We start from the raw sequence: 112723 nt of genomic DNA on the forward strand, positions 1-112723 counted from the left end.
TTCATCGCACCCCTTCGCCCCGGCGGGCTGGCCCGCCGGGGCGAAGGGGTGCGATGTCGCGTGTGCACTCACCGGCAGTCGTCCCGCCTCACCCGTCTGCCGTTTCAACGTGCCGTCACGCGAAAGATCCGCCAGCCTGGGATCCAGCACTGGACAGGGACGTGTCCCTTCTCCCCGTACGGCGTAGGCCGCGCCGCTCCACGGCCCGAGGAGGCGCCATGTCGCACGGTTTCGGCAGGACCCGTTGGAAGCGCTTCGCCTTGGTGCTCGTCACCTCGGTGGCCGCAGCCGGGGCCGTGGGCGTGGGAATGGCCCAGGGGGCACTGGCTGCCTCCTTCCTGATCTCCGGCCGGACGTTCCAGGTCAGCGCGGACACGCTGGACGTCCGGGGCCTGAGCATCTACGGCATGGTCGACGTGACCCGGGAGGGCACCGCCGTACCGGTGACGGTCACCGGATTCCGGCATGCCGAGATCAGCGGCCTGTGCCAGTCGGTGGTGGTGCCCATCCCCGTACTGGGCCCGTACACCCTGAGGCTGACCGGTGGCGGCGGCGAGCAACGGGCCGAAGCACGGAACATGTTCATCGACGCGCAGGAGCTGGACGTCGGCCAGGCGAATTTCAAGGCCATCGACATGGGTGTGGCCGCGGGCGCCGTCACCAAGGGGCCGATCAATCCGGGCGACAAGCAGTCACGGTACTTCGATCCGGACGGCGTGGCCCAACAGGCCGATGCGGCGCGACTGACGGACGTGGAGGTGACCGCGGTCGCCGTGAGCGCGGCCACGCTGAACGTCCCCGATCTGAGCATGCGGCTCAGGCAAGGAAGTCACGAGTGTTTCTGAACCCCGGACCCACAGAGGCCGCGCCCCGACTCTCCCGCTTCCCGGTTGCGGGCCGGGAGCACGTGCGCACCGCACGGCACCGCTTCCGGGCGTGGCGCGGCAGCCGACCCTTCTGGGCGGGCCTGTTCACCCTGACGGCGGGTGTGCCCATCCTGTACTTCCCGTATGTGCGGCTGAGCCTTTCGGGTATCCCGCTGGCCCTGTCCACGACGGCAGGCGCCGGCGCCCTGATCACGGGCGTCCTCCTCATCGCCCTGGGCGTCAGCCTCTGGGTGCGACCGCAGACCCGGGTGTTCGCCGGAATCGCCGGCCTGCTTCTGTCGCTGGTGTCCTTCCCCCTCGCCAACTTCGGCGGACTCTTCCTGGGCCTGCTCGCGGGCCTGATCGGCGGCTCGCTCGCCTGCGCCTGGGCTGAGCCGGCGCAGGCCGGCGCCCCGGATACCGACGTCTGAAGCCTCCGCGAGACGTGAGCGGTGGGGCCAGGGGTTCAGCCCCGCGTGCGCCGCCGGTGACTGGCGTCGCACCACGGATAGCTGCGACTTCTGTGGCACATGCACAGGGCGACGCAGAAACGGTCCGAGGAGACCGTGCTGCCGTCCTGAAGGACGACCTCGATCGGGCCCTCGATGAGCAGGGGGCCGTCCACCGGGAGGATGACACGGCACCGCGGCCGGGTGCGGCCGGGCCCCTCAGCAGGTTCGTTCGGCACGGATCACCACCAACTCCTCCGCTTGGCTGCCGGGACCGAGGAGTCCGCGACTGCACAGCCAGGAACGCCGCGCGCGCAGCACGGGCCCGAAAGCCACCAGGTGACGCTCGGTGACGTCTGCGGTCAGCCCGGCTGCCCGCAAGCGCCCCAGGGTGAGCTCCACGCCGCTCAGGGCGGAGTGGACCACGAGCAGTACGCCGCCGGGCCCGAGAAGCGCGGGCACTTCGCGGCAGATGCGATCGATGACGGCCCGGCCGTCCCGACCGGCATCCCACGCTCGCGCGCGACCGTGTCGCGGTGGCGTGGGAGCGGGACTGGGTACGTAAGGCGGGTTCACGACGACAAGATCGAAACGGCGCCCCGCGACCGGGGTGGCCAGATCGCCGCGGAGCACCCGCACCCGCGTCCGGGACAGCAGTGCGTTGAGACGAGCACTCCAGACGGCGGGGCGGCAGACGTCCACCGCTGTGACCCGGGCTCCCCGCATCGCCGCCGCCAGCGCGAGTGCCCCGGTCCCCGTCCCGATGTCCAGGACCTGTGCTTCCGCCGGAAGCGCCTCGCGGCGCAGAGCCCGGGCCAGGATGGCCGTGTCGTCTTGCGGGGCGTACACACCCGGCAGAGCGATGAGCGTCAAACCGGCCTCGCTTCCAGGGCGAGCGACGATCTTCCGCCGCGCCATGCGTCCAGGACACGCGCCGCAAGCCGCTCCTCCAGATACACGGTGGCATCGATGCCGAAGACCACGTCGGCCTCAAGGCAAGGCTCATCCTCCAGAAGACCCCCGATCACCTCGCGTCGGACGACCTGCTCATGGACGGCGTCGGCCTCGACATGCTCGCCGTAGAAGAACTCGGCGGCCGGTCCGGCCCCCGTGCGCCTCATGGCATCCACCATGCGGCGGGATCCGGGCGACGAGGTGATCTCCAGCGTGGCGAAATGGCCGACCAGGCAGCCGCGCAGGGCGCGGTGCAGCCCGAACAGCGACATCAGATTGACGGTGGCCAGGACCTGGGCGGGGACGGCGTCGACATAGCGGCCGTAGGAAGTGTCGAGGCCCAGATCCGTCATGAGGTTCGCGAACAGCTGTGCGTGGACGCGCTCGGCTCGTCCCCCGCCGTATTCGTCGAACTCCACGGCTGCCATCCCCGCCTTGGCTCGGCCGCGGAGCCGCGGCAGCACCCAGGCGTGAGGATCTGCCTCCTTCAGGTGGTAGAGCGACCGCTGTGCCGCGTACTCCCTGAGCTGCCACAGCTCTCCCTCGTCCCTGAGGAAGTGGGACACGCCGTTGCCGTCCGTCGGCTCCGCCAGCAGTGTGTCGAGGGCCTCCTTCACCGTCGTGTGACGTGAAGCGTCCCGGCGCAGCGCGGTGAGGAATCGTTCCTCCAGCGGGCGGCGCAGGCGGATCAGCTCCGGATCCCATTCCAGGGCGGCGTCCACCCCGGCGAATCCCCGGTAGTGCAGCTCGTAGCACGTGTAGAGGGCAAGCTGGAGGTCGTGGCCGTACGGCTCCGCCTCCGACACCCGAAGGCCGGCGGGAATGGGTTGCGCCAAGGCGAGATACGCGGTGACTGCCGCCGAGAGCGGTCCGCGTGCCCGTGGGAGGTGCGGTCCGTCCCCCGAGGTCGCTGTTTCGGTCATGTCTTGCGTGTACCCCGGTGCCCCGGAAGCACCGTCGCCGGCGGCAGACTCCTCCGCGTACCTGTCGGCTCGACGCACCGTGACCACGACGCGGCCGACCGGATCCGGCCGGACCGGAAGACGTATGGTCCGGTTATGGGTGATATGTGGAAGGGGTGCCGCGATGTGCCGCTGCCCGTGCCGCTGAGCACCGCCCGCGAGGGCGGCCGGCCGGTGCACAGACGGAAGACCAGGTGACCTTATGCCCTCCGCCTCCGCCTCCGCCTCCTCGGCGACCGGCTCCGGCCCCGGTCCTGAGGCGCTCGACGCCGTCTTCGCCGAGGCCGTACGCGGCAGCAACGCCTCGGTCGGGCTCGTGTACGTGCTGGCGCCGGGGGAGCGGGTGCTGCGACTCGCGGTCGTGTCGGGCGTCGTGCCCCGGATTGCCGCTCCCTGGACCCGCGTCCCCGTGGACGCCCCCGTCCCCGTCTCGGACGCGATCCGGGAGCGCCGAGCGGTCTGGCTGGCAAGCCAGGAAGAGGTGGCCCGCCGCTACCCGCGGCTCGGAATCGTCCTGCCTTACGACTTCATGTTGGCCGCCGCCCCCTTCGAAGGCGAGAGCGACGCGGTGTGGGGCGGCTTGGTGCTGCTGTGGCCCACCTGGCACCCGCCCACTCTCAGTGCGCAGGAGCGTGAGGCGATCACCGCAGTCTGCCATCGCGCCGGGGTGCTCCTGGAGCAGGCCGTCGACCGCGGCGAGCCGCTGGACATCGGGGACGAGCCACGTGCGCTGCCCCCGCCGCGAGCGCATGAACCCGACCCCGACGAGGCAAGGGCCGCGCTCGATTTCGCCGAGCGCATCCCCGTCGGATGCTGCGCCCTGGACATGGACGGACGGATCACCTTCATCAACACCGCGGCGACCGAACTGGTCGGTGCGGGAGCGGCAGCACTGCGCGGTGCCCGGCCCTGGGAGGCGCTGCTGTGGATGAACGATCCCCTCTTCGAAGATCATTACCGGGCGGCCGTGGTCAGCCGACGGCCCACGTCCTTCACCGCCCTGCGCCCGCCGGACCGCTGGCTGGCCTTCCACCTGTATCCCGACGACCGCGGCATCAGCGTCCAGATCACCCCGCTCACCGGTGAATCCTCCCCGTCGACGCCCCCACGAACTGCGCAGCCCTCAGCGGAGCCAGGTGGGGCGAGCGCGTTGTACCACCTGATGCACCTGGCGGCTGCTCTCACGGAAACCGCGGGCGTCAACGACCTCGTCGAGACCGTCGCCGACCAGCTGGTGCCGGCCTTCGGGCCACGTGGCCTGGCGTTGATGGCGGTGGAGGACGGCCGACTGCGGATCGTCGGGTACCGCGGCTACAGCAGCCCGTTCATCTCCCGTTACGACGGAATGCCCCTGACCGCCGACACCCCGAACGTGCACACCCTGACCACCGGCGTCGCGCACTTCTTCTGTTCGTACGACGAGCTCAAACGCGCCTATCCCGGTGCCGATCGCTACGAGGACCGGGATGCCTGGGCCTTCCTGCCACTGATCGCCTCCGGCCGCCCCGTGGGCTCACTGGTCCTGTCGTACGACCAGCGCCGTCCCTTCCCTCCCGCGGAACGGGCCGTGCTGACCTCTCTGGCCGGACTGATCGCCCAAGCCCTCGACCGGGCCCGTCTCTACGACACCACACACCAGCTCGCCCGCACCCTCCAGACCGGACTCCTCCCGCACACTCTTCCCGACATCCCGGGACTGGACGTCGCCGCTCGCTATCTGCCCGCCGGTCACGGCGTGGAGGTCGGCGGCGACTTCTACGACCTCATCCGCAGCGACCCCGGTGACGCCGTCGCCGCGATCGGGGATGTCCAGGGCCACAACATCCAGGCTGCCGCGCTCATGGGGCAGGTCCGCACCGCCGTGCACACCCATGCCACTGCGGGAACGCCCCCCGCTCACGTACTCGCCCGCACCAACCGCCTGCTCATCGACCTCGAGCCGGGACTTTTCACCAGTTGCCTGATCGCCCGCCTCGATCTCTCCCGCCACCGTGCCCGGATCGCCACCGCAGGTCACCCCCCGCCGCTGCTCCTGCACCCCGACGGCCAGGTGGAGGTCGTCGCACTGTCCCCGGGTCTGTTGCTCGGTATCGACCCGGAGGCGCACTACGCCACCACGGAGATCCCCCTGCCCTCTGGCGCAGTGCTCGTCCTCTACACCGACGGGCTCGTCGAGGCTCCCGGCATCGACATCGACGCCGCTGTCGCGTCCCTGGTCGCCGGCCTCACCGGGCATCGGCACCGAACCACCGACGAACTCGCCGACCTGTTCATCGCCCACGCCACCGCCCACACCCCACGCACGGACGACATCGCCCTGCTCGTCATCCGCCGCACGCCGGAGCACCCCTGACGAACCGTTCCGGTCAGGCCGGATGCCCCGGTGGGAGGCCTTGGACATCACTGAAGGAGAGCAGCGGAGAAGGTGCGGGCACGGGATCCGACACGCCCACGGGTGACAGTACGAACCCTGTGTGGTCACCGCCGTCGAAGCGGCTCACGATCCGGCCGACGAACCAGGTGCGGACATCGGCGACGACCGGGACGCCGGTTCCGTCACGGTGCCACGCCACACGCTCGAACTTGTCGACGTCGTCGCCCGTGAGCGACCCGAACAGCGCGGCCAGATCCAGGTTGTGCCGATCCAGCACGTGTACGCCCAGGTGGGAAGCGTCGCTCGCGACGCCGTGGGTGTGGTTCGCCTTCGACAGCCATACGGCGAACTGCGGTGGGTCGATCGAGCACTGGGAGGCGAACCCCACGAGGCATCCGGAATACCTGTCCCCGGCTGCGGCCGTCACCACGTACAGCGGATAGTCCAGGACATCGGTGAACGCATCGAACTCCACCCCCACAACGTACCGAGTGGCGGGACGGTCTTTCTCAGCGACTTGCTGTGACGCCGGAATCACCCTACGCCGACGGGGTACACGAGGCGCATGACGTCTCCACTCGGACACCCCGCCCTGGCCGCTGACGCCGCTGCCGCCCCAGGGTGGCTGCATGTGGCGGTGATGGTCCTGGCCGTCCTCGTCCTCCTCTACAACTTGTCACGGCACAGCAGCTGAGCTCCTCAGCCACCCTCGTCGTCGCGCTGCGTCAGAGGGTGCACAGCAGGGCCTTGCAGGACGTCTCCGTCCACAGCGAAGCGGGAGCCATGGCACGGGCACTCCCACGCGCATTCCGCCTCGTTGAAGTGCACGATGCACCCCATGTGCGTGCAGCGGGCGGACACGGTGTGAAGGGTTCCGGCGGCGTCCCTGTGTACCGCCGACGGTCCGCCGCCCCGGCCACCAAGTACCGCGCCCTGGCCAGGACCGATGTCGTCCGCGAGCGGGGCCCTCCGCCAGGCAGTCGGCCGGCGATCAGATGCCGTGTCGTCTTCGCGCCGAGCCGAAGCACGGCCGGGCCCTCGGTCCGCGGGTGGGAGCGGACGGGGTCGTACAGGTCGGCCCAGGGGGAGCCGGTGTCGGTCAGCAGGCGGCTGAGCAGCCGCGCCGCCATCATGCCTCCGCTCAGCCCCCAGCCGCCGAAGCCCGTTGCCACATAGGCATGACGTGCCCAGGGATGGAGCCGACCTGCATGCGGCACATGGTCGGTCGAGAACGCGTCCTGGGCGGCCCAACGCCGGATCGGGGAGAAGCCTGAGAAACAACGCATCGCCCAGTCCGTCAAGGTCTGGACGTGCCAGGCCGCACCCGGGTCCCTCGGGTCTCCGGGGGTGAACTTGTCGCCGGTGACGATCAGCATGCGACTGCGGTGACCGGCCTGTGGGGCGGCAGGATGAGGCCCCTGGACTCATCATGTGAGTCCAGGGGCCTCATCCTGCCCGCCCGAATCCGCTACCTACATGTTCTTGCGGGCCTTGCCCTTCATCTCTTCGGCCGTGCCGCGCACGGTCTGTTCCGTTTCGGCAGCGGCCTGCTTCGTCTTGCCCGCCACACGGTCGGCGGTGCCTTTCGTGCGCAGCTCTTCGTTTCCGACCGCCTCGCCGGCCTTCTGCTTGGCCTTGCCGACGGTCTCCTGAGCCTTGCCGCGGATCTTCTTGCCCTGCGCAGCCACGTGAATCAGCTCCCTGCCGGGTTGACGATGCTTACGGCTACGTAATGCGGCTACCTCGGACGGTCCCCGCCAAACCTCGCCTTTCCCGGATATCGGGTCAGTTGCTTGCGGCAGGGCCCCGACCAGGTCGCCAGCCTTCGGATCAGGCCCTGGTCGTCATCTGCCGGCCCGGCTTGCAACTGAGTGCAGAATGCTGGCTGGGGTATATGTGTGTTATGGCCCTGTTGCAGCGGCTGGGAGAGAGCTCGTGGGGAGGGGCGGACCCGCGCGCAATGGACCAGATGGTGCGCACGGTCGGCGTCGAGGAGGAGTTCCTGCTCGTCGACCGGCACACCAGGCAGCCGGTGCCCAGAGCCCTGGAAGTGCTCGCCCGGGCTCGGCCCCTGCTCGGCGATCTGGTCCAGAGCGAGTTCTACAGCTGCGTCGTGGAGACGTGTACCCGCCCGACACCTTCCCTCGCGGATCTCCGCGAGCAGCTATTTCTTCTGCGGTCGCACATGGCGTCAGCGGCACGGGAGGCGGGCTGCCTGTTGCTGGCATCGGGAACGCCCATCATTCCTCCCACCAGTCCCATACCGGTCACCGACAAGCTTCGTTACCTGCGTATGCAAGCGCACTGCCGAGGCGTAGTGGACGGGGTGGAAGGCATCGCCTGTGGCTGCCACGTGCATGTCGGCACGCACGACAAGTCCGAAGCGGTGGCACTGTCCGGGCATGTCCGCCCTTGGCTGCCCACGCTCCAGGCCCTCGCTGCGAACTCTCCGTTCGGCGGCGCACGGGACAGTGGCTTTGCGAGCCGACGCTCGGTGGAGTTCGAGCGCTGGCCTTCCGTAGGGCCTTCCCCCCTGCTCGACCGCACCGGGTACGAGGCGACCCTGGACGCCCTGATCGACTCGGGGGTTGTCCTCGACCGGCGCTCGCTCTACTGGTATTCCAGGCCGTCGGAGCACGTACCCACCCTGGAAATACGGGTCGCGGACGTCAACGCCGACCTGCACAGCACCGTCCTGCTTGCCGCGATCGTCCGTGGACTGTGCGCCGCGCTGCTGGCCGATGTACGCGACGAACGCCCGCCGCCCCCGGTGGCGGACTCCCAACTGCGCACTGCTCACCGGTGCGCTGCCCGTGCCGGTGTGACCGGATTCCTGCCCGACCCCCTGACCGACCGGCTGGTGCCCGCCAGGTGGCTCGTCGGGAAGCTCCTCGTCCGCGCGGCGCCGGGTCTCGCAGCGGCCGGTGATCTCCCGACGGTGCTCAGCCTCCTCGCTCGCCACCTCAGTCTCGGCACCGGAGCGGACCGCCAGCGCGCCTGGTACCGCCACGCGGGGCAACTCCGGGATGTCGTCGACGCGACAGCTCGCTTGACCGTCTCCCGGACAGGGGTGTGATCTGTCGGCGCGCCTCGCGGTACCCGTCGAGCGCAAGCAGTGGGCCTCAGGGGCTGGCGACCGACGGCTCACCAGCTGCCTTCACCTCGATCGCCTCATCGTGGTGATGGGTGGTGTCAGGGTGGGGTGTCCTGGAGGGTGATGCGGGCGGCGACGCGTTTGCCTACGGCCTGCCGCTGGATCTCGAGAGTGTGGGTGATGGCTTTGACGATCTCCAGGCCGTGCTGGCCGATTCGGTCCGGGTCGAAGGTTCGGGCTGCTGGGACGTTCGGGTCGCTGTCCCAGACGACGACTTCGATCTCGGTCGTGGTGATTTCCAGCTCCATCAGCACTGGGCCGGGGGCGTATTTGCAGGCGTTGGTGACGAGCTCGCTTACGACGAGCTGGGCCAGTTCCGTGGTGCGAGGGGGTACGTTCAGGCCTTGCTCGGCCCGTGCCCGAGTGAGGAAATCGCCCACGTGGTCGCGGGCCTCGGCGATGCATCCGTTGCCCCCGCCGAAGGCGTAGCCGGCCCGTCGGAGCGTGGGACAGCCCTCGCCGTCAGCCTGCGGCTCCATCAGCATCCCGGGTCCCGACTTTCGCGGTCTTGTGTGAACCCCCACGTTTTCATACACGTCATGGACGTGCAGTGGGGGACCGTCCACATGTCCGGGACAGGCGGCGCGGATGCCTTCGGTCGAGCGTCGAAAGCAGGCTTGCCGGGCAGGGCGCAGCTCCGGAGTGGTCAGTCCGCCGCGCCGAAGGCGTCGGCGCGTATGTGGGGCATGGGGCTGCCTGCCACTCGGTATGGTTCGTCCGGGGGACGCACGGTCGAGGTGACCCGCACGGTCAGCGGTCCTGCCCACTCATACCCGTTTCGTTCGCCGTGGCGATTCAGATCCTCGGCGAGCGCCTGTCCCAGCGTGCCGCCGCAGTTGCGCATCAACTCCTCGTAGACCGGCTCGTCGAGCTCCACCTCGTAGGCATTGGGCACGATGACCCTGCTCTCGCTGCACACCACAGCGTGCTCATCGCACGTACGACGCAACGCATCGAGTAGTTCGACGGGCTCATGGCGAAGGGCCTTGGAGACCAGCGCGTTCTGCCAGCGCTCCAAGGCGCGCTCCCACCGCGTCAGTGCTTCCCCGCTCATACGCCGGCACTCGCCTTCGTCGTCAGCGTCGTCAGCGTCGTCCGCGCAGTCGGCTGAGCAGGCTGCGGGCCTGGGCACGCCTGCGCGGGTCGGAAGCGGCACGCCTGGCCGATGCGATGGTGCGACGGCCCTGCGGGCTCCGAGTGAACTGCTTGAGGCGAGTCATCAACCCGGACATTGGCCCTCCTTCGGTTTGTGTCCCCTCCGCTTACCCGGTGCCGCTCGAACGATGTCCGCACAACGCCATCAGGTGCTGCATGGTTTCGGCGGCACGTACGGCGGCGACGCCACAACAGGTGTTGAACAGCACGTCGGCCCCGAACTTCGACGGGGGTGTCTGTGTGGGGGCGACGGGTACACGATCCGAGGGTCGGCCTCCCCGTCTGGTCCCCGACCTCTCTATCAGGGCGGTGCGTCGCTGGTGGTGCCTGTCAGTGGGGGACAGGCACCACCAGCGGCACGGGGCGAGCAGCAGGATCGGCACCTGATCGGAGGCAGGTCGCGGACGGTCCCCCTTACCTATGCACGTCCCCTAACCGGACAGAGCGTGTTCGGGGCAGTGGTGCGTACGGGGTCGGTTGTCAGGACCATGTCGCGCCATGCGGAGCGGCTGTGCCTTCGCTCGTGGTCCAGCGGATGGCCGACGGTCCAGTCAGGGGCGGCCGGCCAGGAAGTGGGCGATGGCGGTGAACTTATTGAAGTCGCCGGTGGCGGTAAGCGCGTGCAACCGATCGATGAGGGCGGCCAGGTTTTGGCTGTCGTCGGGGACCGAGTAATGCAGGGGGTAATGGAAGGCGCAGGCGAGCTCCACGAAGTGGTGGAGGAAGGCAGCCCTCATAGGCCAGGCCGCCAGGGCCGCAGCAGCGGTTTTCAGGGACTGGACGAGGACGTACCTCTCGTCTTGCTCCCGTACGCTGCGTAGCCTGGAGAGCCCGACCGCCGCCTCGCAGTACGACCGGCGGTCACCACACCATCGTGCTTCTGTCGTCCTGTATGTATGGTCGTGACCTCGTGAGAACCGTCGCCCGGGTCTCTCGGCGACACCAGCACGCGGGCGGACGGAATCAGGTATCCGGGCCATTCGCCGAACCGCCGCGCAGCCGTTCCCCGGAACCCGCGCCCCAAACCTCGCGCCGCGCAGAATGCGGGACATGCTTGTATTACTGCGGCGGTGGTAGACCAGAGAGAAGAAGCCGGAACGAGGAGGGGAAGTGGCCATCGCCGCACCGGGTGGGGAAGACCCGCTTGAGGAGTTTCGGCGCAGCCTGCCGGCCGAGATATTCGAAGAAGTCACGGCGGCGGCCTTCGCTGTGGACGACAAGGGAGTCATCGTCGCGGTCAACGGGCGATCCGAGAAGTTGTTCCAGATGACGGCGAACGAGCTCGTCGGCCATGACGCGCACGACCTGCTACACCGTGACAGTCACGGACATCCGTTGCCTCGCAGCCGCTGCGGACTGAGGATGGCTCTCCTCACGAACAGCACCAGGCACTGCGAGCTGGACTGGTTCACCCGCGGTGACGATACGGTGATTGGCTTGTCCTGGGTCATCACTCCCTGCGAACTCGGCGCCGGAGCTCTCGGCGCCTTGGTCCTGCTCTACAAGCCGGAGGACCCGGCAGACGCCCACCAGGACGACGCCGAGGTCTCCACGAGGCTGACGGAACTGGACCGACTCGCACTCCTCGCGGAGACCACCACCCAGCTCACCTCCACACTGGACGTGGACGCAGCGCTGCGCCGCCTGGCAGCACTGACGGTGCCCCGGCTCGCGGACTGGGCGGTCTTCGACCTGATCACCGAGGTCGACGAGGTCAGGCGCGCACTGGTCGTACAGCATGAGGAAGGCGTGCTGATCGAGCGCCCGGACCTGCAGGGCCCCATGCCTCCAGTGCCGCAGGAATCGCCGATGCCCCTGTCGCGGGCCCTGCGCGGTGCCGCCTCGACGCTTGCCAGCCCGGCCATGTACCACGGGCCACCGGACTCCGGTATCGCCGTCGAGCAGCAACGGCTCTTCAGCGAGACGGGCATGCACTCGGCCGCCATCGCCCCGATCCGTGGACTGCGCGAGGTGCTGGGTGCACTTACCCTCGGCCGCTCGCGCCGGGCCGAGCCCTTCACCGCCTCCGATCTGCCGCTGCTGGAGGACCTCACCCGGCGGGCGGGCCTGGCTCTGGACAACGCACGCCTCTACGAGCGGCAGCGCAAGGTCGCCGAGACGATGCAGCGGCATCTGCTGCCACAGATGCCCACGGTGCCGGGGCTGGAGATGACGGCCCGGTATGTGCCCGCTCCGCATGCGTCTCAGGTCGGCGGTGACTGGTACGACGCCTTCTCGCTCTCCGACGGTGCGACCGCCCTGGCGATCGGCGACGTCGTGGGCCACGACCTCGACGCCGCCGGCGGTATGGCACAGATCCGCAACATGCTGCGAGCCTTCGTCTGGATGCATCCCGAGTCGCCATCCGTCGCGGTCACACATCTCGACCAAGCGGTCATGCATATCGCTCAGGAACCGATGGCCACCATGGTGGTGGCCCGGATCGCCAGGGGTGACGACGGATGCTGGACGCTGCACTGGACCAACGCAGGTCATCCGCCCCCGCTCCTGGTTTCCGAAGACGGCAGGACACGCTTCCTGAAGGGCGGGCACGGCATGCTGCTCGGCACCGGTGGCCAGGGTTCCCGGACGGATGCCGTACTCACTCTGCCGCCGAGGTCCACCCTCGTCCTCTACACCGACGGACTGATCGAGTCCCGCCGCCACACCCTCGACGACGGAATGGACAGGCTCCGAAGACACGCCGCGTCCCTGGCCCGCCGCCCGCTGGACTCCTTCAGCGACTCCTTGCTCAGTCAAGCGCGCCCGGAGGACAACGACGACGACGTCGCATTCCTGGCCCTTCGCACCCCTGATCAAAGCCATGCAGGCTGACCGCCGCCTCAGTTGAGTGCGGCTTGGAGAGCCTCAGTCAAATGGGCCGTCGGAGCAGAGGCGGTGTCGTGCGCGGTCTTCGCCCACCGCACCGCCGCGCTGCGTCACTCTGCGAAGTGGGTGAGAGGGCGAGCGACCTATGCCCGGGAGCAGCTACTCGGAGAGCCCTTGAGGGAAGGCCGGGTGTGAACCGATGCGCCGGTGCAGCCCGTGGGGCCACCGTTGTGAGGGCTCGGTGACTCCAAGGGAGCGAGAACTCCAGCGCCCCCCTCAGGTGGCATAAACGGTTTGCGGCGGCGCGGCGAGGCCACCGAGAGTGGTCTGATGCATGACAGACCCCTCATGAGCGTGCGCGCCGCCACACTGGACGACGCGCCGTTGATCTGCGACCTCCTCAACGCCATCGACACCATCGAGATCGGCCGCCCGGACACCGACCTGCACACCGTCGAAGCCGACCTCGGCCATGCCGAGGTGGACATCGAGCAGGACACCTGGCTGGCCTTCGAGGGTGACCGGCTGGTCGCGTACGCGCTGGTGTGGGACGACTCGGGCGCTGACCGCATCGACGCCGACCACTACGTGCTGCCCGAACACCAAGCCGCGGGGGAGCGGCTCCTGGAACTGGCAGAGGAACGGGCGCTGGCGCGCGCACGCGCCAACGGAGCCACGCAGGCAGTCGTGCACCTGCACCTCAACCAGCAGCCGACGACGGACACCGAGCGGCTCGAAGCCCGCGGCTGGCAGCGAGTACGGCGCTACCACGTGATGCAGCGCCCCCTGTCCGTCCAGTCCGACCTCGTTCCGCAGCCGCCCCCGGGTACGACCCTGCGGGACTGCACCGCCGAAGCCGACCGCCTGCGCGCCCACGCACTGGTCGAGGAAACCTTCGCAGCGCACTTCGACCACCAGAGCCGCAGTTATGAGCAGTGGTTCGAGGACATCGACGGCTCCCGTCAGGACTGGTCCCTGGTGTGGATCGCCTCGACCGAGGACCTCGGCGACACCGCGGTGCTCCTGTCGCGCAACGACCGCGCCAGCATGGGCTGGGTCCGCAACCTCGGAGTCCGCGAGGAAGCACGCGGCAGAGGCCTCGGCGGCTATCTGCTGCGGCACGCCTTCGGCGTGTACGCGCGACTCGGCCGGGAGACCATCGGCCTCGGGGTGGACACCCTCGACAAGAGCGGGGCGCTGCGCATCTACGAGGCGCACGGCATGCGCAGGCACTACGCCGTCGATACATGGGAAGTGACCCTCCCGGTGAAGAACGGCTGACCCCCTTTCAGACCCCCTTGCTGACGTGGTGTTTTAGAGTGGAGGCCGCCCAGTTCTGACCATAGGACCTGTGAGGGATAAGCGAATATGCCGACGGAAACGTTTGAGTTTCAGGTGGAGGCCCGTCAGCTGCTCCAGCTGATGATCCACTCGGTCTACTCGAACAAGGACGTCTTTCTGCGGGAGCTGGTCTCCAACGCCTCCGACGCGCTGGACAAGCTGCGCCTCGAGAAGTTGTGGGACGACACGCTCGACGCCGATGTGTCCGACCTGCACATCGACATCGACACCGACAAGGACGCCCGCAGCCTCACCGTGCGGGACAACGGCGTCGGCATGTCGTACGACGAGGTCGGGCGGCTCATCGGCACGATCGCCAACTCGGGCACCGCGAAGTTCCTCCAGGAGCTCAAGGAAGCCAAGGACGCGGCCGGACAGGAAGGGCTCATCGGCCAGTTCGGCGTCGGCTTCTACGCGGGCTTCATGGTGGCGGACGAGGTCACCCTGGTCACCCGGCGCGCCGGTGAGAGCCAGGGGACCCGCTGGACCTCGCGCGGCGAGGGCACGTACACACTGGAGACGGTCGACGATGCCCCGCAGGGCACGTCGGTCACCCTCCACCTCAAGCCCGCCGACCCGGAGAACCAGCTCCACGACTACTGCTCTCCGTGGAAGATCCGGGAGATCATCAAGCGGTACTCGGACTTCATCACCTGGCCGATCCGGATGGTGCCCGAAAGCGGCACCGCCGAGGCCGGCACCGGCGACGACGCCCCCGAGGCCGAGACGCTCAACTCCATGAAGGCACTGTGGGCGCGGTCGCGCGACGAGGTCTCCGACGACGAGTACCACGAGCTCTACAAGCATATCGGCCACGACTGGCGGGATCCGCTGGAGACGATCCGCCTCCAGGCAGAGGGCACCTTCGAGTACCAGGCCCTGCTGTTCCTCCCCGCGCACGCCCCGCACGACCTGTTCACCCGGGACTTCAAGCGCGGTGTGCAGCTCTACGTCAAGCGCGTGTTCATCATGGACGACTGCGAGGCGCTGCTGCCGCCGTACCTCCGCTTCGTCAAGGGCGTCGTCGACGCGGCGGACCTCTCCCTCAACGTCTCCCGCGAGATCCTCCAGCAGGACCGCCACATCGAGATGATGCGGCGACGGCTGACGAAGAAGGTCCTGTCCACGGTCAAGGAGATGATGACCAGGGACGAGGACCGCTACGCCACGTTCTGGCGGGAGTTCGGCACCGTGCTGAAGGAGGGTCTCGTCACCGACCCGGAGAACCGCGAGGCCATCCTCGCCTTCGCGTCGTTCTCCGGTACACACCACGCCACCGAGCCGACCACGCTCAAGCAGTACGTGGAGCGGATGAAGGACGGCCAGGAGGACATCTACTACCTGACCGGCGAGTCCCGCCAGAGCATCGAGAATTCCCCGCACATGGAGGCGTTCCGGGACCGGGGCATCGAGGTGCTGCTGCTCACCGACCCCGTCGACGAGGTCTGGGCCGACGCCGTCGGCGAGTTCCAGGGCAAGAAGCTCCGCTCTGTCGCCAAGGGCCAGATCGACCTCGACACCAAGGACGACGACACCCCCGACGCGGAGCGGGAGAAGCAGACCGAGGAGTACGCCGGGCTGCTCGCCTGGATGACGGAGAAGCTGGACGAGGACATCAAGGAAGTGCGCCTGTCCTCCCGTCTCACCGTCTCTGCGGCCTGCATCGTCTCCGACGCGCATGACCTGACCCCGGCCCTGGAGAACATGTACCGCGCGATGGGCCAGGAGGTCCCCCGCGCCAAACGGATCCTGGAGCTCAACCCGGACCACCAGCTCGTGAAGGGCCTCAACCAGGCCCACAAGGACCGTGAGGACCACACCGGACTCGCCGAGACCGCCGAACTCCTCCTCGGTCTGGCCACCCTCGCCGAGGGCGGCCAGCCCAAGGAACCGGCCCGGTTCGTCAAGCTGATGGCGGACCGCCTGGAGCGCGCGCTGTAGGCGTCTGGCAAGCCGTCGGCGGTCTGCCTCAGCAGACCGGCAGGCCGCCGATGCGGGGCGAACGGAGTGGCGGCGGGGCGCCTTCCGCCGTCGCCTGTGTCCCGGGAGTATCCTCGCGCCCAACGACTGCCCTGGCGACGCGCGAGGAATGGTGTCCATGCGGGAGATGAGCGGGCGCGAGTGGCGTTCCTTCGTCCTGGAAGGCACGAGGACCGGCAAGCTGGCGACGAACCGAGCTGACGGCAGACCGCATGTGACCCCGGTCTGGTTCCTCATCGACGACTCGGAGACCGACGGTGGGGGGACACCTCAGCTCCTCTTCACGACATGGCACGAATCCCTCAAGTGCAAGTCCCTGCGCCGTGATCCCCGCTTCTCGCTCTGTGTCGACGACCAGCAACCACCGTTCGCGTACGTCATGTTCGAATGCACGGCACGACTCACCGACGAGCCGGGCGAACTGGCTCGGTGGGCGGCGCGGATCGGCGCGCGCTACATGGGCGAGGCACGCGGGCGTGAGTACGGCGAGCGCAACGCGGTTCCCGGCGAGTACCTGGTGCGCGCACGGGTGGACCGGGTGATCGCCCGCCACGGAATCGCCGAGTAACACCGCATTGACCGGCGAGGTGGACGGCAACGAGGACGTGTCGAGCGCGGGCTCGCCGAAGCACCTGTGCGCTGCCCGGGCATCTGAGTAGCCGTACTCAGGCTCCCGCGGACCCCGGCCGCCATGATGAAGCGGCCGAGGAGAAGGAGCGCCGCCATGTCCCTGATCGAGACCACCCCTCACCCCACCGCCGATACGCCCGCACCCCACGCGGTTCTCCCCCGTGTCTGCGTCCTCGTCGTGGTCACCGGACTCGCAGTCTCCGCCTGGGCGCCGTACGACCGCGTGACCTGGCTGCTGGAAGTGGTGTGGGTGCTGATCGGGCTGCCCCTGGTCGTGCTGGCGTGGCGGCGCTTTCCGCTGACGGGCCTGCTGTGCTGCCTGCTCACGGCGCACGCCCTCGTGCTGGCGCTCGGCGGGCACTACACCTACGCCAGGGTGCCACTCGGTGAATGGGTGCAGAGCGGCCTCGGGCTGGCCCGGAACCCGTACGACCGGTTCGGACACCTGATGCAGGGCTTCGTCCCCGCCATCCTGGTGCGGGAGTTGCTGGCACGCACCTCACCACTGCGCGGCAGCCGCTGGCTCGCGCCACTCACGGTCTGCGCATGCCTGGCCTTCAGTGCGGTGTTCGAGATGTTCGAGTGGGCGGCTGCCGTGATCGGCGGGCACGCAGCGGACGACTTCCTGGCCACACAGGGCGATGTGTGGGACACCCAGTGGGACATGTTCTGCGCGCTGGCCGGGGCCACACTCGCGCTGCTCGTGCTCAGCAGGTGGCATGACCGGCAGCTGACACGACGGTTCGCGTAACCGGGGGATGGAAGGCTCCTGGCTATGACCGTGCTCCGTGGTGCCTCCGTCGTGCTCCGTCCCGCCGTCGGCGAGGACATCCCCGCTCTGGCGGCCATCCGGGCCACGCCCGAAGTGCGGGCGCGGTGGAGCGGCGGGGATGCCCCGCCGGATCTGGAAGCCGACATCGCGGAAGACCTCGAGGATCCGGCCACCCGGTGCCTGACCATCGAGCACCGGCAGCGGATCATCGGCATGATCCAGTGGTACGCCGAGGAGGAACCCGACTACCGGCACGCCGGTATCGACCTCTACCTCGATCCCGCGGTGCACGGAAAGGGCCTGGGCACGGATGCCGTGCGGACACTGGCCCGGCATCTCATCGACGTCCACGACCACCACCGTCTGGTCATCGACCCGGCCGCCGACAACGCCGCCGCGATTCGCTGCTACAGCAAGGCCGGATTCCGGCCGGTCGGGATCATGCGTCAGTACGAGCGAGGCGCCGACGGCACCTGGCACGACGGGCTCCTGATGGACCTTCTGGCCACCGACCTGGTGCGCTGAGCCCTCGCCGCCTGCCGCGCCCGATCAGTTGGGTCCCGACCAGTAGGAGTCGTCCCACAGCTTCGCGTCAGGGGTGAACTCGACCTCGACCCTGTCGGCCGCGTCCGGCGGAAGCGAGAACGCGTACTTGCCGACGGCCTGCCTGCCGGGCAGGACGTACCCGGTGATCACCTTCTGACGCCCGCTTCCGTCGATCACCAGCTCCGCGGACGCACCGTCGGCGTCGTTGACGCTCGGCAGACCCGTCTCGACCGGGAGGCGCTTCTTGCTCGTGTTGACGACGGTCACCGTCACCTGAACGGCCTTGTTCCCCTTCGCGTGGCCGAGCACGAACTCGTCCGGGACGAACGGCTCCGGCTTGGCCACCGTGACCTTCAGCCCGTTCTCGAACATGTACGACTCACCGAACGCGAGGTGCCGGGCCTTCTCCTTCGCTTCCGCCGCCTTCTCAGCGGCGGCCTCCGAGGCCTCGGAGGCGCGGGCCTCATCGGCGGCATCCTTCACCATCACCACGGCGAACACTCCGCCGCCGACCGAGAACAGCAGACCGACCGCACCCAGGACCACTCCCGTGAGCGCCATCGCCTTGTTGGTCGCGAGCCCCTTACGCGCATGGCTGAGCCCGACGAAGCCGAAGACCACGGCCAGCAGGGCGGGCAGCCAGGACATCCAGAACAGGATGACGACCAGGCCGAGGACCACGCCGACTATGCCGAGCACCAGGGCTGTGACACCCATCGCGTTGCGGGGCTGCGGCACCGGTGCCGAGTACGACGACCACTGCGCGGGGGCCGGGTACTGCGTGGCGGCCGGTGCCGTCGGCCGCGGCTCCCATGGATCACGACCGGCGGACTTCCGGCCCTCGGGGTTCTGGTCGCCGGGCGGAGGGGGAGTGGTCACACGCGGTCCTTCGGACAGTCGGATCGATTTTGACGAGTGAATGACATTACCAGTCGGTTTTTATGGTTTCTCACTCTTCATGGCGGAGTGCAGAGGGGCAGGGGCGATCACCCGCTTGACCGGATGGGCGTGCACGGCGTGCGTGCCTCCGGTGACAGTGAGGGGGTTGGCAGCGTGGCCGGTGGCGGCGCCCCGGCCCCACAGCGGAGGAGTGCATGTGGTGAACCGCCGAGTCCCGAGGCGCCTCGCCGCCGCTGCCCTGTGCGTGCTCGTCCTGTCCGGCACCGGATGCGCCGCGACGCAGCGGGCCGGTGGCGGCCCCCCGGCCGTCCCGAGCCCCGCAGCGGGCGGCGGTGAGCTGATCATCGACTTCCTCGACACGCCCGGGCTGCCCCGTCACTTCCGCACCGCCATGAGCTCGCTGTCACGCGAACCGGGCCCCCGGCCCAGTCTTATCGGCCTCAGAGAACTGCGCGTGTCCGGCAGTGCTTCCCCCTCGCAGGACGGCTGGCAGGCGGTGCGGCGGACCCTCCCTGCCGTATCCGATGGACGTCTGTTCGATGTGGATCTGCGCCAGGAGACCCATCTCTATGTCGACGGTGCGGTGGTCAGCTGGTACGGAAAGGACGACGACGCCAACATCGGGATGTCACCCGAGCAGCTGCTCCGGTTGCAGACCACCCGCCTCGAGGAGCTGCGGGACTGGCCCGTCATCCCCTTCGCCTACCTGCCGAAGAAGTCGGCCGCCGCCGCACTGCCCCCGAGCGAGGGACCCCGCACGGTCAGGACCGAGCAGGAGACCGTCACCCCGTACGGATTCGCCTACCGCTACCTGCCTGTGCCCGACCGTCATATGCCCACGCCGCAGTCCGCGGACGGCTTCGTCACACTCGCCCGTACCCTGCCCGCGGACGGCTGGCTGCACCTCCACTGCCGGGAGGGCCACGGCCGCACCACCACCTTCATGGCGATGTACGACATGATCAAGAACGCCCGGCGGGTTCCGCTCGCCGACATCCTGCGGCGTCAGTACCTCCTCGGAGGCGCCGGGACGGACCTTGCGGCCGATGCCTCGCGCGCTGCGTTCCTCCGGTCCTTCTACGACTACGCACGCCACAATGACGACGGCTTCCGCAGCTCGTTCACCGACTGGCTGGCGGCCCACCCGCACCCGACCCAGAACTACCCGCTCGTGATGCTTCCGCCCTGGCGGCCGGGGTCCAAGTAGACCGCGCGCCGCTCCCCGCTGACTGCTTGCGAGTGAACGACGGCACTTCGCCCTCGCGTCGGCTCTCCCTGGGCAGTCAGGACGGTTAACGTACTTCTGTGCCGCTGAGCTGTGCATTTGTGAACCTCAAACCCGGAGTCGGCAAGACGACCAGTGCCGTATGGCTGGCACACGCCCTTCACGAGTCGGGCTGCTCGCCGCTCCTGGTCGACAGCGACCCGGCCTCCTCCGCGCTGCGCTGGAGCGAACTGGCGGACGGCTTCCCGTTTCCCGTCATCGCCCTCCCGGTCGGAGACGTCCACCGCCGGGTGAACGACTTCCTGGGCAACAGACGGGCCGTGGTGCTCGATGCGCCGCAGATGGAGGACCATGCCCGCATCACCCGCAGCGTGATGAGGTACGCGAGCGAGTGGATCATCCCTGTGACGCCGGCTCCCATCGAACTGGACCGGATGGCACCCATCCGCGCCGAGATGGACGAGGTGCAGTCCCTGCGCCCCGAACCGGCCAGGGCCGTGGTGCTGCTGAACCGCACCAATCGCCCCGATGCCACGCGCACCGGCCCCGACGCGGATGCCCGAGACGCACTCACCGAGTGGGGCTTCACGGTGTTCGACACCCAGATCGCACGGCTCGACCTGTACTCCCAGTCCTTCGGCAGTCCCGTCCGGGCAAAGGGCTCGGCCTACATGGACCTCGCGGAGGAACTGATCCAACGTCAGGAAGCGGCATGACGGAGCGCAAGGACAGATACCGCGCGGCACTCGAGCGCGCCGGGGACAGCACTGCCCGATCGTCGAAAGTCACCACACTGCACAGCAAATACGTCAGCGTGACGATCGAAGTGGACCCAGACCTGCGAGAAGGCCTGATGCGCTGGGCCGGTCCACCGCTGTCCCTACTGGTACTCGCCGGCACCACCGTCTTCCGTGCGGTCTCGGACGCCGCCGCCAGGCTGCCCCTGGTTCCCGAGGGTGCCCGTCGTACCTGACGACCACGGGGAAGCGTGCCCAAAGAGAAACAACGCAAGGTGCCCGCGGACAGCCCGGCATGGGCGATGGTATCCCCATGGCAGACCATGACCTGAACGGCTTCGCCCTCTCCACGTTCACCCAAGAGGGCGTCACCCGCCAGATCCTGCGGCGCGGCACCGGACCCGCCGTGATCGTGCTGGCGGAGGTACCCGGGATCACACCCAAAGTCGTGGAGTTCGCCGAACGGGTGGCCGCACTCGGCTGCACCGCCGTGCTCCCCGTGCTGTTCGGACACCCCGGACGCGACCCCCACCCCAGCGCTCACGGGTGGCTCAAGTCCGGGCTCTACACCGCCGCGACGCTTTGGAAGGTGTGCGTGAGCCGTGAGTTCACCCTGCTGGCCACCGGCAGGAGCTCACGCGTGGTGGACTGGCTGCGTGCACTGGCGGCACACGAACACGAGCGCTGCGGCGGGCCCGGAGTCGGTGCCGTCGGCATGTGTCTCACCGGCGGCTTCGCCCTGGCCATGGCGGTGGACGACCGCCTGCTCGCCCCGGTCCTGTCCCAGCCCTCCCTGCCGGTCGCCGTCACACGCAACAGAGCTGCCGGCATCGACATCTCCGCCGCGGACCTCGCCACCGTCCGCGGACGTTGCGAGCGTGAGGGGCTTCAGGTGCTGGGGCTGCGGTTCCGCGGGGACCGCCTCGTGCCGGGCGACCGGTTCGCATTCCTGCGCCGGGAACTCGGCGACGCCTTCACCGCGGTCGAACTCGACGACATGTCGGCGAACCCCGAAGCCGTCATGCCCCCGCACTCCGTCCTGACCGAGCACCTCGTCGACGAAGCGGGCCAGCCGACCCGCACGGCACTTGACCAGGTGCTCGACCTGCTGCGTACCCGACTGCTCCAGCAGGACAACGAGCCCACCGCGAGCGCGTGAACCGCGATAGCGGTCAGACCCTGCGCCACCGGGCCATGCAGAACGAGAACACACCGAAGAGCGCAAGGCCCGCGGCCGTGGCGGCCATCAGCCACGGACCGGCGGCCGTGGTCGCGAACGCACGCAGTGTGTCGTCGAGCCCCTTGGCCTCACTCGGGTCGTACATGACCGCGGCCCGCACCGCGAAGCCGCCTGCCACCATGAACACCAGCCCACGGGCGACGCCTCCCACGACACCGCAGAAGTCGACGGCCTGCCGCGTCCGGCGGCCCATCTCGCCTGTCTTCAGGTGCTTGTGGTACTTGCGCAAGGCCGCGCGCACCCCGATCCAGATCCCGGCGCACGCGATGCACGCCCCTCCGAGTCCCACTATCCACTGCCCACCCGGCAGCTCCAGCGCGCGAGCTGTGAGGTCCCGCGACTGACGGTCGCCGGAGCCGGCACCCTTCTCGCCCACGGTGAAGGCGAGCACCGAATACGCGACGCTCGCGTAGAAGACGCAACGCACCGCGGACAAGGCCCGCTTACGCGCCTTTCGTCCATCCGGACCGGCGGCGCCGAACAACGCCTCGGACAACCGCCAGAGCACCATGCCGACGAGCCCGATACCGAGCGCCCACAGCACGGCGGCGCCGAACGGCTTGTCCGACAGTGCTTCCAGCGCACCGGAGCGGTCGGCCTCCTCGCTGGAGCCCGAGCCGACGGCCACCTGGAGCGCGAGAACACCGATGAGAAGGTAGATGACACCGCGTGCAGCCAGGCCCCAGCGGGCCCCGGTCTCCACTACCGAACTACGAGCCGCCTGATGGGCCATGGACCGGCCCCGATGAGTCAATGCGCGTGCATTCATGCATCCCGGTTGCCCCCGAAACGCGCCGGCGAACGTGGTCGGCCGGTGACCCCCGACGGGGGCCTTTCGGTCACGATGCGGTGCGTCCGATAACCGACTACTGCCGCATATGCAGGAACCGTGAGGATTGTGGAGTTCGCGTGTGCTCGTCGATGAACCAGGAGGAACCACTGTGATCCGTCTCCGCACGGCGTCATTGGCCATGATGACCGCAGCCGCATGTGTTGCGCTCACCGCACCACCGGCCGCCGCCGCCCCGGGCGACACCACGACCATGTGCGGGAGCTCGCTGACACCGGCCGGCTGGGTCGATGTGCAGTGGTGGAACAGCTGGTCCTGCGGCACCACGTTCAACCCCAACATCAAGAAGATCCAGGATGTCTCCGGCATGCCCGTGGGTTCCACCGTGAACGCCTGCGCGTCGACATGGCCCCCGGCGGGATGGGTGCCGATGAGGAGCTACTACAGCGGCGCCTGCCAGTACGCCGCCGTGCCCAGCAATGAGCCGAACACCTGGACGGTCAAACGCGTCTCCTGAGAGATGCCAGAATCGCCGTTTGGCTGAGCACGGCACGGAACACGGCTACCTGCTGGGCAACCGGCAGTCCGAGGCCCGTATCCGGTTCGGTGCGCTCAGCGAACTGTTCGATCCGATGACCTTCCGGCACGTCGACCGATTGGGCATCACAGCCGGCACGCGGTGCTGGGAAGTCGGTGCCGGCGGCCCCTCCGTACCCCTCGGGCTTGCCGAACGAGTCGGCCCGAGGGGAAGGTGATCGCCACCGACAGCGACGTCTCCTGGATCCAGGACATCACCGGTGACGTGATCGATGTGCTGCGCCCCGGCGCTCGAAACCGGGCTGCGGACCGGTCCGGAACCTGGGCAGGATGGGCCGATGAACCAGGCCCTGGACGTACCCGTACTCGCCGCTGGTGAGGGATTCATGCTTCGGCCGTGGCGCCTCTCGGACCTGCAACTGGTCCGTGAGGCATCGGACGACGCGTACATCCCGCTGATCACTACAGTGCCATCGCCCTATTCCGAACAGGCAGGCGTCGCCTTCATCGAACGGCAGTGGGCCCGGGCGACCACGAGGGCGGGGTACACGTTCGTCATCGCGGCCTCCGACGACCGGCCGGTCGGCCAGGTGGGGCTGTGGCTGAACGACCTGGCACAGGGCCGCGCGTCGCTGGGCTACTGGGTCGTCAAGTCGGCGCGCGGTCGAGGCGCCGCCGTGGCCGCCGTCGCCGCAGTGGTCGGCTGGGCCTCGCGCGATCTGCGGATTCCCCGGCTCGAACTGTGCGTGGAGCCGTGGAACACAGCCTCCGTACGCACTGCCGAGCGCGTGGGATTCCATCGGGAAGGGCTGCTGCGGGGATGGCAGCAGGTGGGGGACGAACGCAGGGACATGCTCATGTACGGGCTGTTGAACGAAGAGCGGTGAGCCGGCCGCGGGCCCGCCCGCCCTTCACGCCGCCTGCTTCACATGGCGCACACGCCGTTACGGCATGCGGCGGCTCGGTACGGCGAACCAGGTCGGACGGGCCGTTCGCGGAGTTCCGCTGCCGGGTGGCTACGGGAAGGGCCTCAGCCTGCCACGCAGAACTCGTTTCCCTCAGGGTCCTGGAGGACGGTCCAGGCCAGGGGGCCGATCGATTGCTCGTCGACGGCGGAGGCTCCCAGCGCCACCAGCCGGTCCACCTCGGCGTGCCGGTCCTGCGTGTGGAAGTCGACGTGGACTCGGTTCTTCGCTCCCCGGGGTTCGGTGACCCGCTGGAAACCGAGCGCCAGGGGTGTCGCCGCGACGATGACGAATTCGCCGCCGAAGTCCTGGGCGATCTCCGTGTCCAGGACCTTGGCCCACCATGCGGCCAGGGTGCGGGGTTCGGCGCAGTCGATGGTGATCATCTTCGGATCAAGAGTCATGTGGTACACACTAAAACGCGTTGGACAACGCTGGGATCTCGCCCGGCAGGACCTGGTTCCGGAGTTCCGGTCAACCGACGAGGACGGTGTCCCGGGAACCTGCGGGGCGCCAGACCCGTGTGTGAGTGTGAGAAGAGGATCAAGCGGTGCGCGTCACGGTTGCGGACCGTCGATGCGGGCCGGCTGACCGGCAGGCCGGATGATCAGGAGTACGACGTGCCACGCTACGAGGACGCATACCGCGGCAGTCTCGGTGACCCAGAGAAGTTCTGGCTCCAGGCCGCGGGGGCGATCGACTGGGAGCGGCGGCCCACACGGGCCCTGGACGACTCACAGCCGCCCTTCTACCGCTGGTTCGCCGACGGAAGCCTCAACACCTGCCACAACGCACTCGATCGGCATATCGCCGCGGGCCACGGTGACCGTACCGCCCTGATCTACGACTCGGCCTACAGCGGAGAGCGGTCCTCGTTCACATACGCCGAACTCCGGGACGAGGTGGCCCGGTTCGCCGGAGTGCTGCGCGGCCTGGGAGTCGGTGCCGGCGACCGCGTCGTGGTCTACCTCCCGATGGTGCCCCAGGCCGTCATCGCGATGCTCGCGTGCGCCCGCCTCGGCGCCGTCCACTCCGTCGTCTTCGGGGGATTCGCCCCCAGGGAACTGGCTGCCCGTATCGACGACGCCCGCCCCAAGGTGCTCCTCTCGGCGTCCTGCGGGATCGAGCCCGGCCGCATCGTGGAGTACAAGCCGATCGTCGACGAGGCGCTCCGGCTCTCCACCCACCGGCCCGAGTCCGTCGTGATCCTCCAGCGCGAACAGGCACGCGCCAACCTCGGCGAGGGCGACCTGGACTGGGACGCGCTGGTCGCCGACGCCCAACCGGCCGACTGCGTACCGGTCGCCGCCAGCGATCCTCTCTACATCCTCTACACCTCGGGAACGACCGGCCGGCCCAAGGGAGTCGTACGTGACAACGGAGGCCACGCGGTCTCCCTGGCCTGGTCGATGTCCGCGATCTACGACATCGGCCCCGGCGACGTGTGGTGGACGGCATCGGACGTCGGATGGGTCGTCGGCCACTCCTACATCGTCTACGCACCCCTGCTGGTCGGCGCCACCACGGTGCTGTACGAGGGCAAGCCCGTGGGCACACCGGACGCCGCGGCGTTCTGGCGGGTCATCGCCGAGCACGGGGTGAAGGCCCTGTTCACCGCCCCCACCGCACTGCGCGCGGTGAAGAAGGTGGATCCCCGGGCGGAGCTCCTCGCCGGCCACGACCTGAGCGGCTTCCGTACGCTCTTCCTCGCGGGCGAGCGCCTTGACCCCGAGACGTACCAGTGGGCCACCGACACACTCGGCGTCCCGGTCGTCGACCACTGGTGGCAGACCGAGACCGGGTGGCCGGTGGCCGCCAACCTCCGCGGTCTGGACCCGATGCCGATCAAGCCGGGCTCCCCGACGGTTCCGGTTCCCGGCTATGACATCCGGATCCTCGACGAGTCGGGAGCGGAGCTGCCGCGCGGCAGCGAGGGCGCCATCTGCCTCAGGCTGCCGCTGCCGCCCGGGACGCTGCTCACCCTCTGGGGCGACGACCAGCGCTATGCCGACTCCTACCTCTCACGTTTCGACGGCTACTACCTCAGCGGGGACGGCGGATACTTCGACGAGGACGGCTATCTCTTCGTCATGGGGCGCATGGACGACGTCATCAACGTCGCCGGCCACCGCCTGTCCACCGGCTCCATGGAAGCCGTCCTCGCCGCCCACCCAGCCGTGGCCGAGTGCGCCGTGATCGGAGTGGCGGACCGTCTCAAGGGCCAGGTGCCCCGCGGCCTCGTCGTCCTCAAAGCCGGAGCCGACGCCGATCCGGCGCAACTGCGAACCGAACTCATCGCGGCGGTCAGGTCCGAGATCGGCCCGGTCGCCTCCTTCAAGGAGGTCGACATCGTCGCCGCGCTGCCCAAGACCCGCTCCGGGAAAATCCTCCGGAAGTCCATGCGATCCATCGCCGAGGGCCTCGAAGAGCCGGTTCCGTCGACGATCGAGGACGCCGCCGTCCTGGACGCCCTGCGACCGGTGCTGCGCCGCGAGAACGGGTGAAAACGCGAGTCAAGAGGCGCGCCACCTCCTGATTCACGGTCTCCGCGCAAGGCCCACAGCGCCGGGGAATGGCGTGTGTCCGCGAGGCCGCCTCGGTCACGCCGGCCTCACCAGCGATTCCTGCGCGGCGGGAGCGCGTCCTTGACGTTGCGTCCGGCTTCCGGTGGCAAGGAAAAGGATGGAACCGTTCGGCCCGCGCAGCGTATCTTCACGGGCGTCGTCGCCCCTGGTCAGGGGCGTGGTCCGGTCATAAGTGAGGGATGCGGAATGTTTGCTGCGAGTGGGGCTCAGAGTGGGGGAGCCGGGCTGATCCTGGTGGTGCTCGGGCTGCTTTTCACCGCCGTGGGGGTCGGAGTACTGGTCTTCATGGTGCGCAAGGGTGGGGAGAACAGACGGATCTTGCGGGAAGGGCTAGTGGCAGAGGCGGTGTGTCTGGAGACGTATATGGTGCACCGCACTGTGGACGGGTACGGGAGCAGCGAGCGGCGTCTGATCCTGGGGTTCCAGACGTCCGAAGGGCGCGATGTGCGGGCCGAGATGGCCTCTGTAGTGCTGTGTGCGGTGGGGGACACGGTGCCCGTGCGGTACTTGCCGGAGCGGCCCGGGCAGGTCATCCATGCCGGGTCGAGGCCCGGCCTGGATCCCGCCACGCGCCTCAGAGGCATGATGATGGTGGTCTTCATATGCCTGGGGCTCTACTCCGTGGTGACCGGCATCGGTCTGGGCCTGCGCTAGCCACGCGCACCTGACGTTACCCACCGCTGAGAACAGACGTGCTTCACAGCCACTCATATGGCCAGAGTTGGCTCGTGGGTGATCTTCCCGGCCGCTGGACCCGCCGGTAGGTTCATTGCATGAGATCACCACAGGCGGACGTGCATCACTCGGCTTCGTCGTGGCGGCAGCCCTGCCCTCCGGCGGCTTCCGCCGAGCGCAGCGCGCTGGTCCAGCGGACAGCCGAGCGCATCCTTGCGCTAGGTCACGGCCGCCTGCTCGTGGGGATCGATGGTTTCACCGCTGCAGGGAAGACGAGCTTCGGGCATGAACTGGCCGAGTGGATCAGTGCTGCTGGTCGACCGGTGCTCCGGGCGACCCTCGACGACTTCAAGAAGCCGTGGAAGGACCGGCATCTGTATGACCGGGAGTCCGGCGAGGGGTACTACCGCAACGCGTATGACTACGAGGCGGTCAAGCGCCTGCTGCTGGATCCCTGCCGGTCCCCGGAAGCCACGTCCTGTGTGCTGTGCGGCATCGACCCGCTGACCCAACGGGATCATTCATCGGAAGGGACGTCCCTCGGGGCGGACGCGGTGCTGATCGTGGATGGCGTCTTCGCTTTCCGGCCCGAGATCAACACGTACTGGGACTTCCGGATCTGGTTGCAGGTGGATGCGGAACTGTCCGTTCGGCGGGGTGCTGAACGTGACCAGGACTGGGCCGGATCCGAGGCGGAGTCGATCCACCGCAACAGGTATCTGGTCGCCGAGCACCTCTATCTACGGGAAGCCGATCCGTTGCCGATGATGGACCTCGTTATCGACAACACGGAGTTCACCCGCCCGCAGCTCGTGACGCCGTGACGCCGGCATGGGGCCGAGCGCCGGTGACTTGAGTGCACCGGGCTTCCGGGCGGACGGGCGATGGACCCGACCAGCCCGGGCACAACCCCCATCACCGAAACGAACCGGAACGCGCGCCTGACGCCCGCCGCCCGCGGAGGGGCCCCGCAGAGGCCCGCGTTGGGACGTTACTGAGTGCCTCGTGCGAATACCGGACCACCCCAGATCGCGGGTGCGTCGGAGACGGCCCGCATCGACAGTGCCCTTGTCGCGTGGGCCTTGAGACTGCAACCGACGGGGGCCCTGGTCACCAGTTTGCGGTGTGCACCAAGCAGGTTCACGTCCCAGTAGCCACGGTCGTATCCGATGCCGATGGCCACGATGCTGCGGTTCATGAGGACTTTGTAAACCGCGTTCTTGGGGTCCGGGTCGGTCGCCTTGTCCGCGAAGTAGCCGTCGTGGGTGTATCCGAACGCCATGAACTCGGAGATGAGGTTGGAGTACAGCCCGGCCTGGGACATCCGGGACCGCAGGTCGCGGCCGTCGCTGCCCTTGGAGGTGAGCTTCCCCATGGTTGCCATGTCTTTGGCGTGTGAACGTCCTGCCTCGCTGGCCCGGTCGGATACGCGCAGGGCGGGCAGGCCTTTGGTGAGGCGCTCTTTGTTGATCTCGCAGGCAATCCAGTCGACATTCGGATAGTACGACTGCCGCAGGGCCTCCCTGCCAGTTGAGGGCGGGTTGTCGGCCGTGTGTGCGGGGACGGTGGTGGCTCCCCACAGGACGGCGGCGGACAGTGCGACGGACACCGTTGCAGCCAAGGTCTTCACGCTGATTCCTCCGATGCACGCAGGCAGGCGAGTCTCACGTTGCTGTTGCCGCCACCGTGGCATGCTCCTGGCCATCTGACGGCCGCAGACACGCCATGATCACCTGCATCGGCGACACGTTCGGCGTGTCCGGTCGATCAGGCTCGGAGCCGGGGGACGACATGCCTTCACCCCGGTGGCTTTCAGTCGCACGCCTCGACACCCAACCAAGTTCAGTAGCCGCAGGCGTGAACGTGGGGGTTGGGGGCACAAGGAATTTCGGAGGTGGGTAATCATGGTTCCGTTGCTTCTCGTCCTGCTCCTGATTTTGCTCCTCTTCGGAGCGGGATTTGCAGTGAAGATCCTTTGGTGGATCGCGATCGCCGTGCTGGTGCTGTGGCTGGTCGGATTCGTCGCTCGACCCAAGGGCGGCAGTGGCCGTTGGTACCGCTGGTAGCAGGAACATCTGCGCGTCAGTGTTTCCCGGGCGAAGCGGCGAGTGCGGGAATGGAATTGTTTGTGCCTCTCAATGGAGCGAAGAAGGCGGAGCGTGAAACGTGGGGTTTTGCCACCCGCGACGTTCGAATGCCTGAGCCTGGCGCAAGGTCGTCACCGCTCGACGTTCCAGAAAGGAATTCAGCGTGACTGAGCATGTGTGGAGCTACCAGTCAACGGCGGGCCACTTGGCGGGTACCGACCTCAACGGATACAAGGTCGAGGCGGTCGACGGCAGCATCGGGAAGGTCGACAAGCACTCTGACGAGGTCGCCGATGCGTACCTGGTGGTGGACACCGGCCCGTGGATCTTCGGAAAGGAAGTGCTGCTTCCGGCAGGCACGGTGAGCCGTATCGACGTGGATGAGCGAAGGATCTACGTCGACAGGACCAAGGACCAGATCAAGGACGCTCCGGAGTTCCACCGCGACAAGCACCTCGGTGACGAAAGCTACCGCGAGCAGTTGGGCATCTACTACGGCATGGGCGGTCCCTTCGGTGGTGGCCGCATCGTCTGAGGGGCGGACGTAGGCGGCCTGGAGCCCGAGGGCGGCCGGCGAGCAAGGGGTCGCCGGCCGCCCTCAGCCCTGGTCGTGGCGGTGGGTGGTGTCAGGGTGGGGTGTCTTGGAGGGTGATGCGGGCGGCGACGCGTTTGCCTACGGCCTGCCGCTGGATCTCGAGGGTGTGGGTGATGGCTTTGACGATCTCCAGGCCGTGCTGGCCGATTCGGTCCGGGTCGAAGGTTCGGGCTGCTGGGACGTTCGGGTCGCTGTCCCAGACGACGACTTCGATCTCGGTCGTGGTGATTTCCAGCTCCATCAGCACTGGGCCGGGGGCGTATTTGCAGGCGTTGGTGACGAGCTCGCTTACGACGAGCTGGGCCAGTTCCGTGGTGCGAGGGGGTACGTTCAGGCCTTGCTCGGCCCGTGCCCGAGTGAGGAAATCGCCCACGTGGTCGCGGGCCTCGGCGATGCATCCGTTGCCCCCGCCGAAGGCGTAGCCGGCCCGTCGGAGCGTGGGACAGCTCTCGCCGTCAGCCTGCGGCTCCATCAGCACCGTCCTTCGGCTCTCAACTACCTGCTTTTGGTGTGTACCCGCCACGCTGCCATGCATGTCACCGGGGTGTGGAGACGCCGCAACTGTCGCGTGTGCCCGACCGGGTGGGGGTACAGGCCTGCCAACGAATGCCGAAGGCGGGTCAGCCAGGTGCCATGAGGGCAAGATCCACCCGGCCATGGCCACGGAGGGTCACACCGACCGGGCTGAACACTTCGCCGAGCAGCCTGTCTCGGCTATCGAAGCGGAGGCCGCCCCCGCCCCGGAGGCTTTCCTGGTGCTTCTGGGAGGACGCCGTTGCCCCGGCCCTTGTGGGCGAGCCCGGGGAGGCCGTCTCACGGCCTCAGTACGACTTTGATGACAGCGTTCGCCCTCTGGTCGAAGTCCCGGTAGAAGTCGGCCGCCTCGTCGAGCTTCGCGTGGTGACTCACCACCCGCTGGGGCTCCGCCCTTCCGGCGAGGATCAGGTCCCGCAGCAGGGCGGTGTAGCGACGGTCGTGCGTCCGCCCGAAGCCGACGTGGATGCCTTTGTCGAAAAGGGTTGCCCACGGGACGCGGAGGGAGCCGTCCTCGTGGCCGGCCGGCGCCGGAGCGTGGTCCTTCGCGGCATACACCCCGGCGACACCGATCCGACCCGTCGGATGCACCAGTGCCGCGAGATCCTCGATGACCTGGCGCGGGTTCTCGCGCGAGGGATCGGACCGGTCGGCTGCCTGGAAGCCGACCGCGTCGATCCCGCAGTCCACACCGTCCATGCCGCCCTCCCCGGGCGGCAACTGACCGGAACGCCGGTGGGCGCGGATCTGGTCCACCGGGTCCCCGTCACGGAAATCGATGGGAACCGCCCCGTACGCACGCGCCACCGTCAGCCGCTCCGGTACCCGGTCCACGACGAACACCTCTCCCGCGCCACGCAGGAAGGCGGAGTGGGCGGCAAGCAGCCCGATCGTGCCGGCACCGAAGACGGCCACGCTGGCGCCGGGCCGTACCCCGGCGAGTTCGGTCGCATGCCAGCCCGTGACGAAGGCGTCTGCGAGCATGACGAACGCGTTCTCGTTCGCGTCGCCGGGTTCACCGGGCAGGGGCACACAGTTCGCGTCGGCGAAGGGGACCCGGAGCAGTTCGGCCTGGGCTCCGCGATACGGCCCCATGCCGGCGTACCCGTATGCGGCACCGAAGCCTCCCGGGCGGACTCGGCTGCACGCGGCGCTGAGGCCGCGGGAGCAGTTGAGGCAGGTGCCGCAGTACAGATGAGTGGGAATCACCACGCGGTCGCCCACGGACACCGCCTGGACGGCCGATCCGGCCTGTTCGACCACTCCCAGCGCCTCGTGCCCGAGTACGAGTCCGGATTCGGCGCCCGTGCGGCCGTCGTACATGTGCAGATCAGTCCCGCAGATGGCACTTGAGGTCACCCGCACGATCACGTCCGTGCTCTGCTCGATCCGCGGGTCCGGCACGTCCTGCACGGACACCGCGCGCGTTCCCTCGAACACCACAGCTTTCATTACGCTCCTTTTACGTTTCCACGGCACCGGACCGCACTCGCCGTACCACCGGATTCCGACGAGCGGCCGGTGAAAGCCCGACACGGCTGGGGGCGCGCGTCTGCCGGCTGGGACCTGCGCCACACCCCCGCGTCGCGCGCTCGCGCACTGCCCCGCATCACATCGTCACGGCGATGGTGCCGGCCGTGCCACCGCCTGTGAGGGCTTCGAGAGCATCGTTCAGTTCGGCGAAGGCGAAGCTTGTGGTGTTCAGCCTGAGGGTGCCATTGCTGAGTTCTGTGAGCAGGTTCCGGAAGACCGTGTCGGGAACCTGGCGGCGGACCATGTTCATGGGGAGCAGACTGACGTCCGCGGTGAGGAGCGTCGGCAGATCGATCGTGAGCGTCCTGCCCGCGACGTAACCGATCATGACAACGCGGCCCCCGGGGTTGATGACGGGCAGCAGGGCGGGGACGGTGTCGCCACCGACGGTGTCCAGGACGGCATCGACCCCGCCTTGCGCGCCCAGGCGTTCCATGTTCTCGGAGCCCCGGCCGACGAGGACTTCCGCGGCCGCCGCGGGAACCGCTGCGGCTTCTTTCGCATCACGTACCAGAGCGATGACATGTCCACCGGCGCGGGCTGCCATCTGCACGCACATGGATCCCACCGCCCCCGCCGGTCCGGTGACCAGCACTCTCTCTTCCGCCTTGATGCGTCCCACGGGCTCCGCGGCCGCCCAGCCGGTGACCATCGGCGAATAGCAGGTGGCCGCCAGAGCCGCGTCCGTGCCCTGCGGGACCACTCGCACCGCGTTCTTCGGCACGGTGATCCGCTCGGCCCAGGTACCAGGCCGTTCCAGGCCGACGCCCGCGCCGCGTACCAGCACTCGCCGCCCCACCAGGTCCCGTTCGCCGGCGGTGACGGTACCGACTCCGGCGGTGCCGGGTGTGAACGGAAGGTCCGGCTTCGAGGAAAAGGCGCCGGACATGAGCCCGAGGTCGAGGCGAGTGACCGCGGCTGCCTCGAGCTCGATCACGACGTCGTCGTCGGGTGGTGGAGCAGGTGGGTCGGCCTGTTCGAGCACCACACTGGTACCCCAGTCGTACAAGCGGGACACCAGCATGGCCGACGCTCCGATGCATCTCGTGTTGCCAGGCGCACTCCCGGCGGAGCCACCCTGGGGCCACTGTCGTTTCGGAGCAACGTAACAAGGCTTTCCCTCAGTGGCGGTGAAGGCGTCGCGCGTTGGCGACGGAGTCTCGCTGTGTTGGGCCCGACGGGTGACATCTCCCGCCACACTTCCTGCACGGGACCCGGCGCGGACGACGGCCCGTCGTCTCACATCCGGCGCTCGCGCGAGGAGCCGTCGAGTGTCGCCGGTCGTCAGCCCTGTGCGCCCTCTTGGCTGATGGGCCTGAGGCCGAGGACGTTCTCGGGATCGGCGGGGTTGGAGCCCTTGACGTCGCCCACGTAGAGGGTGACGCGCGCCTTGTAGCGGTCGAGTGCGGTGCGGTCGTTCATGAAGTCGCGCAGCCCGAGCGGGTTCATGTTGGTGTAGTCGAAGATGCCTTTGCGCCCGGGCGGCGGGGCGACGTCCTTCCGGACGCTCCAGGTCCCGATGGCGTTCTGCTGGGCATCCTTTGACAGGAGCCAGCTCATGTAGAGCTTGGCGGCAGCCTTGTGCGGGGCTGCCTTCAGAATCGCCGCGGTCTGCGGCCAGGCCACCCACGGGCTGTGCTTAGGCAGGGTGGAGACGGACTGCCCGGAGAAGCTCCCTCCGCTGCCGAAGTTTGCCACGTGGTCACCTGTGCCGACGAGATCGGCCGAGTCCTGCGTACCCCGGACGAACGTGGGGTTCTGGGCCATCAGCTTCTTCAGGTAGTCGAAGCCGTATCGGTCAGTGAGCTGCTTGAAGTAGTAGAGGACCGCGTCATCGTCGTTCGGGTAGGTGAGGACGAGCTTGTCCTTCAGCTCCGGCTTGAGGAAGTCCTCGGCCTCGACGGGCGCCCGGTCGCCGAGCTTGGTGGCGGTGACGTTGCCGAAGGAGTAGAACAACGCGCCGGTGTAGTACCCGTCAGGGTCCTTGACCTGGGGGAGGACGCTGTCCCAGCCGACGGGCTTGTACTTCTCGAGGACCCCTTCCTTCTTCCAGCGGGGGAAGTCGTCGAGAGTCTGCAGATGGGTGACATCCGCCACGACCCTCTTCTTCGCTATCTGGTCGTCGAGTCGGGCGTCATGGTTCTTGCTGAAGTCCACCACCATGTTCACCCTCATGCGGGGGAACTTCCTGACGAAGGCGTCTCGGAGGTAGTCCGCCTGTCCCGGCTTGTCTCCGCCCGCGTAGACGGTCAGCGTGCCGCCTTCGGCGACAGCGGCCTCGTAAAGCCGGTTCAGCTGTGCTTCCTCTCCCTTCCCCGCGGCCAGGGTGCCCTTGGCTTCGCCGACTGGTGCGGACGGTTCCGCGAGAGCGACTGCCGTGCCACTGGCTCCCAGTACACCGAGGGTGAGCGCTCCGATCAGGGCCCGGCGAGTGTGGTGCATGACTTCTCCGCTTCTATGCTTGAAAGTTCAAGTGGTGACGTGGCCGTCTGTGGTTGACAGCGCTCGCACAGCATGACGGTGCAAGCTCTGCGTTTCCTCTGAAGCGGTATCCGCAGCGCCGTCCGCAACGCGGATCGAGCAGCAAGGGGACGGGGAAAGCACGGTCAGCCATGCGTCGCGGCGGATGCCCGGTGCTCGCGCCACGTCAGCGGTACGGCGCTTCAGATGGGCGTGCGACGTACCGAGCCACCGCAGCCCTGGTGGAAACGGGGGCCGCATCGGCGTACACAGCCTCGTCCTGGTCGGCTCCCCCTGGGTGCTGGGTGCTGGGTGCTGGGTGCTGGGTGCTGGGTGCTGGGTGCTGGGTGCTGGGTGCCCGGTCGGCCGACGAGCGGCCGACCGGGAGCTCAGGCTCGACGCAGTTCGAACCGATCGAGGTTCATCACCTTGTTCCACGCCGCAACGAAGTCACGGACGAACTTCTCTCTCGCGTCCCCGGCCGCGTATACCTCCGAGATGGCCCGAAGCTGGGAGTGCGAACCGAAGACGAGGTCGGCGGCGGTGGCGGTCCACTTGACATCGCCCGTGGCGCGGTCCCGTCCCTCGAACACGTTCGCATCCGAGGCCGACGCCTTCCACTCCGTCCCCATGTCGAGCAGGTTGACGAAGAAGTCGTTGGTCAACGCCTCCGGCCGGTGGGTGAAGGCGCCGTGTGGCGACCGCCCGAAGCCGGTGTTCAAGACCCGCATACCGCCGACCAGAGCCGTCATCTCGGGAGCGGTGAGGGTCAGTAGGTTGGCCCGGTCCAGGAGGAGGCTCTCCGGCGACAGCTTCTCCTCCGCCCGGATGTAGTTGCGGAAGCCATCGGCCTTGGGCTCGAGTACGGCGAACGACTCCACGTCGGTCTGTTCCTGCGAAGCGTCCGTGCGCCCGGGTGTGAACGGGACCGTGATGTCGACCCCGGCGTTCTTCGCCGCCTGTTCGACTGCCGTGCAGCCGCCCAGGACGATCAGGTCGGCCAGGGAGATCCTCGTTCCGCCAGCCTGTGAGCGGTTGAAGTCCTGCTGGATCTGCTCGAGGCCCCGGAGCACCTCAGTCACCTCGGGCAGGTCGTTCACCTCCCAGTCCTTCTGGGGTGCGAGCCGGATCCGTGCCCCGTTGGCCCCACCGCGCTTGTCGGTGCCGCGGAAGCTGGCCGCCGAGGCCCATGCGGTGGTGGCCAGCTGGGAGAGGGACAGTCCCGAAGTGAGGATCCTGTCCTTGAGGACCGCGATGTCCTCGTCGGTGACGAGTTCGTGGTCGATCGCGGGGACGGGGTCCTGCCACAGTTGCGGCTCGGGCACCCATGGGCCGAGGTAGCGCGAAAGGGGTCCCATGTCGCGGTGCAGGAGCTTGTACCAGGCCTTGGCGAACGCCACCGCCAGCTTGTCCGGGTTCTCGTGGTAGCTCTTCGCGATCGGCCCGTAGACCGGGTCCAGCTTCAGCGCCAGGTCCGTCGTCAGCATCATGGGAGCGTGCCTCTTCGACGGATCGTGCGCATCGGGCACAGTCCCCTGGGCGGCGGCGTCCGTGGGCGTCCACTGGTGCGCACCGGCCGGGCTGGTCGTCAACTCCCAGTCGTACGTGAACAGATTGTCCAGGTACCCGTTGTCCCACTTGGTCGGCTCGGCGGTCCACGCTCCCTCGAGTCCACTGGTGAGCGCGTCCACGCCCTTGCCGCTGCCGTAGCTGTTCCGCCAACCGATGGCCTGCTGCTCGATGGGGCTGGCCTCGGGTTCCGGGCCGATGTACTCGGGATCGACCGCACCGTGGCACTTGCCGAACGTGTGACCGCCGACGATGAGCGCAACCGTCTCCTCGTCGTTCATCGCCATACGCGCGAAGGTCTCGCGAACGTCTCTGGCGGCTGCCACCGGATCGGGGTTGCCGTTGGGCCCCTCCGGATTGACGTAGATCAGTCCCATCTGCACGGCGCCGAGAGGACCGGAGAGTTGCCTGTCGCCGCTGTAGCGCTCATCTCCGAGCCAGGTGTCCTCGGGGCCCCAGAAGATTTCCTCGGGCTCCCAGATGTCCTCCCGTCCGAAACCGAACCCGAACGTCTTGAACCCCATGGATTCCATGGCGCAGTTACCGGCGAAGACCAAGAGGTCGGCCCAGGAGATCTTCCTGCCGTACTTCTGTTTGACGGGCCAGAGCAAGCGGCGTGACTTGTCGAGGCTCGCGTTGTCCGGCCAACTGTTGAGGGGTGCGAAGCGTTGAGCGCCGGCCCCGCCGCCACCCCGGCCGTCGGCGATTCGGTACGTCCCCGCGGCATGCCAGCTCATCCGGATGAAGAGTGGCCCGTAGTGGCCGTAGTCGGCAGGCCACCAGTCCTGAGACGTCGTCATCACCTCGAACACGTCCTGCTTGAGCGCGTCGAGGTCGAGGGTTGCGAACTCCTCTGCGTAGTGGAAATCCGCATCCATGGGATTCGACTGGGGGGTGTGCTGGTGGAGCACCTGGAGGTCCAGCTGGTTCGGCCACCAGTCCTGGACCGTCTTCGGGCGAGTCCCCGTGGGTGTCGGGGGAGGGATAACTGGATTTTCGGATTCGCTGCCGGACACGTCCGTCCGCCTTCCTGTCTCGGTGTTTCCCTGCGCTGGTTTTCTGCTCGTGAGGTACTTCGGTTTTCCGGACCGAGGGCTGCGACCCGAGCCCGTGGCCCGCCCGTTGCCAAACGCCGATGAATATGCGGTCCGCGGCGTCCGTATGGTCGCGCACCGCGGACTGCACCGCTACGAGAACACGCAGAGCATCCCTGGTGACTGGAATTGACAAGCCGCAGATTTGTTCGGAACGCGGCGGACTCGCGCACGGCAGCGCTGCCCTCGCCAGAGCCTGTGCAAAACTGGATGGTCATTGCCCGGCCTCATCGTCCGGACCAGGTCCGGCATGCCACCCGTCACGCATTCCCGTGGGAAGTCCCGGATATTTCCCGTCGAATTCAGCTTTCCTGTCAACCCCGAGCCGGCGAACCGGTAGGAACAGCCTGCTGGAGCGACTGCGAGGCCATGGCCGGCGGTGACATCCCAGCGCCGTGTCGTCGCCGAAGCCATTGATGGTGATCACGTCCATCTCACGGCCGACGAGGTGCACGCACGCGCGGCAGAGTGACTGCCTGAGATCTCCCGGGCGACCGTCCACAGCACTCTGCATGAGAGGGGCTCCCCCGGTGAGGTCATGGAGGTCCGCGTCCATGACCGCGCCAGGCGCTACAACCCAACGCACACCGCCCGCACCAGCACCTGGTGTGTTCGGACCGCGGAACCATCCGCGATCTCCACCCGGCCGGCGACCTGCTCGCCGGCCTCCCGGCGGGGCAGCGGTTCGAGTTCACGGTGTCCGAGGTCGAGGTCACCTACCGCGGTCTGTGCCCCTCCTGTGTCCGCGGCCTGCAACGAGTGGAGCCCGGGTGGTAGCCAGGCCGCTCATCGACGGGCGACCGGATGGCACGCATGAGGCGGAGCGTGACCAGTTCCCTCGCGCACGGTCAGCCGGGGCGGCGGCGCTGTCGTTTCCGGGGGTGGAAGCGGCGCCCGGCTGGGCCGCCGCCCCCGTCCCGAGCTCAGAGTCCCGTGACCTTCCCACTCGCCGACAGCTCGTACGCCAGGGTGACCGTGCGTCGGCCGCCGGGCGGCAGCATGATCTCCCAGCTGACGATGCCTTCGGCGTCAACCGTGTCGGGCAGCGGGGAACAGGCTTCCTTGCTCAGGCGCACCTGCGCCGCCGAGACTTCGGAGACCGGGATCCGCTCCCGGAGGACGACCACCTGCTCACCGTGCTCCCCGGGCGCGGAGAACCGGGACACGTGCAGCCGGACGGTGCGGGTGACCACGGTCCGCTGCGTGATTCCGGAAGTGTCGCGGGTCTCCTCGGCCACCCTGACCACCCGGTGGTCGTCCACGCTGCCGAAGGCCAGCTCGGCAGTGGCGCCGGCGGCGGTGAAGTCCAGGGTCCCGCGGCCGGTGAACCCGCTGTCACGAATCAGATCCACGGGGCCGGCGAGCAGTGCGTGGCCGGATCGGTTGTCGAACCGCACCACCTGCGTGACCAGTGGGGACAGCTCGGGTGAACAGGCGTACTCACTGCGGGCGGACGTGGCGAAGGCGGAGACCGGCACCCGGTGTGCTCGGCCGTCGCCTGGCACGGAGACCGGCTCCGGAGACTTCAGCACCCGCACCTCGCCGCCATCGTCCACACCCGGCAGGCCGAGCACGGGGGATGGGCCGAGGTCCCCGATGTGCTCCTCGCGCAGCTCGACGTCGATCGTGCGGCGCTCCGCGGCCGTGCGATCCCTGAGCGTCAGAAGGTCCTCGCTCAGCCGCGGGGGATCGGTCGCCAGCGCCGACCTGGCCGTCGAAAACGTCAGCTGTACGTCCGACCAGTCCTCGCCGGTGCGCTGCCACACCATCGCATCGGTCTCCAGCGTGAGAGAGCTCCCGTTGAACACGGCCCGGTAGGCAGGCCGCCACAGCGCACACGCGGTGACGTGACTCAGCCGCAGCCGGGCGGGCCCGGCTGCGGCGGCCCGCACGGTCAGCTCGATGTGACCGACGAGCTCGGCGGGCCGCTCCTCGGAGAGGTCCAGCCCCCGCTGGGCATCCGCGAGCTCACCCGCCACAGCCGTCAGCCGGGTTTCGACAGTGCGGAGTTCCTCGCCGTAGGTCTCACGTTCGTCGTCCACCCGGTCCAGCTCGCGGGCCCAGCGCTCCGGATCGGCCTCGCCGTAACCCGCCCCTTCGCCGATCTCCCGCAGCAGATCGGTCGCGAGCCGGCCGAGCACGTCGAGGCGTGCCCCGAGACGGTCCCGCCGCTGCCCGAGGGCAAGACGCTCCTCCTCGAGGCGGTACACGTGGTGGTGCAGCGCCGAGTCCTCGCCGCTCGGCGGCAGCGGAGCTCGCGGCGTCCAGGAACGGACGATCCGTACGTCCAGCACTTTCGCCGGATCGTCCGGATGATCGTCCGTCAGCTCGGCGTGCAGGGTGCGGTCGACGGCGAGCGCACTGACCGGTCCTAGGCGCAGCCGGTGGATCCCGGCCTCCAGTTCGAGCACTGCGGCGCGTTCGATATGGGCCCGGTCCTCGAGGCAGGTGACGGCGGTGACGGGGAGGGGGGTCGGGGCCGGGGTCGTGGTCATGGCGTGCGTCAGCTCCTCCGGTTGCCGCCGGCCAGGGCTTTGCCGGCCGGGATACGGATCACGTAGCCGCCGTCGAGGGCGGTGGTACCACCGGCGGGCAGATCAACCCGCCAGCGTCGGGTGCCCGGAGTGTGCTCGGGCTCTTCACCGTCCACGGGGGCGCTCCAGTCTGCCCGTTCCTCGATCCGCACGTCGGGTTCCGACGTGGTGGGAACGCGCTCACGGATCTCAACGGTGACCGGCCTCGCGAGCCGGTTCGCCAGCTCCACATGGACGCGGTGGTCGAGCACGGTGGTGTTGCCTCGCAGCCCGGAGGTCGACTCGTGCAGCTCCGTACGGCGGGTGACCCGGACGGACTCGGCCGGCCCGAGTCCCACTCGGCGGACCCCGCCGGGGGCGAGCGTGGGCAGGGCGGCGGTCAGCACGAACTCGTCGTCGACGTTCACCTCCACCGGGCCGGCCAGCAGAGCCCGGTCAGTGGCGTTGGAGAGCACCAGCGTCGCGTACACCGTCGTCTCCACGGATGGCACGCAGACGTACTCGGTGCGCAGGCCGACCGGGATTTCGACGAGGGTGACGGTGTGCCAGGTGCCGTCGGAGGGGATATCGGCACGGGCGGTGGCGTCGAAACGATGATCGAACGATCCGGCCGACTCGCGTGGCCGCACGGCGCAACCGGGCAGCGGCAGCGCTGCGACTGACTCTGCCCGTCGGCGGTACTCGGCGGCGACCAGGTCCTCGGCGGCGGCGGGAAACAGCCGGCCCCGGCGACTGCGCTGCTCGTCGGGGCCGCTGAGGACGAGCGCGGCATAGTCGAGTTCGGTGCCACTCGGCCGTGGCGGGCCGGTCGCCGGTTCCGGTGGCGGGGGCGGCACAGGACCTCCGGGAGCAGCGGGCGCCGCAGGCGGTGCCGCGGCGAACGGCGCGCTGCGCGGTAGCGGCCGACCACCGGGACGCGATGCGGGCCGGGGCGCGGAGCCCGGCGCCCCGCCGACAGGAAGCCCCGCAGACGGCGTGCCGTAGCCCTGAGGGGCGGGCGGCGGAGGCGGCACGGCAACGGGCTTGGATGCGATCGCGGCAGCCACGGACGCGGAGGCGGCTCCGCCGGCGGTGACGGGGCGAGGGCCTGCCGCGTCGTGACCGGCGAACAGGTCGGCGAGGCCCGCAGGGGGCTCGCGCCAGCCGGAAGGCGCCGGGGCGGGCTGACGCCGCCCGATTCGGATCGAGCGGAGCTTCGGCAGATCGGTGCGGCGCCGCAGGTCGGCGGTGGACAGGCCCACGCGTACGCCGGTCCAGTCCTCGCCGGTGCGCTGGGCGACCGAGGCGCGCAGCACCAGAAAGCCGCTGTCGTCGCCCTGACGGTGGGTGAGCCGGTAGGTGGGCACCCACACGGCGCCGGGAACCCTGTACTCCACCTCGACCTCGATCTCCGGCTGAGCCGTGTCCTCGGCCACTCCGTCACCGCCGAGCGTCAAGGCCGCGCACACCGTGGTCTCGACCGGCGCTGACAGCATGTCGGTGGAGGCCCGTTCCAGCCTGTCAGCGGCGACTCGCAGGTCGTGCTCCACCCTGCGCAGCTCCTCCTCCAGCTCGACGAGCCGGGCGTGGCCACTGGTCAGCCGCTCGTCGACGAAGTCAGCGAGCGCGAGCCACGAGTCGGTGGGCGTGCTGCGGTGCGGATCGTCGCGCCTGCGGGTCGGTGGAACCGGACGCAGACCGGCGACCTCTTCGATGAGACCCAATTGCCGGTCCCGGCGTGCCTGCGCCGCCGAGCACACGGCGCGCAACCGTTCGACCTCGTGCCGCAATCCGGCGGAGTCCTCGGGAGCGGCCGGACCGGCCTCCACCTCCACCCGGGCTTCGACGACCCGCACGGCCGAAGCACCCAGAACCCGGACCCGCAGGGAACCGGTGTCGAGCGAGCGTGGCAGTCCCGTCACCCGCACCCGGCCATCCGGCGGCACACGGCCCCCGGCCAGTCGACGGCAGACCGCGCCCTGCGCGTACACCACCACCGAATCGAGGGTCGACTCCCACCTCTGCGCCGCCTCAGCCGCCATCACTCCGCCCCCCCCGGTTCCAGGTAGCGAAGCCTACGCGAGAGGCCTGCGCGCCCGCCCCGGGTACCGGGCCCGCAGGGAAGTTCGAGCCCAATGCCCGGGGCGGAGCGACGTGTTGAACCGGTCGGGCGAGCCGGTCATTTCGCGAGGAACACCTCGGCCTCACACTTCTTCGTCCACCGGAAAGCTGATGAGGTCGGTGACCGGCCCGGTGGCCGAGGCCGACCCGCTCCAGGGCGGACAGCGCCAGAGGCCTGCGGCGCTTTCTGGCCACCCCGGCGTACAGGAGCCCGGTGGCCACGTTCTCGGTCGCGGTCAGCCCCTCGGACAGGTGGAACTGCTGGAAGACGAATCCGAGCCAGCGTCCCCGCAGCGCCGAGAGCTGCCGGTCCGGCATGGTGGTGACGTCCTGGCCGGCGATCACGACGCTGCCGCTGGTCGGACGGTCGAGGGTGCCCATGATGTTCAGCAGCGTGGACTTGCCCGAGCCGGACGGGCCGACGATGGCCGCGAGTTCACCTCCCCGTATTTCCAGGCTGACCCCGTCCAGGGCCCTGACCCCGCCGGGGTACTCGACCACGGCATCACGGACCGACAGCACGGAGGCGGGCACAGCCGTCACGACGACGTCACCACCCGGGCGCCCTCGCTGATCCCGTCTCCGGTGATCTCGACCATCCCCTTGGCGATCAGTCCGGTCTTCACCGCGACCATCCGTCCGCCGGCGATCCGCAGTCCGTAGCCGCCCTCGCGCAGCGCGAGCAGCGCGGTGACGGGAACGGCGAGCACCCCGACCCGCTTCTGGGAGACGAACTCGACCTGCACCGGCCCCGAGTCGAGCCTCTTCACCTTGTGAGGATGCGTGAAAGCGACCATGACGGTCACCTTCGCCGGTCCGGGACCGTTCTCCGACGACTCGGCGGCGGTGCCGACGCCGGAGACTTCTCCGGGCGCCGATGTCCCGTCCGGAAGGCGTACGGTCACCGGGTCGCCGCGTTTGACGGAGCCGGCTTCGAGGGCGCCCATCTCCACGGTCGCGGCCTTGACCGTCGAGGTCACCTTCAGCAGGGGCGCGGCAGCCGCGTCACCGACCTGGGCACTGGCGCCGTCCACCCGGACCGCGCCGCCGAGTACCACCGCGTCACCGGGCGCGAGCACACCGGTGGCCGGGGACCCGATCCGGGTCTGCCAACGCTTGATGGCATTCACCAGCGCATCCGTGAGAACACCGTCACCGGACTTGACCTTCACCTGCGTGACCGAGGTGCCGCCTTCGTCGGCGGGGGTGCCCGACTTGCCTGCTGCCGTACCGGGTGCCGTGCTCTCTGAGCGGGAAGTACCGGTTGCGGACTCAGCCGCCGATCCCGGCCCTCCGGCCTTCGCCCCGTCGGAGGCAGAGGAGGGGCTGGCCGCAGCACCCTTGTCCGCTGCCGGGCCCGCCCCGCTGCCCGCCGACTGAGCCTCCCCCGCGGGGGCGGTCACGCTGACGACCTGTCCCGGGGACGGCTGGTCCCCGACGTCGTACCCCAGGGCTCGGAGATTGTCGACGATCACCCTCACGTCCCGGCCGACCATGTTGCGGCCCTCCAGGCGCCTGTAGAGCGGCACACCACCGTAGAAAAGCGGCACCGCGCGGTCGTCGACCCGGTACAGCTCCTTGCCCCGGGACACCGTGGTCCCGGCGGCGGGGAGCCATGTCACCACACCATCACCGGCCCCCTTGACGGTACGCGGTTGGGCGTAGCCGAGCGTGCCCTCCAGCAACCGGCTGTCGGACAGGTCCATCCGTACGACCGCGACCGTACTCGCCGACGGCTCCGCCCCGGCCGGCTTCGCACCGCCGTCCTTCCCCCACGGCACCCCCACCGCGACTCCGGCTCCCGCCAGAGACACGACGAGCACGGCGGCCGCGATCCGCATCCGGCGCCGCCTGCCCGGCGAGCCGGCAGCGGAGGTGGCGCCGGAATCCGTGTCCGCGCCGGCGACAGGATCCGCTCCCGGGCGGGTCACCGCGAGCACGACGGTGGGATTGTCGTCCGGGCCGGTCACCGCGCGAACCCGGCGAAGGGCGGGTGGAGGACCACTGCCGGGGCGCCACCCGGACGGCATCCGTCGCCGGGTTCGGGCAGGAGGCCGGTGACGCGTACGAGGCCACGGGGACCGCCTGCGGCCGGCAGGGTGGGGTGAGCGATATCTCGGATCATGCGAACGACTCCCAGAGCGACGCGCAGGATGCCGTGGCAAACGGGGACGCGTCACGCGGTGTGCGGGTACCGGAGACGAGCCGGAAGCCCGGCTTCAGGTACGGGGTTTCGGGTACGGCACCGACGATGCCGAACCGGATTCAGAGCACCTTCAGCAGGATGTATCCAGATTGTCAGGATGCTGTGCCCACCAGATGGCCCTGCCTATAGTCCCGGCATGAGCGCACGGATCCTGGTCGCGGAAGACGACGTCAGACAGGCACAAGTACTGCGGATGTACCTGGAGTCGGAGGGCCACACCGCGGTGGTCGTGCACGACGGGCGCTCGGCGATCGACACCGCCCGGCGACTGCGGCCCGACCTGCTCGTACTCGACGTGATGATGCCGAAGGTCGACGGACTCGACGTGTGCCGCATCCTGCGTCAGGAGTCCGCCGTGCCGGTACTGATGCTCACCGCCAGCTCCAGCGAGGACGACCTGCTCCTCGGCCTCGACCTCGGAGCCGACGACTACATGACCAAGCCCTACAGCCCACGCGAGCTGATGGCCCGGATCCGGACGCTGCTCCGGCGAGTGGAGCGCGTCGCACCCCCGGACGACGGCGTCCTGAAGGTGGGGGCGATCACCGTGGACCCGCTCCGGCACGAGGTGCGAGGCTCCTCAGGAGACGTCGTCCCCTGCACCCGCGGGGAGTTCACGGTCCTCTCGGCCATGGCGGCAGAGCCGGGCCGGGTCTTCACCCGCAAGCAGCTCCTGGAGCGCACCCGGGGCTGGGATGCCGCCTCGACCGACCGCACCATCGACATGTACATCATGAACCTGCGCAAGAAACTGGAGCTCAACCCGCGCCGTCCCGCGCAACTCGTCACCGTCTACGGCGTCGGCTACAAGCTGACCCCCGGTCCCGACCAGGCCGGCAACTGAAGTGCGCCATCTGCGGATCCCGTTGCGCACCAGCCTTTTCACCCGGCTGCTCGCCGCGTCCCTTCTGGTCGCGGTCTGCTCGGTGGCCGCGACCACCTGGCTGGCCGTCACCACCACCACTCGGGCGATCAACACCGAACAGGGCCGGTCGTCGCAGGCCGATGCCCGCATCTACGACGCGCTGATCAATTACGCCGCCACGCACACCGACTGGGGCGGCGTACAGCAACTGGTCCGCGGGCTCGCGGCACAGACCGGCAGGGCGATCACTCTCACCACTTCCGCCCGCACCCGTATCGCCACGTCCGAATCGACCGTCCGTCTCCCGGGCAAGCCGTCCGCCTCCATCGACCCCCTGCGGCTCGATCCGGTGCTGTCCAATGAGAGCGCCACCGGGCCCATCGACCCGCGTGCGGTGGGCCCGTTCCTGCTCCTGGACGAGGACCGCGACAAGGTACGGACGCTCGTGCGCGAGATCACCGAGTGCCTCGCGGACCGGCGGATCGCCGCCGGCAGCGTCCCCCAGCCCAGCGGACGCCTGACGATCCGCCTCACCGGGCCCGAATACGACACTCGGTGGAAAGTCGTGCAGTACTGCGGTCTGGACCTGCTCAAGCAACCCCTGCCCATGGAAGAACTCCCGCTCGCCCAGATCGGCGAACTGGCATCCCAGTGCCTGAAACAGCAGGCCCGGCCACCCGTCGAGGTCTTCGCCGACTTCTCCTGGCACTTCACCGGCGGTCCGCCGGAGAACTCGGACCGCGCCGCACAGGAATGTGTGAACGAAGGCCGTCGGCAGCTGCTGCGGCCCTATGTCTCGCCACCCGTTCTGCTGTTCGTCTCCGACCGTACGAACCCGGGCACCACGTCCATCGAACTGTCGGAGGCGAACACCCTGCGGATCGCCGGAGCCGCGGGCATCGTCCTCGCCGTCACCTGCGCCGTCACCGTCCTGCTGGGCCTCCGGCTGGTCCGCCCCCTGCGCGCCCTGATCACGGCGGCCCAACGCCCGGCCGAAGAAGCGGCCCGGGTCCCCGTGGTGACCAAGGACGAGATCGGCCGTGTGGCCGCGGCCTTCAACGACCTCACCGAACGAAGGGAGACCCTGGAACGGCAGCGCAGGGCCATGGTCGGCGACGTGGCACATGAACTGCGCAGCCCGCTGACCAACATCCGAGGCTGGCTGGAGGCCGCCCAGGACGGCCTGACCCCCGCGGACCAGCAACTGCTCGCCCTGCTGCGCGACGAGGCGATGCTGCTCCAGCACATCATCGACGACCTGCGCGACATCGCCGCGGCCGAGGCCGGCAGCCTCGTACTGCACCGTGAACAGCTGCCCGTCAGCCATGTACTGGAGCAGGTGGCGACGGCGCACCTGGGGACCGCCGGTCCGGCAGGCGTCGAACTGTCCATCGACGCCGACGAAGCTCTGGACGTGTACGCAGACCCGGTGCGGCTGCGCCAGATGATCGGCAACCTCGTGTCCAACGCGATCAGGCACACACCGAACGGGGGACACGTCATCCTGCGGGCCCGCGCGGAAGACGCTCACCTGGTCATGGAGATCGCCGACGACGGGAGCGGCATCGACCCGGCCGACCAGCCCCATGTCTTCGACCGGTTCTGGCGGGCTGACAAGTCCCGCAACCGCCAGACCGGAGGCAGCGGCCTCGGCCTGGCCATCACCCGCAAACTGACCGAGGCACACGGCGGGACCGTCTCCGTCGTCAGCACACCAGGACACGGCTCCACCTTCGCCGTCCGGCTCCCGCAGCAGTGAAGCCGCCGAGGAAGCCCCGTCAGCCCCCGTCACCAGGCACGTCCCCGCGCTGATCCGCCGGCGGATGGCACCACGGACCTGTCGCCCTCCGTTGTCCGAGCGGCGCGAAAAAGAGCTGTTAGAGCGCGCACGGACGGGGCAGAGGGGGCTCATGACGATCTTGGAATGCCGTGGCAGGGAGCGCCGCACATGACGATACCCGTCCGACGCCCGAGGCCCACCGGCCGAGTCACCTTCAGCACGAGACAGACGTTCCTCTGGTTCGCCCTCACCAGCGCGCTGATCTGCGGCTGCGGGCTGATGCTCAAGTCGCTCGTCAAGGCCGCGGGCATGGAGGGGGCACTCGCAGGCATCTGGCTGATCGGTATGTTCCTCGTCTTCCTGGGACTGCGGGGTGGGCGCCGCAGAAGAGCCCGGCGGCTCCCAGCCGAGCCGGCCCCGGACCCGGCCCAGCCGATCGAGGCGCCGTACGACTTCGCGGGTATGGACCCCGACACCTTCGAGCACGCGATCGCCACCTTGTGTGAACGCGACGGCTGCACCGAGGTGCAGGTGGTGGGCGGTGCGGGGGACCTGGGCGCTGATGTACTGGGCATCGCGCCCGACGGCCGGCGCATCGTCATCCAGTGCAAGCGGTACGGCCCCGTCAACAAGGTCGGGTCGCAGGACATGCAGCGCTTCGGTGGCACGTGTTTTGCCGTGCACGACGCCCAGATCGCCGCCGTGGTCACTACGGGGGAGTTCACCGGCCCGGCGGAGGAGTACGCCGAGCAGTGCGGCATCCTCTGCCTCGACCAATCCGCCCTGACGGCCTGGGCCGAGGGCACGTCCTGCCCGCCGTGGGCCGCGAACTCCCCCCACTGATGCGGATACGGATGCTGATGCGGCTCAGGCGGGGTCGATGCCGGAGAACGCGGAGGGCGACGCACGGCGACGGCATCCTCGAACAGGTGGCAGGGGTCAGCCGGGCGAAGCCCCGAGGAGTCCGATCGGCCGGCGCCTGGTGTGGCGGCCGCTTCAGAAAGTGTTGCGCAGCCGTAGCAGCAGTGGGCGGCCGTCCGGGTCGACGATCACGCGGTACAGCGGCTTCGCGAGCAATCGTCGCAGCCGCGAGAGCTCTGGTGCTCGGTAGGTGCGCAGGCGACCGGGTGGCCGGATGCCGTCCCGGCCCCCCGCGTGCCAGGAGTCCAGAGCGGCCGCGGACGCCGCGAACGAGTCGAAGGCACCTACGGGGTCGCACAGAGGGTCGGGGGCGTGTGGAGTCCGCGGCTCCTCCTGGTCCAGATGTTCGCGAGCGAGCATCAACCGGAGGTCCCTGGCGTAGCGGCGCGCGCCGTCGCCCAGCCCGCCGGGGTCATGTGGTTCCCGCCCGTCTTCCGTCTCGTCCAGGACGGCGCAGCTGAGTTCGGAATCGTGTGTCCAGGAACGCAGGTTGACGTTGTCGGAGCCGACGGCGGCCCATACGTCGTCGATCACGCACACCTTGGCGTGCACGTACACCGGCGTCCCGGCATGGTTCTCCACCCCGTACACGGCGACCCGCTCACCGCCCGCGCGGCGCAGGGTCTCCAGGGCGGTGATACGGCCGATCAGGTTCATCGGCAGTGTGAGCGCTCCGTCCTGCTCGGGGACGGAGGGGATGACGGCGATGAGGCGCAGCCGGGGGTTCGCTCGCAGCGCACGGGCGAAGTACTTCACCACGTCGGGGGACCACAGGTACTGGTCCTCCAGATAGATCAGCGCCCGGGCGCGCTGGAGAGCCTTGAGGTAGGCACGTGCGATGCTGCGCTCCCCGTCGGGGGCGAAGTCGTAGCCGCGCAGCAGCCGGTTGGGGTAAGTGCGCAGCACCTGCACCACGTGGGTTCCCTGGGGCATGGGGTCGGGTAGCTGAGCGGGAAGCGGGTCCGCATGAGTGTCCTCCCGGTGCAGCCGTTCGCGCAGACGGGACAGCGGGCTGCGGGTGAGGGGCGCCGGATCCGTCCACCGCTCCCGGAAGACGGTCTCGACGTCTCCGACCGCCGGGCCCCGGATCGCGAGCTGGATGTCGTGCCAGGGCGGGCGTGGTCCGTACGCATCGGCGATCGGCTCGGAGCGCTCGTCACCGCCGTGGTCGATATCGTCGTTGCGGTTGTGGGACAGATCGATTCCACCGACGTAGGCGACGTCCAGCTCGGGGCGGCCCGGGTGACGCAGGACGACGCATTTCTGGTGGTGTGACCCACCGGGGCGGACGCGCATGTCCAGCAGGTACTCGCCGCCCCCGGCCCGCACCTCCTTGCCCAGGTGGCGGTTCTCCTCCTCGCTGAACTGGAAGCTGTCCAGGTGGGAGTGCCACACGAGGCCCTTGACGACGACTCCTCGCTCGGCCGCCCCGCGCAGCACGGTCCCGATCTCGGTGCCGGGGCCCGCGAGCCGCTCGTCGGAGTCACCGCGCCAGTCGGTGAACAGCAGCAGGTCCCCGGCGCGCAGGGCGCGGACGGCGGCGAGCAGCTCGGCGAAGTACGTCGCGCCGTGCACCAGGGGGCGTACGTTGTTGCCGGCCGACCAAGCCGTCCCGTCCTGGCGCCGGCGGTCCAACCGCGTGGCGGGATTGCCTCGCTCTTCGCCTGTCAGCAGCCAGTCGCTTGGTTCCATGGAAGGGCACCTCCGAGCGACGACCGCAGACGGGCACATGTGCTTTCAGCGTCCACATTCGTACCACTGACAAGCCGAACCCGCAGCGCTCCCGCGCCCGGGCCGCCAGTCGTGGCGGCGCCGGGCGCGGGAGTACGCCGGCAGCGGGGGCGTGTCGCGCGCCTGGCGCTCCGGGGTCAGTGCCAGGGACCGGTGACTGCGAAGGTGGTACCGGGCACGTAGCAGTTGACGTACATCGTGGAACCGTCCGGGGAGAAGGTGACTCCTGCGAACTCACCCCATTCAGGCTCGTCCGCTTCGGCTGACGTGAGGACCTGGCGGTTGCGAGCCATCGGGTAGACCTCGCCGCGCCGGGTCAGCCCGAACACGTGCTGCGCACCGTTGCCGTCCTCCGAGACCATCAGCCCACCGCCCGGGGCCAGACAGATGTTGTCGGGAGATTCGCCGGGCAGCTGGATGTCCGTGCTGGGGCCGAAGACGATCACCAGTGTGAGACGGCGCCGACGTGGCTCGTATTTCCAGACCTGGCCGAAGTGGTCGGCCGCGGAGCCCTCCGCGCTGTGGGCGAAACTGGACACGAAGTACACGGATGAACCGCCCCAGTAACAGCCTTCCAGCTTCTGGGCGTGGGTGATGCCTCGCGGCCCGAAGTCCTGCAACCGGATGGGGGTGTGCGCCGCCTGGGGGTCCGGTACGGGTACCCACTCCACGCCTTCGAAGCGGGCGCCGGTCTCCTGGATCGCGGAGAGGTCGGGCACCCCCGGGACACGCATGGCCTCGAGCTCTCCGCCGGCGCGCAGTGAACCCGTGCCGCCCAGTGGCTTCTCGGGGAGAAACCGGTAGAAGAGGCCGAATGGTTTGTTGAAGGCATCCTCGGTCTCGTACACGACTCCGCTGTGCGGATCGACCGCGATCGCCTCGTGCTGGAAGCGGCCCATCGCGGTCAACGGCACCGCGCCGGTACGGCGCGGATCCGCGCCGTCCACCTCGAAGATGAAACCGTGGTCCTTGGTGTACCCGTTGGTGCCGGCCTTGTCCTCGTTCTCCTCGCAGGTGAGCCACGTGCCCCAGGGAGTGGGGCCGCCCGCGCAGTTGACGGCGGTGCCGGCGATGGCGACCCGCTCATCCAGGACGTCGTTGCGGCCGTCGAGCGTGAGCGCTGTGCAGCCGCCCTTGGCAGCCGGGTCGTAGGTGAGACCGGGCACGGTGGGAACGGGGATCTGTCCGTTGTGCCGGTTCTCGTGGTTGCGTACCAGATGTACTCGGCCCCGCCGGCCGGGAAGGGCAGCCATGCCATCGTGATTGCTCGGTACGAGGCCTTCGCCGGAGCGGAGAGGGTCGCCCTGGCGGGAGAGCACCCGATAGCGGAAACCTTTCGGCAGATCGAGGAGACCCGCCGGGTCGGGCTGCAAGGGGCCGTAGCCCCCGTGGCCGCGTGCGGCCGCCGTGCCCGCGAAGAGCTCGGTGAAAGCTCCCGCGAAGGCGATACCGGCGATGGTCGCGCCGGTGCCGCTCAGCACTTGGCGCCGTGTCGCGGACGGCCGTTGGGCGGAATCGTGTTCTGTCGTCATAGGGCGACTCCCTGCTGGGGGGACCACCTCCCGCGGCCGGAGCCACAGGAGGAAGACAGGAGAAGTGACCCGCACGTGTGTACCACGCGTGGCCTCGGTGCGTGAAGCACGCGGGTCACCGGCCACCACCGGACGAACCTCACCAGGTGCCGCGAGCACGGGACCGCTCGCCGGAGCGGCGGGCGGCTCGACCCGGAGCACCCGCGCCGGAGGGCCCGCCCCCCGTATGGGAAGCCGGCCGATGGCGCGGCCTCGCGGCTCCCACCTCCGTTCGCTAGAGTGCGCTCGATGCCGCGCCGCACTGGCCTCCCACCTCTGCGAACAGGCCACACAGGTCGGCTGTCCCCTCCCGCCGGGGACCCGACACCCCGTCCCGCCCGGAGCTCCAGTGACTGCCGAAGACGCCGTACGACCCGCCGCTGCCGAATCCGCCGTCGCCGTGCAGCGGCTGCGGCGAAGACTCGAGCGGCTGATCGGAGTCGCGGCGACCGAGGGGAACCAGCTCGTCCCCCTGCGTAACGGCGACAGGATATTCCCCGTCATGCTGGAGGCGATCCGCTCCGCGGAGCACACCATCGACATGATGACGTTCGTCTACTGGCGGGGGCAGATCGCCCGCGACTTCGCGGGCGCCCTCGCCGACCGGGCGCGCGCCGGGGTGCGCGTACGGCTCCTGCTCGACGGTTTCGGGGCGAAGGAGATCGAGCAGGACCTCCTTGATGCCATGGACGACGCGGGTGTGCAGGTGGCCTGGTTCCGCAAACCCGTCTGGCTGTCGCCGTTCAAGCAGAACCACCGCTGCCACCGCAAGGCCCTGATCGTGGACGAGCACACCGCGTTCACCGGGGGAGTGGGCATCGCCCAGGAGTGGTGCGGAGACGCCCGGAACCCTGGCGAATGGCGCGATACCCATGTCCAGGTCCGCGGCCCCGCCGTGGACGGCATCGCCGCAGCGTTCGCCCAGAACTGGGCCGAGTGCCACGACGAACTGTTCGACGAGCACGACCGGTTCTCCGAGCACGGACAGCAGGGCGACTCCGTGGTGCAGGTGGTCCGCGGCTCGGCGAGCATCGGATGGCAGGACATGCAGACGCTCATCCGCGTCATGCTCAGCTCCGCCGAGAAGCGCTTCCGCCTGGCGACCGCGTACTTCGCGCCCGATGCGTTCTTCGTCGACCTGCTGTGCCGGACGGCACGCCGCGGTGTGCGGGTGGAGATCCTGCTGCCCGGACCGCACACCGATCAGCGCGCCTGCCAGCTGGCGGGCCAGCACCATTACACGACGCTGCTCGAGGCGGGGGTGCAGATCCGCCAGTACCAGCCGACGATGATGCACGCGAAGGTGATGACGGTGGACGCGGTGGCATCCCTGATCGGCTCCACCAACTTCAACCGCCGCTCGATGGACCATGATGAGGAGGTGATGCTCGCCATCCTCGACCCGGCTTTCACCGCCGTCCTCGACGCCGACTTCGACGAGGACATCGAGCACAGCGTGGACATCGACCTCACCCGGTGGAAACGGCGCGCCGCCGTACAGCGCCTCAAGGAGGCGTCGGTCGTCCCGATCAGACGTTTTCTGTAGAGGCGGAACCACCCGGAGGGAAAGCGAGCCGCTGAGGACGGCGGCAGCGTGCAGCCCGGGAAGGGGAACGGGAACGGGAACGTGCGCGGCTGTCAGCCGGTGGCCGAGGGCAGTGCGCTCGCCGGTGGTTCGGCCTCAGGGACCAGGAGAACGAACTGGCCGGCGCTGTCCGCGCAGGGTTCGGCGACCGCCGCCGCTGTCACAGCCGTGGGATCCGCTCCCGGGATTCCCACGCACTGACCGTCCCCGGACCGTATCCGGTACGCCTTGGCCCGCACCGCGCCTGTGGCTCGCGCGTCAGCCGACTCGACCCGTTCGAACGTGAACACCTGGGTGGTTCTGCTGCTGCGGCAGTCATCCCACGGTTCGAGCAGCCCGCCGGGGAGAACCGTGAGACACCCCCACCCGTGCACGGGATGCACCCACTTGACGAAGAAGCGGCCGCCACCGACCGGGTCGAGTCTGGTGTGCGGCGGTGTGGACTGACCGCACGGGCGCTGGACGGCGACCGGCCGCTCGCTGTCGCCGCCGGCCGCACGGCCCTCTGTCACGCACAGGCCGGTAGCGCGGACCGGCCGGATGCTGTACCACCCCCCGGCCGGCTCCTCGGGCGACGGCGCAGTGACGGCGGAATCGTCGGGCAGGACCAGCCAGGAAACGGTGCCGGCCAGCAACACGGCAGCCAGCGACGCCAACGGAGTGATCACCACTCCACGGTGCCGACGCGGCATTCGGCTCGGCACGGGCTCCGGGTCCGACGAGGCCGCGCAGTGGCCCGGGTGCTCCCGCACGCCACCGGCTCCGGAAGGGCCGCAGCCGTGATCGTCAGCGTCGTCGTCCGGGACCGGCGAGGAGCAGACGGCGCTGTCGTCGACGACGGCAGTCTCTTCCGGCCCTTCTGCCTCTTCTGTCGAACCGGCCGCCGTACCGTCCACCCGCCCAAGGCGGGTACGGGCCTTCAGCCAGGCGTCGGCATGCTCGCCCGCTCCACACGCATGGACGAAGGCATTCAGGATCTGCGGCCGTGGCAACGCGTGTCTGCGCAGCACATCGGCGATCGTGCTGCGCGGAAGGACCCGCCCGTTCCGTTCGGCGCGCTCTTCGAGTTGCCGATACGTCAGCCCCGACGCTTCCTTGAGCCGCTTCATCATCTCGACGAACTGCGCCACGTTGTAGGCACGTTCGGGATCAATACCCCCCGTGGCATCCATGGCGTCATCCTTGGGCGTCCGCCCGACGGTCAGCAAGCAATCCCCGGCGCGTCGCTGACCTTTGTCCGGAAACCGGTGGTGACCAGCCAGGACGGCAACGGACTGTCCGGGACAGCGAACACCTCTTGCGGGACTGCTCCCCGCCCAGCAGGGTCGGTCCTGCCGGCGCAACAGTCACGTTCCGCACACGCCACTCAGGAGTTTCCGCATGCGCAACAACGCACGATCCGCACGCATCGTCCCCCTCGCGCTCGCCGCCCTCCTCGTCGGCGGCCTGAGCGCCACCACAGCCACCCCGGCGCAGGCGCGCACCGAGGCTCAGGCATCGGCCCGGCCGACGGACGCCTACTACCTGCGCTTCGACAAGAACTCGGTCACGAACTCCCGCCTCGAGCTGGTCAAGCGCACTCCCGGCAAGGACAAGGTGCTCAAGACGTACAAGGCGGGCTCGGGCCAGGTGAAGGACACCTGCGCCGTCGGCAAGGGCTGGCTGCCCAACGCCGGTGCGAGCAAGCCGTATGCCATCGAGTGGCACCGCAAGAACTTCGACGGAATCATCAACGGCTTCGTCATCAAGATCGCTGACCGCAAGTGCCACAACGGCACGAAGCGCACCGAACTGTTCATCCACAGCGAGATGAAGCCGAACGGCAATCAAGGCACCATCGAGTCCGAGCGGTGGACCAACAGCAACCCCAACGACTACTACTCCAACGGTTGCATCAAGCTCAACCCGACCGACATCAAGGACCTGTTCAAGCGCCTGGACAGCATCGGCTGGCCGAAGAAGCTGTACGTGGTGGACTGATCCGCGCCAGCGGCGGGCCGCAGCGGCGGCACGTCAGGCAGGTGTTCCCACGGGGGTGATCGGCCGAGGACACCGCCATGGCAGTGAGGGGAGATGTACGACGAAGGCCCGCACAGACTCTGTGCGGGCCTTCGCCGTCCAGGCCCTTCGCTCGCGCACGCCGGCTTCCAGCGGCCACGCGCCGACGCGCGGCAGCGGCCGACTCGGACAGGCCCGCAGTCGCTGGCAGCCGGGGCCCGGCAGGTTTCCGTCGTCAAGGAAGCCGAAGGGCTTGTCACCTTCTCCCGTACCCGCGGCAGCCCGGATCCGTCGACGGAGATTCGTCCGGTCGCGTGTTCGGCAGGTTGCCGCAGGTGGTGTCGGTTCGGGCTTCGATGGCGTGCAGTACCGCGACCATGTCCTCGCCGCTGTGTCCCTGAGCCACGGTCTCGTCGAAAAGGGCGTGGCAGATGTCGAGAAGAGGGGTCGCCAGACCGGCTTTCCGTGCGGCCTGTGCGATGAGCCGGTTGTTGTTCAGGACGTCCTTGGCGCCGGCCTGGACCGTGAAGTCACCGGTGAGCAGTTTGCCGGCCTTCATGCGGGACACGGCGCTGGCCATCGGACTGGCTTCGAGGATGTCCAGGAACCGGCGTCGGTCGAGCCCTTGCCGCTCCGCGAAGTGGAAGGCCTCGGTCAAGCCGGTGACCTGAGTGATCAGGAAGAGGTTCACGGCGAGCTTCATCAGAAGGGCGCCTGGTACGGGTCCGCAGTGGAACGCTTCTCGGCACATGGGGGCGACCAGACTCCGCACGGCAGCCACGGTGTTGTCGTGCCCCGCGAGCATCGCCACCAACTGTCCCTGCTCAGCGGGGATGCGGGATCCGGAGACGGGAGCTTCGACGTACTGTCCCCCTGCGGCTCGGACCTCGTCCTGGAGCCCGCGCGAGTACTCCGGCGACGTCGTGCCCATGGGAACCACCGTGCGTCCGGCGACGAGAGCGGCGAAGCGGGGCGTCCCACGCGCCAGGACGGTGTCGATGGCCGTGCCGTCGGCCAGCATGAGGATCACGACGTCTGCCCGGTCGAAGACCTCGGCTGCGTTCGTCGCCACCTCGGCTCCGGCGGCGCGGAGTGCGTCGCACCTGGCCGGGGTGCGGTTCCACACCACGAGTGGGGTTCCCGCGTGTGCGAGGTTGAGCGCCATGGGCTGTCCCATGACTCCGAGGCCGACGAAACCCACTTTCACGATGCACCGCCTATCCCGCAATCTCAGGGGCGGCTTCCGCCCCGGGCCGCTATGACGGTCGTCATAGTAGCGAGGTATCATGACTGCTGTCATAGGGTGGACCGGGAAAACGGAAGGCACAGTCCTGCGACGGGAGGGTGAAATGGCGGTCCCGGAGGAGTCCGGACACGGGCCACGCGAGCGGATGGTCTTCAGCGCCGCCCAGCTCATCCGGCGTGACGGCGTCGGGTCCACCGGAATGCGGGAGGTCGCGGCCCACGCGCAGGCGCCACGTGGCTCGCTCCAGCACTACTTCCCCGGTGGCAAAGAGCAACTGGTCAACGAGGCCGTGGCCTGGGCGGGCCGGTACGCGGGCAACCGCGTCGCCCGCTTCCTCGCCGCGCTGCCCGAACCCACGCCCAGCGGCCTGTTCGCCGAGATGGTGCGCCAATGGACCGATGAGTACCAGGTCTCAGGCGTCACGGGAGGCTGCCCCGTCGCGGCCGCCACGATGGACTGCGCGGCTTCGATCCCCTCCACACAAGAGGCCGCAGCCGCCGCCTTCGGCCACTGGAACGGCGCCGTGGCGGCGGCCCTCTCCGGCATGGGTGTTCCCGAGGAGCGAGCCGAGGCGCTGGCCACGCTCATGCTCAGCTCTCTGGAAGGAGCCATCGTCCTCGCCCGGGCCGAGCGGGACGTCCGCGCCCTGACGACGGTGTGCCGCGAACTCGCGCCCCTCCTCGACGCCGCGGTGCCCGAGGCCGGCTGACTCTTCGGGGGACAGCACGCCGAGGCAACCCCCTTCGCTGCTCCGGCACGCCACGCGACAGCCGCGAGAGACACGCGATGGGGCGTGGTCTCCCTTGCGACGGACCATGATGCCCGGACCAGACGAAGACGCTGGTGCCGGCTGCAAGGCGCCCGGCTCCGGCCCTCACGCGTGGCCACCCCTGGCAGGCACGGCAAGCGGCGCCGAGGTTTGGTCATTCCCTGGTCGCTACCGCGTCCGTTGGAGTGTGTGTATCGCCGCTACTGTGAAGCGCATGCGGTCGATCGAGTTTCGTGTGGCTTCTTACGAGTGCGGATGGCTGCGCGAGGGCGAGACCGTATCCGTGCTGGAGTTTCTTGTGGACGGGGTTTCGTTCCTGGAGCTTGTACGCCGGGCCGAGCTTCCCGACGCACTCGCGGAGCAGGAGGAGCGTGCCGCGGAGTTCGCGCCGGAACCCGCACCGTTGCTCGCTGGTGACTACATGTATCCGATGCGTCCGTCCTGGGCGCATCTACTCGGAGGGGAGCCGGACCGTATCCCGCACGGTGCCGGGGAGAACGAGAGTGTGTTGCTGGGGTGCACGTGCGGCATCGACGACTGCTGGGCGTTGGCGGCGAAGATCACAGTCAACGACACCACCGTGACGTGGTCGGATTTCCGCAATACCTGCCGAGACTGGAATTACGACACGGTAGGCGTGCTGACCTTCTCACGGCAGCAATACGAGCGGTCGCTCCGAGCTGCCCTCGCAGATTGGTAGGCAGCCCACGCTGCTTCCACCGCCGGGCAGCAGACAGGGACCTGCACTGGTCACCGACCAGCTTCGCAGCGCCGCCGAGACCATCCAGGGCTGCCCGCGCAGAGCCCACTGGCGGATTCCCGGGAGAAGTCGTCGATGGATTCGCCAAGCCCCACAGCCTCATCCGTCAGGTCACCGCGACACTCGCGCGCGTGATCCCGGCGTTCCGGGACGCGCCCCCGAACTCCCACCGGCGCGCGCCCGCAGTCAGCAGCACAACGTAGTTCGGCCGCCCCGTACGACGACGCCCTGAGCCCGACGGACGACGTCGGTCCCGCCCTGCGGCATGCGCCGACGAGGTCGAGACGCCCGCACACATCTGCGAACCCTCTTCTCCAGAGGACGGGTACGACGGCGCTCTGCGCTCTCCTCGGGCGTGCGCTATACCTGACACCTCGTGTCCAGTGCGTGTGGTGAAACGACCTTCCGTGCCTGATACGGGGCACAGCCGACTGCCCTCGCGGGCACCCCTGGGGTCGCGACTCCTCCGCCGTGCCACCACGTCTCGGACGCCCAGGATGCCGCAGTCGCCGACCCGCGGCTCGGCACGCGCCGCCCGCAGAGCTTCCTGGCTGGTCCGGAGCCTTCCCAGCCCCGAGGGCGGCCTTCGGACCGGGAGGGCAGCAGAAGGGGACGATCGGGCAGCGCTGATGCCCGGCAGCCTGGTGTCCTGGCGATGCCTCAACTCGTACGGTCCCCTTGTGAGCCTTTGGACTTCCCTGGAACCCGCTTCCACCACCGTGGACCCGGGCGGCACCGCCACCGTGCGGTTGCGGCTGCGCAACACCGGCGACGTCGTCGACGAGTACCGGTTCTTGCCGGTCGGTGACATCGCTCCGTACGCCACGGTGTCACCGCCGACGCTTCGCGTCTATCCAGGTACCACGGGCTCCGTGGAACTCACCTTCGCGCCCCCTCGTACCCCCGACGCCACGGCGGGCCCCAACCCCTACGGCATCCAGATCGTCCCCACCGAGCACCCGGAGGCGACCACAGTCTCCGAGGGCAACCTCACCATCACCCCCTTCACCGAGGTACGGACGGAACTGGTCCCGCGTACCGTCAAGGGGCGCTTCCGTGGCCGCCCGAAGCTCGCCATCGACAACATCGGCAACACCAAGCTGACGGCTTCGGTGAACGGCAGCGACAACGGCGACCAGCTCTCGTACGACATATACCCGGCCAACGTGCAGATCGAGCCGGGCCGGGCCGCCTTCGTCAATGCCACCCTCAGACCGCGGCAGATCACCTGGTTCGGCCGCGAGGAGAACCGGCCATTCAGCCTCGATGTTCAGCGTTCCGGCAAGGAACCCATGGCGGTGGAAGGGACCTATGTGCAGAAGGGACTCCTGCCCCGCTGGCTGGCGACCTTCCTCACCATCCTCCTCGGCCTGGCCATCGCCTTCGTCGCGCTGTGGTTCGCCTTCAAGCCGCAGGTACGGAGCATGGCGACCGAGCGGCTCAAGGAGGCCAAGGCAGCAGCGCTGCCTCCTCCGCCGTCCACACCGGTGGTGCCCCCGTCCCCGTCGGCGTCACCACCTGCCACCGATTCCAAGGGCGGCGGGCAGCCCAAGCCGGAGTCCGGGGGCGGTGGGGGCTCCAAGGAGGAATCCGACGGCCCGCGCGGCCCGCTTCCCTGGCGGCCGGGCGACGGACCCAATCTCTACGTGCAGTTCGCCCAGGCCCGGCTGTCCACCTTCACCGACTCCAACCCCTGCAAGCTCACCGCGCAGTACACGCTGGGAAAGATGGACCGGCCCACCGTGACCGCGCTGAAGTGCTTCCAGAAAGCCAACGACAAGCGCTACGACGGCCTGACCGTCAACAGCGACGGACTGGGCAACCTCGGACGGTCAACGATGACGGCGTTGAAGTTCGCCCACTTCGGTATGGACACCTCCTCCGTCCAGCCAGGGCAGGACAACGCCGACGTGCTCTGGATGACCAGCGCCGTCCTCTGGGCCGACACCGAGGAGTTCAACGACAACAACGCCTTCGGGGTCGGCATGTACACCCGGAGCGACAGCATCTACCTGCTCACCCCCAAATACCGTTCGCACGCCGTGGCCGGGCAGCAACTCTCGGACCTGATCGGCCGCTACCAGCGCGACGTGGGCCTCACAGTCACCGGAAAGGCGAACGCCGAGACCTTCGCGGCGCTGCACGCCGGCCGGGTGAAGAACCAGTACGCCGCGGGGACCGTGACGGCCAAGGACTTCCCGCCGCCGCCCGTTCCAGGAGGCTGACCGGTGCCAAGAGCGGCCGAGTGGCGAGGAGGGTTGCTGAGAACTGCAGCGCGGCCCCGTAATAGGCGGCAGATTGCTGGGAACCCGCATGAGTGAAGCCTTCCGTGACGTGTACGCCTTCGGGAGATGTGCCATGGCCAGTGCCAAGATTCGGTATGTCGATGTGTCCGACGCCGTGCCCCTCGCCGCGGTCCGACGGGACGCTCTCGCGTTCGTGACTGACGCAGCGCGCCTGTTCCGGCGCCGCCTGCGGTCTCAGCTCACAGAGGCTGTCCAGCTTGTCGTGAGCGAACTGGTGAGCAACGCGCGACGCCATGCAGCGGGGCCGTGCAGCCTGCGACTGTCGGCTGACGCATCCGAGGTGGCCATCGAAGTCACTGATGCGAACCCTCTCTTCCCTCGGGGACGTGCTCCTGATCCGACCGGTGTGCGAGGCGGCTGGGGGTGGACCGTGGTCAGCTCGGTGGCTGAGGAGACCCGGGTGTTGCCTGGTCCCGGGCCGGGAAAGCGGGTGTACGCGCGACTTTGCTGGTAGGGGGCACGGAGGAGACTGCCAGCCGTCGCTCGTGATCTGGCCAGGCGGTGCCGCCAACTGGCCACCGGCGTCGTCCGGCAGGCTACGTACCCGCGCCGAGGAGGACGCGGTCTGGCCGGGCAGGGCGGAGATGTGTCACGCTGAAGGGGCTTCCAGCCTGGTCTGGTGGGGTACCCCGCGCCGCCGTGCGGTCACCTTGTGGCCGTCGGACGGTACGGGTGGTCTTGCTCGGCTGTGCGCGGCACCAATGTCGCGCGCCTGACGGCCCCTTCCCTCCGGGAAGCCGACCGTGATGGGCTCTGTCCCGAACGGCGGTCCCGATCGTGCGTGAATTCGATGTGAGCGTCAGCCAGCTTCCCCACCGGATCGTGGTGACTCTCACCGGCGAACTCGACATCGACACCTGCCCGTATGTCACCCGGGCCACCGAACGCCTGGCTCTGCGCGACAACACCCTCACCGTGGACATGTCCGGCGTGTCCTTCATGGACTCCAGCAGCCTCAACATGCTGCTGCGACTACGGCAACGTGCCCAGGCCGAGGGTGGACTCCTGGAGTTGTGCGGCCTGCAGCAGCAGGCCCAGAGAGTCCTGGAAATCACCGGTGCCAACGAACTGTTCCCCGCCGGTCGTGTATGAGCCGCGATGACGAACCCTGACTGAACCACTCCATTGTTTCCGCAGGTCAGATGGCCTTTCTGCGAGCCTCCATGGAGGCTTGAACGTGCTCGGCGACAAGACGTGCCCTACTCCGAGCAATCGTGTCCCGAGCGAAGCCTGCCCGACAAGGCCGCTTGTGTATCCAACAGCCAGCGGGGCAGACGGCCTGTAGGCGTCGAGCGTTCCGCCGACGGCCGGCCGGCAACCATCCGCACGAGCTGGAGGGATGTGCATCCCGTTGATCGTCAGCCAGGTTCCGCTCATCGCCGAAGCCGCCAGTAACCCGGCCCTGGGCGGCATCGGCCCCCTCATCACGGGAATCGTGATCGTAGCCGTACTCATCGGTGTCATCCCCTGGGCCATACACCGCCGCAGGACGCAGCCACGACCGCCGAGGCCGTCCGAGCAACCCAGGCGTCCTGACAGGCGTGCGCGCATCAAGGAGAACCGGGAGCCGGACACCGAGGCATTCCCGGACGACGGCTCTCGCCTGACCCCGCATCAGCTCAAGTCCCACAGCACACACCCAGGGAGCGTCGACCACCCTGAAAGCGAGGACCGGGAGGGGGGATCGCTCCGCGACGACGGCCCTGGGTGCTGACCGCCGGCCGCCGCGTCCATCTCCCCAGGGGGCTTACGTTTCGCGTGCGGTGAACAGGTCGCGGGCGCTGTACAGATCCATTCTCGAAGTCGCGCACGCGGTCCACCAGCCCCGCGCCTGGTGCGAGCAGTTTGTTGGCAGGAGGTGTGTCGGGTGCGGACGGGTGCGGCCTGGTGGGCGCCATGGCCTTGGCCCGGCGGACCTTGTCGCCCAGTTCGTCCAGCGCGTCCGGCGTACAGGCCTGGCGCAGTCGGGGGAACAGCTGCCCCTCCTCATCGCGGACGTGCGTGTCGACGCCCTCCATCAGCTTCTGCAGGGTGGGATGGAACTGCGCGTCGTCCACCCTCAGCTGTTCCAGCTTCTTCATGAGCTTCTCGGCCTCGGCGTGCTCCGCGATCTCCTTGTCCGCAAGCTCATCGCCACCCTCGACGTGCTCGCGAACGGCGGGATAGAGATACTGCTCCTCTGCGACCGAATGCCGCACGAGTTCGATCGTGACCTCATCCACCAGTCCACGCAGCCCGATGTCCCCGGTCGGCAGCGCTTCGATCCGGGAGAACAGCTCCTCCACCTCACGGTGGTCGGCCTCGAGCTCCTCGATCACGTTTCCGCCATGTCCCATGCCGGCTTCCTCTCACATCGACTGCTGTCGGATTGCCCGGCAGCTGGGCGATGGGTTCCCTGCTCGCCCGCCACCGCCTACACCATCCCCGGCACCCCACCCGTTTGGTGGTCGGCCATGCCTTCGCAGGGCTGGACTGCACCATCTGGACAGATGCGGGGCTGGGCGGCAGCAGTGGTCGTCGGCGTCGAGCAACCGCAGCGCGAGCCCCGAGCTGTACGCGGGTCGTGAAACAACCGTTCAGCTTCCCCCAGCCCGGCTCCGGGACGTGCGTCCACCAGGAGGTTCGGTGGGGCGTGCGCTCTGGTGCACGTGTGGGGAACGGGCTTGGGACGTGCCCACCCGTGCCCCGAGAGGCATGCGCGCCGGCGGCCCCGGCCCACGCCTTCAAAATGGTCCCCTCCAGCATGGGCGTCGGACGCTGTGCACCTGTGCCTGCCGACGACGAGATCGAGCGGGCGGCGCAGGTGCTCAACGACGGTAGGAAGGTCGCGGTCCTCATCGGCCAAGGCGCACGCGGAGCCCGCGCCGAAGTCGAGCAGCTTGCCGACGTCCTCGGCGCTGGTGTGGCGAAGGCCTTGCTCGGCAAGGACGTTCTGCCGGACGATCATCCCTACGTCACGGGCGCCATCGGCCTGCTGGGTACACGGCCTTCTTACGAACTGATGCAGGACTGCGAACATGATCGGGCTCCGATACCCGTTCGAGGTGAATCTCGTCGGCGACGCGAGCGAGACCTGAAGCGGCTCCTGACACACCTGGATCGCAAACAGGATCGGTCGTGGCGGGACAAGGTGGATGCGAATGTCGCCCGCTGGTGGGAGGTCATGCAACGACGCGCCGCCGTGGATGCCGACCCCGTCAACCCCGAGTACGTGATTCACGCGCTCGACGAACGGATTCCGATGGACGCCATCATCACCGCGGACTCGGGGTCCGCCGCCGACTGGTACGCCCGGCACCTGCGCCTGCGCGCTGAGATGCGCGGCTCCCTGTCCGGAACACTGGCCACGATGGGCCCAGGTGTGCCGTACGCGACCGGCGCGAAGTTCGCCCATCCCGACCGGCCGGCGATCGCCCTGGTCGGCGACGGAGCGATGCAGATGAACGGCATGATGGAGATGGTCACCGCCCAAGTACTTCTCCCAGTGGCAGGATCCCCGCTTGGTCGTGGCGGTGCTGAACAACGGCGATCTCAATCAGGTCACTTGGGAGATGCGGGCGATGTCCGGTGCCCCCCGGTTCGAGGAGTCCCAGGGCCTCCCAGACCTGCCCTACGCGGAGATCGCCGAGCGCATCGGGCTCCAGGGCGTCCGGGTGGACAAGCCCGAGCAAGTCGGGAGTGCATGGGACCAGGCCCTCGCTGCAACCCGGCGCTTCGTCATCGACTTCCGCACGGACCCGCGGTCCCACCGATCCCGCCTCATACCTCGCTTGACCAAATCGAGGCCGCGACGCGTCGATACTCAAGGGTGACAGCGATCGAACCGCAGTGATCAAGTAGGGTTTCAAGGCCAAGGTGCAGGAAATGCTCCCGGGCCGCCGACATCGCCACGACTGATCAGGGACAGGGGCTGCCGGACCGGCCTTTGAGCACGCAGCGCTCTCACGGCAAGGCACGGCAGCCCACTTCTCCTATGCGCTTGTAGTGGGGGCATCGCCCCGCGAACCCAGGAGACGCCAGGCCGAAGACGCCCTCCCGTCTGGAAGATGCTGGGCGCGAGCGAGGGACAGGGAGGGGGTGCCGCGCGGGCGGCAGCACTTCAGGCCAACCCGTGGAGGGCGACGCGGATGGCATCCGTGCTTGCCCACCTCGCCGGAGCACCTCTGGCAGGGTCTCCGGTCTTTCGCTCACGAGCGCCCCACGATGGAGAGAGGGGTGTGAAGCGGCAGGGTGTTGTGCCAGCCGGCCCGATCGGCGGCCTGGCAAGATGGGGACATGGAACGTGTGCTGGGAATCGGGGGATACTTCATCCGGGCCGCCGACCCGGTGGCCTTGAGTGCGTGGTATCGCGATTGTCTTGGCCTTGACGCTGATGAGAACGGCCTGTGGCGTCCGGAAGCCGGGATGACCGTGTTCGCGACGTTCGAGTCCGAGACCGACTACTTCGGGTCCCGGGCCCAGCAGACCATGCTCAACTTCCGAGTCCGCGACCTGGATGCGATGCTCACGCAGTTGCGTGCCAACGGAGCGGCGGTGGCCGAAGAGACCCAGGACATGGAGGGTGTCGGTCGATTCGGTTGGGTCATCGATCCCGAGGGCAATCGACTTGAGCTGTGGCAGCCAGCCTGACCATGTCATCAGACAGGGAGTGCATGCTGGTGTCCGACCGGGACGTTGAGGTCTGAACCTCAGTCAGGCCCGAGTCAGGCCGTCGCCATGTCTCGCCTGCTGGGCTCTCATGGGAACACCGTCGGCGGCTTGTCATCGAAATTGCGCCGCGACGGGCGCGCCTTGGCGTCTCTGGGCGTCGCCAGCGCCGCTGAGGCGACCGCAGCGTCAGATCAGGCCTCAGCACGGTTGCTGACGCGGGCGCGACACTGTGACGACATCTTCTCGCCGTGAATTCACCTCTCCACTCGAAAGGCGACGCCCATGCCACGCGCGGTCCTGTTCGACGTTGACGGCACCCTGACCGACACCAACCACCTTCACGTCGTCGCCTGGTGGGAGGCATTCAGGCAAGCCGGGCACGGGGTGGCGATGCGGCAGATCCATCGGGCGATCGGACTCAGCGCGGCCGATCTCGTAGCCCATCTGCTGGGCGACGAACGCGACAGCGACGAGGACGAGGCCCTCGCGGCCGCGCACGACACGTTGTACGGCACATGGTTCGACCGACTCCCCGCTCTCGACGGAGCCCAAGACCTCCTGCGGACCCTCGCAGGCCGCGGCTGTCGTATCGTGCTGGCCACCTCGGCCGGGGGAGCGGAACTCAAGGCGCTGCGGCGAGCCATCGACGCGGATGAGGTCATCGCCGGTGTGGCCTCGGCCGATGACGTCGAGGCCGGCAAGCCCGGACCAGAACCGGTACACCAAGCGCTTGAAATCGTCGGAGTGCCCGCTGCCGAGGCAGTCTTTGTAGGGGACACGGTGTGGGACATGAAGGCGGCCTCCGCAGCCGGCGTAAGAGCCGTGGCGCTGCTGTCGGGCGGCATTCCCCGCGCGGATCTCGAAGAAGCCGGAGCAGCTGCCGTCTATGACGATCCGGCAGGCCTCCTGAAGCACCTGGACTCCAGCCTGCTCGGGGCGTAAGAGTGCCGCGCGTGACGCATCGTCTCGGGGCGCGGACGGAGGCGGTGGTATCTCGTCGCGAGGGGATGAACCCGGACCTACCAGCCCGGCCACGGGTTGGCTGAAGCATCGGGTCCGCGACACCGCGGGGGATCGTCACGGCCGTCACCGGCATCGCGGCCCACCCGCGCACGGCCTGCCGGGCCCTACGGCGAACACCGCGACCTGCCTTTGGCCGCCCGCTCACCAGCTGCGCGCCGAGGCCGTCGGCCTTGGACTTCGTGCCGGTCGCGGCCTTCGGTGGTCGCCGAGCCGGCGACCACCGCCGTTGACCACAGCCGATGACGCCACGTTGGCCGGGCATCCCGGGTCGGTGCTGGCTTCGCCGCCGACGACGTCCCGCCGTAGTGCCGTGCCGCACCAAGGGGAGCGCGCTCCCTCAACGCCGGTGCGGGCGGCTATTCACCCATCCAGCCGTCTGCCATGGGTACGGCCGGTGCTGGGTTTTTGCTGGCTGGACCCCGGTCGCCCCCTAGGAGCGCGTTCTGGCACGGCATGCGAGCGGCGGCGCGCGGTGCTTCGCTGAGGACGCCCGCTCTCCCCTATCACGAAGGAGTGATCATGAGCGTTTCAGGTGAGCCTCGCGACCCGAGTCAGCAGATGCGGCAGAAGGTCAAGGAGATGGAGCAAGCCGCCGAACGTGCCCAGGACCCCCAGGAGCGCGAGCGGCTGAAGGACAAGGCCCGTCAGCTTCGCGAGCAGATTCAGCAGCGCGGCAACGCCGGCGGAGACGACCTCGGTCCTATGTGACCGTCGGTCCTCGAACGCAGCGCATGGGCTCCTGATCGACGGAGCCCGGCAGGTGTGTGGGCTGGTGCCGCGGCATCAGCCCACACACCCCCGCGCTTCGGCGTCGCCGGGCCGGCTGGCAGGTGAAATGAACCGCAACCGTTCCACCGCAGCGGTGTGATCAGTGTTACGCCCTCATCGTCGAGGGCGAGGCGCTGTGCACGCACGTCCCGGACGCGTCGTTCATCGATCCCGACGATCCCCACCGCGATGGAGACAGACCGCTTGTGGCCTGCTCACCCGAGCACCTCGCCGAGCTCGTGAAGACGGCAGGCGCCCGCCCTTTCCTGGAGGCGGAGCTGTGGGCGGGCAAGATCGACCGCGTTCTCGCCGCTCACCCGCAGGGCCTGAGCCTGTATGCGCTCGCCCTGAAGACCGGACTCACGCAGGATCAGATCGCGCAGGCTGCGCTATGGTCCGGCCGTTCCGTGCACTCCCTGGGCAGCCAATCCTGATGGGCCCGGTGAGCAGCTCCAGGTCAGACGGCCCGGCCAACGCCAGCGAACCATGGCGCAACGCCGTGTGCGAACCCGGCCCGCGCTCATCGACGTTCCCGGCGGTGCCTCCGGAACCGCGCCGGGTCACGGCCCACAGCACAGCAACCAAGCTCATCGTTCATTGTTCCCCCGGAGCCGAGCCCGGTGGCGAGCGCCTGCTCGTGTCGTTGGGGACCGTGCCGATCTCACCGTTGGTGCTGATCTTCGGCAGTCTGACGAGAGGCCAGCGGCCTTCGCCGTTCGCCGCAGGCCATGGTGGTGCCCGGCAGGACAGCGCCCCGCCGCCACGCGTCCAGCGACGGGCGAGCGGTCCATAAGCGTTCAGGGGCGAAGCGGCGAGTCTTCCTCGTCCCAGGTCCGGGTGTCCCGGGGTTGTGTATACGGCTCGACGCCGGGCGGGTGCCCGCCGGCGATGGCCCGTTGTCGTACAGCCTCGGCATCGAACTCCAGGCCGAGGAGGATGGCCAGGTTGCTGATCCACAACCAGATCAGGAAGACGATGATTCCAGCCATAGTGCCGTACGTCTTGTTGTAGGAGCCGAAGTTCGCGACGTAGACAGCGAAGCCGGCCGAAGCCGTCATCCAGATCATCAGGGCCAGGAAACTGCCCGGGGTGATCCAGCGAATTCCCTTCACCTTGGCATTCGGGCTCGCCCAGTACAGGATCGCGATCATTGCGGTTGCCAGGATGACCAGGACGGGCCATTTCGCGATGGACCACACCATCAGTGCTGTGTCCCCGAAACCGAGCGCGTCCCCGGCTCGGCGGGCAATGCTGCCGGTGAAGACCACGATCAGCGCGCTGATCACGGCGAGAGTCATGAGGACGACCGTCAGACCGACTCGCAACGGCAGAAGCTTCCATACCGGGCGACCTTCAGGCATGTCGTAGACGGCGTTCGCCGCGCGGATGAACGCCGCGACATAGCCAGAGGCCGCCCATACCGCCAGCACCACACCGAGCACCGCCATCAGCGATCCCACCCCGGCGCTTCCCCGCAGCTGCTCCACGGCCCCGGTGATGACGTCGCGGGCCGTGCCCGGTGCGAGCCGGCTGAGGGTGTTCACCACCTCGTCGGCGGCCGAGCTACCTGCCATGCCCAGCAACGAGATCAACACGAGCAGAGCGGGGAAGAGCGACAGCACGCCGTAGTACGTCAGCGCCGCCGCCCGGTCAGTCAGCTCATCGTTCTTGAATTCGCGCAGACTTCCCCGCAGTATTCGCCCCCATGCGCCTTTGGGCAGCTGGGCCGGAGTGTCGGGTGCCGCCCGCTCGACCCGAGGATCTGGACCTGCCTGCTCGGGCGCCGGTACCTCCGCTGCGCCGCTCCGCCGGGTAAGTCCGGGAATATGCAGCTTCTCCATGAAAGGCGGATACCCCGGCTGAGGGATTTACTCTTCGCACGACGGGAGCTCTCCCGTCTTGCCCCTGCACCGGATATGTCGGACCAGGTTCGCGTGATAACGGAATGTGAGGCGGGTGGGGGGCTGGCGCACGCGTGCGGCTGGATCGTCCCCTCACGATGCTCCAGGCCGGCCGGCACACCGACCAGGTGGCGCAGACGTTCTCGGTGGTGGAGAAGGCAGCGCAACGAAGCAAGGTGCGGCTGGTCGCTGCGGTCGCGCTGGTAGCACGAGTGATCCGCTGCACGCCGGTCTGTCGCGGTATGTCTGGTCGTTCGCTGGCTGTATGAGGCGGGGGAGCTGCGGGTGGAGTTGGAGGCGTGCGCGTCCGGGCGTGCGCGTCCGCCGCGGAGCCGGCCGTGGGCACGCTGGTCCTTCGGCTCGGGCATCGTGCTTGATCATGGCCTCTCCGCAGGGAGCAGCGCTTGCGGCGGGAGCTGGACACCTTGTCGGCGCTTGCCTGCTCAGGCCGGGTTCCGGGGACGATCGCCGAGCGGCCTCACCGATTGCGTGGAGCTGCGCAGCCGCACCCCGGGTCGTTGTCCGACGTCCCGGATGGCCGATCGGGAGAAGGGGGATCGGCCGTGCCGCGTTGCGTTCGGCCGTGGCTGCGGGAACCTCGGGAGTGGTGAGACTTCCGGGAGGCTGGTGTGGAGCGACAGTGGAGCGGGCTGGCCGAGGTTCTTTCTGCGGCCGAGGACGCGGCGCCGGTGGAGTTCCTGGATGTGGTCGCGCGTAATCTGCGTCACCGGTTCGGCGCCCGCTACGTCTCGTTCCTGTTCGTCGACATCATCGGCCAGAAGGCGGTGCGGGTCAGCGAGGAAACTGACACGCAGCGAGGCCTCCATGCCGATCAGATCCCCCTGGCCGGCAGCGTCTACGAGGAAGTGCTGCGCAGCCAGCGCTTGGTGCAGGCGACGGACGGAGGGCAGGGCCAGCGGGTGGTTCTCCCGGTCACGAACCGGGGCGACACCCTTGGGGTACTGGAGCTGACTCTTCCCCACGTGAACGCGGAGGTTCTGGAACAGGTCGAGGAAGCCGCGCATGCGCTGGCGTACATCGTCATCGCCGGCCGTCGCTTCACCGACCTCTACCACTGGGGCAGGCGTACGACGCCGCTGACACTGGCGGCCGAGATCCAGAGTCAGCTGCTGCCCTCCGCCCCATGCTGCGAGGCGGCCCAGTTCACTCTCGCCGGAGCCGTGGTACCGGCCTCCTCCATCGCCGGCGACACGTACGACTACACCCTTGAGTACGACACTCTGCATTTGTCCATCACCGACGCCATGGGACACGACGTGAATGCTGCGGTCCTGGCCACCCTTCTGGTCAACGCTTCCCGTGGTGCCCGCCGCGACGGATGCGACCTGGCAGAACAGGCCCGCCGGATCCACCAGGTTCTTCTCGACCACAGCCACGGCGCCCTGGCCACCGGGCAGCTCCTGCGTATCGCCCTGGACGGCAGTGGCGCGCAACTGGTCAACGCCGGCCACCTCTGGCCGCTGTGTCTGCGCGACGGCAGCGTGGAAGAGGTCCGCTTGGACGTCCACCTGCCCTTCGGAGTCCCCTCACCCGAGCCATTCCGCGTCCAGCCTCTCGACCTGCGACCTGGGGACCGCCTCGTCCTCTACACCGATGGGATGCAGGAACGCCAAGCAGAAGGCGTCGATCTGCCCGCCCTCATCCGCGACACCGCCACCGAGCACCCGCGGGAGGTCGTGCAGGCCCTCACCGCAGCGGTGACCACCGCCTGCGAAGGCCACCTCCATGACGACGCCAGTGTCCTGTGCCTGGACTGGCACGGAACAGACACAGGCGGCCGTCACACGCACGCCGGAGCCGACGAAACCCGCTGACCGTGTGACGAGCCCTGGAGGCGGGGCAGTCTCCGGCCTGTGACGCCTGGCTGTCCGGAGTCATGGCGTGCAGGCGAGGAGGCCATCTCCGCTCGGTGGCGTCGTGGCGCAGACACAGCAACTGTTTGTACGCCCCCGCAAGCGGGCGGCGCGTGGGACTGACGCGCTCCCCGCCGCGGCGGGTACCCAGCGACTGCGGCGCAGCCACTTGTGAGTGGGAGGTCGCGAAATGCCCATCGTGGCTGCGGATCCCGCGTGGGTGAAGTCCATCGGGGGATCCGCATCCGAGGACCTGGCCGGATCGCTCGCCGGGTGATGCTGATCCGCTGGCGGAGCGTGCCGTCCTCGTGGCTCGGTTGCTCAGCGGGCGCTGCCGATGTTGCGGTCTGCGTCCGAGCCCTTGAGCATCAGGGTGGTCTCCTCGATGCGGTCGAAGCGTCCGTCGGGCGCAAGGTCGGCGAAGACGTAGACCTCCATGGTGACGGTGGAGCCGTCCTTCTTGGTGATGTGGCAGGTGTGGCGGTCGGCGTATTTGTCGCCGTCGTAGAGCTCGTCGTGGACTTCGACCTCGCCATCGGCGACGAGCGTGCGCAGGTGGGCGATGTGGTCGAGGAACTCGATGCGGTCGGCCCACTGGCCGTCCGTGCGCTGGCGGTAGTCGGGGGTGAAGTGGCGGTCTGCGGCCTCGGCCAGCGTGATGTCGTGGTTGAAGAGCAGGTCGTTGAGGGCGGCTTCGATGCCGGTGCGGGTCATCGGGTCTCCTTGGGGAGGTGAGGTGATCCGGGAGGACCGGATGGGGCATTGATCGGAGTTCGCCGGTGATGTCCGGCTTCCTCAGCGGGTGATGGCGAACGTGTTGTCGAGCCAGTCGAAGACGCGGGCGAGGGAGAGGCGCATGGCGCCGGGGTGGCAGTGAGCACCGGCTCCTTCCTCCGCGGTGAACAGCATCAGAGTCCTGGGGCAGGTGAGGTGGTTGTAGAGCTGTTCGGGCTGGCCCTTGAAGAATTCGTCCTCCGCGGCGTCGCAGACGAGGGTGGGGCACTGGATGCGTTCGGCGATGCCGTCCTGGACGGTGTAGTCGAGGTAGGAGGCGCTGAAGGCGCGGGGTGTGTCGACGCCCATGACGTACATGCCGTGGTTGATGGCCCACCGTGCGGTCGCGTCCTGGGCCATGATCTGTTCGAAGCGGGCGTCGAGTTCGGGGGCGGAGTCCGCGTGCAGGAGCCGTTCGGCCTCTTCGCGGTCGCCGGGGATGTTCCGGGTGGCTATCGAGCCGAGGTCGTAGACGCCGTCGACGGCCACGAGTGCGGCGAGGCGGTGTTCGAAGGCGGCGGCTCTGGGGGCGAGGACGCCACCCATGCTGGAGCCGAGCAGGGCGATGCGGCTGTTGTCGACCTCAGGCAGGCTTTCCGCGAAGTCGACGACGGGGGTGATGACGTTCTCCCAGTCGGGACGGAAGACCAGGCCCTGGTGGTGGCGTGGTCCGGGCTGTCCGGGGCCGTCGAAGGTCAGCACGGTGTAGCCGCGTTCGACGGCCGCCAGGGCGCCGCTGAAGTGGAGTTCTTCGGCGGTGCCGTCGAAGCCGCTGTGCATGATCAGCGTCGGCCTGGGCGTGCCGGTGGTGTCGGCCCGGTAGAGGTAGCCGGGCAGGGTGGTGTCCTCGTACGGGATGCGGACCGGTTCGATGCGCGGGGTGTGCAGCGCGGCGGCGGCCTGGAAGCAGGCCACGCTGCGGTCGTAGGCGTGGTCGTGGCGAGGGTCGCACGGGTGGCCGTGCAGGAAGAACTCGGCCGACCGGTAGTAGTTCGATGCGCGCAGGAACCCGTCCCGGGCGCTGACCGTGTGACCGGCGTCCAGGGCCTTCTGGGCCTCGCCGGCCACGCGGTCGGCGGTGGCAAGCCACTCGTCGTGCCAGCTGTCGTAGTCGCCCTCGACGATCCGCTCGCTCGTGGACACCACCTCGCCGAAGTCGGCGCCGCCGTAGGCGATGTGGCTCATCGACCGCAGGGTCTCGTACCAGAACTGGGGGTTGTCGGGGAAAAGCAGCTGCTTCATCACACTCTCCTTAAGCACAGATCTGTGCGTACGGATGGACTGTAGACGACCAGGGCATCGTGAAGCAAATATTTGTGCTTACGATGGGGGTATGAGCCCGAACGAGCCGACCCCGCGCACCCGCCGACGCCCCGAAGAGGTCCGCGCAGCCGTCCATCAGGCGGTCATCGACCTGCTGTCCGACCCCGAGGGCGCGGACCTCACCATCCCCGCGATCGCGCAACGCGCCGGCGTGAACCACACCAGCGTCTACCGGCGCTGGGGCAGTCGTGAGGCACTCCTGGCCGACGTGGTCATCACCCGACTCGAGCGGGACTGGCCACTGGTGGACACCGGCACCCTGCGCGGCGACCTCACCGCATGGGCGGAAGCAGGGGTCGCGAGCATCCGAAAGCCCGAAGGCCGGCTCCTCGTGAGGGCGGTCGCCCTGTCGATGCCGGGCAGTGCCCAGGCTCAGGAGGAGCGCGCTCAGCACTTCGAACGCCGAATCCACGCCATCGAGCGCATCCGCGAGCGGGCCGCGTCCCGCGGTGAAAACCCCCCGCCTCTCGAACGGATCCTCGACCAGCTCATCGCACCGCTGTATCTACGAGCGATCTTCGGCATCGACCCCCCGGCCACCGGCTACGCGGAACTCCTGGTGGAACGGCTGCTCGGCAACGCGGGCAACGCGGGCAACGCGGCGACGGCCTGAGCACGGGTCACCTGAATCCGGTGAATCCGGGTCCCGGACAGCCTGTCCGCAGGTCCCAGTGTTCTGATGGCAGGTCACCGATCACCCGCGTGAACAAAGCTGCGGGTCAATGCACCGGGCATCGGTACGGGGCCTCACTTGGCGGCCCCGGCGGCGTCATCCCCGAGGGTTGGCATTTACCCTGGCCACGAGCCGGATGTACGGTTTCGAGAACCGAGAAGGTTCCGCAGCGCATGCGGTGGCAGGTGCCCGGGGAGAGTGGGAGGCGGCCTTGCCCGAAGCGGTGCCGGCTCGTCTGGTTCGTTACGGCGTGTTGGTGAAGGAGCGCCGGTAGGAGCGGGGTGGCACTCCCCGGCGGCGGACGAACTGTTCTCGCAGGACGGCCGCGCTTCCGTATCCGACGCGGTGGGCGATCTCCTCGATGGGCAGGTCCGTGGTCTCCAGGAGTTCTTCGGCTCTGCTCAGGCGCAGGCTCCGCAGCCAGGCGTGGGGGGTGGTGCCGGTCGCGGCGGTGAAGCGGCGGGTGAAGGAGCGTTTGCTCGTCAGGGCACGCCGGGCCAATTCCGCGACGGGAAGCGGTTCGTGGAGGTTCTGGCGGGCCCACGCGAGTACCTCGGCGAGACGCTCGTCGGCGCAGCCTTCGGGGACGGGGGCGGCCAGGTACTGTGCCTGCCCGCCGTCGCGGTGGGAGGGCAGGACTACGTCCCGGGCAACGGCGTTGGCCATCGCGGCTCCGTATTCCCGCCTCAACAGGTGCAGGCAGAGATCGAAGCCCGCGGCGGCTCCGGCGCCCGTGATGATGCGTCCTTCGTCGATGTAGAGGGCGTCGGGTTCGACGGTGACCTTGGGGTGGCGGCGGGCGAGGAGTTCGGCGAACCGCCAGTGGGTGGTGGCTCGCCGATCGTCGAGCAGTCCGGCGGCGGCGAGCGCGAATGCACCGACGCAGTGGGCCGCGACCAGTGAGCCGCGCTCGTGTGCGGTCGACAGTGCATCGAGTACGGCGGGAGCGGGTGGTGTGCGGAAGCCGGCCCATGGCAGGGCGATCACCAGATCGGCCGAGGCGAGCCGCTCCAAGCCGTGCGTGATGGTGAGCGGCACCCCGAGGTCGGTGGGGACCGGCCCGGGCCGGTCGGTGCACAGCGCGAAGTCGAAGCCGGGCAGTGTCTCGCCGTGGGGGCCGAAGACCTCGGCGACGATACCGACGGCGAGCATGCCGACTCCGGGCGGGGCGTACGCGGCGACGGAGATGAAGGGTGGCACCTGCGCAGTGTGGCACTAAACCTGCGATCAGTGGCATCTGTGCCACTCGTGAACGACCGGCCTGCGCGGAAGGATTGAGGCCATGACAGACGCACCGCTCGGCCGCAGCGCCGTGTACACGATCCTGACCACCGGCTACGTCGGCTCCACCGGCCCCGGAGTCGCCGCCACCGTCTCGTACATATCCGACGCCGACCGGCATGTGATCTTCGACCCGGGCATGGTGGCGAGCCGTGACCGTATCCTCGCCCCGCTCGCCGAGTTGGGGCTCGGTCCCAACGACATCACCGACGTCGTGCTCAGCCACCACCACCCGGACAACACCATGAACGTGGGCCTGTTCGGACGGGCCCGGGTGCACGATCACAAGGTGGAGTACCGCGGCGATCAGTGGAGGAACCGGGACGCGGAGGGCTACGAACTCACTCCGTCGCTCAGGCTGATCCGCACCCCGGGCCACAGCGCCGAGGACATCACCCTGCTGGCGGGCACGGATTCGGGCGTGGTCGCCTTCGCCGGTGACCTGTGGTGGCACGCGGACGGCCCGGCGGACGATCCGGTCGCCCCCGACCGTGAGGTGTTGCGTGCCTCCCGGCTCCGGGTGCTGACAGCCGCGGACCTGATCGTGCCCGGCCACGGCGGCCCGTTCAAGGCCGACGACACCACGCCACGCTAGCCGGACGCGGGCGCGCGACGGGCGGACGCGCTGCCGGTGCACCCGCTGATTTTCGAACGAGGGAATCGATGGGGTTACGGCGACGGCGTGCACGGAGCCCGGCAAGAGGCCCCCTGTGCATCCGCCTCGCCGCTTCCGGGGCCAATGCCCCCTTGAGGACGGCCGAGAGGCATGGGTCCGTCCCCGCCTGGTGGCGGATGAGCAGCGGGAGGTGCCACCTGGGCCGCCCGTCAGTTGTGGCATGCCTCGCGGGCGTGCCCGAAGCCGATGCCCCGGGTGGTCAGGTCCGTGAGAAGCCGGGCACAAGGGCGTAGACGTGTCGCTCGCGGACCATCCGCGGGGCACCTCGCCCCAGAGGGGGGCCGATGACCGCCAAGTCGGCCGCGGCCCCTTGGCATCGGTGAGGAGCGCCCCGTCCAGTGAGGGCCACTGGGCGCCATCGGCACCGCCCACGCGGCTTCTGGCTGCGCGCGATTGCCGGGCCGGGGACAATGGTGCCGTTGTCGTGGCGACGGTTGATGCTGGGGGAGAGATGGCGGAAGCGCTTCAATGGCCGATGTCGTCCGTCGCCACACCGCGGGCGCGGGTGAGCTTCGACGGCACGACGGTCACCGTCTGCCGCCGACACCTGCCCGGGCTGCGGTGGCGTCCGCCTGTCGCGTATTCGATGGCGCGCGTGCTGGGCGCCGAGTTGGTCTGGCTGGGCGGGGAAGGGGAGCGGCGCCGGTTCGACCTCTACCTCGCCCGGTCGCCGACTCTGCGGATACCGATCACCGTCGGCCGGAACCCCCACCGAGGGGTGGGCCTCTCCAGAAAGCAGCGGTGGGACGCACTGACCGCGGCCATCAACGCAGCTGCCGGGCACCGGGTACGCCGGGTGCTCGATGCCACGCTCGGCCTCGGCCCCTGGTCCGAAGACACCTGGCGGCAGGCGGAGGCTCTGGCGCCGGAGCTGAGCGTGTTCGGCGAACGGGGCACACCCATGTCGGGTCGCGCGCCGCAGTCACACCGCGACGTGATCGAGCGGGCTCTGCTCGCGCCCCTGCGCAGCCCCGGGACCGTCGTCGACTCGATCCCGGTACCGGTGGGGACATGGAGCGGGTTCCTCGCTGACCGCTCCGCGCACGACCGGGAGCAGGCCGAGGCCTGGCACCACCTCATCGCCGGACTGGCGAACCAGCCGGGAGCGCTCCCGATGATCGGCGACGCCTGACCGTCCCGGACCTGCGGACACGACGGCGCCTCGTCACCTGCTGGGCCATCGATCAATCCTGTCCACGACCTGTCCGCCGGCCTGCCGCGCCAGAGAGGGATGCGCTCTTCCCGCGGTGCGGCGCGCCGACGTCGACGCCGACAACGCCAAGCACGCACCAGCGACTGACAACGACGTGACCACATCCCACCAGAAGCCGCCCGACCGTCACAGCAGGCACCGGTCCACCGCTAAATGGCCACCACGCAGTCGTAGGAGCTGTGGTGGCCCAGCACGCTGACGATCCCGGCAGTGCCGTCGCCGAAGAACCTGGAGACCACGCCTGCCGGACGGCCACCGAACAACAACGGCGCGAGCACTGGTGCGACGTGGGCGAGCTGCGGCTCGTCCGCGCCATCGGCGATCATGGCCACCTCGCAGGTGCGCGCAGCCACGAATTCCTGCACCACACTGGTGCCGGTCGAGGCAGCGCTGGTGACGGCTGACTCCCATTCCGCCTGGGCGGTGTCCCTGCCGATGACGACCTGTTCCCCGCTCATACCGATGCTCTCCTTGAGCACGAGCGACTCGCGGTTGTCCACCGCGAAGCGGACGAGGTCCACCTTCTTCCCGTCCCGGGTCGTCCACCGGTGGGAGAGGATCCGGGTCCACGGTAGGTAGGTGTCGACCAAGGTGCGTTCGGCGGCGCTCATCCAGGGCCGCCCCTCGGAGAGCATGCCCATGGTCAGCTTGCTGGACAGGAAGGTGGAGGTCTGGGTGCCGACCAGCAGGCAGCCGCCGTCCAGTGCGGCCTGGACCGGTGCGGTGTCGATGCCGAGCCCGGCCCAGTCCGGGATGGTGAAGTCCCTCAGGCCCAGCGGGTAGCGCAGATGGGGCGGGCAGTCCCAGGCCTGGTGCAATTCCTCGGGTTCGAAGAAGTGCGCGGTCAGGCCATGGCTGTTGAGGTAGTCCTCCTGCATCCGGAAGTACCGGGTGAACCCGCCTTGGTCGCGTGCGCTGCCCAGCAGGGCCACCCGGGGGGCCACGCCGAGCTCCTCGCTCAGGTCTCGGAACATCCGGGTACGGACGGCGAACGGCTCCTGGTAGCCGAAAGGCAGCCGGCCCTGGTCGTCGGCGTAGAGCTTGCGCCACGTCTCCAGGCGGCAGTGCGCCTCCACCGGCCCTCCGAGTCCGCCGCTGACGTTGAACTCCAGGAACTGCGGCCCGCTCGGGCCGATGACGATGTCCGGTCGGGCCACACAGGTCGCGAACCGCTCCTCGAGGAACTGGTCGTTCAGGAAGAGCTGGTGCTCGTTCGCCGGCATCCGATACGCCGCGAGCCTGCCTGCGGTGGTGGGGGCGGTCTCCAGAGCGGTGCGCCGCACCAGGTCGAGCATTGCGTTGCTGACCCGGAACAACTCGGCGTAGGACGCGCGTGGCAGCGCAATCGGCGCAGCGGGCAGCAGTGACTGGCTGTGGCAGCCGGTGTCCCGAATCTCGGTACGCAGCATGTCCCGGATCGTGTGCGCCGGTGCCGCGGGCGGCGCCAGCCGGTGCTGGCCGAACCACGGGTGTCCTGAGGGCTTTTGCCGACTGACCTCTTGGATCGGACTCATACGCTTTGGTTGCCTTTCGCTTCGTGCGGCTGTGCGTGCTTCTTGCTCTTCGGCTCGTGCTCGTGGACCCGCTGCTGGGTGGGGCGAGAAGGGGGCACGTCATGGGGGGCTGGACGCGGTTTGATCCAGCGGTGAGTTGCGGGTGACGCGGACGACGTACTGAGGGAGACGAGCGGGGTCAGCCTGCCGCGCGGCAGCGGACCATGTAGGAACGCTCGAACGCGATGACGGTCTCCCCGGTCGACTTCGTGCCGATGGTCTCCACCGTGACGATGCCGTGCCCGTGCCGGGACCGGGACAGCCGTTTCTCAAGCACTCGGCTCGTCGCGTAGAGCGTGTCACCGACGTATACGGGCTCCTTCAGGCGGACCTTGTCCCAGCCGAGGTTGGCCACCGCTCGGGCGGACAGCGCCTGCACCGTCATGCCGCCGACCAGACAGAGAGTGATCCCGCTGTTGACGAGGACTCGTCCGAACTCGGCGCCCTCCGCGTAGTGGCGGTCGAAGTGCAGCGGATGCTGGTTCATCGTCAGCAGGGTCAGCCAGGTGTTGTCGGCCTCGGTGATCGTGCGTCCGGGCCAGTGGCGGATCGTCATCCCGGGCTCGAAGTCCTCGTAGTCCCCGCCGTGCTCTTCGATGTACTCGTTGTCGTTGACGCGGCGCAGCGTCATATGGCCTCCTTCCGGCAGGCCGCAGCATGGAGTGCGGCGGCAGCGGCCGTGTCCTCGATGGCCATGCCCACACAGCGGAACACCGAGGTGCGGTCGCCCGCAGCGGGCGCTGCCGCTGCCAGCTCGCCCAGTTCGCGCAGCTGGTCTGAGGTGATCAGCCCGTCGGCGAGCGCGGCCCGCACCTCGCCTGCCTCGGCCAGCGCTGCCGCCCTTTGCTCCACGACGACCGATGCGGATGCCAGCAGCCTCGGATCGAGCTCGAGGGCGTCCTCGTGGGTGCCGCCGATCACATTGACGTGTGCACCGGGGGTCACCCAGTCCGCGTTCACCAGCGGCGTACGGCCGGCGGTGGAGGTCGTCGTGCAGATGACCGCGGCGTCGGTGACCGCGTCCTGCACCGTGCGGCACACCGCGACCCGGATCGGCCGGTCCAGGGTGTCGCCGATCCAGCGGGCGAACTCCTCGGCGCCGGCCCGGGTGCGAGAGTGCACTCTGATGGAGCTGACGGGACGTACGGCGGACACCGCCCTCACCATCGCCCGCGCCTGCACCCCGGCGCCGATGACCGCGAGTTCCCCGGCATCCGGGGGAGCGCACAGGCGGGTCGCCAGGCCGGCGACTGCGCCGGTGCGGACTGCGGTCAGTTCGGCCCCGTCCAGCATCGCGATGATGCGCCCTGTGGCCAGGTCGGTCAGCACGACCACGCCGTGGATCAGTGGCAGCCCGCGCTGCGGGTTGTCCGGGGTGAGTGTGGTGATCTTGACGCTGCCCACGCCCCGCTGTTCCCAGATCGCCGTCCCGGCCAGCAGCTCACGTCGCAGGCCGTGCTGGATGATCGTCCGGGGAGGCGAGGAGGTCCGGCCCGCCGACAGGTCGACGAAGGCTTCGGCCAGTGTGTCGATGACTCGCAGCAGCCGGTCCGGGCCCGCCATGTCCTCTGCGGTGATGGTCACCGGCCCGGTCATGCGGAGCCCGCCTCGACGCCGACGCCGACGCCGGCGCGGACGCTCAGCTCGGCCACCACATCCACGATGAGGTCTTCCTGGCCTGCGATGGCCTGCCGCCTGCCCAGCTCGAAGAACACGTCGCGCGGGTCGACCCCCGCCTGAGCGGACCGGTCGAGCACCTGGTGCTTGAAGCCGGAGAACACTCCGGCCAGGCCGCTGACGATACTCAGCGATCCGGTATAGGGCACGGCGGGCATCAGCTCCCGCTCGGCGAACTCGGCGGCGTCCAACAACGCGTACAGTCCGATGCCGGTCGGGAACCCTGTCCGCTCCAGCACGGGCACCAGCACCTCAAGCTGGGTGTTGCCCGCACCGGCGCCGAATCCGCGCCCGCAGCCATCGATGATCGTGGACCCGGCCTGGGCGGCGGCCACGGAGTTGGCGACTGCCATGCCGAGGTTGTTGTGCCCATGGAAGATCACCGGCACGTCGACGGCGTCGTGGATCGCGCCGATCCGCTCGGTGACGTCGGCAGGCAGGAAGTGGCCGGCGGAGTCCATGATGCCCACCGCGTGTGCTCCGTAGGCGACCAGACGAGCGGCGTGCTCAGCCAGTTCGGCGGAAGTCGCCATATGACTCATCATCAGCACGCAGTGCGCCTCGGCGCCCTCCTGCCGGAGGAACCCAAGGTGGCGTTCGGCCAGCGAGGACTCGGTGCAGTGCACGCCGATACGGATCACGTCGGCACCGTGCGCGATCGCCCTGCGCAGGTCGCCGGAGGTGCCCCAGCCGGGCAGCATGAACACGCCCATCCGGCTGCTGCGTAGGGCTTCCCGTACGGTCGACAGCATCAGGTCGTCGCTGACGGCCGCCTGCCCCGCCTGGAGCGTGGAGGCGCCCAGGCCATTGCCGTGGCCCACTTCCACCACCGGGATGCCGGCCGCGTCGGCGGCCACCGCGTACCCACGCAACGCGGCCAGGCCGAGCTGGTGCCGAACCGCGTGCTGGCCGTCGCGCAATGTGGCGTCGTAGATCTGCACAGCGCTCATCCGCCCACCTCCGTCCTGGCGGCCAGGGTGAGCCGGGCCGCGTGCCGTTCGGCGACCGAGATGGCGGCCGCGTCGATGATGTCCAGGTTCCCGGCGTATCGAGGCAGCACGTCGCTGTCCGCGGTGACTTCCAGGGAGACGAGGACCCGATCGCCGTGCACCGCGCAGGCGACGACCTGGTAGCCGGGCGCGAACGACCGCACCTGCTCTGCCGCTTCGTCGAGCACGCTGCGCACCGCCTCGGTGGTGGCCCCTGGCACGATCGCGTGGACGGTCGTCCGGAACGCCGCCGGGGGCGCGGCCGGACTGATGTTGAGGATCGCTTTGGTGTCGGGCACGCCGGTGAAGGCGGTGATGGCCTGCTGGGTCGTCGCGACGTACTCGTCCAGGTTGAGCCGGGTGGCGCGGCCGGCGATGTTGCTGGCCACGGTGGAGACGACTTCGATGTAGAGCACCGTGAACCGGCCGGCCAGTGCGTGCGCGACGGGGATCGAGGCCTGCCCACCGCAGCTGATCAGGCTGATGTTCCGCACGGTCGGCGCCTGTGCGCCGGTCACTGTCGGTACCACCATCTGCCCGACCCGGCTCGGGGTCAGGTCGATGACCAGCGTGTCCAGCGCCTGGAGCAGTCGCCAGTGCTCGGCGTGTGACAACGCGTTGGTGGCATCGAAGACCACGTCGAAGGGGCGTGGTGCGGCGAGGATCGCCTTGATGCCGCCCGCCGTGGTCGGGTAGCCGAGGTCGGCGGCGTATCGCAGACCCGCGGAGTCGGGGGTGCGCCCGGCGACCAGTCCGCAATGCAGCAGCGGGGAGCGGTGGATCTTGCCGATCAGGTCCTGCCCGATGGCCCCGGTTCCGATGACGGCGACGGTGATGGACGCAATGCCGCCCTCGTGCGCCATGGTGACGTCCTTGGCGAAGGTCATGGCCTGCCTCCCGCGCCGCCGCTGGGGCCGGCGTGCTGGCCGAATCGCTCGGCCCAGGCGTTCCCCAGCGCGACCGTGGCGCGGGCGCGCCGGGCGAAGGGCGGGCCCACCATGTTCCCGTCCAGGACCGCGATCCCGCCGTCGGCCTCGCGTACCGCCTCGGTCACCCGGCGAGCCAGCCGCAGGCCGTCCGCGTCGGGACGGAACGCCCGGTTGATCGGACCCAGCTCGCCCGGGTGCACGGCCGCCTTGCCGTGGAAGCCCAGCTCACGAACCCGGTCGATCTCCTCCGCCAGCGTTCCGGGCTCGGTGAGCCGGAAGTTGGCCGTGTCGATACAGGCGGTGCCGTGGCGGGAGCAGGCCAGAGCCATCGCCTGCCGGGCGGCGAGCATGCCTGCCCAGGTGATCTCGACGCCCAGGGTGGCGGCCAGGTCCGCCGAGCCGAAGATCAGCCCGTCGGCCGCTGCCGCTATCGCGTCGATGTCGTCGAGAGCTGCCGGGGTCTCCACGGTCACGTAGATCTCCGGGTGCGCCCCCGCCGAGGCCAGGATGGCCCGTATCAGCTTCACCTCGGCCGCGGAGTCCACCATCGTCATCACGATGAAGCCCGGCCTGACCAGGCTCTCGGTGAGCATCACCAGATCGCGGACGGCCTCGATGGACCCCAACTCGTTGATGCGTACGGCGATGTTCGCGGAGCACGGAGCCTTCTCCAGCGCCGCCCGGCACACCGACCGCGCCGCGTCCCGCTCCTGCCGCGGGACGGAGTCCTCCAGGTCGATGAGATGCACGTCCGCGTCATACGACCAGGCCTTCACCACCCGATCCAGCGACAGTGCAGGTGTGTACAGGACGCTGCGCGGGATCGCCCGCGCCGGAACGTCCTTCATCGGACCGCCTCCCCGGGTAGCGCGACCGCCGGCTGCGCGCCCACGTCGACCAGCACCGAACACAGCCGGCGGATCTGCTCCTTCGTCTGCCCCGCGCGCATCATGACGCGCAGGCCCGCCGTGCCGCGCGCGACGATGGGGAAGAACACCGGCGAAACGTAGTAGCCCGCCTCGATCACCCGGCGGCCCGCCTCGATCACCGTCTCGTCGCTCATCGGTACCAGGCGGATCGGGTAGTCGTTTCCGGTCTGATCGGTGTGAATCAGCGAGTCGAAAAGCTCGATGTTGCCGGACAGTCGGTTCTGCAGGGTGGTCAGTTCGGCGGTGTGATGGATCTCGGCCGACGCAAGGCCCGCGCCGACTGCGGCGGTGTTCAGCGGCTGTGAGTAGCTCAGGCCGCCGCCGAAGCGTTCGATGACGCGTAGCAAGTCCTTGGAGTACCCGTCGAGCACGATGGCCGCACCGCTGGTGCCGAACGCCTTGTTCAGGGTCGCCACTACGATCGTGCGCTCGTCGAGGACCGGGCTGTGGGAGCGGACGTAGCCGACGCCCCGCTCGCCGTACGCCGACAGCGAGTGGGAGTCGTCGTAGTAGACCAGCAGTCCGTACTTGTCCTGGAGCTCGGCCAGTTCCTTGACGGGTGCGTAGCCTCCCAGGCTGTCGCTGCCGTCGCAGACATAGGCGACCTTGGCGTACTTCTTGCAGGCGTCCTCGATGAAGCCGAGGTCATGGTGGCGAGACGTGACGACCTCGGTCTCGTCGGCGCACACCGGCTTGATGTTGGCCATCGACACATGGGCGTTCTTGTCGAAGATCATGAATGGCCGGGTGCCGTTGCCCAGGTGGCCGGAGGCGATCAGCGGCAGCAGGCCGAAGGTGGCGACGCTGGCGGAGAGGGAGCAGACCACATGGGCGCCGAACAGCTCGCCCAGTGAGGCCTCCAGCTCCAGCAGGGCGGGTATCTGCACCCGGCTGCGGGCGATGCAGTGGTCCAGTACACCGTAGTGCCGGAGCGCTGCCACTGCGCCCTCGATGACCTTGGGGTGGGAGTCGAGATCCAGGTACGAGCAACAGCTGAAGTTGATGAACTCATGGCCCGTTTCGGTACGCAGCACACCGTCGTTCAGGTGAGCCACGATGCCGGCCAGTCCGCTGCGCTCCGACATGTTCCAGAACTCGTTGCCGATCCCGATCAACTTGTCGTTGTTGCGGTACCGGTGGGTGGGGATGAGGGCCTTCCTGCTGGTCACGCCACCACCCCTGCGGGCTCGTAGGTGCAGGCGCTCGGGAGCTGGCGACGGGATGTCGTGCCGAGGGCTCCACCGAGCACGTCCGCCCGGCGCAGGACCTTCGGGCTGCGCAGCCTCATGTTGGAGTTTGCCTGGTCAGGCGACTCGTCTTGGTGGCACCAACGAAACGGCAGACGGAGCATCTGCTTCGGTTCCAAGACCAATTCACCAGGATGTGCCGTGGCCACAACTTCGTCCTCTTCGTTGCTTGTTGATCATCAGTGTTCTGTCACGGCTCACGTATGGCCATGACTGGAGCCGGATCCGGCTCGGCGGCCGATCTGGTCCGGCGCAGTGCCGGCTGCCCTGCGAGGCTCAGTGCAAGGGCGACGGTTCCGCCGCCGACCGCGGCCCACGCCGCCTGCGAGGAACTGCCCAGGAAGGCCAGCCGTCCGCCGATCGCCGTGCCCAAGCCGACACCGAGGGCACTGGCGCTGGTGAGCCAGGAGAATGCTTCCGAGAGGGACGCCTTGGGGGCCAGCGACTCCAGCAGTGCGCTGCCCGTGATCAGTGCCGGCGAGGTCGCGATCCCGGCGATGAAGGCGAGAGACAACGTCACCGCCCAGTCGTGCGTGAAGACCAGAGGCAGCGTGGCGAGTGTCAGCACGCACGTGGTGATGGAGAGCAACCGCGCCTGGGGCAAGCGCCAGTGCATCCCACCGTAAAGCAGGCCGCCGAGCAGGCTGCCCACCGCCATCAGCGACAACAACACACCGCCCAGCGCGGGTGCGGACCGCTCCTGGGCGACGGCCACCATCGCGACGTCGATCGCGCCGAACAGGAAACCCATCCCAGCGTAGATGATCACCAGTAACCACACACCGGTCACCGTGATCACCCGCCGGGGGCTCCGGACCGAAGACGTCTCCCGATGCGCGGGCTCGGACTGACGGTGCAGCGCCACGGCAATGGAGCCGACCGTGGTCAGCGCCAGGCAGGCGACCAGGCCTGCGGCCGGGTGCGCATAGGACGTCAACACGGTGACCAGCAGCGGACCGAGCAGGAATATCGTGTCGTCCAGCATGGACTCCATGGCGTAGGCGGTCCGCAGCGCATCCCGGTCGACCATCACCGCCCACCGCGCCCGCATGAACGAGGCGAAGGACACCGAGGTGCAGCCGGTGGCCGCCGCCGCGAGGACCGGCAGCCAAAGCGGCGCCTCCACCGCGATGGAAACCACCAGCAGAGTCATCCCCACCGCATGTGCCGGGCACGCGGTGAGAAGCACTCGCCGCTGACTGAGGCGGTCGGCCAAGCGCCCGAACACCGGGCTGGCCACTGCCTGCGCGGCCAGCATCACCGCTGCCACGGTTCCCGCGTCGGCGAGGGACGCGGTCGCCACCGAGGCCAGCATCAGACAGCTGATGGACCGCATGGCGATCGGGAACCGTCCCACTGTGCCCCAGAACGCCAGCCTCGCGACACCGGGTGTCCGCAGCAACAGAAGATAGGACCTGGGCACGCCGCGGACCCGACGCTCAGAATCCTCGGCGGTGGTGTGCATGACGATCACTTCCTGGGCGCCGGCTCGGATGGCTCAATCGGGCTAGGGACAACCGCGCCTCCTGGCGACCGTGTCCCTTGCCGCCACCTTGACCCTCCCGACCGTCGGTCAACATGAGCAACCACTACTCAGAGATCGTCTTCTCTCATGAAGCCGTTGGCCTTCTGAATGTGACCGGTGCGTTCCGTTGGTCAGACACGACGTCGACGGTCCTGCGGCAGGGATGACACGTGGGCCCATGCCCCGCCGGGTCACCCATCACCCGCCCTGGGACAGTGGTTCAATACGGTCCACCCCCGCCCGGCAGGCTGACCCGACGCATGAATCGCGCACGCATACAGTTGCGCCCTGCGGTCGCGCAGCAGTGGCAGTGGCAGTCTGAGCAACAGCTACTCACGACCTGTTCCCCGTGATCTGGCTACGGTCCGGGTCATGACGACTGTTGACTGGTCAGGTGTCCGAGCCACGGTGCTCGAGCTGGGAGAAGAGCCGGGTCCTGCGGAAAACGGCAGGAGCATGGCAGTGGTTCGACGACGCGATGACGGTGGCGGAACACGAGTTGCTCGGTGGACCATTTCCCAATCCGCTGCACGCCTCGGCCGACGCTCTCTGGGCTGCCTTGGACGCCGAGCACCCTGACGCGCATCCCGAGCAGTACCCGGATCCGCACTGCGAGGAGTCCAGAACTGCCAAACGGGCATGGGGAACACGTCGATCGGACCTCGAGCGGGCGCTGAGGACCACCGGGGCTCTGCCGTTGTGTCACCACGGATGCGTATCTCGTGAATGGCTCGCGGTGAACGGTGCGGAACGCGGCACGATGCGGTGCGATCCGGAAGGCGACGGCGTGCACCTCTACCCGGATCATCTGGACGGAGACCCGGACAGCCGGCGCATCACATTCGGCCAGTTCTACCTCGCGTGGCTCGAGGAAGCGGCACGAACTATCGCCGGGAGTGCCTGGTGCGGAGCGGACCGCTGACACTCATGTGCACGCTCCAGGGGGTTTCCTCGCCATACCGCAGGAAGGCTGTCAGGAGGATTGCCCTCGCTTATAGCAGTGATTGCGTGAGAAATGATGTGACCGCGTGGTGCACACTATCCCTTTCCTGTATCCAGAGAGTTCGATAATATTCCGCCATGTATGACGTGCAAGAATTCTACGATCAGCTCGCACCCGACTATCACCTCATCTACGGTGACTGGGACAGGACAGTAAAGGTCCAGGGTGCTGCCCTGGACGCACTGATCCGCTCGGCGATCGGTGTCAAAGCCACAGTGCTGGACTGTGCGTGCGGGATCGGAACTCAGGCCATCGGCCTTGCACTTCACGGGCACCTGGTCACGGGTACCGACATCAGTCCGGCGGCAGCCGAGCGCGCAACCAGGGAAGCAGCCCAGCGTGGACTGGACGTACCCACGAAGGCGGCAGACATGCGCGCGCTCCCGTTCAGCGACGCCGCCTTCGACGTTGTTGTGTGCGCCGACAACGCCCTGCCTCACCTGCTGACTGCGGAAGACCTGCGCACGGCACTGGGAGAGATGCGCCGTGTGCTGCGCGGCAAGGGCCAGCTGTTGATCAGCACCCGCCCTTACGACGAGATCCGAAAAACGCGTCCCTCCTCAACCACCCCGCAATTTCACGGTTCAGGTAGTGATCGAACCATCACATTCCAGTTGTGGGACTGGCACGAGGACGGAGAGCGCTACGACCTGGAGCATTTCCAGGTGATTCCCGACAACGGTGATTGGCGCGTCAAGGTACGTCGCACCACGTACTGGGCAATGACTCAGGATCAGTTGATCAGCGGCGCGGCTGACGCGGGATTTGACGAGGTCACCTGGATGACGCCCGAGGAAAGTGGCTTCTTTCAGCCTCTCCTCACCGCCCGGGTGCCCTGACGGCCGCCCCGGATGCGTACGGAGGCAGGAGGCCTCCGAGAACGTCTGTGTCTGCCGACGCCTCCGCCGACGAGACATACGGGAGCCGTCCGCGCGGACTCACTGCAGTGGCAGCTGGCGCCGAGGTGCGGCACTCGGTCCCAGGGTCTTCCGTCGGAGCTGTAGCCGACGGCGACTCACTCGACGGCTCGGTGCAACGTCCGCCCACTGCTGCCCGGCACCGGTCGGGCGACTGCGGCCGCCGCGTGACCCACGCCTGCTCGTCGGCGGCCCGGGCGTCATGTCGACGAGGTCCAGCAGCGGCAACGGTCACGCAGCGGGCCGCATGAGGCCCGGGGTGACGGCCTCCATGGCAACCCCGCGAGTACCCCAGCCCGTGCCGGTGCCGCCGCATTACCGGGGCGGCGAGGAAGCGGCCCCGAGCTGCCTGTGCGGAAGCAGCGACAGGGCGGTGCCAGTGAGTCCGCTGGTTCCGGCTGTGCTTGAGCGGCCGTCCCTCGTTTGTGCCGCAGCAGACCATCGCAGCCACGACCCAAGCCCGGTCTTTCGCGCGGGAGAGGGTTCAGCCGGACGTGGTTCACGGGAGGAGCCGGTCGGCCAGTTCCCGGCGGGTGGTGAGGCCGAGCTTGGCGTAGACGCGTTGCAGGTGGTTGTCGACGGTGCGGACGGAGAGGGTCAGTTCCGTGGCGATGTCCTTGCTGAACATTCCCCGGGCGGCGAGCAGTGCGATCTCGTGTTCTCTTCCGGTGAGCCGTACGACGTCCTGGCGAGCCATGAGCGCGGGGGTCCTGGCTCCCTCGCAGCGGGCTTCGAGGGCCTCGGCGCGGACGGCTGCGGCGCTGGCCCGGCGGGTCTGCCCGGCCTCTTTCAGAAGTGCGGCGGCGGTGCTCGCCGCCTCGGCCGCCAGTAGGTCCGCTCCTATGGTCTCCAGGGCGTCTGCGACGGAGAGCAGGCCCTCGGGGTCGTTTGTGGCCCATGCGGCGGCCAGGTCGGCGCGGGCCCGGTGGAAGCGTCCGGTGCACTCGGACGCGATCTCCGCCAGCCGCGCGGCGGCCTCGCGGGCTCCTCCGAGGCGGACGAGATCGGTCAGGAGGATGGCTTCGGACGCGGTGTGCCCGCGGTCGAATGCCGCCTGGGCGGCCTCTGCCAGGACAGTTCGGGCGCGGGTCAGCTCTCCGCGGGCGACATGCAACCAGGCCTCGCCGAGGTCCTCTTCGGGGAAGTGCCCTGAGGTGGGAAGCAGGGCGCGTTCGGCCCGAGCCGCTTCCGCGGCTTCGAGATCGCCCTGGACAGCAGCGGCGGCCGTCAGACCCGCCAGTGCCATCGACAGGATGATCGCGACGTGTGGGCGCGACGCTCGGGCGACTTCCGCGCACCACCGCCGAGCCTGGGCCGGGTGTCCGGCAAGCCATGCACCACGAGCCAGATTGAAGGCCAGCATCCGGCGGTCCGTGGTCACGCTCCTGTTCGAAAGGCCCGCGAACGCCTGCTCTCCCACTGCCTGGGCCTCGGCCAGACGGCCGCTCTCCGCCAGGGCCAGGGCAAGAACGGCGGGCTGCCCCGCCTCGTGCGCGGCCGGGGTGTGCTCGTCCCGGTCGGTGTCGGCCGCACTGAAGGCGATGGCGCGGCGGACCCAGTCCTCGGCCTCCTCGCCGTGGCCCGTGAGCGAGAGAGCCATGGACTTGCCCATGGCGGCCCACAGCCATGTCGAGGCGTCCGGTGACTGCCCGGCGTCGGCCGTGAGGTCTGCGTACAGGGCGAGGCTGTGTTTGACCTCGCCCACGGTGAACGCGTTGGCGGCGAGCAGCGCGCGGAGACCGAACGGGTCGGTGACCCGGCAGCGGGCGGCCTCGATGACGTCGAGAATTCTTTCGTAGGTTGCCCCGATTCCCCACATGAGGTTCTGCGACCGCACCAGCACTGCGGACAGGACTTCCTGGTCGCCGACGGCCATGGCATCTGCCTCGGCCAGGACGTCTTCGGCCGCCTGGAAGTCACCCGCATCGTGCAGCGTCTTCCCAAGCAGCAGCCGGATCTGGAAGCTGCGGTGCTCCTGGGGGATCGCCCGGAGGAGACCGAGCGCGCGCGGGTACTCACGGGCATGTCCGGCGAGACCTGCCGCGCGGACCAGCAGAGCGGGGTCGGCCGTGCCGGTGGCCGCGAGGTTGTAGGTGGCGAGATGGATCGCGTCCTCTCGGCGACGGGCCCCGCTCTTCTCCAGCAGACGGACCTGCCGCAGCAGAGTGTCCCGGCGACGCTGGGCCGTCATGTCGGCGCGCAGTACCTCGCCGTAGAGGGGGTGGGCCAGCCGGACCGCGGTGCGTCGTTCCTCCTGGGTGACGACGATCAGTCCCGCCTGCTCCAGCTGGTCGATCATCCAGGGCTCGGCGGCGTCCGATTCCAGATGGCCCAGGGACAGCGGCTCGCACAGCGACAGGACATCCAGCACCTGCCGGCCCGCGGACGGGGCGACGGAGAGCCGGGACCGGATCAGATCGCTGAGGCGCCGCGTGCCCTCGAGCCGGTCCGCGGTCATCTCCCAGATCTCGCCGTCGCTCGTGAGCGTCCCCGCGGCCACCGCCCCCGCCACCAGCTCGCGCAGGTAGAGGGGGTTCCCGCCGCTGGTGGTCAGCAGCTGACTGACCGCGCTTCTTCCGACGGGCCCCTCCAGGACCTGTTCCAGGAGCGTCTCGACCTGTCGTCGTCCGAAAGCCGCGAGGTCCACTTGGTGGACCGCGTCCCCGTGCCCCAGCGCGTCCACTGCCACCGCGCCCTCGCCGTCCCCCGACCGCACGGTTCCCAGTAGGAAGACCACCCCGGCGTCCATCAGCTGCCGCAGCAGCATGGCCGAGGTCGCATCCAGCAGGTGGATGTCGTCAACGAGGAACACCATGCGGGACCGCGAGCCCGGATGCGACAGCAGTCTGGCCACGGTGGCGAACCCTGACACCGGGTCGGACAGGTCCACGCCGTCGGGCAGCAGATGGGCCAACGCTCCCAGGGGAACCGACGCAGCGGCTGCGGTGGCAACCGCCCTGCCCGGGCGGTGCCCGGCCCCGATCGCTCGGTTCAGGCACTCCTCCGCCAGCCGGGATTTACCCACCCCGGCCGGCCCGAAGATCAGGAACCCGGAACTGCGGGGATCGTGCAGGACGTCGTCGAAGTCTTTGAGCTGGGGCTCGCGCCCCACCAGCGGCCAACGCCGCAGCACGCTGTTTCGACTCATCCCCGTCGCCCTCCACTGGTCCTGGGACGTCCGCGGATTGGCCTGCCGCCCACTTGTATCGCTCCCGAGTGACGCGGACTGAGCCAGCAGCAGTCGGACGCCCGTGCGATTTTACCCGGGCGCCCCGCCCCTGTGCCCACGGCTCGAAGTGTCTGGCCGCCGGGGCGAACCCGCTCTTGGCGCCCGATTGTGGCCATCACAGAGTGCGTGCTGCGAAGCGATCAAGGAAAGTCGTGCCCTACAACTCTGCGGTACCTGGCTGGCCTCGCGTGATGACAACAGAGCCTCCGCGAACCACTCGGAAGGGGATCGCACCCCCGAGCCACCTGGAGGACCTGCTTTCACGCGCAGAAACCGCCGCAGTGACCCGATCGAGACTCCGGTTCGATCGACAGCCTTCGAGATCGGTACGGGCACAACACTTACGTGTCGGGATGCTCCGGCAGCGCGAGCCAGTCCGACCAGGAGATCTCGCGGCCGAGGAAGCGCGGCTGCTCGAACGGCCAGTCGGCGGCGATCCACTGCGGCACCAGCGCGTCGAGGGCCTGCTCCACCTTGCTACCCACCAGCTCGTCCACCACCCACCAGGAGATCTCGCCGTCCGCGCCGGCCCTCTCCGGTGGGTCGATGTAGACACAGCCGAGCAGAGCTGTCTCCGCCGCGTCGAACAGCGCGTAGTTGAAGGACTGGTGTGCGGCGATCTCCTTCTCGTGCCGCAACAGGTCGGCCTGGTCGGCCTCGTAGGTCATGGTGGCCGCGGGCCAGCCCCAGGCCGGGCCGAAGATGGTCCACAGCCGCTCGCGCGAACCCATCACAGCCGGATAGTCGAGCGGGGTGTCCGCCTCCCGGATCGGCCGCAGGTGATGGCCACCGCCCGGCAGCGGTACCAGGACGGGGTGGACGAAGTCATCGGGAAGCCAGCTCATGGCGCCCGACCGTAGCAGCGCGCGGCCGTCCGATCCCCTGGATTTTCCCCGTATGCCGCCAGGCCCTGCTCTCATGCCGGGCAGGGCCCGCGATCACCCGATCGAGACTCCCGTTCGATCGACAGACTCCGTGATCGGTATGGCAACGGCTTCTCAGTCATGCAAGGCGTCGGGGCTGACGGCTAGGTGGCTGGCGAGTTCGGTTCGGGATCGTATGGCTAGCTTTTCGTAGATATGCGTGAGGTGGTACTCGACTGTCTTGACTGACAGGAACAGTGCTGCGGCCGCTTCCGGGTTGGTATGACCTTTGGCGACGAGCAGCGCCACCTGCAGCTCCTGTTCGGTCAGCGCGACGGGTGAATGACCGCGATGGGCAGGCGTCCCGAAGCCAGCTGCTCGGAGCTCTCTCGCGGAGAGCGCGGCCCAGGGCTCGGCGCGGAGCCGCTCGAACACTTGACGGGCGGCGATGAGAGGGCGACGGGCGGCACGTCGCTTCTTTGCCCTGCGAAGGAATCGCCCGTAGGCGAGCTCGGTACGGGCCTTGGCGAAGGGATCCGGCAGGCGCTCGTGGTGTCGTAGAGCCTCCTCGAAGGCATCTTGGCTGCCCTCGACAAGCCCTCGGCATCGTGAACTCACAGCATGCCCCCACGTGGAGGGCGCCTGCCGGACCTGGTCCTGGAGTTCGGACAGAGCTGCCCGGGCAGCGGAGCGGTCACCGGCGGCCACGGTGGCTTCGATGAGGTCCGGTTGGTGCTGTAGCACCATCGGTTCGACAAGCCCCAAATCCCTGAGCCGCTGCTGAAGGTCACTGAGGCGGGCAGAGGCTTCGGAGTCCTTGCCGGTGCCCAGGTCGAGCAGACCCAGTGCGGTCTCCATGTAGGGGCTGACGAGCTCCGTACCCCGGCCGTCAAGGAGTTCGTGGAACCGTCGAGCGTGCTCGGCGCACTGAGTGGTTCGTCCTCGGGCGGCGTCTATCCGGGCCATCGTGGAAATCGCATAGGCCTGCAAGACCGGCTGTCCGGTCTCGGCGGCGAGGCTGGCTCCTTCACTGGCCAGAGCGTAGGCCTCGTCCCAGTACCCGGTGCGCAGTTGTGTTTCGGCCAGAACAGTCAGGTACGGGGCAAGCCGCTCAGAGGCGCCAATCTTGCGCGCGCGCCCTACCGCCCGTTCCAGCAGCGTACGCGCCGCCGGAAAGCGCTCAAGCCACATGAGATCCATCGCGGAGAAGCTCGTCACCTCGACGCCGATGGAGAGTGGGTCGGTTGTGGTGAGGAACTTCTCGCAAGAAGTGAACACGGCGGCTGCCTCGCTGCGCTCACCGGCGAGCAACATGGTGTGGGCCTGCATCAGCGACGCGGAATCGTGGAAGGCCGCGGCTTCGCCACCGCGGGTCAGGGCAATGGCCCGGTTGGCAGTCGCGTGGGCCTGAAGGATCGCCCCACCCATGCAGGCTGCCCCGGCGGCGGCAATCAGCAGGGGCACCGCCTGTGCCGCTTCCAGCCCGACTGCCGTGTCCACTAATCGGTCGTGGACGCGGCGAGGCGGCTGGCGGACGAGCAGTACCTGACTGCGCAGCCCCGTCGCCCCGGCCCGCACCGCCGAGTCTTCAGTCGTGTTGGTCGCCGCCTCAGCCAGTACCAACGCTTGATCCCCCAGGCCGGCCAGTTGGGCCGCCTCGGCGGCGGCCAACAAGTAGCGGCCCTGCTCCACCGGGGAAGGCGCAAGATCGGCGGCACGCTCGTAAGCGCGGAGCGCGGCGGGCAGCGCACCACGCGCACGGGCACGCGTGGCCGTCTCCGCGAGGGCGCATGCCGCGATTGAATCTGGGGCGGTCGCCGCAGCGGCAAGGTGCCAACTGCGTTGATCGCGGTCCACCAGGCCCTCCCGGCCGTCGAGCGCCCCGGCCAAGGCCCTGTGGGCCTCTCGTCGCAGCTCGGGCGTCGCGATGTGGTACGCGGCAGAGCGCAGCAGGGGATGGGCAAACCGCACCTTGCCGCCTGACAGGTGGACAACCTTCGCAGCCTCGAGTGCCTGGAGGACCCCGTTGTCCAAGGCCAGGGCATGAAGCGCTTCCACCAAGACAGCCGCCTCCTCGGTGTAGCCGGCGGCTGCAACCGTCGCCGCACGGCGACTGGCCTCCGGTAGGGCTGCCAAGCGGGCGGAGTATGCGGCGGTCAGCCGCGGACCCACAGGCAGAGGAGTCTCCGGCAGTTGCACGACCCCATCGGCATGGAGGGCTGACGCCGCCTCCAGCAGAGCCAGGGGGTTGCCGGCGGTCTGCCGGTACAGCCGATTGAACGGCTCGCTGCCGGAAGGAACGTCAGCCACCCGCTGCACCAGCACGGCTGCGGCCGCGGGCTCGAGGCGAGCAAGCGCCAACGATGGCAGACCGGCTTCGGTGAACAGGCAACGCTCGCCATCCCGAGCCGTGACCAGCACGGCCACGCCCTCGGCCTGCAAACGCCGCAGAGCGAAGAGCAACGCATGCGCGCTTGCCTCGTCCATCCAGTGCGCGTCGTCCACGGCGACCACGACAGGTGCTGTCGCTGCGGCTTCCGTGAGCAGTGTCAACGTGGCCGCCCCCAAAGTCGGCCGCTCTGGGGCTTCCCCCTCCTCCAGCGACAGGGCGGTGCGCAAAGCGCGCGCCTGAACCGCCGGCAGTCGGTCGACCAGGCACTTCACAGGCCAGATGAGTTCGCCGAGGCCGGCGAATGCAAGTTCGGCTTCCATCTCGATGCCTGTGGCCCGCAGAACCGTCATCTCTGCGGCCTCCGCCACTGCTCCTTCGAGCAATGCGGTCTTCCCGATCCCCGGCTCGCCACACAGCACGAGAACCCCACTTCGGCCTTGCCGGGCGGCGGCTAGGAGCAGCCGCAGACGGTCCTGCTCCTCCGCACGCGAAAGCAGTGTGTGCCGCTCATGTCCAAGCATCGCAGCATCCCCCCGAGAAACGATGTCGAAGCAGTGCCGATGGACGGGTGCCGCTCACGATTGTGGCCGCTCCAGAGCCACTCCCGCAGGGACACTAGGGAATCCCCTGGTCCGTAATTCGCCCAGTCCCCGCATCGTTGAAACGCACCAGCTCCTTTGTGCGGATCGTCGAGAAAGGGTAAGGGCGCATGGCCCAGATCAACGAAGGCAAGCGCAATCGTTACTTCAGCAGAGCTGCCGCAGGAGCGGCGCCGGCCGGCTGGTGTACTGCGCCATGATCGCTTTGGTTATTCCCGTGTACTCAAGTCCACCGAACATTCGTTTCAACGGCCGTCGGAGCCTATTCCGCCGCCTGCACCCTCAGTCGGTCACGCCCGCGTCGGTTACGTGTCAAAGAGCCGGCGCGGTTTGCCCGTGAACTCGTTCTTGAGTCCAACTCGGTGCACAACTATGTGTCGTGACCACCCCACTCCGCGACTCAAAACAGGGACGACAGAGGAGGCGGCGAGGAGTCCTCCGATACCTGGGAGACCAGCAAGGAAGGCAACAACCCGACGAGGGACGGTCACTACCGCGGGGCAAGCGCCAACTCGCGCAGAACGCTCGCCGGGCTTCGGAAGATGACCACTCAGACCCGTGAAATGGAGTCGACATGACGAAGCGATCGATCCGGCGTCACGCCAGTGCCCTGCTCATTGCCTTCACCATGGCGGGAGGCATGGGCGTCGGCGTCGCCGGCTCGGCCCAGGCGTCCCCGCACCCCACTGCCGCTGCTGCCGAACAGGCCGCCAACACCAAGGCCCTGGCGCCGTTGCGCGCCACCGCCGGGCCGGCTCACCTGCCCTACTACGGCAGCAACGCCGACTTTCCCACTTGGTTCTTCGGAGCGACTCGTCTCTGCGTGAAGAACCTGGGCACGCAGTACGGCGAGGCGCGCGTACAGACCAGGCTCAACGCGCCGCCCGAGTACATCCCCGTCCAGGCAGGACGGACGCTGTGCGTGAGCCGGTGGTGGGGTGGGGTCCCGATCAACGTCAGGAACAACGCGCAGGCGCCGTTGTCCGTCACCGCCAGCTAGGACGTCTCTGAGCCGGCTCAGCCGTACGGGCACAGAGGCGGGCCGGCCGTCCCCCGGAGCAGAGGCAGGAGCGAGCCGATCGCCGGCTTGCTCCTGCCCACTCCTCAAGCGAGCGACAAAGGAGTCGACATGACAGCAGTGCGGAAAAGGGCCAGAGCCTTGGTCGCCGCCGTTGCGCTTTTGGCGCTGGGCGTGGTGATAGCCCCCTCACAGAGCGCCGGTGCTGATCCCGCTGGTGTGCAGCGCACGCTCGACTGGGAGCAGTCGGCTGACCGCACCCTTCCCGCCGCAGCGCCGCCCAACCTGAACAAGCAGTGGGCGACGTCGTACGGTGCCACGAACGTCACCAGCCCCACACGCGACGGTTCCTACGCAGCCCGATTCGAGCTGAGGAAATCCGATCCGGTCGTCTCCGGCAGCAAGCGCGCGGAGATTTCGCAGCGTGACGAGCAACCCGCCGGCGCTGAGCGGTGGTACGGCTTCAGCATCAACCTCGCGTCGACATGGGCCTACGACACCTCGGCCGAGATCGTGAGCCAGTGGCACCAGTGCGACGTCGGCTGCCCGGGTGGCTCACCACCCCTGGCACTTCTGACCGATGAAGGGCGCTGGAAGATCGACTTCCGCGGCGAGTTCATCGATCTGGGTCCCTACTCCACGGGGGTCTGGGCCGACTGGGTCTTCCACGTGACCTGGCGTACCGACAGTACCGGCATGCTGCAGGTGTGGAAGAACGGCGAACGCGTTGTGCACCGCACCGGAGCCACCCACGGCGGGGGCCCACGATCGCCCTACTTCAAGCTCGGGATCTACAAGTGGGACTGGAACACCGGAGCCCCCTCCAGCACCACTCAGCGAGTGATGTACCACGACGCTCTGCGCCTGGGTGACGAGCGCGCCGCTTACCGGGACGTTGCGCCCGAGCGGGCCTGTACGCGAGCCGTGCCGGTGCCATCCGCGTCCGCCACGACGTACGAGCCGACGAACCCGCCCGCCAACGCCATCGACGGCAATCCGACGACCCGCTGGTCCGGCCAGGGATTCGGCGCCGCACTGATCCTCGACACCGGTGCGCTGCGCCAGCTGTGCGGCGCGACAGTGGCCTGGCACCGCGGTGACCTGCGGTGGAATGACTACACCATTCATGCCTCGCAGGACGGCGTCTCGTACGCGAAGGTGTGGGAAGGCCGCAGCTCAGGGACGACCACGGCACCCGAAACAGTGCTCTTCACCACCGGGTCCATCGACGCCCGCTACCTCAGGGTCTCGTTCTGGGCGAATCCCGAGAACGACTGGGCCAGCATCACCGAAGCCGGGCCACTGGGGCTGTAAGGGAAGCCGGGCGAGAACGATTCCGGCGCTGGGTGAGGCGCCTGTCATCGAGGAGTTGGAGGAGAGAACGCCCGCGCTTTGCGGAGTGGGCGCCTGCCGAACTGGACGGGAAGGCCGTTTCCGGCCTTCCCGTCCAGTCCTGTCCCGGAAGGCGCCAGGGCACGCCCCGCGGCGGATTACAACGCGTCGACCGCTGCCACCTTCCAGCCGTCAGAGGTCAGAGTGAGCGTCATCCGCACCCGGTTCAGGTCGACGCGGGGCCCCTCGACCTGGCTGCTCCGCGTCACCTGGTTGACGAAAAGCAGCACGATCGCCTTGTCGGGCGAGGCCGACACCACCGATGCCGCGGAGCCGCCGCCCTGTGGTGGGGAGGCCACTGTCGCCTTGACCACTCCCTGGTACTTCTTCGCGGTCGGTGCCACCACCGCCTTGGTCGTCCTGCGGTACTCGTCATGGAAGGATCCGGTCAGATGTCCGCGCGCGGCGGCGAAGTCGCGGTCCAGATGCCGGTAGTCGTACGACAGGACGACAGGAGCCGCCGTCCGCGCGGCCGCGAGTGCCTGCTGCCGCGCCTGCTCCGCCCGCCGGCCGTCCGAGTAGTCCTGGGCGAGTACGACGGCCCCGACCAGGGAGGCCGCCGACAGCACGGCGAGCAGGGCCATCACCAGCCTGCGCCATCCCGTGCCCGATGCCCCGGCGGTGCCTTCGGCGTCCGGCTCCGCGGAGTCCTGCTCCGGCTCCTGCGCCGTCTCCGCGCCGGGAACATACCGATCGGACTCCTCCCAGTCCGGTGCCTCCCAGTCCGGTTCGACGGGCTCGGTTTCCGGCTCCTTCGTACGCAAGGTGCGTCCGGAGACCGATCCGCGCGAGGACCGTCCGGTGGGCCGGTCCTCGGGTACTCCCGGGGCGATGGTGTCGCCGCGCGCGGTGCGCTTGGCCGCCGCTCGGACGGCCGCGGTCATCGAGCGGCGAGCGGGGGAGCCGACGCCACGGCCTCGGGTGATCGGGTTCGGCATGGGCTTTCTCCTCACTGGTGGTGCGGGGGTGCGGGGGTACAGGGGCGCGGTCGGCATCGGAAGTGTCTGTCGTCGCGGCCCCGCCTTGGACGGGCTCCGGGCGCCCGTCAGCCGACGAACTCGACGTCGGACGTCAGCCATCGACCGCCTTCGAGCACGAGGTCGAGTTGCAGCCGGTAGGTGCGGGCCTGGCCCTCCGGGGCAGCCGTATTGGTCACCTTGCTGTCGGCGACCACCAGCACGCGGGCGGACTTCTCGTCGGCCCGGGTGATGCCGGCTTCGAGCACCTGCCCCTGGGAGACCGATCTGTTCGCCGCGACCAGCTTCGTCAGCTCGCCCGTCTGCGCGGCGAACTCCTTCTTGAAGTCGCCGGTGGCGCCCTTCAGCACGTTCTCGCTGTCCTTCTTGTAGTGCCGGTAATCGAGCGAGGTGAAGTTCAGCGCCGATTGGCGCGCCGCTGCCAGGATGCCCTGGCGCCGCTGTTCCTGCGCTCGCTGTTCTTGCACCTGAAAGCCCAGCCAGACAGCGAGGACCGTCGTGACGACGGTCGCCGCCGACAGCGACACGGGCATCGCCCTGCCACGGCCGGCGGCCTCCGCCGTCCTCGACCACAGCCGGCGAAGCAGCCGCGCCACGCGCCCCGCGAGGCTTCCTGTCATGCCATCGGTCCGACGAGCAGCCATTGCCACGAGTCCTTTCCGAATACGCTCTGTTCACCGCCGGTCGAGCCGATCTCGACAGGCGTTCCGTCCGGACCCGCGGCCATGCCCGTCTCGGGGTCGTACGGGGTGACATGGGCGGCTCCGTCCGTGCCGGAACCCTTGCGCCCCGATGAGCCGGGGGCGTTCTGCGCGCCGCGCACCGAGGTGGGGCCGCCGCGCGGGGCCGAGCAGTGTGCTCCGGTGTTCGCGGGCCGCTCGCTCGTGTCCGACGGGTCGCGCCGCTGGGTCCCGTATCCCTGCCGGCACGGCGGCGGCTCGTCCGCGTTGACCACCAGTCCGAAGTGGGTGGTGCCGTCGCCCGGGACCACGGTGTAGCTGCCCGCCACCACCACGGGGAAGGTGACCAGGGCCTGCTCCATCCCGGGCAGCCGCGCCACCGTGATCTGGCCGCCGCTGATCAGATTGCCCAGCAGCACCGGCAGATGGGGCCGGTTCGCCGTCAGTAGTGAGTTCACCTCCTGCGCCGCCGGCGTACCGGAGCCGATGAGCTTGCGGATGTCGCCGTCGCTCGACTTCAACTCGGCGGAGAGCGCCGCGAGGTCGCGGGAGAAGGACTTGATGGCAGATCCCTTGTCGGCCTGTGTCTTCAGGACCCTCCGTGAGTCCTCGATCAGCGAGACCGTCTGCGGCAGGGAACGGGAAGCCGACTCGACCAGGGCGTTGCCCGAGTCCACCAGCCGACTCAGCTCAGGGCCCGTGCCGGCGAACGCCTTGCCCAGTTCGTCCACCGTGATGCGCAGGTCGTCCTTGCCAACGGAGTTCACCAACCGGTCCAGACTGAGCACGAGGTCCGTGGTGGGCATCGGCACCCTGGTGGCGCGGCGGGCGATGGTACTGCCGTCGCGCAGGTAGGGGCCGCCCGGGCCCCGCGGCTGCAGATCGACGTACTGCTCACCGACCGCCGAACGGTTCGCGACGACGGCCACGGTGTCCGCCGGGATGTCCGGCCCGTCCTCGATGTCCAGCGCTATCGAGACCCCGTCCCGGCCGGTGAGCCGCAGCTCCCCGACGCGGCCCACGGGCACACCGCGGTAGGTCACCTCGGCGCCGGGGAAGACGCCTCCCGAATCGGCGAAGTCGGCCCGCACGGTGTACCCGCGGTCGAGGAGGGCGTCGGTCAGCCCGGTGTAGCGGGCGCCGACATACGACACGCCGACAGCGGTGACCGTGGCGAAGGCGAGCAACTGGATCTTGACCGTTCGTGTGATCACGGCTGCATCCCCTTCAGCATCAGTTCCGCCAGGGCGGGATCGACCCCGGGCGGGAAGTGGCCCTCGCTCCGGGTGCCGTACGACACCTGACTGCCGGTACAGAGCGGCGGACACAACGGGGCGCCGTCCGGGGGCGGCGGGGCAGTGCCGGGCGCGTCCGGCGACGGCAGTGAAGTCGGCCGGGGGACTCCGGGTACCCCGGGCACACCGGGGACCTCGGGAACGGGAATGTCAGGAACACCCGGCTTCTTCGGGCCGCCCGGCTTCCTGGGCTTTTCGCCGAGATTGCCGTAGATACCCGCCAGATCGAGATCGGCGGTGATCCTGAGATTGACGTAGTCGCCCTTGATGGAGTCCGTCGCGTTGCGCGGGAACGGATACGTCGTCATGAGTTCCAGCGCGTTGGGCAGATCACTGCCCGCCTTGTTCAGCTGTTCCAGGATCGGCCGCAGACTGTGCAGATTGGCCACCATGTCGTCGTGCGACGCATTGACCACCTTCGTGCCGGTCTTGCTGAGCTTCGACAGGGACGTGAGCATCGACGTCAGCTTGATCCGCTGGTCGGCCAGCACCTTGAGCGCGGGCGGGACGGTGTCGACGGCCCGGGCGATCGTCTCCTTCTCCTGCCCGAGCCGCTTGGCCAGCCGGTCGAGGCCGTTGAGCGCGCGGACGATCTCCTTGCGTTGTGCGTCGAGCCCGCCGACGAAGGTGTTCAACTCCGTCAGCAGGGACTTGACCCGGTTCTCCCGCCCCTCCAAGGCCTTGTTGAGCTCCGTGGTGATCGTCTTGAGCTGCGTCACCCCACCCCCGTTGAGCAGGGCGGACAGCGCGGACAGCACCTCTTCGATCTCGGGATTGCGCCCGCTGCGGGACAGCGGGATCCGGGCGCCGTCGCCGAGCCTGCCGACGGACGCCGCGTCCACGGGTGCCGACAGCGCCACGTACTTCTCGCCGAGCATGCTGCTCTGCCGCAACTCGGCGACCGCGTTGCCGGGCAGCTTCACCGACTTCGAGATGCGCAGACCGACCCGGGCGTGCCAGCCGTTCAGCTCCACTTTCTCGACCGAGCCCACGGTGACGTCGTTGACCTTCACCGCGGACTGCGGCACGAGGTCGAGAACGTCCTTGAACTCGACGGTGACCCGGTAGGCGTCGCCGCCGGTGGCCGCTCCGCCGGGCAGCTCGACGTCGTACAGACCGTTGAAGTCGCAGCCCGACAGCAGCAGCGAGCCTGCCGCCGCCCACACGGCCGCACTCGTACGGAGCAGTCTCCGGTGCTCCACGCTCATGCGCCGGCCTCCAGGATTCCGCCAAGGGTCCGGTCGACCGAGCCGGAGCCGGACACCGGCCGGGTGCCGCCCGGTCCGAGCTCCGGCAAGGAGTCGAACAGCTTCTCCAGGTCCCGGCAGTCCGCCGCATTGCCGTCCCCGGTCGTTCCGAGCACCGAGCACAGCAGCGCGGCCGGATCCTGCGGGTGGTCCGGGTTGTTGCGGGTGTCGAGCGTTCCGGAGGCCGGGTTGTAGGCGTTCTGCAGATTCGAGAGCCCTGCAGGCGCCACCTCCAGCAGCTCGGCCAGCGCGGCTCGCTGGGTGACCAGTACCTTGGTGACCTTGCTGAGGCCCTGCACATTCGACGTCAGCGAATTCTTGTTCTTCCTCACGAAGTCGGAGACATCGGCGAGCGCCACGCCCAGGTGCCGCAACGCGGCCGCGAGGTCCTCGCGCTCCCCGGCGAGCTGGCCGGCCACGTCGGCCAGGCTGTCGTTGAACGACCGGACGTTCTTGTCGTCGGCGCCCAGCGCGGCTGTGAAGACCTGGAGATTGCGCACCGTGCCGAACAGGTCCTGCCTGCCGTCGGACAGGGTGGTCACGGCCAGCGAGAGATCCTCGACGGTCCGGTGCAGGTTCTCGCCCTGCCCCTCGAGGTTGTCCGCGCTCACGCCGAGCAGCCGGGACAGCGAACCGTCCTTGTTGGCTCCCCGCGGGCCCAGCGCCTCGGCCGTCGTGTGCAGACTGTCGAAGATCCGGTCCAGCTCGACGGGTACGGCCGTGTGCTGTTCCGTGATGACATCGCCGCTGCTCATCGCCGGTCCGGACCGGTACACCGGCAGCAGCTGGACGTAACGGTCGCTGACCACCGAGGAGTTGATGATCGCCGCCTTGGCGTCGGCGGGGACCTTCCGCCCGGCCTCGTACTCCAGCTCCACCCGTACCCGGCCGCCTTCCGGAGTGATCGCCTTCACCTCACCGATCCGTACGCCCAGCACCCGCACGTCGGAACCGGGATAGATACCGACCGTGCGCGCGAAGTACGCCGTGACCCGGACCGGGTCCGGCTTCGGCCACATGACGACGACGAGCGCGGCGACGACCGCCAGCGCGGTGACCAGCGCCGCCCGGCGCAGCAGGCGCCTGCGCAGCGCCCCCGAGCTCGGCATGCGCATACGAGACAGGCGCGTACGAGGCAGACGCATGCGTAGCAGACGCGCGCTCATGAGGAACCTCCCGACCGCGGAACCACCGGAGTGGCGACCATGTTCTGGATGTAGCTGTCGAACCAGCGGCCGTTGCCGAGGGTGTTGGTGAAGACCCGCACATACGGCGCGAGCAGCTTGACGCTGCGGTCGAGACTGGTCTGATTGCGTTCGAGCATCGTGACCACCGAGTTCAGGCCCGCGAGCGCCGGTCCGATCTCCCTGCGGTTGTCCTCGACCAGGCCGGACAGCTGGACGCCGAGGGCAGCCGAGCTCTTGAGCAGTGTGTGGATCGCCGCCCTTCGCCCGGAGATCTCCTTGAACAGCGCGTCTCCGTCCTTGACCAGCGTGGAGAACTCACCCGAACGCTTGGCCAGCACACCACTGATCCCGTTGGCGTGGCTGAGGAGTTCACGGAGCGCCTCGTCGCGGGAGGCGACCGTACGCGAGATCTTCGACAGGCCCTTGATGGACGCCCGCACCTCGGCGGGGGAGTCCTCGAAGGTGAGGGAGATGGTCTCCAGGGCAGTCGCCAGCCGCTCTGTGTCGACCTTCTCCGTCGTCGTCGTCAGATCGCTGAAGGCCGCCACGACGTCGTACGCGGGGGTCGTCCGGTTCAGCGGGATCTCGCTGCCCGGCTCCAACTGCCCGGAACCCTTCGGCTCGAGTGCGAGGTACTTGGCCCCCAGGATCGTCTTGACGCGGATGGCGGCGCCCGTCCTGGTGCCGAACCCGGGGTCACCCTTGACCCGGAAGGCCACCCTGACATGGTCTCCGTCCAGCTCCACCTCGTCGACCTTGCCGACCTTCACCCCGGCGATGCGGACCTCGTCGCCGGGCTTGAGACCGCCCGCTTCCGAGAACGCCGCACTGTAGTCCTCCCCGTCGCCGATGAGCGGCAGGCTGTCCGCCTTGAACGCGGCGACGGCGAGCAGCCCCAGCACGGTGAGGCCGCACGCCCCGATCACCACGGGGTTGCGCTCGCGGAACGGCACCATCATGTGCACCTCGCTCGGGCGACGTGGAGCTCGGGGGTGAGGACCTCCCGGGTCTTCGGCAGCACGATCCGGCCGTCGAAGTCGCAGAGGTAGAAGTTGAACCAGGAGCCGTACGAGGCCGTCCCCGTCAGCTTGTTGAGCTTGTTCGGCAGCCGCTTCAGCACGCCCTCCACCGTCTTCTCGTTCTTGTTCAGCGTTCCGGTGAGATCGGTCAGCTCGGCGATGTCGTCGCGCAACGGCGGCCGGGCGTCCTCCAGCAGGCCGGATGTGGCCTCCGTCAGCTCGCCGATGCTCACGAGTGAGTCACCGATGGGCTTGCGGTCGGCCGAAAGCCCGGAGACCAGCCGCTGCAACTGCTTGACCAGTCCGGAGAATCGGGCACTGCGCTTGTCCAGGGTTCCGAGAACCGTGTTGAGGTTGTCGATCACCGAGCCGATCAGTCTGTCGCGGTCCGCGAGCGTGGTGGTGAGCGAAGCCGTGTGCGCGAGCAGGCTGTTCACCGTTCCGCCCTCGCCCTGGAGCGTCTTGATGATCTCTGTGGCGAGCTGGTTCACGTCCTTCGGACTCAGCGCGGCGAAGAGCGGCTTGAATCCGTTCAGCAACGCGTTCAGATCGAGCGCGGGCTGGGTCCGGGACAGTGGGATCCGTCCACCCGGCGGCAGCCTGGTGGAGTCGCCGGAGCCCTCCGACAGCGCGATGTACCGCTGCCCCACCAGATTGCGGTAACGAATGACGGCGCCCGTGCTGGAGAGCAACGGACGGTCCTGGGCGACGGAGAAGGTGACCTCGGCGAGAGTGCGGTCCTTGATGCTGATGTCCTCCACCTCACCCACGCGTACACCGGCCACCCTGATGTCGTCGCCCTTCTCCAGACTGGTGACATCACTGAACACGGCGCGGTACGTGTGCTCGGGAGTGAAGGAGACGGTGACGATCGTGGCCGCGAGCAGCGTCGTCGCGAGCACCGTTACCACGGCGAACAGACTGAACTTGAGCAGCGGCGACGCGGTCTGCCCCGCGCCCTTGGCTCCTGCGGACGTCATGCGACACTCACCGCCGTTCCCCGGGCCATCGGCCCGAACAGCAGCGTCGCCACCGCGGGCACCTCATCGGCCGGCACACCCATGACGGGTGACACGAGTGAACCCACGGCACGCTGCTCCGACTCGGTGGCGGACACCCGGGGCGCGCCCGACGTACCGTCGTCGAGCTTGGTGGCAGGTGCCGGGACCCGCGGATGGGGCATCCCACGGCAGTCGGGCCCTGAACGCTCCGCATAGCGCGGTTCCTCGCCGGGCCGGTACGCCGGCCGGGGCCGGACGACTTCGAGAGTGATGCGCATTTCTCCGCCTCTGAAGGCCTGTTCCGACGCGGCCTCCTGCCTCACCAGGCCTTTGAGGAGACAGGGGTACTCCGGCGCGTAGCGGGCGAACAGCGCCAGCGTGGGACGGGAGACCCGGCCCAGCGTGATGAGCCTCCCGGCGTTCTCGTCGAGCACCTCGTCCGCGGTCCTGGCGACGGTCGCCGTGGAGGTGAACAGCTCGGCCAGCTGGTCCCGCTTCTCGACGATCGTGCGGCTCGTGGTGACCGTGTTCCGCAGGATCCTCATCAGATCGGGCGCGGCGTCCCCGTACAGCTCGACCACATCGGCGAACCGCGAGATGTCCTCCTTGATCGAAGGCATATGGGGGTTGATCCGGCGCAGATAGCCCTCCAGGCGGATGAGGTTGTCGCCGACGCGGTCGCCGCGGCCGTCGAGCGCCGTGGCGAATGCCGAGAGCGTGGCGTTGAGCTCGGCGGGCCGCACCGTGCGCAGCAGCGGCAGCAGGTCGTTCATCAGCTGCTGCAGCTCGATGCCGACCCTGGTGCGGTCCTGGGTGATGACGTCCCCGGCGCGGATGTGCCGGGCCGAGGACTCCCTGGAGGCCACGAGGTCGACGTACTTCTCGCCGAACAGCGTCTTGGGCAGCAGCCTCGCCCGCACGTCGGACGGGATCCGGGCGACGTGTTCGGGCCTGAGCGCGATGTCGAGCGTCGCCTTCTCACCGTCGGCCCGGACCTCCCGGACCTCGCCGACCAGCAGCCCGCGCAGCTTGACGTCGGCCCGGGGCTCCAACTGGTTGCCCAGCGTGCCCGCCTCCAGCGTGATGCGCACGACGGAGACGAACGCCTGTTGGTAGACGGCGACGGACAGCGACAGCAGCAGCGCGATGACGGCGATGAAGACGATGCCGTACACCCTCAGTCTCACGATCCGCACCGGCCCTACCCCGCAATCCGCACGGTCGTGTTGGCGCCCCAGATCGCCAGGCTGAGGAAGAAGTCCAGGACGTTGATGGCGACGATGGAGGTACGCACCGCCCGGCCGACCGCGACCCCCACGCCGGCCGGTCCGCCGCTCGCGTAGTAGCCGTAATAGCAGTGCACCAGGATGATCACGATCGCGAAGACGATCACCTTCCCGAACGACCACAGCACGTCGACCGGCGGCAGATACTGCTGGAAGTAGTGGTCGTACGTGCCCGCGGACTGCCCGTAGTAGCTGGTGGTGATCGTCCGGGCGGCGAAGTACGAGGACAGCAGCCCCACCACGTACAGCGGGATCACGGCGACGAAACCGGCGATCATCCGGGTGGTCACCAGGAACGGCAGCGAGGGAACGCCCATCACCTCCAGGGCGTCCGTCTCCTCGCTGATCCGCATCGCGCCCAGCTGGGCGGTGAATCCCGCCCCGACCGTCGCGGACAGCGCCAGCCCGGCCACCAGCGGCGCGATCTCACGGGTGTTGAAGTACGCGGACAGGAACGCCACGAAGTTGGAGGTGCCCAGCTGGTTGAGCGCCGTATAGCCCTGGAGGCCGACCTCCGTACCGGTGAAGAACGACAGGAAGGCGATCACGCCCACGGTCCCGCCGACGACGGCCAGAGCGCCGCGGCCGAAGCTCACCTCGGCCAGCAGCCGCAGGACCTCCTTCTTGTAGCGGCGCAGCGTGCGGCCGGTCCAGGCCAGCGAGCGCCCGTAGAAGGACAGCTGGGATCCCAGCTCCTCGAGGGAACGGAGCGGCCGCCCCACGAAACGGTTCACCAGAGCCATGGGTCAGCCCCTCTGCGGAACGACTTGGAAGTACACGGCGGTCATCACGAAATTCGTCACGAACAGCAACATGAAGGTGATCACCACCGACTGGTTCACCGCGTCGCCCACGCCCTTCGGCCCACCCTCGGCGGTCAGCCCCTTGTACGACGCGACGACGGCGGCGATGGCCCCGAACACCAGGGCCTTCAGCTCGGCCGCCCAGAGATCGGACAGCTGGGCGAGGGTGGTGAACGAGGCCAGATAAGCGCCGGGCGTGCCGTTCTGCAGGATGACGTTGAAGAAGTAGCCGCCGGCCACTCCCACGACCGACACGAGACCGTTGAGGAGCACCGCCACCACCATCGAGGCCAGGACCCGCGGGACGACCAGCCGGTGGATCGGATCGATGCCCAGCACCTGCATCGCGTCGATCTCCTCACGGATCTTGCGGGCCCCGAGGTCCGCGCAGATTGCGGTGCCGCCCGCCCCGGCGATCAGCAGCGCCGTGACGATCGGCGAGGCCTCCCGCAGCACCGCGAGCACCGAGGCCGCGCCCGAGAACGACTGCGCGCCCAGCTGCCGGGTCAGGCTGCCGATCTGGAGGGCGATGACCGCCCCGAAGGGGATCGAGACCAGAGCGGTGGGCAGGATCGTCACACTCGCGATGAACCAGGCCTGCTGGATGAACTCCCGCACCTGGAACGGGCGCCGGGGGAGTGTCCGCAGGACGTCCAGGGCCATCGCGAACAGGTTGCCCGATTGCCGCAGCGCTCCGACCGGATTGAGGCTCATGCGTCCGCCGTCCTTCCGCGGACCGCGGCCCGCACCTGCCGCAGCGACTCCCGGTCGGCGATCGTCTCCCAGCGCGGCGGCCGGTCTATCCCCGCACTGGGCAGCAGCCGCGGAGTCAGCTCGGGCAGGCCGGGTGGCGCCGGGTCGGCTCCCGCGCCGAGCTGTGCCAGCTCCTGTTCGACCTGGGCGGCGTCCTTCTCCTCCGCCATGCCGATGGGCCCCTGCATACGGCCGTTCAGGAACTGCCGTACGACCGGTTCGTCGCTGGTCAGCAGCTGTTCGCGGGGGCCGAACATCACCAGCTCCCGGCGGAACAGCAGCCCGATGTTGTCCGGCACCTGCCGCGCCGACGCGATGTCATGGGTGACGATCAGAAACGTTGCGTCGATCTGCGCGTTGAGATCGACGATCAGCTGGTTGAGATAGGCCACCCGGACCGGGTCGAGCCCGGAATCCGGCTCGTCGAAGAGAATGATCTCCGGGTCGAGCACCAGGGCGCGTGCCAGCCCGGCCCGTTTGCGCATACCGCCGGATATCTCGCCGGGCAGCTTCTCCTCCGCGCCGATGAGTCCGACCATGTCCATCTTCTCGAGGACGATCCGCCGGATCTCGCTCTCCGGCTTACGGGTGTGCTCCCGCAATGGGAAGGCGATGTTGTCGTACAGGTTCATCGACCCGAACAGCGCGCCGTCCTGGAAGAGGACGCCGAACAGCTTCCGAATCTCGTACAGGTCGTGCTCGCGCAGACCGGTGACGTCCGTGTCAGCGATCCGGATGGAGCCGCGGTCCGGCTTCAGCAGCCCGACCAGGGTCTTGAGGAACACCGACTTGCCCGTGCCCGAGGGGCCGAGCATGACCGAGATCTCCCCGGCGGGCAGCGTCAGCGAAACGTCCTGCCAGATGACCTGGTGGCCGAAGGACTTGGTCAGTCCTTCCACACAGATCTCGACACCCATCCGGTTCACCCTTCAGCCGTGGAGCTCCGACATCTGCTCTACGGGGAGGGCGGGCCCGTCCGTCGCTGGTGGGTGGAATTTTTTTTCGTGCCCCCGGAATCGGGGTGCGCCGAGCACACAGCCGGCACGCGGTCCCGGGCGGCGCCGGGCGCGGGGACCGCCTGCGCACCGGGTTCAGCGGCTGCGGAGCGCTTGCAGCGGTACGGGCGCGTGCAGCCCGGAGGTGCTTGGTCCGGACACCTCGGTTGTGTCGCCCGGGTCCGGTGCCTCGGGCAGGTCCGGCAGGGGTACCTCCGGCACCTCCGGCACCGCCGTCACCGCCGTCACCTCGGGGACGTCCGGGACGGCGGGCGCGGTCAGGGGCACCGAGGGCAGCTGAGGCAGCGGGGGTACGAGGGCACCGGCGTCCGCGGACCGCCCCGGCCGGCTGGTGGCGGCCGGCTGCGCGGCATCCCCGCCCTCGGCAGGGGCGGACGTGGTGGGGCGCGCACCGGGCATCGTCTTCGAGGATGGTGAGACCGAGGGGGCGGGGGGCCGCGAGGAGGGGCCTTTCGCGTCATGGGCGTAGGGCAGGATCAGACCTGCCACCGCCAGGGTCGCCGCCATCGAGGACACTGCCACTGCCTGGGCGTTCCCGCTCTGACGGCCCCGCCCGATCACCCACAGCGCCACGCCCAGCGTGGCCGCCAGCGAATTACGCAGTGTCCGGCGGGCCCGAGCCAGGAGGGACTCGACCGTCCGGTAGCTCAGGCCCATCCTCAGCGCGACCTGGCTGACGTCGAGGTCCTCCGACTTCAACCACAGCGCCTCGGCCTGGCGGGCAGGCAGCTCCTCGCTCCGCACTGCCAGCCACTTCGCCTCAGCGCGGTCGCAGACAGCCTCCTCCACCGGCACCGGGACCGGCGCGAGCAGTGTGGGACTGCTGCGCACCTCGGTCTCACGGTGCACCTGCCTGTAGCGGTCCACACACAACCGCGTGGTCACCGTGGTCAGCCAGGCGCCCAGCCGCTCGTCGTCCAGATGGGGATTCTCGGCGGCGCGGAGCATCGCCTCGTGCACGGCGTCCTCGGCGTCCTCCGGGCTCATCGACCTTCGGCGCGCCACCTTCAGCAACTGCTCACGGTGGCTCCACGCGTGCTGCCACCGCTCGCGGGCCGCGTCCGTGTCCGTCGTCATGAGGGCCCCTTCGCTCTCACCAGCCGGACAGGTGCGAGGCCCGGCACGGGGGAGGTTACCGTTGGGTTTCCGGGATTGTAGAGGGGCGGACGCGCATCGATTCCTTTCCGTTGCCCGACTGTCCGTCGCTGGTCAGGGCCTCGCACGGCAGCCGGCCGGGCAGATGGGCGATTTCCCGCAGTTCGAGCGGCCCTGGGGACGGTCCAGTTGCGCCGGCTTGGACACGGGCGGACTCGCAGCAGGCCTGACCGGGTGCGGCCCCACAAGGTGTACCACTCCCACCGTAACTGGGAGAACCTTCGCAAACGCGGCATCAAGGAGGCCGTCCCGGTGTCGGCGAACACGGGCCGCAGCCCCCGCCTCCCGCCGTGGCACCTGGCCGCGAGCGCCACGATGATGCTTCCGGCGGCGCCTGCGTCGTCATCGGCTCAGCTCAGCTCAATCGGCGAACGAGCCGTGCCGCCCTGCCCCGGATGCGAAGCGCGCGGCACCGGAGAGGGTCTCACCCGCTGACAGCGGCACCAGACCGTGCCGGAGCTCGGCCGACAGCGCCTCGGCCTCGGACAGCCCGTGCTGCTCCCGTACGGACAGACGGTCGTGGCGCAGGCACAGCTGGGGGAACGCAGAGATCTGCCGGGCGAGCTCCTCGGCCGCTTCTCGTGCTTTCCCTGGTGGGACAAGTCGGTTCGCGAGGCCGATCGTGTACGCCTCGGCGGCTGTGACCGCTCGGCCGGTCAGGATCAGGTCCATCGCGCGGCTCTCGCCGATCAGCCGCGGCAGACGGACCGTACCGCCGTCGATCAGCGGCACACCCCACCGGCGGCAGAACACCCCGAGGACTGCGTCCTCCTCGACCACGCGCAGATCGCACCACAGGGCCAGCTCCAGCCCACCCGCCACGGCATGACCCGCCACGGCCGCGATGACCGGCTTGCTCAGGCGCAGCCGTGTCGGCCCCATGGGCCCGTCGCCGTCGGGATCCACCCGGTTCCCGCGTTCGGTGCCGACGGCCTTGAGGTCGGCACCCGCGCAGAACGTCCCGCCCTCGCCCCAGAGCACCGCGACCGCACTGTCCTCATCGGCATCGAACGCCCGGAAGGCGTCAGCCAGTTGCCGGGCCGTCGGTCCGTCCACGGCGTTTCGGGCGGCCGGGCGGGACAGCACCACCGTCGTCACGGGCCCATCCCGCTCGACGCGGACGGCGGGGACGGCGTCGTGGGCTGCCGGAGTCGCTGAGGTATCCGTCATGGCGGCATTCTCACCTGCGCGCGGGCCGGGTACCAGAGCGGTCCTCGCGTCCCTCCAACGAGACGCGGTCCGCTGAGTAAGCGCGCTGCGTTTCTGAGTAGGTGTACTCAAGGCGTGACGATCTACGTCGACCACAGTGGTGCGCAGACCGATGACAGGAGAGTGACATGCTCGTATCCCGTAGCAGCATCAGCCAGCTTGCCGGGGCCTCCGAACGCCGCAGGGGACGGATTGCCGCGGCTGCCGCTTGCACGGCCGTGGTGGCGGCGGTCGCGCTCGCCGGCTGCTCCATCCAGGACGATATCTGCAGTGATGGCGAGTACCCGGTCATGACCGTGGGAGGCACCGGTTCCGCGTGTGTCCCGGACGGCGAGCAGCCTCCGAAGGGCTATGCACGCTACCCGCAGGGCAAGGTGCCGCAGAAGGTCGACGACGAGTGGGACGTCTACTGGCGCACGCACACGCTCGACGAGAGCGGCAAAATTATCGATGCGCCGGACGCTGGATGAGATGAGCACCGAGCCTCACTGCTGACGCCGGACTGCGGCGAAGGCACTGAAGTGGTGTGTCCAGCGGGTGGCGTCGAGAGCTTGGCGAGCACACGGCGGACGACTCGCGAGCAGCCGATGAGCGCCAGGACCGGCCGATGACGGTCGACCAGTGCCGGCCGGCGCTTCCCGGGGTGTTCTCCATCCCCGCGCTCGGCCCAGTGCCGTCCGGGGCGAGGTGGCAGCCCCGCAGCCCCGCAGCCCCCGCCCCGGTGGACCGGGCCGCTGGCGGCCTGCTGAAACGGGCCGCGGTCACCCGGGTCGAGGTCCGCCGCCGCCCGTCGTCGGTCTATGACGAGCTGACCGGCACCCGCCCCTTCGCCATCAAGCCGAGCACGAAGGAATCGCCTTGAGCGAGCTGGTCTCCACCCGCATCCCCAACACGGCCAGCGAGCTGAGCCTGCCCTGGCCAGCCGAGGCCGTTTCGATCGGATCCTGCGCGGCTTGCCATACTTCCCGAATGGAGATGCAGGCGATGGAGGCGGCGCGGCGTTGGCTGGCTGACCAGGGCGTAAGCCAAGTGCGCGACGGGTGGGTGAGCGCCGAGGCGCCGGACGTGCTGCTCACAGCCAACCAAGTCGCGCATGCCTGGGCCGGCGATGTGTTCTCCGAGGATCTGGAGGCAGCTGACCAGGCCCAGCTGGCTTTCGGGTTGCTGGACCTCCTCGACGACTACTGGGTGACGTGCGAGATCGGGTTCGCGAACAGGCGTGCGGAGGGCGCCATGCCGGATGACGTGCTGTGGGACGGCTACCGCCGGCGCCTTGAGGCGGACCGGGACGTCGAAGCCGTCACCTACTCGCTGTGGGTGGACTGGTTCGAGGACCACACCACTTCCGCGACGGCCTTCGCCGAAGTGCTCGGCAACGACATGGACCGAGTGGTGGCCGAGCGATCGGAAGCCCTGCTCCGCCGAGCCCGTCGGGTTCTGGACTGTTCGGGTCCGGTGCCCTGGCCGGTGAAGGAGCCGACGTACCGCACCGCCGTGCAGCTCCCCGCCCTGCACTCAGCCCTCTTCAAGGGCCTCCGGGCCGGCTACCACGACGTCTACGGCGACCTGGAACCGGCCGCCGCACTGGCCCTCCTCGACCAGCTCAACCTCCCGGCCGACACTCAGCACCTCGCGCAATTGCGCCATGTGCTCGCCGCAGGGCACAAGAACCACTACCGCAGTCCCCGCGCCTGGGACGATGCCGTGCGTTCCTGCTCCTGAGTCGTGTACCTCGCGGCCCCAAAGAGGTTGCCCGCGACGTGGAGTCCGGCCAGGTAGATGGTCGCGGTCTTCTCATAGGGGGTGGCGATACCTCAGCACTGCTTCAAGCGGTTGATGCGCCGCGCGACGGTGCAGGGCGCAGCAGGGCTCCCGAAGGGGCGCGCAGTACCGAGGGCAACCTCGCGAAGTGTGCCGCGAAGTGCTGCTTTGTTGGGGGACGATGGCCCTCGGCGGTCGTCAACGGTGGCGGCCCTGCTCGTAGATGAGGAGGCCTGCGTGCGGTTAGAGGTGCACTTGGAATCGGGTGCGGGGGATCTGCGGTCGTTGCAGGCCTGGTTGCGGTCAGACCCTGATGTGCGCAGGTCCGCTGTGACCGAGCTGCGCGGGAATACGCCGCAGCCGGGGGAGATGGGCACCGCACTGGACATGCTGCAGCTGGTGACGGGGAACGGGTGGAGTGCGGCGTCGTTCGTGCTGGCACTGGTGGCGTGGCGGCAGACCCGGCCGCAGCGGCCGCGGGTGGAGATCCGGCGCGGAGAGACGGTCATCGTCCTCACCGATTGCACGCCTGAGGACATTGAGCGGGCGACCAGAGCGCTGGACGCTCCTCCGGACGAGGACCGGGACTCGTGAGTGTCCTGCCCGACCCCGGGGCCTCACGAGCGGTGCTGATCGGCACCAGCCGCTACGACCACCTCGAGCAGTTGCCCGCCGTCACGAACAACCTGATCGACCTTGCCGACACCCTGAGCGGTCCGCTCTCCCTGCGCATGCCCGCCCCGCACGTGACTGTTGTCGAAAACCCGCCTGAGCCGGCCACCGTGATGGAACCGCTGCGCCAGGCAGCCGAGGAGGCCATCGACACCCTGATCGTCTACTACGCCGGGCACGGCCTCATCGACCCTCACGACGCGCTCACGCTCGCCCTGCCGCACACACAACCCGACCGGGTCGAGACCTGCCTGAACTATGACTGGCTGCGCCGGATCCTCCTGGGCTCGCGCGCGGAGCGTCACATCGTCCTCCTCGACTGCTGCTACAGCGG

General features: G+C 68.8%; 106 protein-coding genes and 5 pseudogenes (1 of these 111 cut by a window edge). 53 read left to right on the top strand and 58 right to left on the bottom strand.

The annotated features are described in order from the left end of the window. The first annotated feature begins 218 nt into the window (after nt 1–218). Together ACFV6V_RS06995 and ACFV6V_RS07000 are read left to right on the top strand one after the other, a co-directional pair. Complete coding sequence (locus tag ACFV6V_RS06995) at nt 219–845, top strand: DUF6230 family protein (RefSeq protein WP_385560221.1); 627 nt, start codon at nt 219–221, stop codon at nt 843–845. After that, the gene (locus ACFV6V_RS07000) at nt 836–1297 is read left to right on the top strand and encodes a DUF6114 domain-containing protein (protein ID WP_385560223.1); all 462 of its coding nucleotides are present in this window, start codon (nt 836–838) and stop codon (nt 1295–1297) included. Before ACFV6V_RS06995 ends, ACFV6V_RS07000 begins: the two co-directional genes overlap by 10 nt. Nucleotides 1298–1332: 35 nt before the next feature. Here the strand turns inward: ACFV6V_RS07000 and ACFV6V_RS07005 are convergent, their stop codons facing one another. The 3 genes from ACFV6V_RS07005 to ACFV6V_RS07015 are packed head-to-tail and all read right to left on the bottom strand — an operon-like array spanning nt 1333 to nt 3192. Continuing rightward, complete coding sequence (locus tag ACFV6V_RS07005; protein ID WP_385560226.1) at nt 1333–1554, bottom strand: CDGSH iron-sulfur domain-containing protein; 222 nt, start codon at nt 1552–1554, stop codon at nt 1333–1335. After that, entirely contained in the window at nt 1535–2188 is a 654-nt protein-coding gene (locus tag ACFV6V_RS07010) for a HemK2/MTQ2 family protein methyltransferase (protein WP_385560228.1), read from the bottom strand. Before ACFV6V_RS07010 ends, ACFV6V_RS07005 begins: the two co-directional genes overlap by 20 nt. After that, complete coding sequence (locus ACFV6V_RS07015) at nt 2185–3192, bottom strand: iron-containing redox enzyme family protein (RefSeq protein ID WP_385560231.1); 1008 nt, start codon at nt 3190–3192, stop codon at nt 2185–2187. Before ACFV6V_RS07015 ends, ACFV6V_RS07010 begins: the two co-directional genes overlap by 4 nt. 241 nt (nt 3193–3433) lie before the next feature. Between ACFV6V_RS07015 and ACFV6V_RS07020 the strand changes: the two genes are divergently transcribed. Next, nucleotides 3434–5584 carry a SpoIIE family protein phosphatase gene (locus ACFV6V_RS07020; RefSeq protein ID WP_385560234.1) on the top strand — a complete coding sequence of 717 codons (2151 nt, stop codon included), beginning with the start codon at nt 3434–3436 and terminating at the stop codon, nt 5582–5584. Nucleotides 5585–5597: 13 nt separating this feature from the next. Here the strand turns inward: ACFV6V_RS07020 and ACFV6V_RS07025 are convergent, their stop codons facing one another. Further along, entirely contained in the window at nt 5598–6080 is a 483-nt protein-coding gene (locus tag ACFV6V_RS07025; RefSeq protein WP_385560236.1) for a flavin reductase family protein, read from the bottom strand. A gap of 90 nt (nt 6081–6170) precedes the next feature. Between ACFV6V_RS07025 and ACFV6V_RS07030 the strand changes: the two genes are divergently transcribed. Beyond that, nucleotides 6171–6299, top strand: coding sequence for a hypothetical protein (locus tag ACFV6V_RS07030; RefSeq protein WP_361287408.1), 129 nt, complete (start codon nt 6171–6173; stop codon nt 6297–6299). 5 nt (nt 6300–6304) lie between these two features. Here ACFV6V_RS07030 and ACFV6V_RS07035 read toward each other — a convergent pair whose 3' ends face one another. The 3 genes and pseudogenes from ACFV6V_RS07035 to ACFV6V_RS07045 all read right to left on the bottom strand — a co-directional run bounded on the left by ACFV6V_RS07035 (nt 6305) and on the right by ACFV6V_RS07045 (nt 7293). Further along, nucleotides 6305–6796 (bottom strand): Rieske 2Fe-2S domain-containing protein, encoded by a 492-nt coding sequence (locus ACFV6V_RS07035; protein ID WP_385560617.1) that lies wholly within the window; start codon nt 6794–6796, stop codon nt 6305–6307. Then, a pseudogene (locus tag ACFV6V_RS07040) lies at nt 6724–6981 on the bottom strand (FAD-dependent oxidoreductase); the annotation flags it as partial. The pseudogene ACFV6V_RS07040 and the gene ACFV6V_RS07035, both read right to left, overlap by 73 nt. Nucleotides 6982–7077: 96 nt before the next feature. Beyond that, on the bottom strand, nt 7078–7293 hold the full coding sequence (locus tag ACFV6V_RS07045) for a CsbD family protein (RefSeq protein ID WP_385560239.1): 216 nt from the start codon (nt 7291–7293) through the stop codon (nt 7078–7080). Between the two features lie 272 nt (nt 7294–7565). Here ACFV6V_RS07045 and ACFV6V_RS07050 point away from each other — a divergent pair, with 272 nt between their 5' ends. Beyond that, a complete protein-coding gene (locus tag ACFV6V_RS07050) occupies nt 7566–8681 on the top strand; it encodes a glutamate--cysteine ligase (RefSeq protein ID WP_385560242.1) in 1116 nt (371 codons plus the stop codon). 116 nt (nt 8682–8797) lie between these two features. Here ACFV6V_RS07050 and ACFV6V_RS07055 read toward each other — a convergent pair whose 3' ends face one another. The 4 genes from ACFV6V_RS07055 to ACFV6V_RS07070 form a co-directional block, all read right to left on the bottom strand. Continuing rightward, on the bottom strand, nt 8798–9238 hold the full coding sequence (locus ACFV6V_RS07055; RefSeq protein ID WP_385560245.1) for an ATP-binding protein: 441 nt from the start codon (nt 9236–9238) through the stop codon (nt 8798–8800). A gap of 167 nt (nt 9239–9405) precedes the next feature. Next, nucleotides 9406–9813 (bottom strand): DUF3662 domain-containing protein, encoded by a 408-nt coding sequence (locus ACFV6V_RS07060; RefSeq protein ID WP_385560247.1) that lies wholly within the window; start codon nt 9811–9813, stop codon nt 9406–9408. Nucleotides 9814–9844: 31 nt separating this feature from the next. Then, entirely contained in the window at nt 9845–9991 is a 147-nt protein-coding gene (locus tag ACFV6V_RS07065; protein WP_385560251.1) for a hypothetical protein, read from the bottom strand. Between the two features lie 474 nt (nt 9992–10465). Then, complete coding sequence (locus ACFV6V_RS07070; protein WP_385560254.1) at nt 10466–10651, bottom strand: hypothetical protein; 186 nt, start codon at nt 10649–10651, stop codon at nt 10466–10468. Nucleotides 10652–11024: 373 nt separating this feature from the next. Between ACFV6V_RS07070 and ACFV6V_RS07075 the strand changes: the two genes are divergently transcribed. From ACFV6V_RS07075 to ACFV6V_RS07100, 6 genes are all read left to right on the top strand, one after another. Beyond that, nucleotides 11025–12749 (top strand): SpoIIE family protein phosphatase, encoded by a 1725-nt coding sequence (locus ACFV6V_RS07075; protein WP_385560256.1) that lies wholly within the window; start codon nt 11025–11027, stop codon nt 12747–12749. A gap of 324 nt (nt 12750–13073) precedes the next feature. Next, the gene (locus ACFV6V_RS07080) at nt 13074–14024 is read left to right on the top strand and encodes a GNAT family N-acetyltransferase (protein WP_385560259.1); all 951 of its coding nucleotides are present in this window, start codon (nt 13074–13076) and stop codon (nt 14022–14024) included. An 87-nt stretch (nt 14025–14111) separates the two neighbouring features. Then, entirely contained in the window at nt 14112–16025 is a 1914-nt protein-coding gene (gene htpG, locus ACFV6V_RS07085; RefSeq protein ID WP_385560262.1) for a molecular chaperone HtpG, read from the top strand. Between the two features lie 157 nt (nt 16026–16182). Further along, nucleotides 16183–16632, top strand: a complete 450-nt coding sequence (locus tag ACFV6V_RS07090) for a PPOX class F420-dependent oxidoreductase (protein WP_385560265.1) — start codon at nt 16183–16185, stop codon at nt 16630–16632. Between the two features lie 156 nt (nt 16633–16788). After that, on the top strand, nt 16789–17445 hold the full coding sequence (locus ACFV6V_RS07095) for a DUF2238 domain-containing protein (protein WP_385560269.1): 657 nt from the start codon (nt 16789–16791) through the stop codon (nt 17443–17445). Nucleotides 17446–17469: 24 nt separating this feature from the next. Further along, nucleotides 17470–17991 carry a GNAT family N-acetyltransferase gene (locus ACFV6V_RS07100; protein ID WP_385560272.1) on the top strand — a complete coding sequence of 174 codons (522 nt, stop codon included), beginning with the start codon at nt 17470–17472 and terminating at the stop codon, nt 17989–17991. 24 nt (nt 17992–18015) lie between these two features. On the opposite strand, the gene ACFV6V_RS07105 is transcribed toward ACFV6V_RS07100, so the two are convergent. Continuing rightward, nucleotides 18016–18891, bottom strand: coding sequence for a DUF4190 domain-containing protein (locus ACFV6V_RS07105; RefSeq protein ID WP_385560275.1), 876 nt, complete (start codon nt 18889–18891; stop codon nt 18016–18018). Between the two features lie 220 nt (nt 18892–19111). On the opposite strand from ACFV6V_RS07105, the gene ACFV6V_RS07110 reads away from it, so the two are divergent. The 4 genes from ACFV6V_RS07110 (at nt 19112) to ACFV6V_RS07125 (ending at nt 22033) form a co-directional block, all read left to right on the top strand. Further along, a complete protein-coding gene (locus ACFV6V_RS07110) occupies nt 19112–20119 on the top strand; it encodes a hypothetical protein (protein ID WP_385560279.1) in 1008 nt (335 codons plus the stop codon). 119 nt (nt 20120–20238) lie between these two features. Further along, nucleotides 20239–20853 carry a hypothetical protein gene (locus ACFV6V_RS07115; RefSeq protein WP_385560281.1) on the top strand — a complete coding sequence of 205 codons (615 nt, stop codon included), beginning with the start codon at nt 20239–20241 and terminating at the stop codon, nt 20851–20853. Next, the gene (locus ACFV6V_RS07120; RefSeq protein ID WP_385560284.1) at nt 20850–21110 is read left to right on the top strand and encodes a hypothetical protein; all 261 of its coding nucleotides are present in this window, start codon (nt 20850–20852) and stop codon (nt 21108–21110) included. The genes ACFV6V_RS07115 and ACFV6V_RS07120 overlap by 4 nt, the downstream gene beginning before the upstream one ends. A 77-nt stretch (nt 21111–21187) precedes the next feature. After that, on the top strand, nt 21188–22033 hold the full coding sequence (locus ACFV6V_RS07125) for a dienelactone hydrolase family protein (protein ID WP_385560287.1): 846 nt from the start codon (nt 21188–21190) through the stop codon (nt 22031–22033). Between the two features lie 13 nt (nt 22034–22046). On the opposite strand, the gene ACFV6V_RS07130 is transcribed toward ACFV6V_RS07125, so the two are convergent. Further along, nucleotides 22047–22847, bottom strand: coding sequence for a DUF1206 domain-containing protein (locus ACFV6V_RS07130; protein ID WP_385560290.1), 801 nt, complete (start codon nt 22845–22847; stop codon nt 22047–22049). A 208-nt stretch (nt 22848–23055) separates the two neighbouring features. Between ACFV6V_RS07130 and ACFV6V_RS07135 the strand changes: the two genes are divergently transcribed. The 3 genes and pseudogenes from ACFV6V_RS07135 (at nt 23056) to ACFV6V_RS07145 (ending at nt 24328) form a co-directional block, all read left to right on the top strand. Beyond that, nucleotides 23056–23421, top strand: a complete 366-nt coding sequence (locus ACFV6V_RS07135) for a hypothetical protein (RefSeq protein ID WP_385560293.1) — start codon at nt 23056–23058, stop codon at nt 23419–23421. Between the two features lie 19 nt (nt 23422–23440). Next, a pseudogene (locus tag ACFV6V_RS07140) lies at nt 23441–23724 on the top strand (SAM-dependent methyltransferase); the annotation flags it as partial. A 55-nt stretch (nt 23725–23779) separates the two neighbouring features. After that, complete coding sequence (locus ACFV6V_RS07145) at nt 23780–24328, top strand: GNAT family N-acetyltransferase (RefSeq protein ID WP_385560296.1); 549 nt, start codon at nt 23780–23782, stop codon at nt 24326–24328. Between the two features lie 143 nt (nt 24329–24471). Here ACFV6V_RS07145 and ACFV6V_RS07150 read toward each other — a convergent pair whose 3' ends face one another. Then, complete coding sequence (locus tag ACFV6V_RS07150) at nt 24472–24810, bottom strand: VOC family protein (RefSeq protein ID WP_385560299.1); 339 nt, start codon at nt 24808–24810, stop codon at nt 24472–24474. A gap of 216 nt (nt 24811–25026) precedes the next feature. Here ACFV6V_RS07150 and ACFV6V_RS07155 point away from each other — a divergent pair, with 216 nt between their 5' ends. The 3 genes from ACFV6V_RS07155 (at nt 25027) to ACFV6V_RS07165 (ending at nt 28490) form a co-directional block, all read left to right on the top strand. After that, nucleotides 25027–26910, top strand: a complete 1884-nt coding sequence (locus ACFV6V_RS07155; RefSeq protein ID WP_385560302.1) for a propionyl-CoA synthetase — start codon at nt 25027–25029, stop codon at nt 26908–26910. Nucleotides 26911–27177: 267 nt separating this feature from the next. Further along, a complete protein-coding gene (locus ACFV6V_RS07160; RefSeq protein WP_385560305.1) occupies nt 27178–27645 on the top strand; it encodes a DUF3592 domain-containing protein in 468 nt (155 codons plus the stop codon). Between the two features lie 119 nt (nt 27646–27764). Then, entirely contained in the window at nt 27765–28490 is a 726-nt protein-coding gene (locus ACFV6V_RS07165) for a uridine kinase (RefSeq protein WP_385560307.1), read from the top strand. Nucleotides 28491–28657: 167 nt separating this feature from the next. Here ACFV6V_RS07165 and ACFV6V_RS07170 read toward each other — a convergent pair whose 3' ends face one another. Beyond that, on the bottom strand, nt 28658–29296 hold the full coding sequence (locus ACFV6V_RS07170) for a CAP domain-containing protein (RefSeq protein WP_385560310.1): 639 nt from the start codon (nt 29294–29296) through the stop codon (nt 28658–28660). A gap of 274 nt (nt 29297–29570) precedes the next feature. Between ACFV6V_RS07170 and ACFV6V_RS07175 the strand changes: the two genes are divergently transcribed. Continuing rightward, nucleotides 29571–29732 (top strand): hydrophobic protein, encoded by a 162-nt coding sequence (locus ACFV6V_RS07175; protein ID WP_385560313.1) that lies wholly within the window; start codon nt 29571–29573, stop codon nt 29730–29732. Between the two features lie 184 nt (nt 29733–29916). Next, nucleotides 29917–30288 (top strand): PRC-barrel domain-containing protein, encoded by a 372-nt coding sequence (locus ACFV6V_RS07180; RefSeq protein WP_385560316.1) that lies wholly within the window; start codon nt 29917–29919, stop codon nt 30286–30288. Between the two features lie 91 nt (nt 30289–30379). Here ACFV6V_RS07180 and ACFV6V_RS07185 read toward each other — a convergent pair whose 3' ends face one another. The 5 genes from ACFV6V_RS07185 to katG all read right to left on the bottom strand — a co-directional run bounded on the left by ACFV6V_RS07185 (nt 30380) and on the right by katG (nt 37460). Next, a complete protein-coding gene (locus ACFV6V_RS07185) occupies nt 30380–30820 on the bottom strand; it encodes an ATP-binding protein (protein WP_385560319.1) in 441 nt (146 codons plus the stop codon). A gap of 341 nt (nt 30821–31161) precedes the next feature. Beyond that, nucleotides 31162–32334 carry a glutathione-independent formaldehyde dehydrogenase gene (locus ACFV6V_RS07190; RefSeq protein ID WP_385560322.1) on the bottom strand — a complete coding sequence of 391 codons (1173 nt, stop codon included), beginning with the start codon at nt 32332–32334 and terminating at the stop codon, nt 31162–31164. Between the two features lie 157 nt (nt 32335–32491). Continuing rightward, nucleotides 32492–33439: a zinc-binding alcohol dehydrogenase family protein gene (locus tag ACFV6V_RS07195; RefSeq protein WP_385560324.1), complete on the bottom strand. Its 948-nt coding sequence runs from the start codon at nt 33437–33439 to the stop codon at nt 32492–32494. 260 nt (nt 33440–33699) lie between these two features. Beyond that, entirely contained in the window at nt 33700–34857 is a 1158-nt protein-coding gene (locus ACFV6V_RS07200) for an ABC transporter substrate-binding protein (RefSeq protein WP_385560326.1), read from the bottom strand. A gap of 407 nt (nt 34858–35264) precedes the next feature. Continuing rightward, nucleotides 35265–37460, bottom strand: a complete 2196-nt coding sequence (katG, locus tag ACFV6V_RS07205) for a catalase/peroxidase HPI (protein WP_385560329.1) — start codon at nt 37458–37460, stop codon at nt 35265–35267. A gap of 389 nt (nt 37461–37849) precedes the next feature. Here katG and ACFV6V_RS07210 point away from each other — a divergent pair. Next, nucleotides 37850–38315 (top strand): annotated as a pseudogene (locus tag ACFV6V_RS07210) (Fur family transcriptional regulator). A 146-nt stretch (nt 38316–38461) separates the two neighbouring features. Here the strand turns inward: ACFV6V_RS07210 and ACFV6V_RS07215 are convergent. Genes ACFV6V_RS07215 through ACFV6V_RS07230 form a run of 4 tightly spaced genes read right to left on the bottom strand, consistent with a single transcriptional unit; the run spans nt 38462 to nt 44142 of the window. Beyond that, the gene (locus ACFV6V_RS07215; protein WP_385560332.1) at nt 38462–40033 is read right to left on the bottom strand and encodes a DUF4139 domain-containing protein; all 1572 of its coding nucleotides are present in this window, start codon (nt 40031–40033) and stop codon (nt 38462–38464) included. 8 nt (nt 40034–40041) lie between these two features. Beyond that, nucleotides 40042–42093 carry a DUF4139 domain-containing protein gene (locus ACFV6V_RS07220; RefSeq protein WP_385560335.1) on the bottom strand — a complete coding sequence of 684 codons (2052 nt, stop codon included), beginning with the start codon at nt 42091–42093 and terminating at the stop codon, nt 40042–40044. Beyond that, entirely contained in the window at nt 42083–42706 is a 624-nt protein-coding gene (locus tag ACFV6V_RS07225; protein WP_385560620.1) for an ABC transporter ATP-binding protein, read from the bottom strand. Before ACFV6V_RS07225 ends, ACFV6V_RS07220 begins: the two co-directional genes overlap by 11 nt. Nucleotides 42707–42711: 5 nt before the next feature. Further along, nucleotides 42712–44142, bottom strand: a complete 1431-nt coding sequence (locus ACFV6V_RS07230) for a peptidoglycan-binding protein (RefSeq protein ID WP_385560338.1) — start codon at nt 44140–44142, stop codon at nt 42712–42714. Between the two features lie 372 nt (nt 44143–44514). On the opposite strand from ACFV6V_RS07230, the gene ACFV6V_RS07235 reads away from it, so the two are divergent. The 3 genes from ACFV6V_RS07235 (at nt 44515) to ACFV6V_RS07245 (ending at nt 47866) form a co-directional block, all read left to right on the top strand. After that, on the top strand, nt 44515–45222 hold the full coding sequence (locus ACFV6V_RS07235) for a response regulator transcription factor (protein WP_385560340.1): 708 nt from the start codon (nt 44515–44517) through the stop codon (nt 45220–45222). 22 nt (nt 45223–45244) lie between these two features. Further along, a complete protein-coding gene (locus tag ACFV6V_RS07240) occupies nt 45245–47002 on the top strand; it encodes a sensor histidine kinase (RefSeq protein WP_385560343.1) in 1758 nt (585 codons plus the stop codon). 189 nt (nt 47003–47191) lie between these two features. Next, nucleotides 47192–47866, top strand: a complete 675-nt coding sequence (locus ACFV6V_RS07245) for a restriction endonuclease (RefSeq protein WP_385560345.1) — start codon at nt 47192–47194, stop codon at nt 47864–47866. A 153-nt stretch (nt 47867–48019) separates the two neighbouring features. Here the strand turns inward: ACFV6V_RS07245 and ACFV6V_RS07250 are convergent, their stop codons facing one another. Together ACFV6V_RS07250 and ACFV6V_RS07255 are read right to left on the bottom strand one after the other, a co-directional pair. Further along, the gene (locus tag ACFV6V_RS07250) at nt 48020–49636 is read right to left on the bottom strand and encodes a phospholipase D family protein (RefSeq protein WP_385560348.1); all 1617 of its coding nucleotides are present in this window, start codon (nt 49634–49636) and stop codon (nt 48020–48022) included. A gap of 176 nt (nt 49637–49812) precedes the next feature. Beyond that, nucleotides 49813–51207 carry an alkaline phosphatase PhoX gene (locus ACFV6V_RS07255; protein WP_385560350.1) on the bottom strand — a complete coding sequence of 465 codons (1395 nt, stop codon included), beginning with the start codon at nt 51205–51207 and terminating at the stop codon, nt 49813–49815. 388 nt (nt 51208–51595) lie between these two features. Here ACFV6V_RS07255 and ACFV6V_RS07260 point away from each other — a divergent pair, with 388 nt between their 5' ends. Continuing rightward, the gene (locus ACFV6V_RS07260) at nt 51596–52792 is read left to right on the top strand and encodes a phosphatidylserine/phosphatidylglycerophosphate/cardiolipin synthase family protein (protein WP_385560353.1); all 1197 of its coding nucleotides are present in this window, start codon (nt 51596–51598) and stop codon (nt 52790–52792) included. Between the two features lie 92 nt (nt 52793–52884). On the opposite strand, the gene ACFV6V_RS07265 is transcribed toward ACFV6V_RS07260, so the two are convergent. After that, nucleotides 52885–54003: a helix-turn-helix domain-containing protein gene (locus ACFV6V_RS07265; RefSeq protein ID WP_385560356.1), complete on the bottom strand. Its 1119-nt coding sequence runs from the start codon at nt 54001–54003 to the stop codon at nt 52885–52887. A gap of 208 nt (nt 54004–54211) precedes the next feature. Here ACFV6V_RS07265 and ACFV6V_RS07270 point away from each other — a divergent pair, with 208 nt between their 5' ends. After that, entirely contained in the window at nt 54212–54811 is a 600-nt protein-coding gene (locus ACFV6V_RS07270) for a L,D-transpeptidase family protein (protein ID WP_385560359.1), read from the top strand. 274 nt (nt 54812–55085) lie between these two features. Here ACFV6V_RS07270 and ACFV6V_RS07275 read toward each other — a convergent pair whose 3' ends face one another. Further along, complete coding sequence (locus tag ACFV6V_RS07275) at nt 55086–56036, bottom strand: NAD(P)-dependent oxidoreductase (protein WP_385560362.1); 951 nt, start codon at nt 56034–56036, stop codon at nt 55086–55088. Nucleotides 56037–56178: 142 nt separating this feature from the next. On the opposite strand from ACFV6V_RS07275, the gene ACFV6V_RS07280 reads away from it, so the two are divergent. The 6 genes from ACFV6V_RS07280 (at nt 56179) to ACFV6V_RS07305 (ending at nt 61624) form a co-directional block, all read left to right on the top strand. Next, the gene (locus tag ACFV6V_RS07280; RefSeq protein WP_385560364.1) at nt 56179–56784 is read left to right on the top strand and encodes a TetR/AcrR family transcriptional regulator; all 606 of its coding nucleotides are present in this window, start codon (nt 56179–56181) and stop codon (nt 56782–56784) included. A gap of 274 nt (nt 56785–57058) precedes the next feature. Continuing rightward, entirely contained in the window at nt 57059–57544 is a 486-nt protein-coding gene (locus ACFV6V_RS07285; RefSeq protein WP_385560367.1) for a hypothetical protein, read from the top strand. A 740-nt stretch (nt 57545–58284) separates the two neighbouring features. Beyond that, entirely contained in the window at nt 58285–59829 is a 1545-nt protein-coding gene (locus ACFV6V_RS07290; protein WP_385560369.1) for a peptidoglycan-binding protein, read from the top strand. A 133-nt stretch (nt 59830–59962) separates the two neighbouring features. Next, on the top strand, nt 59963–60364 hold the full coding sequence (locus ACFV6V_RS07295; protein WP_385560371.1) for an ATP-binding protein: 402 nt from the start codon (nt 59963–59965) through the stop codon (nt 60362–60364). Between the two features lie 323 nt (nt 60365–60687). Continuing rightward, complete coding sequence (locus ACFV6V_RS07300; protein WP_385560374.1) at nt 60688–61002, top strand: STAS domain-containing protein; 315 nt, start codon at nt 60688–60690, stop codon at nt 61000–61002. 247 nt (nt 61003–61249) lie between these two features. Further along, the gene (locus tag ACFV6V_RS07305) at nt 61250–61624 is read left to right on the top strand and encodes a DUF6479 family protein (protein ID WP_385560377.1); all 375 of its coding nucleotides are present in this window, start codon (nt 61250–61252) and stop codon (nt 61622–61624) included. Between the two features lie 76 nt (nt 61625–61700). Here ACFV6V_RS07305 and ACFV6V_RS07310 read toward each other — a convergent pair. Then, nucleotides 61701–62246 (bottom strand): annotated as a pseudogene (locus ACFV6V_RS07310) (hemerythrin domain-containing protein); the annotation flags it as partial. Between the two features lie 374 nt (nt 62247–62620). Here ACFV6V_RS07310 and ACFV6V_RS07315 point away from each other — a divergent pair. The 5 genes and pseudogenes from ACFV6V_RS07315 to ACFV6V_RS07335 form a co-directional block, all read left to right on the top strand. After that, nucleotides 62621–63750 (top strand): annotated as a pseudogene (locus ACFV6V_RS07315) (thiamine pyrophosphate-dependent enzyme); the annotation flags it as partial. A 435-nt stretch (nt 63751–64185) separates the two neighbouring features. Next, nucleotides 64186–64539, top strand: coding sequence for a VOC family protein (locus tag ACFV6V_RS07320; RefSeq protein WP_385560380.1), 354 nt, complete (start codon nt 64186–64188; stop codon nt 64537–64539). A 303-nt stretch (nt 64540–64842) separates the two neighbouring features. Next, nucleotides 64843–65502, top strand: a complete 660-nt coding sequence (locus ACFV6V_RS07325) for an HAD family hydrolase (RefSeq protein WP_385560383.1) — start codon at nt 64843–64845, stop codon at nt 65500–65502. Nucleotides 65503–66102: 600 nt separating this feature from the next. Further along, nucleotides 66103–66291 (top strand): DUF6381 family protein, encoded by a 189-nt coding sequence (locus tag ACFV6V_RS07330; protein WP_385560385.1) that lies wholly within the window; start codon nt 66103–66105, stop codon nt 66289–66291. A 266-nt stretch (nt 66292–66557) separates the two neighbouring features. Further along, nucleotides 66558–66785, top strand: a complete 228-nt coding sequence (locus ACFV6V_RS07335) for a hypothetical protein (protein ID WP_385560388.1) — start codon at nt 66558–66560, stop codon at nt 66783–66785. A 363-nt stretch (nt 66786–67148) separates the two neighbouring features. Here ACFV6V_RS07335 and ACFV6V_RS07340 read toward each other — a convergent pair whose 3' ends face one another. After that, nucleotides 67149–68192, bottom strand: a complete 1044-nt coding sequence (locus ACFV6V_RS07340) for a YihY/virulence factor BrkB family protein (RefSeq protein ID WP_385560391.1) — start codon at nt 68190–68192, stop codon at nt 67149–67151. A 689-nt stretch (nt 68193–68881) separates the two neighbouring features. Between ACFV6V_RS07340 and ACFV6V_RS07345 the strand changes: the two genes are divergently transcribed. Continuing rightward, entirely contained in the window at nt 68882–70087 is a 1206-nt protein-coding gene (locus tag ACFV6V_RS07345; protein WP_385560394.1) for a PP2C family protein-serine/threonine phosphatase, read from the top strand. 360 nt (nt 70088–70447) lie between these two features. Here the strand turns inward: ACFV6V_RS07345 and ACFV6V_RS07350 are convergent, their stop codons facing one another. Next, on the bottom strand, nt 70448–70840 hold the full coding sequence (locus tag ACFV6V_RS07350; RefSeq protein WP_385560397.1) for a nuclear transport factor 2 family protein: 393 nt from the start codon (nt 70838–70840) through the stop codon (nt 70448–70450). Between the two features lie 81 nt (nt 70841–70921). Next, complete coding sequence (locus tag ACFV6V_RS07355; RefSeq protein WP_385560400.1) at nt 70922–72142, bottom strand: alpha/beta hydrolase family protein; 1221 nt, start codon at nt 72140–72142, stop codon at nt 70922–70924. A gap of 91 nt (nt 72143–72233) precedes the next feature. Here ACFV6V_RS07355 and ACFV6V_RS07360 point away from each other — a divergent pair, with 91 nt between their 5' ends. Then, nucleotides 72234–72836 (top strand): TetR/AcrR family transcriptional regulator, encoded by a 603-nt coding sequence (locus tag ACFV6V_RS07360; protein ID WP_385560404.1) that lies wholly within the window; start codon nt 72234–72236, stop codon nt 72834–72836. A 303-nt stretch (nt 72837–73139) separates the two neighbouring features. Here the strand turns inward: ACFV6V_RS07360 and ACFV6V_RS07365 are convergent, their stop codons facing one another. Next, nucleotides 73140–74048, bottom strand: a complete 909-nt coding sequence (locus tag ACFV6V_RS07365) for a GlxA family transcriptional regulator (protein ID WP_385560623.1) — start codon at nt 74046–74048, stop codon at nt 73140–73142. A 130-nt stretch (nt 74049–74178) separates the two neighbouring features. Here ACFV6V_RS07365 and ACFV6V_RS07370 point away from each other — a divergent pair, with 130 nt between their 5' ends. Next, nucleotides 74179–74772, top strand: a complete 594-nt coding sequence (locus ACFV6V_RS07370) for an MBL fold metallo-hydrolase (protein WP_385560407.1) — start codon at nt 74179–74181, stop codon at nt 74770–74772. A gap of 532 nt (nt 74773–75304) precedes the next feature. After that, a complete protein-coding gene (locus tag ACFV6V_RS07375) occupies nt 75305–75985 on the top strand; it encodes a hypothetical protein (protein ID WP_385560410.1) in 681 nt (226 codons plus the stop codon). Between the two features lie 230 nt (nt 75986–76215). Here the strand turns inward: ACFV6V_RS07375 and ACFV6V_RS07380 are convergent, their stop codons facing one another. From ACFV6V_RS07380 to ACFV6V_RS07420, 9 genes are all read right to left on the bottom strand, one after another. After that, entirely contained in the window at nt 76216–77580 is a 1365-nt protein-coding gene (locus ACFV6V_RS07380) for a hypothetical protein (protein WP_385560413.1), read from the bottom strand. 178 nt (nt 77581–77758) lie between these two features. Then, on the bottom strand, nt 77759–78250 hold the full coding sequence (locus ACFV6V_RS07385) for a MaoC family dehydratase (protein WP_385560416.1): 492 nt from the start codon (nt 78248–78250) through the stop codon (nt 77759–77761). Beyond that, nucleotides 78247–79215 carry an ornithine cyclodeaminase family protein gene (locus tag ACFV6V_RS07390; protein ID WP_385560419.1) on the bottom strand — a complete coding sequence of 323 codons (969 nt, stop codon included), beginning with the start codon at nt 79213–79215 and terminating at the stop codon, nt 78247–78249. The genes ACFV6V_RS07385 and ACFV6V_RS07390 overlap by 4 nt, the downstream gene beginning before the upstream one ends. Continuing rightward, nucleotides 79212–80246: a 4-hydroxy-2-oxovalerate aldolase gene (gene dmpG, locus ACFV6V_RS07395; protein ID WP_385560422.1), complete on the bottom strand. Its 1035-nt coding sequence runs from the start codon at nt 80244–80246 to the stop codon at nt 79212–79214. The genes ACFV6V_RS07390 and dmpG overlap by 4 nt, the downstream gene beginning before the upstream one ends. Beyond that, nucleotides 80243–81172 carry an acetaldehyde dehydrogenase (acetylating) gene (locus ACFV6V_RS07400; protein WP_385560425.1) on the bottom strand — a complete coding sequence of 310 codons (930 nt, stop codon included), beginning with the start codon at nt 81170–81172 and terminating at the stop codon, nt 80243–80245. The genes dmpG and ACFV6V_RS07400 overlap by 4 nt, the downstream gene beginning before the upstream one ends. Then, on the bottom strand, nt 81169–82062 hold the full coding sequence (locus ACFV6V_RS07405; protein ID WP_385560428.1) for an HpcH/HpaI aldolase/citrate lyase family protein: 894 nt from the start codon (nt 82060–82062) through the stop codon (nt 81169–81171). Before ACFV6V_RS07405 ends, ACFV6V_RS07400 begins: the two co-directional genes overlap by 4 nt. Then, complete coding sequence (locus ACFV6V_RS07410; protein WP_385560431.1) at nt 82059–83312, bottom strand: aminotransferase class I/II-fold pyridoxal phosphate-dependent enzyme; 1254 nt, start codon at nt 83310–83312, stop codon at nt 82059–82061. The genes ACFV6V_RS07405 and ACFV6V_RS07410 overlap by 4 nt, the downstream gene beginning before the upstream one ends. After that, nucleotides 83309–83431, bottom strand: coding sequence for a hypothetical protein (locus ACFV6V_RS07415; protein ID WP_385560434.1), 123 nt, complete (start codon nt 83429–83431; stop codon nt 83309–83311). Before ACFV6V_RS07415 ends, ACFV6V_RS07410 begins: the two co-directional genes overlap by 4 nt. Before the next feature lie 149 nt (nt 83432–83580). After that, a complete protein-coding gene (locus tag ACFV6V_RS07420; protein ID WP_385560436.1) occupies nt 83581–84855 on the bottom strand; it encodes an MFS transporter in 1275 nt (424 codons plus the stop codon). A gap of 454 nt (nt 84856–85309) precedes the next feature. Between ACFV6V_RS07420 and ACFV6V_RS07425 the strand changes: the two genes are divergently transcribed. Together ACFV6V_RS07425 and ACFV6V_RS07430 are read left to right on the top strand one after the other, a co-directional pair. Beyond that, entirely contained in the window at nt 85310–85837 is a 528-nt protein-coding gene (locus tag ACFV6V_RS07425; RefSeq protein WP_385560438.1) for a hypothetical protein, read from the top strand. A 158-nt stretch (nt 85838–85995) separates the two neighbouring features. Further along, the gene (locus ACFV6V_RS07430) at nt 85996–86757 is read left to right on the top strand and encodes a class I SAM-dependent methyltransferase (RefSeq protein ID WP_385560439.1); all 762 of its coding nucleotides are present in this window, start codon (nt 85996–85998) and stop codon (nt 86755–86757) included. Between the two features lie 577 nt (nt 86758–87334). Here ACFV6V_RS07430 and ACFV6V_RS07435 read toward each other — a convergent pair. From ACFV6V_RS07435 to ACFV6V_RS07445, 3 genes are all read right to left on the bottom strand, one after another. Beyond that, entirely contained in the window at nt 87335–89983 is a 2649-nt protein-coding gene (locus ACFV6V_RS07435) for an AAA family ATPase (protein WP_385560442.1), read from the bottom strand. Nucleotides 89984–90405: 422 nt separating this feature from the next. Beyond that, complete coding sequence (locus ACFV6V_RS07440) at nt 90406–90909, bottom strand: GNAT family N-acetyltransferase (RefSeq protein ID WP_073492597.1); 504 nt, start codon at nt 90907–90909, stop codon at nt 90406–90408. A 153-nt stretch (nt 90910–91062) separates the two neighbouring features. Next, nucleotides 91063–93840 carry an AAA family ATPase gene (locus ACFV6V_RS07445; RefSeq protein ID WP_385560446.1) on the bottom strand — a complete coding sequence of 926 codons (2778 nt, stop codon included), beginning with the start codon at nt 93838–93840 and terminating at the stop codon, nt 91063–91065. A 652-nt stretch (nt 93841–94492) separates the two neighbouring features. Between ACFV6V_RS07445 and ACFV6V_RS07450 the strand changes: the two genes are divergently transcribed. Further along, nucleotides 94493–94918, top strand: a complete 426-nt coding sequence (locus tag ACFV6V_RS07450) for a hypothetical protein (RefSeq protein WP_385560449.1) — start codon at nt 94493–94495, stop codon at nt 94916–94918. 129 nt (nt 94919–95047) lie between these two features. Next, entirely contained in the window at nt 95048–96250 is a 1203-nt protein-coding gene (locus ACFV6V_RS07455) for a heparin lyase I family protein (protein WP_385560452.1), read from the top strand. A 176-nt stretch (nt 96251–96426) separates the two neighbouring features. Here ACFV6V_RS07455 and ACFV6V_RS07460 read toward each other — a convergent pair whose 3' ends face one another. The 13 genes from ACFV6V_RS07460 to ACFV6V_RS07520 all read right to left on the bottom strand — a co-directional run bounded on the left by ACFV6V_RS07460 (nt 96427) and on the right by ACFV6V_RS07520 (nt 109917). Beyond that, nucleotides 96427–97266 carry a hypothetical protein gene (locus tag ACFV6V_RS07460; protein WP_385560455.1) on the bottom strand — a complete coding sequence of 280 codons (840 nt, stop codon included), beginning with the start codon at nt 97264–97266 and terminating at the stop codon, nt 96427–96429. 107 nt (nt 97267–97373) lie between these two features. After that, nucleotides 97374–97838: a hypothetical protein gene (locus tag ACFV6V_RS07465; RefSeq protein WP_385560626.1), complete on the bottom strand. Its 465-nt coding sequence runs from the start codon at nt 97836–97838 to the stop codon at nt 97374–97376. Between the two features lie 83 nt (nt 97839–97921). After that, on the bottom strand, nt 97922–99199 hold the full coding sequence (locus ACFV6V_RS07470; RefSeq protein WP_385560458.1) for an MCE family protein: 1278 nt from the start codon (nt 99197–99199) through the stop codon (nt 97922–97924). Continuing rightward, nucleotides 99196–100488 carry an MCE family protein gene (locus ACFV6V_RS07475; RefSeq protein WP_385560461.1) on the bottom strand — a complete coding sequence of 431 codons (1293 nt, stop codon included), beginning with the start codon at nt 100486–100488 and terminating at the stop codon, nt 99196–99198. The genes ACFV6V_RS07470 and ACFV6V_RS07475 overlap by 4 nt, the downstream gene beginning before the upstream one ends. Beyond that, nucleotides 100485–101636, bottom strand: coding sequence for an MCE family protein (locus tag ACFV6V_RS07480; RefSeq protein WP_385560463.1), 1152 nt, complete (start codon nt 101634–101636; stop codon nt 100485–100487). The genes ACFV6V_RS07475 and ACFV6V_RS07480 overlap by 4 nt, the downstream gene beginning before the upstream one ends. A gap of 53 nt (nt 101637–101689) precedes the next feature. Then, entirely contained in the window at nt 101690–102670 is a 981-nt protein-coding gene (locus ACFV6V_RS07485) for an MCE family protein (protein ID WP_385560629.1), read from the bottom strand. Next, nucleotides 102670–103713 carry an MCE family protein gene (locus ACFV6V_RS07490; RefSeq protein WP_385560466.1) on the bottom strand — a complete coding sequence of 348 codons (1044 nt, stop codon included), beginning with the start codon at nt 103711–103713 and terminating at the stop codon, nt 102670–102672. The genes ACFV6V_RS07485 and ACFV6V_RS07490 overlap by 1 nt, the downstream gene beginning before the upstream one ends. Then, nucleotides 103710–104930 carry an MCE family protein gene (locus ACFV6V_RS07495; RefSeq protein WP_385560468.1) on the bottom strand — a complete coding sequence of 407 codons (1221 nt, stop codon included), beginning with the start codon at nt 104928–104930 and terminating at the stop codon, nt 103710–103712. The genes ACFV6V_RS07490 and ACFV6V_RS07495 overlap by 4 nt, the downstream gene beginning before the upstream one ends. Nucleotides 104931–104935: 5 nt before the next feature. Next, nucleotides 104936–105763 (bottom strand): MlaE family ABC transporter permease, encoded by an 828-nt coding sequence (locus ACFV6V_RS07500; RefSeq protein ID WP_385560470.1) that lies wholly within the window; start codon nt 105761–105763, stop codon nt 104936–104938. Nucleotides 105764–105766: 3 nt separating this feature from the next. Continuing rightward, nucleotides 105767–106537, bottom strand: a complete 771-nt coding sequence (locus tag ACFV6V_RS07505; RefSeq protein WP_385560473.1) for an MlaE family ABC transporter permease — start codon at nt 106535–106537, stop codon at nt 105767–105769. Then, a complete protein-coding gene (locus tag ACFV6V_RS07510; protein WP_385560475.1) occupies nt 106534–107493 on the bottom strand; it encodes an ABC transporter ATP-binding protein in 960 nt (319 codons plus the stop codon). The genes ACFV6V_RS07505 and ACFV6V_RS07510 overlap by 4 nt, the downstream gene beginning before the upstream one ends. A gap of 174 nt (nt 107494–107667) precedes the next feature. After that, on the bottom strand, nt 107668–108669 hold the full coding sequence (locus ACFV6V_RS07515) for a sigma-70 family RNA polymerase sigma factor (RefSeq protein ID WP_385560478.1): 1002 nt from the start codon (nt 108667–108669) through the stop codon (nt 107668–107670). Nucleotides 108670–109107: 438 nt separating this feature from the next. Continuing rightward, nucleotides 109108–109917 (bottom strand): crotonase/enoyl-CoA hydratase family protein, encoded by an 810-nt coding sequence (locus tag ACFV6V_RS07520; RefSeq protein ID WP_385560481.1) that lies wholly within the window; start codon nt 109915–109917, stop codon nt 109108–109110. Nucleotides 109918–110084: 167 nt separating this feature from the next. Here ACFV6V_RS07520 and ACFV6V_RS07525 point away from each other — a divergent pair, with 167 nt between their 5' ends. The 5 genes from ACFV6V_RS07525 to ACFV6V_RS07545 all read left to right on the top strand — a co-directional run. Next, a complete protein-coding gene (locus ACFV6V_RS07525; RefSeq protein WP_385560484.1) occupies nt 110085–110426 on the top strand; it encodes an SCO0607 family lipoprotein in 342 nt (113 codons plus the stop codon). Nucleotides 110427–110563: 137 nt separating this feature from the next. Continuing rightward, entirely contained in the window at nt 110564–110818 is a 255-nt protein-coding gene (locus tag ACFV6V_RS07530; RefSeq protein ID WP_385560486.1) for a hypothetical protein, read from the top strand. A 107-nt stretch (nt 110819–110925) separates the two neighbouring features. After that, a complete protein-coding gene (locus ACFV6V_RS07535; protein ID WP_385560489.1) occupies nt 110926–111678 on the top strand; it encodes a hypothetical protein in 753 nt (250 codons plus the stop codon). A 288-nt stretch (nt 111679–111966) separates the two neighbouring features. Continuing rightward, nucleotides 111967–112311 carry a hypothetical protein gene (locus tag ACFV6V_RS07540; RefSeq protein WP_385560632.1) on the top strand — a complete coding sequence of 115 codons (345 nt, stop codon included), beginning with the start codon at nt 111967–111969 and terminating at the stop codon, nt 112309–112311. After that, nucleotides 112308–112723: the 5' end (the start) of a caspase family protein gene (locus tag ACFV6V_RS07545; protein WP_385560492.1), read on the top strand. 733 nt of this gene lie beyond the right edge of the window; only the first 416 of its 1149 coding nucleotides appear in the window; it begins with the start codon at nt 112308–112310; its stop codon lies off the right edge, out of view. Before ACFV6V_RS07540 ends, ACFV6V_RS07545 begins: the two co-directional genes overlap by 4 nt.

Source organism: Streptomyces sp. NPDC059828 (assembly GCF_042731955.1).
GTDB lineage: Bacteria > Actinomycetota > Actinomycetes > Streptomycetales > Streptomycetaceae > Streptomyces.

What these genes read in the sequence shown, in the direction of transcription:
- ACFV6V_RS06995 (WP_385560221.1), top strand. Translation starts at nt 219, where the DNA reads ATGTCGCACGGTTTCGGCAGGACCCGTTGGAAGCGCTTCGCCTTGGTG.
- ACFV6V_RS07015 (WP_385560231.1), bottom strand. Translation starts at nt 3,192, where the DNA reads ATGACCGAAACAGCGACCTCGGGGGACGGACCGCACCTCCCACGGGCA.
- ACFV6V_RS07020 (WP_385560234.1), top strand. Translation starts at nt 3,434, where the DNA reads ATGCCCTCCGCCTCCGCCTCCGCCTCCTCGGCGACCGGCTCCGGCCCC.
- ACFV6V_RS07030 (WP_361287408.1), top strand. Translation starts at nt 6,171, where the DNA reads ATGACGTCTCCACTCGGACACCCCGCCCTGGCCGCTGACGCCGCTGCC.
- ACFV6V_RS07050 (WP_385560242.1), top strand. Translation starts at nt 7,566, where the DNA reads ATGGACCAGATGGTGCGCACGGTCGGCGTCGAGGAGGAGTTCCTGCTC.
- ACFV6V_RS07055 (WP_385560245.1), bottom strand. Translation starts at nt 9,238, where the DNA reads ATGGAGCCGCAGGCTGACGGCGAGGGCTGTCCCACGCTCCGACGGGCC.
- ACFV6V_RS07060 (WP_385560247.1), bottom strand. Translation starts at nt 9,813, where the DNA reads ATGAGCGGGGAAGCACTGACGCGGTGGGAGCGCGCCTTGGAGCGCTGG.
- ACFV6V_RS07065 (WP_385560251.1), bottom strand. Translation starts at nt 9,991, where the DNA reads ATGTCCGGGTTGATGACTCGCCTCAAGCAGTTCACTCGGAGCCCGCAG.
- ACFV6V_RS07070 (WP_385560254.1), bottom strand. Translation starts at nt 10,651, where the DNA reads ATGAGGGCTGCCTTCCTCCACCACTTCGTGGAGCTCGCCTGCGCCTTC.
- ACFV6V_RS07080 (WP_385560259.1), top strand. Translation starts at nt 13,074, where the DNA reads ATGCATGACAGACCCCTCATGAGCGTGCGCGCCGCCACACTGGACGAC.
- htpG (WP_385560262.1), top strand. Translation starts at nt 14,112, where the DNA reads ATGCCGACGGAAACGTTTGAGTTTCAGGTGGAGGCCCGTCAGCTGCTC.
- ACFV6V_RS07090 (WP_385560265.1), top strand. Translation starts at nt 16,183, where the DNA reads ATGCGGGAGATGAGCGGGCGCGAGTGGCGTTCCTTCGTCCTGGAAGGC.
- ACFV6V_RS07095 (WP_385560269.1), top strand. Translation starts at nt 16,789, where the DNA reads ATGTCCCTGATCGAGACCACCCCTCACCCCACCGCCGATACGCCCGCA.
- ACFV6V_RS07100 (WP_385560272.1), top strand. Translation starts at nt 17,470, where the DNA reads ATGACCGTGCTCCGTGGTGCCTCCGTCGTGCTCCGTCCCGCCGTCGGC.
- ACFV6V_RS07120 (WP_385560284.1), top strand. Translation starts at nt 20,850, where the DNA reads ATGACGGAGCGCAAGGACAGATACCGCGCGGCACTCGAGCGCGCCGGG.
- ACFV6V_RS07125 (WP_385560287.1), top strand. Translation starts at nt 21,188, where the DNA reads ATGGCAGACCATGACCTGAACGGCTTCGCCCTCTCCACGTTCACCCAA.
- ACFV6V_RS07130 (WP_385560290.1), bottom strand. Translation starts at nt 22,847, where the DNA reads ATGGCCCATCAGGCGGCTCGTAGTTCGGTAGTGGAGACCGGGGCCCGC.
- ACFV6V_RS07145 (WP_385560296.1), top strand. Translation starts at nt 23,780, where the DNA reads ATGAACCAGGCCCTGGACGTACCCGTACTCGCCGCTGGTGAGGGATTC.
- ACFV6V_RS07150 (WP_385560299.1), bottom strand. Translation starts at nt 24,810, where the DNA reads ATGACTCTTGATCCGAAGATGATCACCATCGACTGCGCCGAACCCCGC.
- ACFV6V_RS07160 (WP_385560305.1), top strand. Translation starts at nt 27,178, where the DNA reads ATGTTTGCTGCGAGTGGGGCTCAGAGTGGGGGAGCCGGGCTGATCCTG.
- ACFV6V_RS07165 (WP_385560307.1), top strand. Translation starts at nt 27,765, where the DNA reads ATGAGATCACCACAGGCGGACGTGCATCACTCGGCTTCGTCGTGGCGG.
- ACFV6V_RS07175 (WP_385560313.1), top strand. Translation starts at nt 29,571, where the DNA reads ATGGTTCCGTTGCTTCTCGTCCTGCTCCTGATTTTGCTCCTCTTCGGA.
- ACFV6V_RS07185 (WP_385560319.1), bottom strand. Translation starts at nt 30,820, where the DNA reads ATGGAGCCGCAGGCTGACGGCGAGAGCTGTCCCACGCTCCGACGGGCC.
- ACFV6V_RS07190 (WP_385560322.1), bottom strand. Translation starts at nt 32,334, where the DNA reads ATGAAAGCTGTGGTGTTCGAGGGAACGCGCGCGGTGTCCGTGCAGGAC.
- ACFV6V_RS07195 (WP_385560324.1), bottom strand. Translation starts at nt 33,439, where the DNA reads ATGCTGGTGTCCCGCTTGTACGACTGGGGTACCAGTGTGGTGCTCGAA.
- ACFV6V_RS07200 (WP_385560326.1), bottom strand. Translation starts at nt 34,857, where the DNA reads ATGCACCACACTCGCCGGGCCCTGATCGGAGCGCTCACCCTCGGTGTA.
- ACFV6V_RS07215 (WP_385560332.1), bottom strand. Translation starts at nt 40,033, where the DNA reads ATGACCACGACCCCGGCCCCGACCCCCCTCCCCGTCACCGCCGTCACC.
- ACFV6V_RS07220 (WP_385560335.1), bottom strand. Translation starts at nt 42,093, where the DNA reads ATGGCGGCTGAGGCGGCGCAGAGGTGGGAGTCGACCCTCGATTCGGTG.
- ACFV6V_RS07235 (WP_385560340.1), top strand. Translation starts at nt 44,515, where the DNA reads ATGAGCGCACGGATCCTGGTCGCGGAAGACGACGTCAGACAGGCACAA.
- ACFV6V_RS07245 (WP_385560345.1), top strand. Translation starts at nt 47,192, where the DNA reads ATGACGATACCCGTCCGACGCCCGAGGCCCACCGGCCGAGTCACCTTC.
- ACFV6V_RS07250 (WP_385560348.1), bottom strand. Translation starts at nt 49,636, where the DNA reads ATGGAACCAAGCGACTGGCTGCTGACAGGCGAAGAGCGAGGCAATCCC.
- ACFV6V_RS07255 (WP_385560350.1), bottom strand. Translation starts at nt 51,207, where the DNA reads ATGACGACAGAACACGATTCCGCCCAACGGCCGTCCGCGACACGGCGC.
- ACFV6V_RS07265 (WP_385560356.1), bottom strand. Translation starts at nt 54,003, where the DNA reads ATGGATGCCACGGGGGGTATTGATCCCGAACGTGCCTACAACGTGGCG.
- ACFV6V_RS07270 (WP_385560359.1), top strand. Translation starts at nt 54,212, where the DNA reads ATGCGCAACAACGCACGATCCGCACGCATCGTCCCCCTCGCGCTCGCC.
- ACFV6V_RS07280 (WP_385560364.1), top strand. Translation starts at nt 56,179, where the DNA reads ATGGCGGTCCCGGAGGAGTCCGGACACGGGCCACGCGAGCGGATGGTC.
- ACFV6V_RS07285 (WP_385560367.1), top strand. Translation starts at nt 57,059, where the DNA reads ATGCGGTCGATCGAGTTTCGTGTGGCTTCTTACGAGTGCGGATGGCTG.
- ACFV6V_RS07295 (WP_385560371.1), top strand. Translation starts at nt 59,963, where the DNA reads ATGGCCAGTGCCAAGATTCGGTATGTCGATGTGTCCGACGCCGTGCCC.
- ACFV6V_RS07305 (WP_385560377.1), top strand. Translation starts at nt 61,250, where the DNA reads ATGTGCATCCCGTTGATCGTCAGCCAGGTTCCGCTCATCGCCGAAGCC.
- ACFV6V_RS07320 (WP_385560380.1), top strand. Translation starts at nt 64,186, where the DNA reads ATGGAACGTGTGCTGGGAATCGGGGGATACTTCATCCGGGCCGCCGAC.
- ACFV6V_RS07325 (WP_385560383.1), top strand. Translation starts at nt 64,843, where the DNA reads ATGCCACGCGCGGTCCTGTTCGACGTTGACGGCACCCTGACCGACACC.
- ACFV6V_RS07330 (WP_385560385.1), top strand. Translation starts at nt 66,103, where the DNA reads ATGAGCGTTTCAGGTGAGCCTCGCGACCCGAGTCAGCAGATGCGGCAG.
- ACFV6V_RS07340 (WP_385560391.1), bottom strand. Translation starts at nt 68,192, where the DNA reads ATGGAGAAGCTGCATATTCCCGGACTTACCCGGCGGAGCGGCGCAGCG.
- ACFV6V_RS07350 (WP_385560397.1), bottom strand. Translation starts at nt 70,840, where the DNA reads ATGACCCGCACCGGCATCGAAGCCGCCCTCAACGACCTGCTCTTCAAC.
- ACFV6V_RS07355 (WP_385560400.1), bottom strand. Translation starts at nt 72,142, where the DNA reads ATGAAGCAGCTGCTTTTCCCCGACAACCCCCAGTTCTGGTACGAGACC.
- ACFV6V_RS07360 (WP_385560404.1), top strand. Translation starts at nt 72,234, where the DNA reads ATGAGCCCGAACGAGCCGACCCCGCGCACCCGCCGACGCCCCGAAGAG.
- ACFV6V_RS07365 (WP_385560623.1), bottom strand. Translation starts at nt 74,048, where the DNA reads ATGCTCGCCGTCGGTATCGTCGCCGAGGTCTTCGGCCCCCACGGCGAG.
- ACFV6V_RS07370 (WP_385560407.1), top strand. Translation starts at nt 74,179, where the DNA reads ATGACAGACGCACCGCTCGGCCGCAGCGCCGTGTACACGATCCTGACC.
- ACFV6V_RS07375 (WP_385560410.1), top strand. Translation starts at nt 75,305, where the DNA reads ATGGCGGAAGCGCTTCAATGGCCGATGTCGTCCGTCGCCACACCGCGG.
- ACFV6V_RS07380 (WP_385560413.1), bottom strand. Translation starts at nt 77,580, where the DNA reads ATGAGTCCGATCCAAGAGGTCAGTCGGCAAAAGCCCTCAGGACACCCG.
- ACFV6V_RS07385 (WP_385560416.1), bottom strand. Translation starts at nt 78,250, where the DNA reads ATGACGCTGCGCCGCGTCAACGACAACGAGTACATCGAAGAGCACGGC.
- ACFV6V_RS07390 (WP_385560419.1), bottom strand. Translation starts at nt 79,215, where the DNA reads ATGACCGGGCCGGTGACCATCACCGCAGAGGACATGGCGGGCCCGGAC.
- dmpG (WP_385560422.1), bottom strand. Translation starts at nt 80,246, where the DNA reads ATGAGCGCTGTGCAGATCTACGACGCCACATTGCGCGACGGCCAGCAC.
- ACFV6V_RS07400 (WP_385560425.1), bottom strand. Translation starts at nt 81,172, where the DNA reads ATGACCTTCGCCAAGGACGTCACCATGGCGCACGAGGGCGGCATTGCG.
- ACFV6V_RS07405 (WP_385560428.1), bottom strand. Translation starts at nt 82,062, where the DNA reads ATGAAGGACGTTCCGGCGCGGGCGATCCCGCGCAGCGTCCTGTACACA.
- ACFV6V_RS07415 (WP_385560434.1), bottom strand. Translation starts at nt 83,431, where the DNA reads ATGAGGCTGCGCAGCCCGAAGGTCCTGCGCCGGGCGGACGTGCTCGGT.
- ACFV6V_RS07420 (WP_385560436.1), bottom strand. Translation starts at nt 84,855, where the DNA reads ATGCACACCACCGCCGAGGATTCTGAGCGTCGGGTCCGCGGCGTGCCC.
- ACFV6V_RS07430 (WP_385560439.1), top strand. Translation starts at nt 85,996, where the DNA reads ATGTATGACGTGCAAGAATTCTACGATCAGCTCGCACCCGACTATCAC.
- ACFV6V_RS07435 (WP_385560442.1), bottom strand. Translation starts at nt 89,983, where the DNA reads ATGAGTCGAAACAGCGTGCTGCGGCGTTGGCCGCTGGTGGGGCGCGAG.
- ACFV6V_RS07440 (WP_073492597.1), bottom strand. Translation starts at nt 90,909, where the DNA reads ATGAGCTGGCTTCCCGATGACTTCGTCCACCCCGTCCTGGTACCGCTG.
- ACFV6V_RS07445 (WP_385560446.1), bottom strand. Translation starts at nt 93,840, where the DNA reads ATGCTTGGACATGAGCGGCACACACTGCTTTCGCGTGCGGAGGAGCAG.
- ACFV6V_RS07450 (WP_385560449.1), top strand. Translation starts at nt 94,493, where the DNA reads ATGACGAAGCGATCGATCCGGCGTCACGCCAGTGCCCTGCTCATTGCC.
- ACFV6V_RS07455 (WP_385560452.1), top strand. Translation starts at nt 95,048, where the DNA reads ATGACAGCAGTGCGGAAAAGGGCCAGAGCCTTGGTCGCCGCCGTTGCG.
- ACFV6V_RS07460 (WP_385560455.1), bottom strand. Translation starts at nt 97,266, where the DNA reads ATGCCGAACCCGATCACCCGAGGCCGTGGCGTCGGCTCCCCCGCTCGC.
- ACFV6V_RS07465 (WP_385560626.1), bottom strand. Translation starts at nt 97,838, where the DNA reads ATGCCCGTGTCGCTGTCGGCGGCGACCGTCGTCACGACGGTCCTCGCT.
- ACFV6V_RS07475 (WP_385560461.1), bottom strand. Translation starts at nt 100,488, where the DNA reads ATGAGCGTGGAGCACCGGAGACTGCTCCGTACGAGTGCGGCCGTGTGG.
- ACFV6V_RS07480 (WP_385560463.1), bottom strand. Translation starts at nt 101,636, where the DNA reads ATGCCGAGCTCGGGGGCGCTGCGCAGGCGCCTGCTGCGCCGGGCGGCG.
- ACFV6V_RS07485 (WP_385560629.1), bottom strand. Translation starts at nt 102,670, where the DNA reads ATGGTGCCGTTCCGCGAGCGCAACCCCGTGGTGATCGGGGCGTGCGGC.
- ACFV6V_RS07490 (WP_385560466.1), bottom strand. Translation starts at nt 103,713, where the DNA reads ATGACGTCCGCAGGAGCCAAGGGCGCGGGGCAGACCGCGTCGCCGCTG.
- ACFV6V_RS07500 (WP_385560470.1), bottom strand. Translation starts at nt 105,763, where the DNA reads ATGGCTCTGGTGAACCGTTTCGTGGGGCGGCCGCTCCGTTCCCTCGAG.
- ACFV6V_RS07505 (WP_385560473.1), bottom strand. Translation starts at nt 106,537, where the DNA reads ATGAGCCTCAATCCGGTCGGAGCGCTGCGGCAATCGGGCAACCTGTTC.
- ACFV6V_RS07510 (WP_385560475.1), bottom strand. Translation starts at nt 107,493, where the DNA reads ATGGGTGTCGAGATCTGTGTGGAAGGACTGACCAAGTCCTTCGGCCAC.
- ACFV6V_RS07515 (WP_385560478.1), bottom strand. Translation starts at nt 108,669, where the DNA reads ATGACGACGGACACGGACGCGGCCCGCGAGCGGTGGCAGCACGCGTGG.
- ACFV6V_RS07520 (WP_385560481.1), bottom strand. Translation starts at nt 109,917, where the DNA reads ATGACGGATACCTCAGCGACTCCGGCAGCCCACGACGCCGTCCCCGCC.
- ACFV6V_RS07525 (WP_385560484.1), top strand. Translation starts at nt 110,085, where the DNA reads ATGCTCGTATCCCGTAGCAGCATCAGCCAGCTTGCCGGGGCCTCCGAA.
- ACFV6V_RS07530 (WP_385560486.1), top strand. Translation starts at nt 110,564, where the DNA reads ATGACGGTCGACCAGTGCCGGCCGGCGCTTCCCGGGGTGTTCTCCATC.
- ACFV6V_RS07535 (WP_385560489.1), top strand. Translation starts at nt 110,926, where the DNA reads ATGGAGATGCAGGCGATGGAGGCGGCGCGGCGTTGGCTGGCTGACCAG.